Here is a 115,343-nt window from a genome sequence, read left to right on the forward strand (position 1 = left end):
CGAGGCTGGTGTACACTTCGGTCACCAAACTCGCCGTTGGAACCCGAAAATGGCTCGCTATATCTTCACCGAACGTAACGGAATCTACATTATCGACCTGCAAAAAACTGTGAAAAAAGTAGAGGAAGCGTACAACTTCGTACGTGAACTCGCTCAAGAAGGCGGAAAAGTGCTCTTCGTAGGTACGAAGAAACAAGCACAAGAATCCGTTAAAGAAGAAGCTGAACGCACAGGTCACTACTACATCAACCAACGCTGGTTGGGTGGTACCTTGACAAACTTCACAACGATCAAAAAGCGTACCGCTCGCCTCGCTGAGCTGAAACGCATGGAAAACGACGGTACTTTCGACGTACTGCCTAAGAAAGAAGTTATCGTTCTGCGCAAAGAAATGGAACGTCTGGAAAAATTCCTTGGCGGTATCGCTAACATGGATAAATTGCCAGATGCTCTGTTTGTCATCGATCCTCGCAAGGAGCGCATCGCTGTAGCAGAAGCTCGCAAATTGGGTATCCCAATCGTTGCAATCGTAGATACTAACTGCGATCCAGATGAGATCGACTACGTGATCCCAGGTAACGATGACGCAATTCGCGCTGTGAAACTGCTCACTGCAAAAATGGCGGACGCTCTCTTGGAAGGAAACCAAGGAACAGAGCAAGAAGCCACAACAACTGCGTAAGCAAGTGTGTAAAAGGGTGGACTGAGGGTGTCAGAGCCCCCGTCCATCCTTTTTTTCTTCAAAAGGCATTGGTAATTTGTAGATCGTAACTTTCCAAGGAGGTTTCACTTACATGGCAATTAGTGCACAAGCGGTTAAAGAACTGCGCGAGCGTACAGGCGCAGGTATGATGGATTGCAAACGCGCGCTGGAAGAAACAGCGGGCGACATGGAAAAAGCAATTGACCTGCTCCGTGAGCGCGGTATCGCAAAAGCAGCGAAAAAATCCAGCCGTATCGCAGCAGAAGGTTTGACAGCTACAGCGGTTGCCGGCAACGTGGCAGCAGTAGTGGAAGTTAACTGCGAAACAGACTTCGTTGCGAAAAACCCTGAGTTCCAAGCACTCGTAAAAGACATCGCTGAGCACGTTGTATCCCAACGTCCTGCAACTGTAGAGGAAGCGCTGGAGCAACCGTTCAAAGGTGCTGGCGACACGCTGGCACAAGTTATCAATGAAAAAATCGCGACAATCGGGGAAAACATCACCTTCCGTCGTTTTGTTGTATCCGAGAAATCCGATAACGGCGTATTCGGTACTTACCTGCACATGGGCGGTAAAATCGGCGTGCTGGTAACACTCGAAGGCACACAAAACGAAGCACTGGCAAGAGATCTCGGTATGCACGCTGCTGCTGCAAACCCTCGCTTCGCTAACCGTGAAGAGGTTTCCCAAGACGAGATCAATCGCGAGCGCGAAGTTCTGAAAAACCAAGCACTGGCTGAAGGCAAGCCTGCCAATATCGTGGAGAAAATGGTCGAAGGCCGCCTCTCCAAATTCTTTGAAGAATACGTAATGGTTGAGCAACCATTCGTAAAAGACCCTGACAAGAAAGTATCTGCCCTGTTGAAAGAAGCAGGTGCTACCTTGAAAGAATTCGCTCGCTTCCAAGTCGGCGAAGGCATCGAGAAGAAACAAGAAGACTTCGCAGCCGAAGTAATGGCTCAAGTGAATAAGCAGTAATAAAGGAATAGGGAACACCTTCGTGTTCCCTATTTTCAAAGCGAGAGTTTCACTACATGTGAAACTCTCCTGCACGTAAAAAGCAAGTGTGCCGAAGCTTTTCAGAAGGAATGCAGTCAAGGCACAGAGAATGATTCATGAATGGAGGCCGTTTCACATGCCACTTCCTGCCTATAAACGTGTTGTGTTAAAGTTGAGTGGGGAAGCACTGGCGGGGGACCTTGGGTACGGAATCGACCCGAAGGTGATTTTCTCCGTAGCAAACCAGATCAAGGAAATCGTAGAATTGGGAGTACAAGTCGCCGTAGTCGTCGGTGGAGGCAACATTTGGCGCGGACTTTCCGGAAGCTCAAAAGGAATGGATCGGGCTACTGCCGACTACATGGGGATGTTGGCCACGATTATGAACTCCCTCGCCCTGCAGGATGGGCTGGAAAAAGTGAACGTCCCGACTCGTGTCCAAACCTCGATTGAGATGCGACAAGTGGCCGAGCCATACATACGCCGACGCGCCATTCGCCATCTGGAGAAAATGCGCGTAGTCATTTTCGCTGCCGGAACGGGCAACCCTTATTTTTCTACAGATACGACGGCTGCCCTGCGTGCTGCTGAGATCGAAGCAGAAGTCATTTTGATGGCGAAAAACAAGGTCGACGGGGTCTATTCCGCTGACCCTAGCCTGGACCCGAATGCGCAGAAGTACGATCAACTGACATTCCTGGAAGTCCTCAACAAAGGACTGGGGGTTATGGATTCGACCGCATCGAGCTTGTGCATGGATAACAGCATCCCACTCATCGTGTTTAACATTTCCGAAGAAGGCAATATTCGCCGGGCAGTAATGGGCGAGAAAATCGGTACTCTAGTGAAGGGGGAATAATCATGCCACAAACAGTGCTCAAAGACATGGAAGATCGTATGAATAAAGCGATCCTCGCTTTGAAAAAAGACTTGTCCAGCCTCCGTGCAGGCCGGGCGAACCCAGCGATGCTCGACCGCGTGCTGGTGGACTACTACGGTTCGCCTACACCGATCAGCCAACTCGCGAACATCAGCGTTCCTGAGCCGCGCATGCTGACGATCCAGCCGTGGGACAAAAGCGCACTGAAGGAAATCGACCGTGCGCTGCAACAGTCTGACCTGGGAATCTCTCCATCCAATGACGGGGTTATCATCCGTCTGGTCATTCCGCCGCTTACAGAAGAGCGCCGCAAAGAGCTCGTGAAGCTTGCCGGAAAAAGTGGCGAGGAAGCAAAGATTGCCATCCGCAACATTCGCCGTGACGCAAACGACGAGATTAAAAAGCTGGAAAAAGCAGCTACCATCTCCGAGGATGAATCCCGTCGCCATCAGGATACGATCCAAAAATCGACCGACAAGTTCATTGCGGAAATCGACAAGATCGTAAAAGAAAAAGAAAAAGACATCATGGAAGTATAATGATTAGGGCGATCCCCCTCATTTGAGGGGGATGCACGTCTATATCTCTCATTACGGGGGAACACTTTATGTTAGAACATCTGGCGCGCAAATGGAGCCGCAAGGAAAAACAATCGGTACCAGCCGAGTTGGATCGTTCCGGAAAAATCCCGCAGCATGTCGCGGTGATTATGGACGGCAACGGTCGTTGGGCCAACATGCGCAATTTACCCCGGGTCGCCGGGCATCGAGCAGGCATGAAAACGGTAAAGGAAGTCGTAAAAGCTGCTGACGAGATCGGCGTGCGCTACATGACGATGTACGCTTTTTCTACAGAAAATTGGAAGCGACCACGGGACGAGGTCGATTTTCTCATGAAGCTTCCGCAGGAATTTTTGTCGACAGAATTGGATGAATTGGTCGAACGGAACGTGCGCATCCGCATGCTCGGCAGCAAGGAAAAGCTCCCGGCGCATACGCTGAAGGCTCTGCATGAAGCAGAAGAGCGCACGTATGAAAATCAAGGCCTTCAATTGTGTTTTGCCTTGAATTACGGAGGCCGCGACGAGATCGTCAAGGCGTTTTCCGTGTTGGCATCGAAAGTAAAAGCGGGAGAACTCGATCCGGAAGCTCTGGATGAAGAAGCGGTTTCCCGTTATCTGTATACAAGCGATATTCCGGACCCTGACCTCTTGATACGCACCAGTGGAGAGATTCGCTTGAGTAACTTTATGCTTTGGCAATTGGCTTACACAGAATTGTGGTTTACGGATGTGCTTTGGCCTGATTTTACCCGTGAACACTTTTATCAAGCGATTGTGGAATACCAAGGCCGAGCTCGTCGCTACGGGGCGGTATAGCCGAGAGGTGGAATCAGTTGAAGCAACGAATCTTAACAGGCCTGATTGGTGGAGCAGCTTTTCTGTTTCTTATCTACCTGGGTGGAGCCTGGTACTCACTATTGGTGTTTTTGCTGGCCGTCATAGGCCATTTTGAATTTATGCGGATGGCTGGCATTCGGCCATTTCACGTGGCAGGGATACTCGGCTACGCGCTCGTGGTCAGCTTGCTCTGGCCGTCGCTCGCGTTTGCCGAATGGCTGGGCATCAGTATGCCGGATCTGATGCTGCCTGTCCTCCTGCTTTTGTTGATTTACTCCGTTGTGCGGAAAAATCAGTTTCACATTGAACACGTCGCCCTTACACTGGTGGGGGCGTTATACATAGGCTTCGGTTTTACATACATGGCCGCTGCCCGCAATCTGCCCGATGGACTGATGCTCACCGTGCTGGTGATCGCGGCGATCTGGTCGACGGATTCGGGAGCCTATTTTGTCGGGAAAGCAATCGGCAAGCGCAAGCTGTGGCCGGAAATCAGTCCCAATAAAACGGTCGAAGGGGCGCTGGGCGGCTTGGCATCGGCCATCCTGGTCGTCGTCGTCATCAATGCAAGCTTCGGCAGCCTGTCCTTTGACAAGGTGCTCGAAATCGCGCTGGTAGCCGGTGTTGTCGGGCAGCTGGGCGACCTGGTAGAGTCGGCGTTCAAGCGCCATTTTCACGTGAAAGATTCAGGACAGCTCATCCCCGGACACGGCGGTGTGCTGGATCGATTTGACAGTTTTTTGCTTGTCTTTCCGGTTTTGCATCTGCTAGGTATCGTCTGAAGAGCGGTGCATATAGAAGAGATATAGAGGGTGAAATCAGTGAAAAAAATAGCGCTCTTGGGTTCAACCGGCTCGATTGGAACAAGCACGCTGGAAGTGGTGGAACAGCATCCCGAAGAGTTTTCTGTCGTCGCCATGGCAGCAGGGACGAATGTGGAGCTGCTCGCCCGGCAGGTGGAAAAGTTTCGGCCAGAACTTGTCTCCGTGGGGAACGAGCAGGCGGCTGTCCAGCTTCGCGAGCGACTGGGCAGCGGATACAAACCCGAGATTGTCTGCGGTTCAGAAGGGCTTGAACTGGTTGCCCGCCATGAATCGGCCAGCATGGTCATGACCGCAGTCGTTGGCAGTGTAGGGGTCGGCCCTACACTTGCGGCGATTGAGGAAGGAAAAACGATTGGGCTTGCGAACAAGGAAACGCTGGTGAGCGCAGGGCCCGTCGTCATGAAGCGGGCGAAGGAAAAGGGCGTGGCCATCATCCCGGTCGACAGCGAGCATTCCGCTGTTTTTCAATGTATGCAGGGAGAGCGGGCAGAAGATGTGGCGCGGATCATATTGACGGCATCAGGCGGTTCTTTTCGCCATCTGAGCCGCGAGGAACTGCAGCAGGTGACGGTAGAAGAGGCGCTGGCGCACCCGAACTGGAGCATGGGCGCGAAAATTACCATTGATTCGGCTACGATGATGAACAAAGGCTTCGAGGTAATCGAAGCCCACTGGCTGTTCGATTTGCCGTACGAACAAATTGACTGCGTGCTGCATTATGAAAGTATCATCCACTCTATGGTAGAATACAAAGACCGGGCTGTCATGGCGCAGTTGGGTACTCCGGACATGAAAGTGCCGATCCAGTACGCCATGAGCTATCCTTGCAGAAAAAATTTGACTACGGAACCTCTTGATCTGGCCAAAATTGGCTCGCTTCATTTTGCTGCCATGGATTTTGAACGCTATCCTCTGCTACAATTGGCTTATGAGTGCGGGAAAGCGGGGGGCACGCATACCGCTGTCCTGAATGCAGCCAATGAAGTCGCTGTCGATCTTTTCCTGAAGGGGGCCATTTCCTTCCTCGACATCGAAAAGGTCGTCAGACGAACATGTGAGGCGCATGAAGGCGTACATAATCCCGAACTGGAAGAGATTTTTGCGGCTGATCGGTGGGCGCGCACGCATGCGCTTGCGTCCGTTTAAGAAAACTGGATGTAGACACTCCAATGAAAGGTGGCTGTTCACTTGCCTTTTCCCAACATGGATTCCGTTGAATCAATTCTCGCGATCGTCGTCGTTTTTGGTGCGCTCGTTTTCGTGCATGAGCTGGGACACTTTTTATTGGCCAAAAGAGCAGGGATACTTTGCCGCGAATTTGCGCTGGGAATGGGGCCCAAGATTTTTCGCGTGAAGCGGGGAGAGACGGAATACACCCTTCGCCTCCTGCCTATCGGGGGGATGGTCCGCATGGCAGGCGAAGACCCTGAGATGGAAATGTTGAAACCGCACATGGAAGTAAGCCTGGAGCGGGACGCATTAGGTAAGGTAACGCATTTTTTGCTGGATGGACCAGGGAACGCTTCGGCTCGGGCGATTACCGGTACGGTTGTTCGCTTTGACCTGGAAAAAGATTTGTATATCGTGCTGGATGTAGGCGGGGAAGAGCGGCAGTTTTCCGTGCATCCCCAGGCGCAGCTGGTTAAAGATGGACAAGAGGTGCAAATCGCGCCTTTGAACCGACAGTTTAAAGGCAAGACGATTTCGCAGCGCTTCTGGGCCATTTTTGCCGGGCCTTTTGCCAACTTTCTGCTGGCGTTTGTGCTGTTTATCGCGATCGGGCTATTGTACGGGGTGCCAAAAGACATTCCGTATCTGGGCGAGGTCAGAGCAAACGGTCCGGCAGCTCAGGCGGGCTTGATGCAAGGAGACAAGATTATCTCCATTCAGGGGCAGCCTGTGTCCTCCTGGAAAGAAATCGTCCAGATCATCAGCCAGTCGCCAGGCAAGGAAATGCAGTTTGAATACGAGCGAAACGGACAACGCAACACCGTTTTGGTCAAAGTAGGAAAAGACGAGAACAATGTCGGCAAAATCATGGTGACGAATCCGCTGACGTACGCACCGGGAGAAGTGCTGAAGTACGGTGCGACATCCACCTATGAATTTACGGCGATGATATTGAAGAGCTTGGGAATGCTCTTTACCGGCTCGGTAGGGCTTAACGACCTGAGCGGTCCGGTAGGGATCTTCAAGATGACCGGGGAGTTCGCCCAGCAGGGCATGGCGATTTTGATGAAATGGGCAGCCGTTCTTTCCATCAACCTGGGGCTCATCAATCTGTTGCCGCTTCCGGCCCTCGACGGCGGGCGCCTGGCGTTTATTGCAGTCGAAGCGCTGCGCGGACGTCCGGTTGATCCGCACAAAGAAGGCATGGTGCACTTTCTCGGCTTCGCCTTTTTGATGCTGCTGATTTTGGTCGTAACCTGGAACGATCTGCAACGGTTGTTCTTCCAATAACGTACTACCATGTGGAGTAGAAAAGAGACAAAATTAAAGGATGGTGCAAAATGTACAAGCGCGAGGAGACGAAACCGGTTTTTGTGGGAGACGTGCAAATCGGTGGCCAAAAAAGCGTAGTAATCCAATCAATGACGACAGCAGACACGCGTGATGTAGAGAAGACACTGGCCCAGATTCAACAGCTTCATGACGCCGGTTGCCAAATTGTCCGCCTGGCCGTCATCAATGAGGATGCAGCCCGCGCCATCAAAAAGATCAAGGAGCGTTCCCCGCTGCCGCTTGTTGCGGACATCCATTTTGACCACAAGCTGGCACTGATTGCGCTGGAGAGCGGCATTGACAAAATTCGGATCAATCCCGGAAACATCGGTTCCAGGGAAAAAACAAAGCGCGTCGTCGAAGCTTGCCGCGAGCGCAATGTGCCGATCCGCATCGGGGTAAACTCCGGTTCCGTTGAAAGAAGGCTGCTGGAAAAGTACGGCTACCCTTCACCGGAAGCGATTGTCGAGAGCGCAATGGACCACGTGGAAATTTTGGAGGACTTGAATTACGATAATATCGTCATCTCTCTGAAATCTTCCGACGTGCCGACGATGATCCAGACCTATTCGCTGATGGCGCAAAAGCGCAACTATCCGCTGCACGTAGGCGTGACAGAGGCGGGGACCCAGTTTTCCGGGGCGATCAAGTCTTCCGTCGGAATCGGGACAGTGCTGTCGATGGGCATTGGTGACACGATCCGCGTATCGCTGACGGCAGATCCGGTGGAAGAAATCAAGGTGGCGAAGCAAATTCTCCGCAGCCTCGATATTGTCAACAACGATCCTGTCGTGATTGCGTGCCCGTCGTGCGGGCGTTGTGCGATTGACTTGATTGGACTGGCGACAAAAGTAGAGGATGCGATCTCCACTTTGAAAGTTCCGCTGAAAGTAGCCGTCATGGGCTGCGCGGTAAACGGGCCGGGTGAAGCGCGCGAAGCGGATGTCGGCGTTGCGGGCGGTAACGGCGAAGGACTGATTTTCCGCAATGGTGTCATTGTTCGGAAAGTGAAAGAAGATGAACTGTTCGAAGAATTGATGAAAGAAATTAACGAAATGGTCAACGAGAAAAACCCTACCAAGGTAGGCTGATCGTCGTTGATTGCTGACGAGGCATAAGGAGGACACGCACGTGTTGAAGCAAAGTCAAATGTTGATTCCTACCTTGCGGGAAGTGCCTGCGGATGCGGAGATTGCCAGCCATAAGCTGCTGCTCCGCGCCGGCATGGCCCGCCAACTGGCTTCCGGAATTTATACGTACCTGCCATTGGCGCTTCGTACCCTGCACAAAATCCAGGCCATTGTGCGTGAAGAGATGAACAAGGCAGGAGCTCAGGAGCTGTTGATGCCAGCCATGCAGCCTGCCGAGCTGTGGCATCAGACGGGCCGCTGGGATGTGTACGGTCCTGAGCTTGTGCGTCTGCGCGACCGTCACGACCGCTCCTTTGCGCTCGGCCCCACTCACGAGGAAGTCATTACCAGCCTGGTTCGGGACGAGATCAACTCGTACAAAAAGCTCCCGATCAACCTGTATCAAATCCAGACGAAGTTTCGCGATGAAGTGCGTCCGCGCTTCGGCCTGATCCGTTGCCGCGAGTTTATCATGAAGGACGCGTATTCGTTTGATACGACCCAGGAAGGACTGGATCGCAACTTCCAGGCGATGTACGACGCCTACACGAACATTTTCACCCGTGTCGGCCTGAATTTCCGCGCGGTTGAAGCCGACGCAGGCGCGATTGGCGGAAAAGGCACGTACGAGTTCATGGCGTTGTGTGAGATCGGCGAGGACACGATTGCGTACTCCGAGGAAGGCGACTATGCAGCCAACCTGGAAAAAGCGGAAGTCGTGTACAAGCCATCGGAGAAGCCCGCTGTAGAAGCGCCAGCCCGTGAAAAAGTACATACGCCGGGGATTAAAACAATCGATCAGCTCGTCGAGTTTTTGAACGTCGAAGCGAAGCAAATCATCAAGAGCCTCATTTACCGCGTCGACGACAAGCTGGTGATGGTGCTTGTGCGCGGAGACCACGAGCTGAATGAAGTGAAGCTGAAAAACTTGTACGATGCGACAACAGTTGGTCTGGCATCCGAAGCGGAGATCGTTTCCGTGACAGGAGCGCCTGCCGGATTTGTCGGGCCTGTCGGCATTGATGGCGAAAAAGTGGAAATCATCGCGGACAACTACGTGCAGGATGTATATGACGGCATCGTGGGCGCAAATGAGACCGACTACCATCTGGCTCACGTTGTGCCAGGGCGTGATTTTGCCGTTTCCCGTTTTGCTGACCTGCGCAACATTACCGAAGGCGACCAATGCCCGCGTACAGGCGGGGCAATCAAGTTTGCACGCGGGGTCGAAGTTGGCCATGTGTTCAAGCTTGGTACGAAATACTCGCAAGCGATGGGAGCAACCTATCTGGATGAGAACGGCCGCAGCCAGCCGATGATTATGGGGTGCTACGGAATCGGCGTATCCCGGACGATTGCCGCTGTCATTGAGCAAAACAACGACGAGAATGGGATCATTTGGCCTGTCGCTGTCGCTCCTTTCCATGTACATGTAATCCCGGTCAATGTTAAAGTAGAGGAGCAGCGCCAAATCAGCGAACAAATTTCCGAGGCTTTGCAAAAAGCAGGCGTGGAAGTTTTGTTCGATGATCGCCCTGAGCGGGCCGGCGTGAAGTTCAAGGATGCTGACCTGATCGGTTTGCCGCTGCGTATTACCGTATCGGACAAAGCAGCGCAAGAGGGCACCGTCGAAGTTCGCGTTCGCAAAACCGGGGAAACGGTGAACGTGAAGGTGGCCGACCTCGTATCCGAAGTGAAAACGATGCTTGCTCGTGTAGACCATACCGGGGCAGCCCTGTTCGGCAACGAGTAACGTGCAGGATTGAAGAAAGATTTTGTCGAATTTTACGGGGTACTCCCCTGGACACAACGGGAGTACCTCTTTTGCTTGTTTTTGGGAGGGTGGAATACCGTGGACCGTTTACAAGAGCAAAAACAGCGCTTCTCTCTGCTGCTCAAGCAAATGGAAGTTCCTGACGAATGGGTCAACCGCTATTTTCTGGACGGACAGATCGACAAGCTTGAGCTTTACAAGCAAAACAAGGAATGGGTCTTTCATTTTACCTTGCCAAGGCTGTTGCCCGCAGACGCATATGCTGCGTTTACGAGACGCCTGTCGCAAACCTTTTCCCACCTGGCAAAAGTCGACGCCAGATTCCGCTACAAAGAAAAGCCTGAGCTTGGCTTCGTGGTGGAAGAGTATTGGGACTTGCTGGTCGCAAGTCTGGAGCCGAAGCTCAATTCGCTTGCTGTCACGCTGCGTTCTGCCAGAAAGCAGGTCGAGCAGCAGGAAGTGAAGGTGTACTTGCCAACGGAAATGACGGTAGAAGTCGCCAAACGCAAGCGCGCTGACAATGAGTTGCTGGCCGCTTTTCAAAAGGCGACGGATTGCTCCATGCGCTTTTCCTTCCATGGCGAAGAGAGCGATGAAGCGTACCAAGCCTTTGTCGAGCAGCGCAACGAGGAGGAGCGGGCGCTCGTGGAAGTCGTGATGACAGCCGCTGCCCAGGAAAGCAAGAGTTCCGAAAAGACAGAAGCGATTACCACCTTGATGATGGGCTACGAAATCAAGGACGACCCGATCCCGATTCGCGAAATTCAGGAGGAAGAGCGTCGCGTCGTCATCCAGGGCACTGTCTTCAACGTCGAGGTAAAAGAGCTGCGCAGTGGACGTCATCTGTTGACTTTCAACGTGTCGGACTACACAGACTCCCTGACGGTAAAGATGTTTTCCCGGGACAAAGAGGACGTCAAGATGCTGGAGGCGCTCAAGGACGGCATGTGGGTCAAGGTGCGCGGAAGTGTACAGCATGACACCTTTATGCGTGAGCTGGTGATGAACGCCAACGACCTGAACCAGATCGAGCAGGTCATCCGCCGGGATCAGGCAGACGAAAAACGCGTCGAACTGCATTGCCATACCCCGATGAGCGCACTGGATGCGGTGGCTTCGGTCAAGTCGCTGATTTCCACGGCGGCCAAATGGGGGCACAAGGCGATTGCCGTCACCGATCACGGGGTGGTGCAGGCGTTTCCGGAAGCGTACTCGGTTGCGAAGAAACATAACATAAAGTGCATCCTTGGCATGGAGGCGTATGTGGTCGAGGATGGAATCGACATCGTCTACAACCTGAACGCCGATAACAACCAGCCGATTGACGAGACGACCGAATACGTTGTCTTCGATACGGAGACGACAGGTCTGAACGCCGCCGAGCATACCATTATCGAGATTGCGGCGGTAAAAATGAAAGGGACGGAAATCGTCGATCAATGGACCGAACTGATTGATCCGCAACTGGAGATCGGTCCGAAGACAACGGAAATTACCGGGATTACGAACGACATGCTCCGCGGCAAGGATACGATTGACATCGTGCTGCGCAAGTTCAAGGAGTTTACCGGAAATGCGGTGCTTGTGGCGCACAATGCGGAGTTTGACAAGGCGTTCATCAACGCCTGTGCGAAGCGGATTGGCATGGAGCCCTGGAACAACCCGTTTCTCGACACGCTTCCCCTGGCGCGGATGTTGTATAAAGGGATGCGCAACTACCGACTGGGTACGCTCGCCAAAAAGTTCAATGTCGAGCTGATTAACGCGCACCGGGCGCTGGACGATACAGTCGCTCTCGCGCATGTGTTCCAGCAAATGCTCAAAGACGTCAAGGAAGCGCAAATCAAAACGCTTGCCGAGCTGAACGAGAAGAGCAACGAAGAAGCCGATTACAAGAGCGGCCGTCCTTTCCATGCGACGATTCTCGTGCGCAACAAGGCGGGGCTGAAAAACTTGTACAAGCTCGTCAGCCGTTCGCATGTGGAGACGTTTTTCCGCTGGCCGCGCATTCAACGCAGCCAGTTGACCAAATTCCGCGAAGGCTTGCTGATTGGAACAGCGTGCAAGGAAGGCGAGCTGATGCAGTCGATTCTGCGCGGCAAGTCGCCGGAAGAGCTGAAGGAAGTCGCTTCTTTTTACGATTTTCTGGAAATTCAACCGCTCGACCATTACACACCGCTGCTGCGCAATGAAGAAATTCCTTCGCTGGAGACGATGAAGGGCTACCATCAGCTGATTGTGGAGATCGGAAAAGAATTGGGCAAGCCCGTCGTAGCGACAGGAGATGTGCATTTTCTCAATCCGCAGGATGAGATTTTTCGCGATGTCTTTTTGTTGTCAAAAGGCGACCCGACCGCCGGGAATCAGCCGCCCCTGTATTTCCGCACGACAGATGAAATGCTGGAGGCATTTTCCTATCTGGGCGAAGAAGTGGCAAAAGAAATCGTCGTGACCAACACAAATGCGATTGCAGACATGATCGAAGACGTCAGCCCGATTCCTGACAAGCTGTACACCCCGGTCATCCCTGGCGCAGACGACGAACTGCGTGAAATGTGCTACAACAAGGCACGGATGCTTTACGGCGATCCGTTGCCAGAGCTGGTGGAAAAGCGTCTGGAAAAAGAGTTGAACAGTATTATCACGCACGGTTTCGGCGTGATTTACCTGATCTCGCAGCGGCTGGTAACGAAGTCGCTGCAGGATGGATACCTGGTCGGCTCGCGTGGTTCGGTCGGTTCTTCTTTTGTTGCGACGATGTCGGATATTACCGAGGTGAATCCGTTGCCGCCGCACTATCGCTGCCCGAATTGCAAGCACAGCGAGTTTATTACCGACGGCTCGATTGCCTCCGGCTTCGACTTGCCCGACAAGGATTGTCCACAGTGCGGCACCAAATACGCCAAGGACGGGCAAGACATTCCGTTCGAGACGTTCCTTGGCTTTAAAGGGGACAAGGTTCCTGATATTGACCTGAACTTCTCTGGTGACTATCAGCCGCGAGCGCACAAGTATACGCAAGAGCTTTTTGGCGAGGACTACGTGTACCGCGCGGGAACGATCGGCACGGTTGCGGAAAAGACAGCGTACGGCTACGTCAGAAAGTACGCCGACGAGCGCGGACTGACGCTGCGCAATGCGGAAATCGCGCGCATCGTCAACGGCTGCACAGGGGTAAAAAGGACGACCGGACAGCACCCTGGCGGGATTATTGTTGTACCGGACTACATGGAAATTGAAGACTTTTGCCCGATCCAGTATCCGGCAGATGACAGTGAATCCGAGTGGCGTACAACGCATTTCGACTTCCACTCGATTCACGACAACCTGCTGAAACTCGATATTCTCGGACACGACGACCCGACCGTCATTCGCATGCTGCAGGACTTGACCGGGATGGACCCGAAAACGATTCCGCTCGATGACAAAAAGACGATGTCTATTTTCAGCTCGACGGAAGCGTTGGGCGTGACACCGGAGCAAATCCGGACGAACATGGGCACACTCGGCATTCCCGAGTTCGGGACCAAGTTCGTCCGGCAGATGCTCGAAGATACGAAGCCGACGACATTTGCCGAGCTGGTCCAGATTTCCGGTCTGTCCCACGGTACGGATGTATGGTTGAACAACGCGCAGGACTTGATTCGCAACGGAATTTGCAAACTGCCTGATGTTATCGGTTGTCGTGACGACATCATGGTTTATTTGATCTACAAAGGGCTGGAGCCGTCCCGTGCCTTCAAAATCATGGAGTCGGTGCGAAAAGGGAAAGGCGTGCCGGAAGAAGACCAGGAAGAAATGCGCAAGAACAACGTGCCGGAATGGTACATCCAGTCTTGCCAGCGCATCAAATACATGTTCCCGAAGGCGCACGCTACGGCGTACGTCATGATGGCCGTGCGGATCGCCTATTTCAAGGTGCATCGTCCGCTGGAATTTTACGCGACGTACTTTACCGTGCGCGCCGACGACTTCGACATTCCGCTGATGGTCAAAGGCTCGGCGGCCATCCGGCAAAAAATCGAAGAGATCGAGGGCAAGGGTCACGACGCCCAGCCGAAGGAAAAAGCACTGCTCACCGTGCTGGAAATGGCCCTGGAGATGGTGGAGCGCGGTTTCCGTTTTGCCAACGTCGATCTGTATGAATCAGACGCCACCCGCTTCCTGATTAAAGGCGACTCGCTGATTGCCCCGTTCAACGCTTTGCCGGGGCTCGGAACGAACGCCGCGATCAGCATCGTGCAAGCGCGGGAGGAAGGCGAATTTTTGTCCAAGGAAGATCTCTTGGCCCGCTCGCGTATCTCCAAGACGATTCTGGAGTATTTGGAGGAGCAGGGCGCACTGAAAGGTCTGCCGGAATCAAACCAGTTGTCGCTGTTCTAGGCAAGCGAGAGCGGGCAGCCCTATCCAAAGGTTGTCAGCGGAGGGCTGTTATGCTATAATTTTTTTGGAAATACTGGTTTTATACGCACGTCAGATCGAGAGTGGGGAAACCCACTCTTTCTTTCTGACTGCATTCCATGGTTCAAAGGTAAAGGAGGTACTTGCTTGAGCAAGGTAACGGGCATCGTCACCGAACTGGTCACGCCCATTGTTGACGAATTGGGTTTGGAACTGGTTGACATCGAGTACAAAAAGGAAGGCAGCAACTGGTTTCTGCGCGTGTTTATCGACAATGAAACTGGCAACATCGACATCGATGACTGCGGCCTTGTCAGCGAGAAGCTGAGTCAAAAACTTGACGAAGTAGATCCGATTCCGACTGCATACTTTTTGGAAGTATCATCGCCGGGTGCTGAGCGTCCGTTGCGCAAGGATAAGGATTTTACAAAAGCTGTCGGCAGACACGTGCACATTACAACCAAAGAGCCGATAGAAGGAGCAAGCCTGTTCGAGGGCGAACTGATATCGTACGAGGATGGCAAACTTACCATTAAGGAAGCGAAAAAAACGTACGTGATTTCCCAGGAGCAAATTGAAACGGCACGCATGGCAATCGTCTTTTAGACGTTTGCAGCCGGTGGGTAAGTAAAGGAGGAGGCAACAAAAGTCATGAACGGCGATTTTATCGAGGCTTTAGAAGCCATTGAGAGAGAGAAAGGCATCACCAAAGACGTGCTGATCGAGGCCATCGAAGCGGCGCTTATCTCTGGATACAAACGTAACTTCAATTCGGCCCAAAATGTGCGGGTGGATGTAAATCGTCATTCAGGTATGGTTCGCGTGTTTGCGCGCAAAAACGTGGTGGAAGAGGTTTTGGACCCGCGTCTTGAGATTTCTCAGGAAGCAGCCCAGGAAATCGATCCGAATTACCGACTGGACGATATTGTGGAGATTGAGGTGACGCCTCGCGACTTCGGGCGCATTGCCGCGCAAACCGCAAAGCAGGTAGTGACCCAGCGCATTCGCGAAGCAGAGCGCGGGCTGATCTACAGCGAGTTCATCGAGCGTGAAGACGACATCATTACAGGGGTCGTTCAGCGTATGGACGCCCGCAACTACTACATCGATCTGGGCAAAGCGGAAGCGGTTATGCCGATCACCGAGAAAATGCCAACCGAGGAGTTCAAGTCACAAGATCGGGTGAAGGCATACATCATTAAAGTGGAAAAAACCACCAAGGGACCGCAAATCGTCGTTTCCCGTACCCATCCGGGTCTTTTGAAGCGCCTCTTTGAGCTGGAAGTGCCAGAGATTTACGATGGTGTGGTTGAAATCAAATCCGTTGCTCGTGAAGCAGGCGATCGCTCCAAAATCGCTGTCCATTCGATCAATCCGGACGTAGATCCTGTAGGTGCATGTGTAGGACCAAAAGGCATGCGCGTACAGACAATCGTGACGGAGCTGAAAGGCGAAAAGATCGACATTGTTCGTTGGTCCGAAGATCCTGCCGAGTACGTGGCAAACGCGCTCAGCCCGGCAAAGGTGCTGCACGTGGATGTCAACCTCGCAGAAAAAGTAACCCGCGTCATCGTGCCGGATTACCAGTTGTCGCTTGCGATTGGCAAACGCGGACAAAACGCTCGTCTCGCAGCCAAGCTGACCGGCTGGAAGATCGACATCAAGAGCGAGTCCCAGGCAGAGCAGGAAGGCATCGACTACCCGAAAGAAGTAGAGGGCGATGAAGGAGTCGACAACGAATAGTCATGAAGCAAAAAAAGATCCCTTTGCGCAAATGCATTGTTTGTCAAGGAATGTTTCCGAAAAAGGAATTGATCCGCGTAGTCCGGACGCCCGCTGAGGAAATTGTCATCGACCTGACGGGAAAGGCGGCGGGCCGCGGTACCTATGTATGTCGGCAGGAAAGCTGTTTGAAGCCGGACGCGTTCGCATCGGGAAAATGGAAAAAAGTGCTGGAACGTGCCCTGAACATGTCCATCTCCGAAGAAAAGTATGATGCTTTCCGCGAGAAATGGCTGGAGATGATGGGACGATGATCCCTCAAGCAGCTCAGCTGCTCGGTATTGCGATGCGCGCGCGCAAAATCGTGACCGGGGAGGAAATGGTGATTACGGCTGTCCGCAACGGCCAGGCCCGGCTCGTTTTGCTCGCCTCAGACGCATCTGACAATACTGCGAAAAAAGTCAAGGATAAATGTTCCTATTACGGGGTCTCATGTGTAACCACAGGCGACCGATATTCATTGGGACACGCAATCGGAAAAGATGGGCGCGTTACCGTGGCGGTGACCGATGGGAAGTTGGCTGAGAGCATTCAGCGTCTGCTCACCTAACTTGGAAAGGGTGAAGTTTATTTGAAGACACGTGTGTATGAATATGCCAAACAGCACAACATGAGCAGTAAGGAAATCCTCAATTTGCTAAAACGTTTGAACATAGAAGTAGCCAATCATATGAGTATCATGGAAGAAGGGACGATCAAGCGGATCGAGGATCACTTGGCCAAGCTGCGTGCCGGCTCCAAGCCAGAAGCGCGTGATACGCCAAGCGATACAAGACAAAAGCAAATGGACGATCAACGACGCCCCAACGAATCCAGAGGACAACAGGGGCAGCAGTCACAAGCTGCAAAGCATGACAGACAAAACGAACGCGATCGCGGCGGTTCTTCAACCAGCAACAATCGTCCAGCCAGCACCAGCGGAAACCAGCCCGATCAGCAAAGTCCTCAACATGGAAAAAATCAGGGGAAGAATCAGGAGAGAAGACCAAACCATATGAGAAGTCAACCAGCAAAACCGACTGACCGTAAGCCGCAAAACCAACAACGTTCACAGAGCCAAAGACCGCAAAACCAGCAGCGCCCTTCGCAACAGGCAGCTGCAAACCAAGCCGATATTCGGTTGAGTGATGATTTTGAAGACAAAGTAAAACTTCCTTCCAATGTCACTCTGGAAAAACGCGAGAAAATCAAAAAAGGTCCACAGGCGCAAAAGACGTTTGAAGACAATAAAAAGAACACGCCTTTCCGCAATAACCGCAACAACGCAAACAACCGCCGCGGCGGCAACAACAACCAGCGCGGAGGGCAAAAGGCACAGCGTCCCGTGCTTGAGCCGCCTAGCAAAATCACCTTTACCGAATCGTTGACGGTGAACGAGCTGGCTGTGAAGCTGCGCAAGGAACCAGCGGAAATCATCAAAAAGCTGTTTAATTTGGGGATCATGGCTACGATCAACCAGTACCTGGAGCGTGAAGCCATCGAGTTGATCTGCGCCGACTACAACGTAGAAGTCGAAGAAAAAATCGTCATCGACGAAACCAACTTCGAAGCAATCGAAGAAGTGGATCCGCCTGAGTCTCTCGTAGAGCGTCCGCCGGTCGTTACCATCATGGGTCACGTTGACCACGGGAAAACAACGCTGCTCGACGCCATCCGCTCCACGAACGTAGTAGCGGGTGAAGCAGGCGGGATTACCCAGCACATCGGTGCTTACCAGGTCGAGATCAAAGGCAAGAAGATCACGTTCCTCGATACACCTGGCCACGCAGCGTTCACGACCATGCGTGCTCGCGGTGCCCAAATCACCGACATTACCGTTCTCGTCGTCGCTGCCGATGACGGCGTGATGCCGCAAACCGTAGAGGCGATCAGCCACGCGAAAGCGGCAAACGTGCCGATCATCGTCGCTGTCAACAAGGTGGATAAACCGGAAGCCAACGTCGACCGCATCAAGCAAGAACTGACCGAGTATGAGCTCGTTGCCGAAGAGTGGGGCGGGGACACCATTTTCTCTCCACTGTCTGCGAAGCAGCGCACCGGAATCGAAGAGCTGCTTGAGTACATCCTGCTCGTCGCAGAGGTGCAAGAGCTGAAAGCAAACCCTGACAAACGTGCGCGCGGTACGGTAGTGGAAGCCGAGCTTGACAAAGGCCGTGGCCCTGTCGCGACCGTTCTGGTACAGCAAGGAACGTTGCGCGTCGGAGATCCAATCGTCGTCGGCTCCGCCTATGGCCGCGTTCGTGCGATGGTGAACGACAAAGGCCGTCGCCTGAAAGAAGCGGGTCCATCTACCCCTGTGGAAATTACGGGTCTGAACGATGTGCCGCAAGCGGGCGACCAGTTCCGCGTGTTTGAAGACGAGAAAAAAGCCCGTGCAATCGGCGAAGCGCGCGCAGCCAAGCAGCGTGAATCCGAGCGTCGCGAAAGCTCCCGCGTATCGTTGGACGATCTGTTCCAGCACATTCAGGAAGGCGACATCAAAGAGCTGAACCTGATCGTAAAAGCGGACGTACAAGGTTCTGTAGAAGCTTTGCGCGGCTCTCTGGAAAAGATCGACGTCAATGGTACCCGCGTGAAAATTATTCACACGGGAGTCGGGGCGATTACCGAGTCCGACGTCACGCTGGCAAACGCATCGAATGCGATCATCATCGGTTTCAACGTGCGTCCTGAGCCAAACGCTCGCAGCATGGCTGAACAGGAGAAAATCGACATTCGCCTGCACCGCGTCATCTACACCGTGATCGAAGAGATCGAGCAAGCCCTGAAAGGCATGCTGGACCCTGTTTATAAAGAAAACATCATCGGTCAGGCAGAGATCCGCGAAGTCTTCAAAGTATCCAAAGTGGGCAACATCGCAGGTTGCTATGTCACCGAAGGAAAACTGAGCCGCGATGCGGGTGCCCGTCTGATCCGTGAAGGCATTGTCATCTACGAAGGCAAGCTGGAAACGTTGAAACGCTTCAAGGACGATGCCAAAGAGGTCAACGCAGGCTATGAGTGCGGTTTGACCCTGGAACGCTTCCAGGACATCAAGGTAGGCGACGTGATCGAAGCCTTCGTCATGGTTGAAGTGAAGCAATAATGGTAGCAGGGGTGCAGATTGAACTGTTTCTGCCCGCTTGCCAAAACCTGAAAGAAAAACGGGCCATCGTCAAAAGTCTCATCGGCAAGCTGCGGAGCCGCTTCAACGTCTCCGCAGCGGAGATGGCTTATCCCGAGCAGTGGCAGCGTACCGTGTTGGGTATCGCTGCCGTTGCTAATGAAATGTCTTTTTTACAACAAGAAATGCAGGCTGTGGTGCGATTCGTGGAAAACCATCCCGACGTGGAGTTGATTCGGGTCGATACGGAATACTACGAATAAGGCAGCCAGCGGAGGTGAGAGCAGATGAACAAAACAAGAATGAGCCGCGTCGGCGAAGAAATCAAAAAAGAACTGAGCCTCATTTTGCAGCGTGGACTGAAAGATCCTCGCGTCGGCTTTGTGACCGTAACGGATGTAGAAGTGAGCAGCGATCTCCAGCTTGCCAAAGTATTCGTCAGCATCTTTGGCAGCGAGGAGCAGCGCAAAGAATCTCTGGTAGGACTGGCCAAAGCAAAAGGCTACCTGCGAACGGAAATTGGCAAGCGTGTCAAGCTGCGCCATATTCCCGACTTCGTTTTCAAACTGGATGAGTCGATTGACTACGGTTCCAAAATTGAGTCGATCCTGCGGGAAATCTCCACAGAAGGAGAGAAACAGGAATGAATCCGAATCGAGCAGCAGTAGAGGAAGCGGCCCGCTTTTTCCGGGAGCATGACCGCTTCCTGGTTCTTTCCCATGTCAATCCAGACGGCGATGCTACCGGCTCTGCCTTGGGAGTCGTGCTCATGCTTGAGCAGCTGGGAAAAGAGTACGTGGTGGTCAACGAAGGGGAAACGCCGCTCAAGTTTAACTTTTTGCCGCGTTTTGACCGCATGCGCAACCTGCGCAAACAGCCGCTTGCCGAAAAGTTCAAGGCCGTAATCGCCGTTGACTGTGCCGATGCGTCACGGATGGGCGATGTGCGGCCTTTGTTTGCATCTGACGCCGCTATCCTCAATATCGATCACCACCCGACGAACGACATGTTCGGAACGGTCAACCTGGTGCGTCCCGAAGCGGCGGCGACAGCGGAAATTTTGTTTGAAGTGGCAGAAGCAGCGGGGATCGCGTTCAACGAAGAGATTGCCTTGTGCATTTATACCGGGCTTTTGACGGATACAGGCGGCTTTCGCTACTCCAATACGACGCCGCGGGTCATGGAAATCGCGGCCCGCTTGCTGACCTACGGGGTGAAGCCGGGCGAGGTGGCCGAGCGCTGCCTGGAGGAAATCACGTTTGCGCATGTCAAAGTATTGCGCCGTGCCTTGCAGACGCTGCAGTTGTCCCATCAAAAACTCGTCGCTTCCATTTGCGTGTCCGTCGATGATTTTGCCAAGGCAGAGGCCCAGCGCGAGGATGCGGGCGGACTGGTGAACTACTGCCGCAACATCGAAGGCGTCGAAGTCGGCGTTTCCTTTGTAGAGTCGGAGCCGGGTATCGTCAAGGTCAGTTTGCGGGCGAGAGATCGCGTTGACGTATCGGCTGTGGCCAAGCAGCTCGGCGGCGGTGGACACGCCAAAGCTTCCGGCTGCACCATCAAAGGGACGATCGCGGAAGCGAAGCAAAAAGTTTGGGAAGCGCTGGAGCCAGCATTAGGAGTGAAACACGATGAGTAACGCGCACGGTGTGCTGGTAATCGACAAGCCGGCGGGCATGACCTCGCACGATTGTGTGGCGCGCATCCGTCGGCTGTATGGAACGAAAAAGGTAGGACATACGGGAACGCTCGACCCCGACGTGACAGGTGTCCTGCCGATCTGTATCGGCCATGCAACGCGCCTGGTAGAGTATTTGCAGGATTTGCCGAAGCGCTACAAAGTAGTCATGCGGCTCGGCAGCTCCACGACGACGGAGGATGCTTCCGGGGAAGTGCTGGAGCAGGCTAAAGTAGACGCAGCCGCGATCACGACCGAACGTATCGAGCAATTGCTGCAATCGTTTTTGGGAGAAATCGAGCAGGTGCCGCCGATGTTTTCGGCGGTTAAAGTAAACGGGAAGCGGCTCTACGATCTGGCAAGAGAAGGCGCCGTCGTTGAGCGCAAGCCGCGCAAAGTCACACTGTACGAGCTGACGCTTCACGAGATCAAGGCAGACGGCGACAGCGTCGACATCTCGTTTACCTGTACATGTTCAAAAGGGACGTACATGCGCACCTTATGTGTTGACCTTGGTCGCGCTCTGGGTTATCCTGCCCATATGAAGCTGCTTCGGCGAATCAAGAGCGGACCGTTCGCAGAGGAGGAGGCGATTCCTCTTCATGTACTGGAGGAGCGGGCTGCGAACGGGGAGGATCTCTCCCGTCATCTTGTCTCCATCTCACAGGCGATTTCATTTTTGCCGTCTTATCAGGTCAAACCGGAGCGAATCCGTGCGGTGCGCAATGGACTGGCGACTGCGCTGCCCGGAGTCAATGCCGAGGTAGGCAGCCTGATCTGCCTGTTTGCAGGCGAAGAGTTGCTGGGGATTCATCGCGTGTGCCGTGGGGACAAAGGTCTTTTCGCCAAAGCAGAAAAAGTCTTTCCAGCCGAGGTGTAAACCGTGAAAACGATCTCCCTGACCTATCCACTACCAGATGAGTTGCAAGCGACACCATGCGCGATTGCGCTTGGCTATTTTGATGGCGTACATATCGGACATCGCCGGGTGATTCAAAAGGCGATTGATACCGCAAGAGCGAACGGATGGGAAAGTACGGTGCTGACATTTGACCCCCATCCGCGCGAAATTCTCGGGCAAAGCGGCTATACGAGCTACCTCACCCCGCTTTCCGACAAGCTGGAGCAATTCGAGAAAATGGGGGTAGACCGAACGTATGTCATGAAGTTCGACATCGGTTTTGCCGCTGTCTATCCGGAGGACTTCATTACGGAGTGCATGCTTCCTCTCGCTTGCCGGCATGTCGTGGTCGGCTTTGACTACACGTTCGGCTACAGAGGAATGGGAACCGCCCAGACGCTGCAGGAGATGAGCAAGGGCCGTTTTGGACTTGACATCATCAGTCCGGTCAATCGGTTGGGAGAAAAAGTGAGCAGCACGATCATTCGCGAGTATCTCCACCACGGAAATGTAGAGCAGGTGCGCCATCTGCTGGGTCGTCCGTACAAGGTGCGCGGCAAGGTCGTTCACGGCGACAAGCGCGGGCGCACAATCGGCTTTCCCACGGCCAACGTCCGGGTCGAACAGCCGTATCTCATCGGCAAAAACGGCGTGTACGGGGTGCGCTTCACGGTCGATTCCAAGACGTACAACGGCGTGATGAATGTAGGAATCAAGCCTACATTTGAGCTGGAGAAGAAAGAAAAGTCACTAGAAGTGCACATTTTCGAGTTCTCTGGTGACATTTACGACAAGGAAGTCGAAGTAGAATTCCTTTTCTACATTCGCGAAGAGCAAAAGTTTGGCGGTGTGGATGCGCTGATTGCGCAAATCGGCCGCGATGTGGACGTGGCGAAGCGCAAATTCGCCCAGGGAATCTCCTAAGGAATCTCTTTGCTTTTCCTGAAATGATATGCTATAATTCAAAACGTTGTACAGATAACCGTAGCTTGGCTGTCCGATGCTCACCGACGGCAGACTCGGCTAACGGGATATATAATAAGGAGGTGAGTCATGATGGCATTGTCTCAAGAACGTAAAACTCAACTGATTCAAGAGTTCCGTACTCATGAGAACGACACTGGTTCGCCAGAAGTGCAAATCGCTATCTTGACCGAAAACATTAACAACCTGAACGAACACTTGCGTACGCACAAAAAAGATCACCACAGCCGTCGTGGTCTGTTGAAAATGGTAGGTCAACGCCGCAACCTGTTGACATACCTGCGTGAAGCAGATGTTCAACGCTATCGTTCGGTAGTAGACCGCCTGGGTCTGCGCCGCTAGTCAGCGTCTTGTAAAAAGCGGGTTCTTCCCGCTTTTTCTATTATCCCAAAGAGCTGCCAAAGCTCGCCATTTAATTTTCAGGATGGCAGGAAATAATACATACAGGTAGAAAACAAAGTGTAAACCTGCACATTGTTGCAAAGGAGGACTGCTAGCATCATGGAGCAACAATACCGTACATATGATTTTGAACTGGCAGGCCGCAAGCTGACTCTTGAATTTGGCAAAATGGCCAAACAGGCGAACGGCTCGGTTCTGGTTCGGTACGGCGATACAGCAATCCTGTCTGCAGTTACAGTCTCGAAGGAGCCAAAAGCGCTCGATTTCTTCCCGCTGACTGTCAACTATGAGGAACGTCTCTATGCGGTCGGAAAAATTCCCGGCGGCTTTATTAAAAGAGAAGGACGTCCAAGCGAAAAAGCCATTTTGGCGAGCCGCTTGATTGACCGCCCGATCCGTCCTCTTTTTGCAGAAGGATTCCGCAACGACGTACAAATTGTCAATACTGTTCTGTCGGTTGACCAGGACTGCTCTCCGGAAATCGCTGCGATGATCGGGACGTCTGCTGCTCTTTGCGTTTCCGAGATTCCGTTTGAAGGGCCGATTGCCGGTGTCATCGTCGGGCGCATCGACGGCGAGTTCGTCATCAACCCGACTGTGGAGCAGGCAGAAAAAAGCGATATTCACCTCGTAGTCGCAGGTACTCACAAAGCGATCAACATGGTGGAAGCAGCTGCGAACCAAGTGCCAGAGTCTGTTATGCTGGAAGCGATCATGGCTGGCCATGAGGTTATCAAGCAACTGGTGGAGTTCCAAAACCAGATCGCAGCAGAAATCGGCAAAGAAAAAATGGAAGTCATCCTGCATGAAATCGATCCGGAAATCGATCAGGCTGTGCGCGAATACGCAGAGGCCCGCCTGAAGGAAGCCGTGCGGATTGAAGAAAAGCAGGCGCGTTACGACGCGATTGACAACATCAAGCAAGAGGCGCTGGAGCATTTCGCTGCCAAAGACCCGGAAGCTTATCCCGAGCAGGAAAAAATGATTAGCGAAGTGCTGGGCAACATCGTTAAAGATGAAGTTCGCCGTCTCATTACCGAAGAAAAAATTCGCCCGGATGGACGAGCTTTGAACGAGATTCGTCCGCTTTCCAGCGAGGTTGGCATTTTGGCCCGCACGCATGGTTCTGCCATGTTTACCCGTGGGCAGACACAGGCGCTGAGCGTCTGCACACTCGGGGCATTGGGCGATGTGCAAATTCTCGACGGGCTTGGACTGGAAGAATCGAAACGATTCATGCACCATTACAACTTTCCGCCGTACAGCGTAGGGGAAGCGCGTCCGCTGCGTCCTCCAGGTCGTCGGGAAATCGGACACGGTGCGTTGGGTGAGCGTGCCATTGAGCCGATCATTCCTTCCGAGAACGAGTTCCCTTATACGATCCGTCTCGTTTCCGAAGTGATTGAGTCCAACGGTTCGACATCGCAAGCTTCCATTTGCGCGAGCGTACTGGCGCTGATGGATGCCGGTGTGCCGATCAAGGCTCCGGTTGCTGGGATCGCGATGGGCTTGATTATGAGCAAGGATGAACAGTCTTTCTCCATCCTGACGGACATCCAGGGCATGGAAGACCACCTGGGCGATATGGACTTCAAGGTAGCAGGTACCGAGACTGGCGTAACAGCGATTCAGATGGACATTAAAATTTCCGGGATCAATCGGGAAATTTTGCAGCAAGCGCTGGAGCAAGCGCGCGAAGGTCGCCTGCACATCCTCAAGCACATGATGAGCACGATTTCCGAACCGCGCAAAGAGCTGTCTCCTTACGCGCCGAAGATTTTGACCATGACGATCAATCCGGAGAAGATTCGCGATGTAATCGGCCCACAAGGTCGTGTCATCAACAAAATCATCGAAGAAACCGGCGTCAAAATCGACATCGAGCAAGATGGACGAGTGTTCATCGCTTCGGTCAACCACGAAGCGAACCTGCGCGCGAAACAAATCATCGAGGACCTGGTTCGCGAGGTGGCAGTCGGCCAGATTTATCTGGGAACTGTCAAGCGCGTAGAGAAGTATGGAGCGTTCATCGAGCTGTTTGCCGGCAAGGAAGGCTTGTGCCACATCTCCCAACTGGCTGAGGAACGCGTAGCCAAGACGGAAGACGTCGTATCCATCGGCGACAAGGTGCAAGTAAAAGTAACCGAGATCGACGATCAAGGTCGCATCAACCTGTCCCGCAAAGCTGTGCTCAAGGAACAAGCTGCAGCCCAGGCTGAAAAGGCATCGACAAAAGCAGAATAACCGACAAACAAAAGGCTTCGTCACTCGAAGAAATTCGTGTACGGAAGCTTTTTTTCTTTTGGCCATAGATGTCTAAGTCCCCCGTCTCGTTCATACATTGGACAAAGAGAGACTTGTACGAACAAAGAGGAGGGCTGGCTCCACAATGGTGGAAAGAAAGCGGAGGCTGTGGGTTACGGTCTTTGTCACAGCAGCGATAGCGATGCTGCTTCAATACCAGCCGATTCACCAATACATCAGCCTCGTCAAAAACGATCAGGTCGTGACGGCAGAAAAAATTCTGGATGAAAAAGAACGGTTGCGAGCGCAGATTGAGAAGTGGAAGGAAGGTCATGAGGAAGCGCCTGTCGATGCGGTCGTAGACCAGACGTGGAAAGCGATTCCCGGCTACAACGGACGCATCGTGGACGTAGAAGCGTCGGTGGAAAAAATGCTCGCTTCCGGAGTGGCAGGCCCGGAAATGCTCGTGTACAAGGAAGTCCCGCCAGCGGTTTCGCTCGAACAGTTGGGCGCGCAGCCCATCTACCGGGGAAACCCGAAAAAGCCGGCCATCTCCTTCATGATTAACGTAGCCTGGGGAAATGAATATCTGGATTCCATGCTGGATACATTGGATAAGCACAAAGTGAAGACGACGTTTTTTCTGGATGGTTCATGGGTCAAGCGCTATCCGGAAGAGGCGAAAAAAATTGCCGCCCGCGGCCACGAAATCGGCAACCATGCCTACTCGCATCCTGACATGAGTACACTCGGAACGCAGCGCATTCACCAGGAGATCAGCCGCACACAGGAAGTCATTTCCAAGACGCTGGGCATCAAGCCTGTCTTGTTTGCTCCGCCTTCGGGATCGTACAACAAGCAGGTCGTGCAAATTGCACATTCCTCCTACCAGCTGAAAACGATCATGTGGACGGCAGATACCGTCGACTGGAAAAAGCCCTCACCAAGCGCTGTCATCAAAAAAATCAGCGGCTTGATGGGCAACGGCGTCCTCGTGCTGATGCACCCGACAGCGGCCTCGGAGGCGAGCCTTGACCAACTGCTCACGATTGCCAGGCAAAAGGGATTGCATCCGGTTACGGTATCCGAGCTCATCTCCAGCCGACGACTGCCATGACGCGAAAACACGTTCATTTATTGTGGAGTCAAAAGAAGTTTGTTATAGTTAGACGTGTTTACAATCACTTCCCGATAGTTTGCGCTAGAGAGATGATGAACCAAGGAGGATTTGTGTGATACAACGCCATACGTGTGATAACGGTCTTAGAATTGTGACGGAACGTATTCCGTCTGTTCGCTCTGTTGCGCTAGGCATCTGGGTGGGGACCGGTTCGAAATATGAAAACGAGAAAAACAACGGAATTTCGCATTTTCTCGAACATATGTTTTTTAAAGGGACGAGTACACGGTCTGCGAAAGAAATTGCGGAGACCTTTGACGAGATCGGGGGAAACGTAAACGCCTTTACTTCCAAGGAATATACCTGCTACTATGCGCGAGTGCTCGATCAGCACGCGCCGATCGCGCTGGACGTGCTTGCGGATATGTACTTTCACTCCGTTTTCGATGCAGATGAGCTGGAAAAGGAAAAAAACGTGGTCATCGAAGAAATCAACATGTACGAAGATACGCCTGATGATCTCGTCCATGATTTGATCGCCCGCGCGGCCTACAGCACACATCCGCTCGGTTATTCGATTTTGGGAACAGAGGACGTCCTGCGCAGTCTGAAGCGCGATGATCTGCTTGACTACATCGACACGCACTACCTCCCGACGAATACGGTCGTGACGGTAGCGGGCAATTTTGACGACAGCCTGATCGAAGAGATCAAAAAGCGTTTCAGCGGCTTCCAACGGTCAGGCAAGCTTGCGCCATTGGCCGAGCCTGTGTTCGCGGCCAATGCCATTGCGCACACCAAGTCGACCGAACAGGCGCATTTGTGCCTGTCGCTGCCAGGCTTCAAGGTTGGACATCCGGATGTTTACTCGCTTATTTTGTTGAACAACGTCCTGGGAGGCAGCATGAGTTCACGTCTTTTCCAGGAAATTCGCGAGGAACGGGGACTGGCCTACTCGGTCTACTCGTACCATTCTTCCTACAAGGAAGCGGGCACGTTCACTGTCTATACCGGAACGGCGCCTGAGCACGTCGGACAGGTTTTTGATATTGTGACGAACGTCTTGCGCGATGTCGCCGATCACGGCATCACCGACAAGGAGTTGAAAAAAGGGAAGGAACAGCTGAAAGGCAGCCTCATGCTGAGCTTGGAGAGCACCAACAGCCGGATGAGCCGCATCGGGAAAAATGAGCTGCTGTTGGAGCGCCATCTCACCCTGGATGAAATTATCGCGAAAATCGACCGCGTCTCGCATGAATCGGTTTTGGCCGTAGCGCAAGAGCTGTTCCGCTCGAAGCTGGCGATGGCGATGGTAAGCCCGCTGGACGGATACCCGTCCAATGTGAAAAACGATATCTTGCTCTAATAGCTCTCTTACGTGAAAAATCCGGCATAGCCCGGATTTTTTTGCGTATATCAACAGTAACGCAAACAAGGACAAAGGGGGCCAGTGGCATGCGGCTTAGCGAACTGGGCGGGAAGGAAATCATCGGCTTGGACAACGGTGAGAAAATGGGGGTCATCAGCGATTCCGACCTCATCATTCATCCGGAAAGCGGCGTCATTCAGTCGATCATCTTGCCCGGCGGCAGCTTCTTTGGCTTCGGGAAAAAACGGGAGGACCTGATTATCCCGTGGAGCTCGATTGTGACAATCGGCCCGGACATGGTCATCATTTCGCTTGCACAGGAAGAGACACAGGCTACGCAAAAGTAGGCGCGGGTGTCACCGAAGGAGCGGGAGTCGAATAGGATAGGGATAGACCGCATGGATTTCCGTCAACTTTTTCAAGAGGAAAACCTTTGCGTTCCGATCATTTATTGCAGTAAAATGTTTGGAAAGGGGAACGCAGCATGCTAACGGGCATACATGTTGCCTTCATTGGCGGAGACGCTCGCCAGTTGGAAGTCATCAAGCGATGCATTCAACTGGACGCCAGTGTCACGTTAGTTGGCTTCGACAACCTGGAAAGCAATTTTACAGGGGCAACGAAGAGACCATTAACATGCGATGTGCTGAAAGACGTGGACGCCCTCATCCTGCCCATCGTAGGGACCGATGACCAAGGCTTTGTGGAAAGCATCTTTTGCTCGAAACCATTGCAGCTTCTGGATCAACACGTGGAAAGCTTGCCGAAGCATTGTGTGGTATATACGGGAATGGCAAAAACTTACCTGAAAAACCTGTTGGCATCCAAGCAGATTCCTCTCGTAGAGCTGCTGGATCGCGATGACGTAGCCATCTACAACTCCATCCCGACGGTGGAGGGAGCGCTCATGATGGCGATTCAAAATACGGATATCACGATTCATGGATCGCAGTCAATCGTCTTGGGATTAGGTCGAACAGGTTTGTCTATGGCCCGGGCCCTGCATGCACTGGGAGCACGCGTCAGAGTGGGGGCTAGGCGTCAGGAACACTTGGCACGCATCTATGAGATGGGATTGACTCCCTTCCCGATCAGTGAGCTAAAGCAACAAGTCACGAATGCTGATTTCATTTTTAATACCGTCCCGCAGCTAATCCTCACAGCAGAGATCATTGCGCAAATGCCGCAATCGGCGTTTATTCTCGATCTTGCCTCCAAGCCGGGAGGGACAGATTTTCGATACGCCGAAAAACGAGGCATCAAAGCGCTTCTCGCTCCCGGATTGCCTGGAATCGTTGCACCGAAAACCGCAGGGCAGATTTTGGCCCAGACTTTATCGCGTCTCATTGCGGAGCAAAGGATAACCAGGGGGGAGTCAACATGAGCAAGCTGCAGGGAAAGACCATTGGTTTTGGATTGTCAGGATCGCACTGCACTTTTGAAGAAACCATGCCGCAAATCAAGCGGATGGTGGACGCCGGAGCGAGAGTGATTCCCATTGTTTCGCATACGGTCATGACGACCGACACCCGCTTTGGAACCTCGGCGAGCTGGCAGCAGCAGCTCAAGGATTTGACAGGGGAGGAACTGATTTCGACGATTCCCCAGGCAGAACCTTTGGGACCTTCAAAATTGTTGGACGTTATGGTGATTGCGCCATGCACAGGCAGCACGACCAGCCGGCTGGCAAATGCGATCACCGACAGCGCCGTACTCATGGCGGCCAAGGCGACCATGCGCAATTTGCGACCGCTTGTCATCGCAATCTCCACCAATGATGGTCTGGGATTAAACGCTGCCAATATTGCCAAGCTGTTGGCGGCGAAGAATATCTATTTCGTGCCGTTCGGGCAGGATGCTCCGGACAAAAAGCCAAACTCGCTCGTTGCCCGCATGGATCTGCTCTTGGAAACGTGCGAAGCAGCACTGGAAGGTAGGCAATTGCAACCCTTGCTCATCGAAAGATTCAACTACTAAACCAAACACAAAAAAAAACAATTTCACCTGCTTTTCGCGATTAGGAGGAGAGTAAGAGATGGCTAACCAACTGACTTACAATGTAGCAGTAGTCGGTGCGACTGGTGCAGTCGGACAACAAATGATTCGCTTGCTGGAAGAGCGCAACTTCCCGATTAAACAGCTCAAGCTGCTGGCTTCCGGACGCTCTGCGGGCAAGACAGTTACGTTCAAGGGACAGGAAGTTGTCCTGGAAGAAGCTACTCCTGAGAGCTTTGCCGGCGTCGATTTTGCCCTGTTCAGCGCGGGAGGAAGCGTGAGCAAGGAACTGGCCCCGCACGCTGTGCGTCACGGTGCCATCGTGATCGACAACACCAGCGCATATCGGATGGACCCGGATGTGCCTCTCGTTGTGCCAGAGGTGAACATGGACGCCGCTCTCGCTCATAAAGGAATCATTGCGAATCCGAACTGCTCTACCATTCAGATGGTAGCCGCTCTGAAACCCTTGTATGATCGTTTTGGAATAGACCGTATTATCGTTTCTACCTACCAGGCAGTGTCTGGTGCCGGACAGTCCGCAATCAACGAGCTTCTCGACCAGAGCCGTGACGTGCTGGACGGAAAAGAAGCAGAATGCCGTGTCCTGCCTGTAGGAAAGCTGCCTGTTCACCATCAAATTGCTTTCAACGCGATTCCGCAAATTGATGTGTTTACGGACAACGGCTTTACTTACGAAGAGATGAAAATGGTCAATGAAACCAAAAAAATCTTCGGTGATGACACTGTGCAGGTTTCTGCTACATGCGTACGCATTCCGGTCGTTTACGGACACAGTGAGTCCGTTTACGTGGAATTGAAACAGGATTACGACTTGAACGAGGTAAGAGCTCTCTTGGAGAACGCCCCGGGCGTTGTGGTGGTAGATGCGCCGCAAGAACAGCAGTATCCGCTGGCTACGGATGCTACCGGCAAGCTGGATGTGTTCGTCGGCCGCTTGCGTCGTGATCTCCATCATCCTAGAGGACTGCATATGTGGATCGTTTCTGACAACCTGCTCAAAGGTGCAGCATGGAATACAGTACAAATCGCTGAAGAACTCATCAAAGCAAGAGCATAGGGGAGAGGTTTGTGAAGATTCTCGTCCAGAAGTTCGGTGGTTCTTCCTTGACGACGGAAGATTGCCGGATGAGGGCAATCTACCATATAGAAAAAGCGCTCGACGAAGGCTATGCTCTCGTCGTTGTCGTATCGGCTATGGGGCGAAAAGGCGATCCGTACGCAACTGATACACTTTTGCAGTTGATTCGCAACAACGGGAATCAACTGCCTCGTCGCGAGATGGATATGCTGATGCATACCGGGGAGATCATCTCGGCTACTGTCATGTGCAGCATGCTGAATTCCCGCGGGATCAAGGCAACGATACTGACGGGCGGTCAGGCAAATATCGTGACGAGTGACGATTTTACCAATGCGCAAATCATGTCGATCGACCCGAGCCGTATTTTGCAAGACCTGCAAGCAGGCCAGGTAGTGATCGTTCCCGGCTTTCAGGGCCGGACGGCGGATTGGGAAATTACGACGCTGGGACGCGGTGGCAGCGATACGACAGCTACAGCTCTCGGCGTTGCCCTGCGCGCTGAAATGGTAGACATTTTTACCGATGTGGAAGGCATCATGACAGCGGACCCGCGCATTGTCGAAGAAGCGCAGCCGCTCGAAATGGTGACGTACACCGAAATTTGCAACATGGCTCACCTGGGAGCAAAAGTGATTCATCCGCGAGCGGTAGAGATCGCGATGCAGGCAAACGTGCCGATTCGCGTTCGCTCTACGTTTTCGGACGACCCTGGTACACTTGTGACGACCATGTTGGAGATCGGCAAAAAGGGGTATTCGGTGCAGGACAGGGTCGTCATGGGGATTGCCCATGTGCCGAATATTACCCAGATCAAGGTAGCCAACAAGGAAGGGCAATACGATACACAGCTGCAAGTATTCAAAACGATGGCAACGAATAACATCAGTGTCGATTTCATCAACGTGAATCCTTTGGGGGTTGCTTACACGGTATATGATGAGATGGGACCAAAAGCAGCGCAGTTGCTTACGGATATGGGCTACGAGCCGCAGCTGTTGCCGCACTGCGCGAAAGTTTCCGTCATCGGGGCAGGAATGACAGGAGTGCCGGGCGTCATGGCTCGAATTGTGGAGGCTTTGACGCAAGAAGACATTCAGATTTTGCAGTCGGCCGACTCCCATACGACCATTTGGGTTTTGGTGCATGAGAAAGATATGGTGCGGGCGGTACGTGCCCTTCATCAACAGTTCAATCTGCATGCCCACCATATGTGAGCGCTCTTATTTTCATTTTTTTGATGCCTATTGATTACAACAAGAGGAGTTGGAATGCTAGTGGCACGTTTTGGTCGACTGGTTACCGCCATGGTAACGCCTTTTAACGAACAATTGCAGATTGATTTCGAGAAAACGGAGCGCCTGATCGATCACCTGATCGCAAATGGGACGACAGGGATTGTGCTGAGCGGAACGACTGGTGAATCGCCGACGCTCTCCCGCGCGGAGAAGCTGGAGCTGTTTCGTCACGTAGTCGCGTATGCAAAAGGCAAGTGCCACATCATCGCCGGAACAGGCAGCAATGATACAGCGTCCAGCATCGAGTTCACACAGGCGGTTCAGTCCATTGGCGTAGACGCGGTCATGGTTGTGGCTCCTTACTACAACAAACCGTCCCAGGAAGGTCTGTACGCTCATTTCAAAGCACTGGCAGAGTCTACGGACCTCCCTGTCATGCTGTACAACGTACCAGGCCGTTCGGTCGTCAACATGACGGCAGAGACGACCTTGCGCCTGGCGCAGTTGCCGAACGTCGTTTGCATCAAGGAAGCATCCGGCAATCTGGGGCAGATGGCGCAAATTATCGAGCATGCTCCGGAAGGCTTCGAGCTGTACAGCGGTGACGACAGTCTGACCTTGCCGATCCTGTCGATTGGCGGAGTAGGCATTGTCAGCGTGGCGAGCCATGTAGTCGGCAAGCAAATGACCGAGATGATGGACGCCTTTTTCCAGGGCAAACATGCGGAAGCGGCGAGCATCCACCGCAAGCTGATGCCTGTGTTCGAAGGCCTGTTCGCGTACCCGAGTCCAGGACCGACCAAAGTCGCTTTGGAAAAGCTCGGCGTAGCGGTGGGGGGAGTACGCCTGCCATTGGTAGAGCTGAACGAGCAGGAAAAAGCATTTGTTCACTCGTTGCTTGCCTAGTGACAAAAAGAACAAGACGGGAGAGCCATTCCACAGTGGGATGGCTCTTTTTCCTTGTGTTCAGGTTTTCACTTCGGGTATAATGAAAATAAGTGATTTGGGGCGGTTTTTTTGAGTGGACATGACAACTAAATATAGGAGGTTACACGTTTGGCAAAGTCGAATCACTCTGTTCTCATTTTCGCCCTGGGCGGAGTCGGCGAAATTGGGAAAAACATGTACGTGGTACAAAGCGGGGACGACATCGTAGTGATTGATGCCGGATTGAAATTCCCGGAAGAGGAAATGCTGGGAATTGACATGGTGATTCCGGACATCACCTACCTGGAGGAGAACCGCGACAAAGTTCGGGGGATTATTATCACGCATGGACACGAAGATCACATCGGCGGCCTCAGCTATGTGCTGAAGCATTTGAAAGTCCCGGTCTATGCGACAAAACTTACCCTTGGCCTGATTGATGCAAAATTGAAAGAAGCGGGTATTCTAAACGAGACGAAGCGCGTATTGATTAACAGCGATTCAGAGGTCGTCCTGGGAAGCATGAAAGCGACCTTCTTCCGGGTGAACCACAGTATTCCGGATTGTGTGGGAGTATGCCTGGAAACGCCTGAAGGCTACGTCGTCCACACAGGAGACTTCAAGTTCGATCAAACACCGATCAACAACCAGACTGCCGATCTGGCAAAAATGGCCATGATTGGCGATCGGGGTGTTTTGTGCTTGCTGTCTGACAGTACGAATGCGGAACGTCCCGGATTTACCGGATCGGAACGCTCTGTAGGCGCTGCGATCAAAGACGTCTTTAGCAAGGCAACGGGGCGAATCGTCGTCTCTACCTTCGCGTCGAACGTACACCGCATCCAGCAAGTTGTGGATGCTGCCGTGCAGTTCAACCGCAAGCTGACGGTCGTCGGCCGGAGCATGCAAAACGTCATCAATATCAGCAGAGAACTGGGGTATTTGTTCGTTCCGGAAGGTTTGATTGTCGAGAGCGACGAAATCAACAAGTTGCCCGCTGAGCAAGTCGTTATTTTATCTACTGGCAGTCAAGGAGAGCCAATGTCTGCGCTCACACGCATGGCCCGATCCGCCCATCGGAAAATTGACATCCTTCCAGGAGATACGGTCATTATTGCGGCGACCCCGATTCCGGGAAATGAAAAGTACGTCGCACGCACGATTGACCAGCTTTCGAGAATTGGCGCTGAAGTGATTTACGGCGGCCATGGACCTAACGGAACCGTCCACGTCTCCGGTCATGGCAGCCAGGAAGAACTGCGGCTGATGCTGAATTTAATGAAGCCTAAGTACTTTATTCCCATTCACGGCGAATACCGGATGCTCAAAATGCACTCGCTGCTGGCTGAACAGGTGGGCATTCCCGAAGAGAACATCTTTTTGCTGGATAACGGCGACACGGTGGAAATCTCCGGAGGCCGGGCGCGTTATGGCCCGAAAGTCCACGCAGGCAATGTCCTGATTGACGGCCTGGGTGTCGGTGATGTTGGAAACATCGTACTTAGAGATCGCAAACTGCTTTCCCAAGATGGCATACTGGTAGTTGTCGTTACACTCAGCAAACAAAATGGCACGATTCTGTCTGGTCCAGACATCATCTCTCGCGGTTTCGTCTACGTGCGTGAATCCGAGGAACTGCTGGATGAAGCGAATCGCATAGTGACCCAAACACTTGTCAAGTGCATGGAAGAAAATGTAAATGAATGGTCATCCCTCAAAAACAACGTAAAAGAATCATTGGGACGTTATTTGTTCGAGCAAACTCGTCGCCGTCCGATGATCCTGCCGATTATCATGGAAGTGTAAGGCACGAATAAAGAGCCAGGAATCCTGAAAGAACAACGGGGTTCCTGGCTTTTTTGGTGCTTCGCTGCGCATGATTTCACCATCTGCTATCCATACTACAGAGGAAAGTGAGGGAGGATCATCCATGTCGAAGCAACCTTACAACCAATTTTTAAATAAGCTGCCTTTTACAAGCGCATTGACGAACAACGACAAAGGCGCTGCACCCGAAGGCTCGCCTCCTGGGGGGCAGGAGCCTGCTGCTTCGCCGCCGTCGGAAGCGCCAGCCCAGGAAGATCCGAAGAAAAAGCTGCTGGACTCGATCAGCCAATTGGGACAGACAAATGTTCCGCAATTGGAAAGCAATATTTATTGTATGACGATCATCGGACAAGTAGAAGGACATATTCAACTGCCCCCGCAAAACAAGACCACGAAGTACGAGCACCTCATCCCGCAACTGGTTGCAGCCGAGCAAAACAGCAAGATCGAAGGGGTTCTCGTCATCTTGAACACGGTGGGCGGAGACGTGGAAGCGGGGCTTGCGATTGCCGAAATGGTGGCTTCGATGTCCAAGCCTGTCGTCACCCTCGTCCTGGGCGGTGGCCACAGCATTGGCGTTCCGATCGCGGTTGCCGGTAATTATTCGTTTATTGCGGAAACCGCCACGATGACAATTCATCCGATCCGGCTTACTGGACTTGTGATCGGCGTTCCGCAAACGTTTGAATATCTGGACAAGATGCAGGATCGCGTCGTCAGCTTTATTGCCCGTCACTCCAACATTACCGAAGAAAAGTTCCGCGAGTTGATGACGCGCACAGGCGAGTTGACGCGTGACATCGGAACCAATGTCATCGGCGTGGATGCTGTCAAGTACGGCTTGATTGACGAGGTCGGCGGTCTGGGCAAGGCGCTGAAAAAGCTGAACGAGCTGATCGAGAAAGCGCGTAACGGGAAGGAGCAGGTTCTCCAATGATTTTTTACTCGATCATCCCGATGGAGACGGTATTTGCCAACATGGACCAGGTGGAAAAGCAGGAGCTGGAAGAAATTAAAAACGGCCATGCAACCATGCTGGTCGAGCGGACAGGACCGTACGAAGGGCGTATTGTCAGGCTGATAAGTCCAGACCCGCAGGACTATTTGAAAGCACACTATGCACCCGGACAAAAAGTTCAGTTTCACCCGCAATGGCTCGTCTAAGAAGTCCTGTATTTCTATGAATTTCCTGTGTTATACTAATAACGTACGAACAGCAGCCGAACAAAATACGGCTGCCTTTTTACCATTCGGGTACATAGAATTGGAGCACAAGAAGGAGGCGTGCCATTGAGTAGGAGAAAAAAAGAGCGGTCACAGGCGGCATTGGCCTCGGTTATCAAAATAGAGCTGCTCGGATTGCTCATGATTGTGCTGTCCTTGATCGGACTTTTGGAAAGCGGGTGGCTGGGCAAAAATATTCTGGCGTTTCTGTTCCGTTTTATTGCCGGCTCCTGGGATTTTCTCATCCCTGTGCTGATGATCGGAATGGCTGTGCATATGATGTTTACGAGACGGGCGCCGCGGCTCACCTACCGCGTGCTTGGGATTGCGCTGATCGGCGTGGCGATTCTGACGTGGGATCATCTGATTTTGTACAAACAGATCACCGCTGACGGCAAATTTGCCGAGCAGAGCATCATTCGGGTGACATGGGACAGAATCTGGCTCGACCACAGTCAAAAGGTGTCCACAACCGGAGTGGGCGGAGGCATGGTCGGAGCTCTTTTCTTTGCGGTCACAAACGGTCTTGTCGGAACAGTCGGGACTGGCTTAATCATCGTCTTTTTGTTTCTCGTCGGTCTTATGTTTCTGTTCAATCTTTCTTATGTGAACATTTTGATGGTTGTGCGGGACAAGATCGCGCTTTTCTACAACAAAGCGAAGGAGACGGTAAAAGACTCCGTGCAGCTTATGCAGGAGGAGGGCGAGCGCAGGAAAAAAGAGGCGCAGGAAGCAGACGAGCAGCGCAAGCAGAAGCTGGCGGAAGCAAAAGAGCCAGCCACGGATGCGATTCCGGTGCGAGAGCTCAAGGCCAGCTTTGACGAGCAGGCAGCGGAGCAGCCGGTCATTCCTGTCATTCACGATTTTGCGGACCGGATTGCGATGGAGGACGAGACAGTGCCGGCAGAGCCTGCGCCAACTTCGAAGCCGGTTGCCGCCCAACCGAAGCAGGAAATTACGTTTTCCCTGGAGGGGGAGGAAGAGATTTTCGGAACGCTGGAGACGGGCGAAGAGCAGCCAGCCGTGCCTTATGAGCTGCCGAGCTTGCAGATGCTGTCCAGGCCTCGTTCGACTGGAACGGCCAAAGATGTCGACCACACCTCCAATGCGCGTAAGCTGGTGCAAACCTTGAAAAGCTTCGGGGTAAGCGCGACGGTCTCCGAGGTGCATCGCGGCCCGGCTGTCACCCGCTACGAGGTGCAGCCAGCCACAGGGGTAAAAGTGAGCCGGATTGTCAGTTTGACCGACGACCTGGCGCTGGCGCTTGCAGCCAAAGACATCCGCATCGAGGCGCCGATTCCCGGCAAGTCAGCGATCGGGATCGAGGTTCCCAACTCCGAGGTCGCTGTCGTGTCGCTTCGCGAAGTGTTGGAATCACCGGAATATCAGGATGCGCCAGGCAAATTGACCGTTGCGTTGGGGCGTGACATTTCCGGCCAACCAATTGTGGCCGATTTGACGAAAATGCCGCACTTGCTCGTTGCCGGTGCAACGGGCAGCGGGAAGTCTGTCTGCATCAACTGCTTGATTATGAGCATCTTGTTCAAGGCGAAACCGGATGAAGTCAAGCTGATGATGGTAGACCCGAAAATGGTGGAACTGAACGTTTACAACGGCATTCCGCATTTGCTCGCCCCGGTCGTGACAGATCCGAAGCGGGCGTCGGTTGCGCTGAAAAAAGTCGTGGCGGAGATGGAGCGGCGCTACAACCTGTTTGCGAAAACGGGCAGCCGCAACATCGAGATGTACAATGCGCAGGTGCAAGGGCAGCCTTTGCCGTACATCGTCGTCATTGTCGACGAGCTGGCCGACCTGATGATGGTCGCTCCCGGCGAAGTCGAGGATGCGATTTGCCGCCTTGCGCAGATGGCGCGTGCGTCCGGCATTCATTTGATTATTGCCACCCAGCGTCCTTCTGTTGACGTCATCACAGGTGTCATCAAGGCGAACATTCCTTCCCGCATCGCCTTCGGAGTCTCCTCCATGGCGGACTCCCGCACGATTCTCGACATGGGGGGAGCGGAGAAACTGCTTGGCAGAGGAGACATGCTTTCTTTGCCGATGGGAGCTTCCAAGCCGATTCGCGTGCAAGGCGCTTTTGTCTCCGACAAGGAAGTCGAGGAAGTCGTTCGCTTTGTAAAAGAACAGCAAGAGGCCCGCTACAATGAGGAAATGATTCCGGGTGAAGTGCAGGAGGAACAGCAGGCTGTCGTCGATGACGAGCTGTACGATCAGGCTGTGCAGATCGTGTCAGAAGCGCAAACAGCTTCGGCATCCCTTTTGCAGCGCCGTTTGCGGGTAGGCTACACGCGCGCGGCGCGGCTGATCGACATGATGGAAGCGCAGGGAGTCGTCGGCCCGTACGAAGGGTCCAAGCCGCGAGAGGTGCGCGTACCTCGTCCTTCCATAGAATCCAACATTTCCTAAAACCCTTGACTTTGCTGGTGTCGTGCCACTGGCAAAGTCATTTTTTCTGGCCGCAGATAAAAATATTTGACTTGCATGATAGGCGACCCTCATGTAAAATTTTTAACAGATTGAGGGAAATTGTTGTTACCGCGTCTCATGAGATTCAGAGGTCTGACGTCCTACCTGTTGGGATGGCTAACGGACAACAGGAGTGAATTGACGATGAGCATCAAAGGGAATGTTCGATCACTTTTCCTCTTGGTGATGGACAAAATCAAGAGTGATATTGAAACCGGACAATTGCGACCCGGTGAACGCCTCCCATCCGAAGCCGAACTATCCAAGCAGTTAGGTGTAAGCAGGGCAACCCTTCGCGAGGCTCTCCGTCTTCTGGAAGAAGAGAAAATTGTCATCCGTCGACACGGCGTAGGGACATTTATCAATTCCAAACCTGTTTTTTCAGGCGGAATTGGGGAACTCTTTAGTGTGACGGATGCAATTGAACGCCAGGGATATACGGCAGGAACGATGATCCTGAAGACGTCCTTTGGCGAAGCGGGAGACGATGAGCGGAAAAGCCTGGCCTTGAATCCGGGCGAAGGCGTGCTGATGGTAGAGCGCATTCGGACGGCTGACGGCGAACCCGTGGTCTACTGTATCGACCGTATTCCTGCGCGCTTGGTGCCAGAAGGCTACACGGCTGGCGGGGAGTCCATTTTCAAATGGCTGGAGAGCGCTACAGGGGTGCGAATTTCGTATGCAGTGGCTCACATTGAACCCATGGGCTACAATGAAAAGGTTTCCAATCTGCTGCATTGCGACAAATCTACACCATTGCTCTTGCTCAAGCAGATTCATTACGACGAAAGTGAAAAGCCTGTCCTATACTCCCATAACTACTTCAGAGCTGACAAAATTCACTTTCATGTCGTGCGGAGACGGTTGTAATCGTGGGGGAAACCTCACTCAACAATTTTCATCAACCAAAAACAGGGGGTAATCTCAGATGAAGAAAGTTCTATCCGTGCTTTCTGTGGCAACACTCAGCTTGTCGCTCGTTCTTGCTGGCTGCGGAAGCAAACCAGAAGCACAACCACAAGGCCAGGCAAGCACTGGCGGCGCTGAAGGCAGTGCCCAAACAGCGATCCGAGTTGGTATGGTTACGGACGTTGGCGGTGTAAACGACAACTCCTTCAACCAAAGTGCCTGGGAAGGTCTGCAACGACTGCAAACCGAGCTGAATCTTCCAAAAGAAAATGTTAACTACCTGCAATCCACCAGTGATGCTGAGTACGTACCTAACCTGACCCAATTTGTAAAAGACAAATGGGATCTGACTTGGGGTATCGGCTTCCTGATGGGCGACCACCTGAAAAAAGTAGCAGATGAAAACAAAGATGCAAAACTGGCGATCATCGACGCAGAAGTAGATGCGCCAAACGTGGAATCCGTTCTCTTCAAAGAGCACGAAGGTTCCTTCCTCGCTGGGGTAGTGGCAGCGAAAATGTCCAAAACGAAAACAGTCGGTTTCGTGGGCGGCGTTGAAATCCCGGTTATCAAACGTTTCGAACTTGGTTTCGAAGCAGGGGTAAAAGCAGTCGATCCTAACGTAAAAGTTATCAAAGTATACACAGGTGCATTTGACAAGCCAGACCTTGGCAAATCCACTGCTTCCCAAATGTACGGCCAAGGCGCTGACATCATCTTCCACGCTTCCGGCGGTACAGGTGATGGCGTATTTAATGAAGCAAAAGACCGCAAAGCAAAAGGCGAAGATGTTTGGGTAATCGGTGTAGACAAAGACCAATCCCTGACATTCGGTGACGAGGTTACTCTCACTTCCATGGTAAAACGCGTTGACGAAGCTGTTTTCCGTGTATCCAAAGACCTGTCCGAAGGTAAATTTGAGGGCGGAAAAATCAAATGGCTCGGTCTTGCTGAAGACGGTGTAGGCTTGGCTTCCACTTCCTCGAAGAACGTTCCAGAAGACGTTCTGAAGCTGGTTGATGAGTTCAAGGAAAAAATCGTTAAAGGCGAAATCACAGTGCCAGACAAGTAAAACGATGAAGCGGCAAACGGACAAGGCTGGTTCTAGGAACTGGCCTTGTTCTTTACCTTCACATTAAACCCGAAAAATGGGGTGAGTATGGTTGAGTTCGGTAAAAAAAGTGGTTGAGATGCGAGGGATTACCAAGCGGTTCCCCGGGATTGTGGCAAACGACAACATCACGCTTTCTGTCAAGCAAGGGGAAATTCATGCGCTGCTCGGTGAGAATGGCGCAGGCAAGTCGACATTAATGAACATTTTGTTTGGCCTGTATCAACCCGATGAAGGTGAAATCTTCATCAATGAAAAGCCTGTGAAAATTACAAGCCCGAACGTTGCCAATGAGCTTGGCATCGGGATGGTGCACCAGCATTTTATGCTTGTGGAGACGTTTACGGTAACAGAAAACATTGTATTAGGAAACGAACCGAAAAACGGGTTGCAAATAGATATCCAAAGCGCTGAAAAAGCGGTGGAAAAGCTGTCAAACCAGTACGGACTCAAGGTTGATCCCAGAGCAAAGATTCAGGATATCTCGGTCGGGATGCAGCAGCGTGTAGAGATCTTGAAAACGCTTTACCGCGGGGCCGACATTTTGATTTTTGACGAGCCGACGGCTGTTCTTACCCCTCAGGAAATTCAGGAACTCATTGATATCATGCATAACTTGGTCAAAGAGGGCAAAACGATCATCCTGATTACGCACAAGCTCAAGGAGATCATGGCCGTCTGTGATGCCTGCACGATCATTCGTCGCGGGAAGGTAATTGACTCGGTACTTGTGAAAGATACGAACCCGGACGAACTGGCGGCAAAAATGGTGGGACGCGAAGTGAATTTTCGAGTGGACAAGACCGCTTCGAAACCGAAGGAAACCATCCTCGCCGTTGAAAACCTCACGGCAATGGGCAACCGTGGTGTCAATGCGCTGAACAATCTCAGCCTGGAAGTGCGTGCAGGCGAAATTTTGGGGATTGCCGGTGTAGACGGCAACGGGCAAAGTGAACTGATTGAAGTTTTGACGGGGTTGCGAAAAGCAACCAGTGGCCGTGTCCTTCTCAATGGTAAAGATATTACGAACCAGACTCCGCGGGCTATTTCGGAAGCGGGCTTGTCGCACATTCCGGAAGACCGTCACAAGCGCGGATTGGTTCTTGATTTCACCATGAGCGAGAATATGGTGTTGGAAACGTATTTCCACCCGACGTTCAACAAAAACGGTTTTCTCGATTATGGCGCGATTGACAAGCATGCGGCCAAGCTGATTGAGGAGTTTGACGTGCGCACGCCTTCGATCTACACGCCGGCGCGGGCACTCTCCGGGGGGAACCAGCAAAAGGCGATTATCGCCAGGGAAGTGGACAAGAACCCGGATTTGCTGATTGCAGCACAGCCTACACGCGGACTGGACGTAGGGGCGATCGAGTTTATTCATCGCCGTTTGATCGAGCAGCGCGACAAAGGCAAAGCGGTTTTGCTGCTCTCGCTGGAACTGGACGAGGTCATCAACGTATCTGACCGGATTGCCGTTATTTATGAAGGCAGCATTGTAGGAATCGTCGATGCCAAATCGACAAGCGAGCAAGAGCTGGGCTTGATGATGTCCGGCGGAAAACGAATGCCTGGAGGAGGAAACGATGAATAAAGTGATAGCCGTCTTTACAAAAGAATCGTTCCTCGTTCCTGTCGTCGCGATCATTCTTGGTCTGTTGACTGGGGCGATTGCCATGCTGGCAGGTGGCTTCAACCCGATTCAGGCTTACATGGCCCTGATTGAAAAGGTATTCGGAAGCGCGTACAACTTCGGGGAAACGATCCGGCAGATTACACCGCTGATCTTTACAGGTCTTGCAGTGGCGTTTGCCTTTCGGACAGGACTGTTTAACATTGGGGCAGAGGGGCAGTTTATTGTCGGGATGGTCGCTGCTACAACAGTAGGGATCACCCTCGATCTTCCTGCATACATCCACGCTCCTCTCGCTGTGATTGCTGGTGCGGTAGCTGGCGGCCTGTGGGGCTCGATTGCCGGTTATCTGAAAGCAGCGCGCGGTGTGAACGAGGTTATTACCAGCATCATGCTGAACTGGGTTGCGCTGTACCTGGCAAACTGGGTGATGAATGCGTTTTTCATTCCGGTCGGACAACAGCGTTCGGAAACAATCAAGGAATCATCCATGATTACGATCAGCTGGCTTTCGCAAATGTTTGACAGTGCCCGTCTGCACTGGGGAACTTTGCTTGCTGTGCTTGCCGCTATCTTTTTTTACGTCATTCTTTGGAAAACAAAGTCGGGCTATGAGCTGCGCGCCGTAGGTCTTAATCCGCACGCTTCCGAATATGCGGGGATGAACGTAAACCGCAACGTCGTCAAGGCGATGTTCATCGGCGGCATGTTTGCGGGTATTGGTGGCGCTTGCGAAATTTTGGGCGTGTTCCATTACCAGGCGATCATGACTGCCCAGCCAGGCTATGGCTTCGACGGAATTGCCGTAGCGCTGATTGGCGGAAATACGCCATTTGGCGTGGTGCTTGCCGCGATTTTGTTCGGGATTCTCACCTTCGGGGCAGCCGGCATGAAGTTTGGCGCTGGCGTACCTGTTGAGCTGATTCGTGTCGTGATCGCTTCTGTCATCTTCTTTGTTGCGGCACACGGCATCGTGAAAATTTTTGTCAAACCAATCTTGAAGAAGAAAAAGGAAGGTGGAAACTGATGGATTGGGGAGTCATTCTTAGCAATCTCGTTCACGATACCATCGTGTTTTCCACTGCCTTGATTTTTGCCTCTCTGGGCGGGCTCTACTCCGAGCGCTCGGGTGTCGTGAATATTGCGCTGGAAGGCATGATGATTATCGGGGCCTTTACGGGTGCCGTCATTACGTACGCGTTTCAGGATTCGATGGGAGCCGTCGCTCCTTGGATCGGCTTTATTCTCGCAGGGATTGCCGGTTCGATTTTTGCCCTTCCGCATGCGGTCGCTTCCGTGACCTTCAAAGCGGACCAGACTGTGAGCGGTGTGGCCCTAAACTTTTTGGCGGCAGGTCTGTCTGTCTACCTGACCAAAATCATTTTTAACGGCGCAGGTCAGACAACAACCTTGTCCAGCGTTTTTTCCAAGTGGGAAATCCCGCTTTTGCACGACATTCCGTATTTGGGACATGCCATCTTTGAAGCGTATCCGACGAGCTATTTGGCGTTTATCGCCGTCTTTTTGACCTGGTACCTGATCTTCAAAACCCCGTTCGGCTTGCGTCTGCGCGCGGTCGGTGAGCATCCACGCGCTGCTGACACGGTGGGGATCAACGTCAAGAAAATGCGCTATACCGCTGTCATGATTAGCGGAGCGCTGGCTGCGTTGGGTGGGGCGACCATCTCGCTGACGACCACGAGCAACTTTTCCCATAACACCGTATCCGGCCAAGGGTTTATCGCGATTGCCGCGTTGATTTTCGGAAAATGGCATCCGGCCGGAGCGATGGGAGCTGCCTTGTTCTTCGGGGTTGCCCAAGCGATCAAGTCTTTGGTTCAGATTTTCGGACTGACCAAGTACATTCCGACCGAGTTTATTTTCATGCTTCCGTACGTACTGACTATTTTGGTCATGGCTGGTCTGGTTGGACGCTCCAGCGCTCCTGCCGCACTGGGCAAGCCGTACGATACCGGATCTCGTTAAGGAAAAGTTGACATAATTTGCGTCTGGAACCCGTTCCTTTCCCTGTGCGATAATTTTTCTCGTGAGATTGCGCGGGGAGGGGAGTACATGAACTGCTGGCTGGATAAGCACAGCCGTTTACGTTCAACCGGGATTCTGGGCGCTTTTTTTGCTTGTATATGTCTCTGGCTGTCTTTTGGACTGGCCAGTGCTACAGCCGCGGCAAAAGAGCCGGGTCCGGTCATATCGCTGGTAGTGGATGGCAGAGGCGTGGAGTCTGACGTTTTGCCGCTGGTCCGAAACGGACGGATGCTCGTGCCGATCCGGGTGATTGCCGAGGCGACAGGAGCGCAGATCGAGTATGATGCGAAGAAACAGCGCGTGACTTTTGACCAAAAAGGCAAACATGTCTCGCTGGACATCAACAGTCGGCTTGCATATGTAAATGGAGAGCGGGTGACGCTGGAGACGCCGCCGATTATCGTCAATCAACGCACGCTCGTACCGCTGCGGTTCGTCAGCGAGTCGCTCGGCTATCAGGTGGAGTGGGACGCGACGTCGTCCGTGGCGTTCGTGCAGACAAAGCCTGTGGAGGATCGCGCCGTCACGGTGAAGGAATCCGCCAATCCATACGTGGTGCAGCCAAATGACACTCTTGGGGAGATTGCGGAGCGCCATGGCACGACGCGAAGTGCGATCAGGGAAAACAACTACTTGTCCAGCGAGAAGCTGATGATCGGACAAATTCTTTTTTTGCCGCATGAGGCGAAAAAAGCGGAGCATCCGTTGGCGAGCAAGGTGCAAGATAAACGGCTGCTTAGCAAAGATTACTGGTTTCCTTTCAACAATGCGAGCTGGTACGAGCCGTATGGCGACAGCTTCGGCTCTGATCGCGAATGGACAGAAAGCCAAAGCGGCAGTGTACGCAGCCACGAAGGCATCGACATCATGGCTCCAAAGGGAACGCCGATTTACTCGGTTTCAGACGGGACGATCAATCGGGTAGGCTGGAATACGTACGGCGGTTGGCGGATCAACATCACCGATAAAAACGGGCAGTTTCGCATGTATTACGCTCATCTTAGCGCATACGCTCCCGGTCTTCGTGTCGGAGGAACAGTCAAGGCGGGGCAGCTGATCGGATTTGTCGGAGATACCGGTTATGGCGGTCCCGGCACGGTGGGAATGTTTGCGCCTCACCTGCATTTCGGAATGTATCGCAACGACAACGGACGAGTTGTCGATCCGTTTGACTACCTTCGCTACTGGGAGCAAAACAAAGTGGTAAGCTTGTTTGCGTAATGGGACAGACTACTATACGAAAAGGAATCCTGAGAAAAAGGAGGGTTTCGTATGTGGGTCTGTCCGTACTGTGGAGGAAATCACGGCTTGCCTTTTCACGACGAGCAACTGGACGGGATGCTTTGCCTGTCTGCTGATTGCGGACGGTTCGTGGAAGAGGGCAGCACATCGGATGATATTGTAGATTGGGATTATATGGATTTTTAGTGCGAGGGAGCGAGCATGCGCCTGACAGGGCGGCTTGCTCTTTTTTTCATGTTCAGGGAAACGCACAGGAAAAGCCGGGAGAAAAGGGGATTAGCGGAGTCTAATGGAGGACCGCATGCGCATACGATGGAAAACAAGGCAATGATAATGGAAGATTCTGATGAAAGATGACCTGCCAATTGGTTACAATAGAGAAGTATACGCAGTTGGAGAAGGGAGAAGTTGCCATGAAAGCACAGACGTCTGATATTGCGTTTCAAAGCTCCCAAATAAACGGGATGAACGTACATATTCTTCCGACCGCCAAATTCAAAACCACGACAATCGTGACGATGATCGAACAGGCTCTGTCGGAGGAGCACGTGACCAAGACCGCGCTCCTGGCGAGTGTCATGAAGCGGGCCAGCGCCCGTTTTCCGGAAACCAAGCAGTTGCGTGAGCACCTCGATTTTTTGTACGGCGCCATTTTTGATGTCGATGTCATGAAAAAAGGCGAGCGGCAAATTTTGCAAATTTATATGGAAGTGCCAAATGAGAAGTACCTGTCCAAAGAGGACGGTCTTCTGGAACAGGCGATTCAGTTTGTCGGTGACATGCTGGTGCGGCCGCACGTAGAGAACAATGCGTTTGCCGAGAAGTATGTGACACAGGAGAAGGAAGCGCTGCGAAAGCGGATTGAGAGCCTGATTGACGACAAGATGAAGTACGCCAATCAGCGTGTGACGGAAGAAATGTGCAAAGGAGAGCCGTTCTCCCTGCTCGTTCAGGGCCGGGTACAAGACTTGCCGGCGATCACTGGCCAGGAGCTGTATCGCTATTTTCAGGAAATCACCCAGTCCAATCCGATCAACATGTTTGTCGTCGGTGATGTCGAGCCGCAAACCGTTGCCGATGCGATTCGCACGCATATCCCGCTTGTGCGCAAGGGAGCGGGCGAACTGAAGTTCGATGTTGCGGAGAAGCACGCTGTGGAAGAAAAGGAAGTCGTCGATCGTCTCGATGTGAACCAGGCCAAGCTGAATATCGGCTGCCGGACGCAGGTGACGTACAAGGATGACGATTATCCGGCCTTGCTGTTGTACAATGGCATTTTGGGCGGATTCCCGCATTCCAAGCTGTTTGTCAATGTCCGGGAAAAAGAAAGTCTCGCCTACTACGCCGTATCGCGTCTGGAAAGCCATAAAGGGATCATGATGATTATGTCCGGCATCGACGTGAACAAATACAGTCGTGCTGTCGAGATCATCAAGGAGCAACTGGAGCAGATGCGGGCAGGCAATATTTCGGAGGCAGAGCTGACGCAGACGCGAGCTACGCTTTCCAACCAGTTCCGCGAGCTTCTGGACAGTGCCCGCGGCATGATTGACTTTACGTTCAACGGCGTAATCAGCGGCCGCAAGCGCAAGCTGGATGAACTCCTCGCTGCGATTGAGCAGGTCAGCATCGACGACATCAAACGGGTAGCGAACAAGGTAACGATTGATACGATCTACTTGCTGCGCGACAAGAAGGGAGAGGCGTAATCATGCAGACGACTGTTTTTGAGCAAGTAAACGAGACCGTCTACCACGAGACATTGGACAATGGGCTGCAAGTTTTCCTGGTTCCCAAGCAAGGCTTCAGCAAGACGTACGCCGTATTTACCACACGCTACGGCTCGATTGACAGCCACTTCAAGACGCGCAGCGGCGAGGAAATCAACGTGCCGGACGGGATCGCGCATTTTCTTGAGCACAAAATGTTTGAGAAAAAAGACCGGGATGTGATGCACGAATTCAGCAAAAACGGAGCCTCCTGCAACGCATTCACCAGCTTCAACCGCACCGCATACTTGTTTTCGTGCACAGACAAGCTGGATGACAATCTGAATTTGCTGCTCGATTACGTGCAGGAGCCGTATTTCACGGATGCCAGCGTGGAAAAGGAAAAAGGAATCATCGGCCAGGAAATCACCATGTACGACGACAATCCGGACTGGAAGGTCTACATGAATTTGCTCAAGGCGATGTATCAAAAATATCCGATCAACATCGAAATTGCGGGCACGATTGAATCGATCTCGCACATTACGAAAGAGTACCTCTATCAATGCTACGAAACGTTTTACCATCCGGCGAACATGCTGCTTCTGGTCGTAGGCTCGTTTGAACCGGAGGCGATTATGCAGCTTATCCGCGAGAACCAGGGGAAAAAAGAATTTCCGCCTGCTCCGCAAATTACCCGGATTTTTCCCGAGGAGCCTGCTGCCCCGGCTCAGGGAAAGATCGAAGCGTTTCTCGCGGTTGGCCTGCCCAAGTGCATGATCGGCATCAAGGAAAAGGAAACGGGTTTGACCAAGGAAGCTTTGCTGCGCCGGGATTTGACGACGAAGCTCGTGCTGGATATTGCGTTTGGCACCAGCTCTGCCATTTACGAGCGGCTGTATGAGAGCGAGCTGATTACGGACAGCTTTGATTTTGACTACAGCAGCGAACAGGATTACGCCTATACGATCATCGGCGGAGACACGCCTGACCCGGATCGGCTGGTGGCGACGATCAAGAAAGAAATCGAGCAGCTCAAGCAAAAAGGGATCAGCCAGGAAGAATTCGAGCGGGCCAAGCGGAAAAAGATCGGCAATTTCCTGCGCTCGCTCAACTCCGTGGAGTTTATCGCCAATCAGTTTACGAGCTTCAAGTTCAACGGAAACGATCTGTTTTCCGTGGTGCCAACATTGGAATCGATTACACGCGAAGAAGTGGAGGCGCGTCTGAAGGAGCATTTTCTGGAAGAGCAGATGGCGGTATCTGTCGTGCGTTCCGCTTCGCCGCAGGAGTAGGAAGTGGCTATGAAGGAAACACCTTGGGCATTGGTGACGGGGGCCTCCGGCGAAATCGGGCAGGCGATTGGTACCTATCTGGCTGAAGCAGGAGTCCCCCTCTACCTGCATTACAACCGTTCAGAGAACAAGCTGGACAGTCTGGTGCAACTGTGCCAGGAGCACGATGTCCCTTGCGTCAAGCTGCAGGCAGACTTGCGCGATCCTGGGCAAATTGCCGCGATGTTCGAGCAGATGTCATCCCCGCCGCTTTTGGTTGTCAATAACGCCTCGGCCGATCACGTCGGACTGTTTACCGACGTGTCGGTCGAAACGTTTGACGAACTGGTGGCGACGAACGTCCGCTCTGCCTTTTTGGTCTGCCAGGCCGCCTTGCCCGCGATGCTGCGCGAGCGATACGGACGAATCGTCAACGTCTCGTCGATCTGGGGACTGACCGGCGGCTCCTGCGAGGTGCTTTACTCCTTGACCAAGGGCGCGATCAACACGTTTACCAAAGCGCTGGCCAAGGAGATGGCACCGAATGGCATCACAGTCAATGCTGTTGCTCCCGGAGCGATCCGGGGCGGGATGATGGAGCGCTTTTCCCCGGATGAGGTGGAGTTGATCGCAGACGAAATTCCGGCGAACCGTCTGGGTGATCCGCGCGAGGTGGCAGCCGTCGTGCGTTTTTTGCTGTCTGCGGACGCCAGCTATGTCACAGGTCAGATCATCAGTCCAAACGGTGGCTGGTACACATAAGCGCTGTTTGCGCGGGCGTGAATAATTTCCGAGAAATGGTGGAAGTCTACCTCTTGTGCGGGTGGTAGATACCGCTGCCCCAATGAAAAAAGGAGGGAATTTCCTAATGTCGATTTTGGACAACTTTCGCGACTGGAAAGAGTTTCTCGGAGAGCGAGTAGAACAAGCGAAACAGGCGGGTATGGACAACGGGACACTGGAAAACGTGGCGTACCAGATCGGAAGCTATCTGGCAGAGCAGGTCGACCCGAAAAACGACCAGGAGCGTCTGTTGAAGCAGCTTTGGGATGCAGGCGATCAGCAGCAGCAACAAGCACTTGCTTCTCTCATGGTGAAGCTCGTACAAAATTCCGATAATATCAATCGTGGCAACTAAACGTTTAAATCCCCTATTCATGGGGATTTTTCTTTTCGCGTTTGTCGAATGATGCGAACGTGATATACTACAGTAGAAGGTTATTTTGGGTGCCGGAGAGGATTGCATATGGAAGCGAAAAAAGAATGGTACATGGAGTACGAAATTTCCCGAAACCGTCCGGGTTTACTGGGGGACGTGTCTTCCATTCTGGGGATGTTGAACATTAATATCATCACGATCAACGGCGTGGATACGATGCGGCGCGGCATGCTGCTCTTGACGGACGACGATGAAAAAATGGAGGTTTTGCGCAACGTTGTGCAAAAAATGGACAACATAACCATAACGAGGTTGCGTCCTCCGACCATGCTTGACCGTCTTGCCGTCCGTCATGGCCGATACATCGAGCGCGACAGCGAGGACAAAAAAACGTTCCGCTTTGTGCGCGACGAGCTGGGGCTTTTGGTAGACTTCATGGCCGAGATTTTGAAAAAAGAAGGTCATCAGCTGATCGGCATCCGGGGAATGCCGCGCGTGGGGAAGACGGAGTCGATGATTGCAGCCAGTGTCTCGGCGAACAAGCGCTGGACGTTCATTTCCTCTACGTTGCTGCGGCAAACGGTGCGAAGCTCCTTGGCCATTGATGAAATGTCCCCCGATCATGTATATTTGATAGATGGGATTGTTTCAACGCTGCGATCGACAGAGAAGCACTACACCCTGCTTCGGGAGATTATGAACTTTCCTGCCGCGAAAATCATCGAGCATCCGGATATTTTTGTGCGGGAGTCAGAGTACGAAATGTCTGATTTCCACTACATTATTGAATTACGCCACCATCCAGATGAAGAAATTACATACGAGCTGATTAACAATCGCGGCTTTGATAATTTTGACATGAATTAAGGAGGGGCAGCTGTGTCTGAGCTAGGTCAAGTCCTGCAAAGGGCCCGCGAAGAAAAAGGAATCACGCTCGACGACATCCAACGAATTACCAAGATACAGCGGCGGTATTTGGAGGCCATTGAAAGAGGTCATTTTCATGTACTTCCCGGCCACTTTTACGCGCGTGCGTTCATAAAAAGTTATGCGGAAGCCGTCGGTCTGGACCCGAATCACATCCTGACGCACTTTCAGGCCGATTTGCCAGCCCAGCCACCTACGGAGCAAGTGGAAAGGCTGCGCCGCAGGAGAGTTGCTTCCGCGAACAATCCGTTGCAGGCGGGACGTTGGGTCACCAAGACATTACTGGTGTTGTTTATTGCCTTGATTATCGGCGTGATTTACGTCGCAGCGGTAAACAACAACGACGATACGTTCACCCAGCCTATACCGAGCGGAACGGTCACTCCAGGAGCGGAAATCGTCACTCCGGGCAACGGTGGTGGAGTTTCCACCTCTCCGATCGCACAGCAGCCGCAACCGCCATCTGCTGTCACGCCTGTTACTGAGCCGGGAACGACGACACCCGAGCCTGAAGTCTCTCAGGCGACGGTCACGTTTGAATCGCAGCAAGGTTCCATCTACAACTACTCCCTGCAGGGTGGAGAAAAAATCACCGTCCACCTGAAAGTGAAGGAAGACAGAAGCTGGTTCGGGGTATCGGAAGGAAAAGGCAAGAAATACGTCGAGGAAGGCGAACTGAAAAAGGGAGCCAAGGAAGAAATCACGATTGAATTGAAGAAATCGGCGTATGTGCGTCTTGGAAAACCGACCGTCGTCGAATTGACGGTGAACGGAGCGGTGATCGATACGTCCAAAATGAAGTTCATGCCGTCGAACATCACCATCAAATTGAAAGAAGCAGCAGCACAGTAGGCAAGCGTAAAGCTTGCCTTTTATACTTTCGTCTCTTTTGACACTTCCTTTAGGCTTATATTATACTGGATAGGTGTAATATGGGCTGGTGTGACCAATTGGAGGAAAAAAGATGACAGAGAAGGCAGGCACGCGAGAAAAAGTAGCGATTGTTACGCTGGGCTGTGAAAAAAATCTTGTCGATTCGGACATGATGGCCCATCTGATAGATGAAAAAGGCTATGAACTGGTTGACAATCCGGAAGAAGCAACCGTGGTCATTGTCAATACCTGCGGTTTCATCGATGCAGCCAAAGAGGAATCGGTAAACAAGATTCTGGAAATGGGTGAATTGAAGGAAACCGGCAAGCTGAAATCGCTTGTGGTGGCAGGCTGTCTCACACAACGCTACAAAGAGGATATCTTGAACGAGATTCCCGAGGTGGACGGCATTGTCGGAACAGGCGATTTTATGTCGATTACAGAGATCATTGAAGAATCGCTGGCTGGCAAGCGCCCGATTTTCGTGGGCAACCCCATCTTCACGTACGAAGATGTCGTGAAGCGCAAGGTGAAGGAAGGCACGTACTCCGCATACATTAAAATTGCCGAGGGCTGCGACAATGCCTGTACCTTCTGCAGTATCCCGCTGATGCGCGGTGGCTTCCGCAGCAGAACGATTGAGTCAATCGTCGAAGAGGCCCGCCACCTGGCTTCGCAGGGAATTGTGGAAGTGAGCCTGATCGCTCAGGATTCCACCAACTACGGTGCAGACATTTACGATGGTAAGCAGATGCTGCCAGAGCTCTTGAACCGTTTGGCAGAGGTGGAAGGAATCGAATGGATTCGCCTTCACTACGCCTATCCGGGCTTTTTTACAGACGAGCTGATCCAAACGTTTGCTACCAATCCAAAAGTGTGCAAATACGTCGACATGCCGCTGCAGCACTCGGAAGACCACATTCTGAAAAAAATGCGTCGGCCGGGTCGACAAACGGACATTCGCGAGCTGGTGGCGAAAATCCGTGCGCAAGTGCCGGATGTAGCGTTGCGCACCTCGCTGATCGTCGGCTTCCCCGGCGAGACAGACGAGGACTTCGAGCGTCTGTGCGAGTTTGTGAAGGACATCGGCTTTGATCGTTTGGGTGTTTTTACGTATTCCAATGAAGAAGACACTCCGGCTTCCCGTTTGCCGAATCATGTGGACGAAGAAGTCAAGGAAAAGCGTGCAAACATGCTGATGGAAATTCAGCGTGAGATTGCAAGCGAGCGCAACGGCCGCTTCGTCGGCCAGGTGCTGGACGTTCTTATTGAACGCTACGAGGGACGCAACGACATTTATGTAGGCCGGACGCAATACGACGCCCCGGAAATTGACGGGGAAGTATTCGTAACAGGGTTCAAAGGCAAATTGGGCTCTATCGTAAAAGTCAAGATCACACACTCCTATGAATACGATTTGGCCGGGGAGGTAGTCTAGGTGAATCTCGCCAACCGCATCACCCTCGCCAGGATTTTCCTGGTTCCGGTAGTCATGTTTTTTCTGCTGGTGCGTTACAACATCGGGACATTTTCCATTGGCAGCCTGACGATGACGTATAACGAGCTGATTGCGGCTTTGGTGTTTATCCTAGCAGCCAGTACGGACGGACTCGACGGTTACATCGCTCGCAAACGCAAGATCGTGACGAATCTGGGGAAATTTTTGGACCCGCTGGCAGACAAACTGCTCATCTCGGCAGCGCTGATCTCCCTCGTGGAGATGCAGCGGCTGGAAGCGTGGATTGCGATTGTCATCATCAGCAGGGAGTTTGCTGTAACAGGTTTGCGTCTGGTTGCTGCGGCAGAAGGACAGGTAATTGCCGCAAGCGCATTGGGTAAACTGAAGACATGGGTCCAGATTGTGGCGATTACCGCTGTCATGATCCGCAACTTTCCCTTCGAATTTTTCGGGATTCCGTTTGACGAAGTCGCCACGTGGGCGATGGTCGTTATCACGCTTTATTCCGGGTACGACTACTTTGCGAAAAATCGCAACGTCATCCAATACTCGTAGCTACGGGTATTGGTCTCTTTTTTCACAAGACTCTTCTCTATAGCCACTAACGGTGATAAACTGTTGGGTTAGAGGCTTTTCTACTCTCAAAGAGAATGGATGAGGAAAATGAGAGCGGAGATTATCGCAGTAGGTACCGAGCTTTTGCTAGGCCAAATTGCCAACACAAATGCCCAGTTTCTTTCGCAGAAGCTGGCGGAAATTGGCGTGGGAGTCTATTTCCATACGGTTGTAGGAGATAATGCAGAGCGATTGCGGCAGGTCATTGCGCTCGCTTCCGGCCGATCCGATCTCGTCATTTTTACAGGAGGGCTTGGGCCGACACAGGATGATCTGACCAAGGAAACGGTGGCAGCACACGTAGGTGTCGGGCTGGAGACAAACCCGGAAGCCATGGAAAGAATCGAGCAGTTCTTTTTGCAACGTGGGATTGTCATGACGGAGAACAATCGGAAGCAGGCGCTGGTGCTTTCAGGCAGCCATGTCTTTTCCAATGACTTCGGGATGGCGCCTGGGATGGCGATCCGTCATGACAGTTGTACGTTCGTGCTGCTCCCTGGACCGCCGAGCGAGCTGTACCCGATGGTGGAGCGCTACGTGATGCCGTATTTGACGGGCTTGTTGCCAGAGAAGCAAGTTTTTCATTCACATGTGCTGCGCTTCTATGGAATCGGGGAATCCGCGCTGGAGGAGCGATTGCTGGATTTGATTGAAAAGCAGGACAACCCGACGATCGCGCCGTATGCCAAGGAATTTGAAGTGACGCTCAGGCTCACGGCAAGAGCGTCTGCGGCAGAAGAAGCAGAAGCGCTGATTTTGCCGGTGGAAGAAGAGATTCGCAAGCGTGTTGGCGAGTATGTGTACGGGATGGGGGAAGATTCGTCCCTGCACGCGGTACTGGTGAGCGAGCTGAAAAAGCGAAACGAGACGATCGCAAGTGCGGAGAGCTGTACAGGCGGTACGGTCGCTTCGTTGATTACGTCCGTACCCGGCAGCTCTTCTGTTTTTCGGGGAGGCGTAGTCTGCTATACAAACGATGTGAAAACCCAGTTGCTTGACGTACCGGAAGAGGTTTTGCAAACGGACGGGGCCGTCAGTCGGCAAACAGCGCAGTTGCTTGCAGAAAATGTGCGAGCCAGGCTGGGGGCGACATACGGTGTGTCCGTGACGGGTGTGGCTGGACCCGACCCTTCGGAGGGCAAGCCTGTTGGCCTTGTCTACGTTGGAATTGCGGCTGAAGGGATGCCCACAGCAGTAAAAGAACTGCGTCTGGCTGGCAGAAGACAGGCGATTGTTGGGCGTGCCGCCAAATATGCGCTGTTTTACGCGCTGCAAATGCAAAAAGAAAGGTGACGTTTTCATGACGATGTTTTCTGATTTTCCTTTACATAAATCAATTTTGCAGGCGATCCACGATATGGGCTTCGAAGAGCCATCGCCGATTCAGGCTGCCTGCATTCCGAAAGTGCTGGAAGGGGGCGACCTGATCGGTCAGGCACAGACGGGGACCGGCAAGACCGCAGCTTTCGGGATTCCGCTCGTGGAAAAAATTACGCCAGCGAACCGGGTACAAGCAATCGTACTGACTCCGACCCGCGAGCTCGCCATCCAGGTTGCGGGAGAGCTGCTGCGTATCTCCAAATACAAAAAAGTACGCACGCTGCCGATCTACGGCGGACAATCGATCGGCCATCAGATTCGCGCCCTGCGCCAAGGTGTACAAATCGTCGTAGGGACACCTGGCCGCGTGATGGATCACCTGCGCCGCAAAACATTGAAGCTCGATCATGTACATACGCTCGTTTTGGATGAAGCGGACGAAATGCTGGACATGGGCTTCATCGAAGACATCGAGACAATCATTACACATATGCCGGAAGAGCGTCAGACCCTGCTTTTCTCCGCAACAATGCCGCCTGAAATCAAGCGCCTCGCTACCCGCTACATGAAGCAGCCGCAAACGATCGCTGTCAGCCGCGAGGAAGTGACAGCACCATTGATCGAACAGGTGTATTACAAAGTGTTTGACCGAAACAAAGTAGAGAGCCTCTGCCGCATTCTCGACAGTGAGGATGTAGAGCTTGGCATCATCTTCTGCCGCACCAAGCGCGGGGTGGATGAGCTGTCCGAAGTGCTGCAAGCCCGCGGGTATTTGGCGGACGGCTTGCACGGCGATCTTTCCCAGGCGCAGCGCGACAAAGTCATGAATGCCTTCCGCGAAGGCTCCATCGAGTTTTTGATCGCAACGGACGTAGCAGCGCGCGGAATCGACGTCGGAAACGTTTCCCACGTCATCAACTACGACATTCCGCAAGACTCCGAGAGCTACGTGCACCGGATCGGACGTACAGGCCGTGCCGGACGCAAAGGTATTGCCATGACTCTGGTGACTCCGCGTGAAGTCAGACAGATGATGTTCATCCAGAAGCAGACAAAAGCGCAAGTGCTGTCCCGCAACGTTCCGTCGCTGGAAGAAGTGGCCGAGCGCAAGCAGGAACAGCTTCGCGAGCAGTTGACCAGCCTGTTGGAAAGCGATGCGATTGCGGACATGTACCAAAAAGTAGCGGAATCGCTCGTTGGCCAGTACCCTGCTGAAAAGGTTGCCGCTGCGGCACTGCACCTGGCTTTCCATACGGAAGCGGGGCAAATGCAGGAGACAGAAGCGTACAACTTCGGAGAGACAGGTGCGGCAAAAGGCATGGTGCGTTTCTTCCTGAACGTAGGCCGAAATGTGAACATGAAGCCGCAGGATTTGGTTCGCGAGATTTCCGAGTCGGTCGGCATCCCGGGCAAAGCAGTGGGACGCATCGACATTTTCGAGAACTTTACGTTTGTGGAAGTGCCGGAGGACGTGGCGCCGTTTGTCTATGAATCGCTCCGTCAAACCCGGATCAACGGCAAGCGCATCAACCTGGAGCCGGCGAAGCCGCGCGGTGCGAAGCGCTCCTAGTTCGCTTCAGGCGTAAAGACAGACAGCCATTTTGCTGGGAATATCCAGAAAATGGCTGTTTTTTCGTGATGCGAATATTTGTTCGCAAAAAATACTTGGCAAACGGTTCTATCTCGATGTATGATGAAGACAAGCAAAAGAGATGCGAATAGTGAAAGGGTGTGTACCATTTGTCAGATCGTCGCGCAGCTTTGGAGAGTGCATTGCGTCAAATAGAAAAGCAATTTGGAAAAGGTTCCATCATGAAGTTGGGAGAGGTGGCCAACGTTCAGATTTCCACCGTTTCCAGTGGGGCGTTAGCTTTGGACATCGCGTTGGGTGTAGGTGGATTCCCGCGCGGACGTATCATCGAGATTTTTGGACCAGAGTCTTCCGGTAAAACCACCGTAGCACTGCATGCCATCGCAGAAGTGCAAAGACAAGGTGGACAAGCGGCTTTCATCGATGCCGAGCACGCGCTGGACCCTGTCTATGCGGCCAAGCTGGGCGTGAATATTGATGAGCTGCTGCTCTCCCAGCCGGATACAGGGGAGCAAGCATTGGAAATTGCCGAGGCGCTGGTACGCTCCGGTGCGGTCGACATCATTGTCGTGGACTCGGTAGCAGCGCTCGTTCCGAAGGCAGAAATCGAGGGCGAGATGGGAGATTCCCACGTAGGTTTGCAGGCCCGTCTCATGTCGCAGGCTTTGCGCAAGCTGTCCGGTGCGATCAACAAATCGAAGACGATTGCGATCTTCATCAACCAGCTGCGTGAAAAAGTAGGCGTGATGTTCGGGAACCCGGAAACCACTCCTGGTGGACGCGCACTGAAGTTCTACGCGAGCGTGCGTCTCGATGTTCGCAAAGCCGAAGCGATCAAGGTCGGCAACGATGTCATGGGCAGCAAGACCAAGATCAAAGTCGTGAAAAACAAAGTAGCGCCGCCGTTCAAGGTTGCTGAAGTGGACATCATGTACGGGGAAGGGATCTCCAAAGAGGGCAGCATCCTCGATATTGGTTCCGAGATCGACGTCGTGCAAAAGAGTGGTGCGTGGTACTCCTTCAACGATGAGCGCCTTGGCCAAGGGCGGGAAAACGCGAAAATTTTCCTCAAAGAAAATCCTCATATTGCAGCGCAAATCGAGGCGAAAGTTCGCGAGTATTTCAGCCTGAACCCTGGTTCTGTTCCGGAGGCAGAGCCAGTGATTGATCCGGAGCAAGAGGAAGAGCCGATGTTTGACCTCGATTAATGAGCTACTGCGTGCAAAATCAACAGCCTGTCGATGAGACAGGCTGTTTTGTGTGAAAAACGTTTCGAAAGGAGCAAAAGCGCATGAAGGGAGGCCAAATCACTGCCGTTCACCGCGATTATAAGCAGAAGCAGCGCTACCATATCGATTTGGATGGGGAGTATGCATTTACGGTACATGAAGACATACTGATAAAGTACAACCTGTTCAAAGGGACACAGGTGGACGAGGCATTTTATGGCGAAGTGCTGGTCGCAGAAGAGAAGCACAAGGCGTATCTGGGCGCGTTGAAATATTTGGGGCTGCGTCCGCGCACGCGCAGTCAGCTGCATGCGTACTTGCTGGAAAAAGGCTTTGATACCCGCGTCGCTGATGAAATCTGCCAGCGCTGCGAGGAGCAAGGGTACATCGACGATGAAGCGTTTGCCAAGCAATGGGTGGAGGAGAGGCTGCGCCTGAAGCCGCGCAGTTCCTATATGCTGCGGATGGAACTGGCGCAGCGCGGCGTGGACAAGTCGATTGCAGAGGATGCCGTGCAGGGCATTTCCAGAGAGGCTGAACTGGAAGCAGCTCGCGCTTTGGTAGAGAAGAAAGCGCGACGCATCGCAGGAGCGCCGAATCGTGACGAGGAGAGAAAGCTCTTGTCCATGCTGATGCGCAAAGGATTCGCGCATTCCATCATTCAGCAGATTCGGGAAGAATTGCGCCAGAGAAGGGATGGGCAGGACTGACTCGATTTGCATGTTCTTGACAATTCTTGTTCACAAATAATAAAATAGGTTTGTATTTACTTGGTGTATCATAACTTTTTGCGCTTTGCTCACTCGTTGCCTGTGAAACAACTGAACAACCGTGCGATAGCTGTACGGATTCAGCGGACCGAGTAAAATCGGTCCTGTTTTTTAGCGAATGTTCAAATGTGAGAGCAAAACGAAAGCGGCACTCCATGAAAAACGAATGCGTGGAAAGCGGGGAGATGTCTTACAATAAGGAGGTGAAACGAAAAAGCCTATGGACGCTATACTAACAGTTGTCATCGTGCTCGTCGCCCTGCTCATCGGCTTGGCTGCTGGCTACTTCATTCGTAAATCGATTGCGGAAGCAAAAATCTCCAGTGCGGAGGAAGCTGCACGCCAGATCGTCGAGGAAGCGAAACGGGATGCCGAAGCCGTTAAAAAGGAAAAGGTGCTGGAAGCGAAGGATGAGGTGTTCAAGCTTCGTTCCGAAGCAGAAACCGAGTTGCGTGAACGACGCAACGAGATCCAGCGTCAGGAACGGCGTATTTTGCAAAAAGAGGAAACGCTGGACCGCAAGATGGAACAGTTGGAGCGCAAGGAAGAAGAGCTGTCTGAGCGCGACCGGACCATCGCAGAATTGCAAAGCAAGGTAGAGCACTTATATAAAGAACAAGTTTCCGAGCTGGAACGCATTTCCGGGCTGACGCAGGATGAGGCGAAAACGATCATTCTGACCGATGTGGAAAATACCGTTCGCCACGAAATGGCTGTGATGATTAAAGAAATCGAGACACAGGCCAAAGAAGAGGCAGACAAGCGCGCTCGTGAAATTATTACCACCTCCATTCAGCGCTGTGCAGCCGATCACGTGGCAGAGACTACCGTTTCTGTTGTGACGCTGCCAAACGATGAGATGAAGGGCCGGATTATCGGACGGGAAGGACGCAACATTCGTGCGCTGGAGACGTTGACCGGTATCGATCTGATTATCGACGACACACCGGAAGCCGTCATCCTGTCTGGCTTTGATCCGATCCGCCGGGAAATCGCCAAAACAGCGCTCGACAAGCTCGTAGCGGACGGCCGCATCCACCCTGCCCGCATTGAGGAAATGGTGGAAAAAGCACGCCGTGAAGTAGACGAGCGCATTCGTGAATACGGCGAACAGGCAACATTTGAAACCGGAGTACACGGCCTGCATCCGGACCTGATTAAGATTCTGGGACGACTGCGTTACCGTACCAGCTATGGTCAAAACGTGCTGAAGCACTCGATGGAAGTGGCTCATCTCGCTGGCCTGATGGCAGCTGAACTGAAAGAAGATGTGAAGCTGGCCAAACGTGCAGGTCTGTTGCACGACATCGGTAAAGCGATTGACCATGAAGTCGAAGGTTCACACGTGGAGATCGGTGTGGAACTGGCCAAGAAGTACAACGAGCATCCAGTGGTTGTCAACAGTATTGCTTCTCATCACGGTGATACCGAACCAACTTCCGTCATTGCTATGCTCGTGGGAGCCGCAGATGCTCTGTCTGCTGCACGCCCAGGCGCACGCCGTGAGACATTGGAGACATATATCAGACGTTTGGAGAAACTCGAAGAAATCTCTGAGTCGTTCGATGGCGTAGAAAAGTCTTATGCGATTCAAGCGGGACGCGAAATTCGTGTTATGGTTCAGCCGGACAAGATTGATGATGCGGAAGCTACCCGTCTGGCGCGGGATATTACCAAACGAATTGAAAATGAACTGGACTACCCTGGTCACATTAAAGTGACAGTCATTCGTGAGACACGGGCGGTCGAGTATGCAAAGTAAAGTGGCTGACGGCCACTTTACTTTTTTTCTGAGAAGGCCCCGTCAATTCAAGGGATTGACGGGCCTGATGCGGCTACATTTCCTAATTCCGCAGTGGTTGTGTATACTAGCAGTATGAGGTGAATGTTCAATGAAGCTTTTGTTTATCGGAGACATCATGGGATCGCCCGGCAGAGAAATCGTCAAAACGTACTTGCCGCTTCTGAAAAGAAAGTACCAGCCTGCGTTCATCGTCGCCAACGGTGAAAATGCGGCGCATGGCCGGGGCATTACCGAAAAGATAACGAAGGAACTGTTCGAGATCGGTGTTCAGGCGATTACGCTTGGAAACCATACATGGGATCAGCGGGAAATTTTTGATTTTATTGATGAAGAGCCAAGGATGATCCGTCCGGCGAACTTTCCTGCGGGAGCGCCCGGAAAAGGCATCACGTATATCAAGCAGCCGGAAGGGGAGCTTGCGGTCATCAACCTGATGGGCAGAACCTTTCTCCCGCCGCTCGACTGTCCATTCCAGATGGCGGACAAACTGGTGGAGCAGGCCCGCAAGCGCACAAAGCTGATTTTTGTCGACTTCCACGCCGAAGCCACTTCGGAAAAACAGGCGATGGCCTGGTATCTCGACGGCCGTGTCACGGCAGTAGTCGGTACGCACACGCACGTACAGACAGCAGATGAACGCGTTTTGCCGCAAGGGACAGGCTTTTTGTGCGACGTAGGGATGTGCGGCCCAAGCAATGGCATCCTTGGAATGGAACGCGAGGCGGTCATCCGGAAATTTTTGACCCAACTGCCTGTTCGTTTCGAAGTTGCTCCAGATCCTGCGCAGTTGAACGCTGTTCTGATTACGATCGACAAGGCAACAGGACAAGCGAAAAAATTGGAGCGAATCCGAATTGACGTCGACCACCCGTTTATGGAATAATGGACATAAGATTAGAATTTTTTGAATCTTTCACGTGAGTTAGCAGGAATTTTTAGGGGTTATGCGAATATCATACTAATGATGACAGGATTCCTATCAGACGGGAGGTTCAAAAAGGATGGAAGTATTAAAAGTTTCAGCAAAGTCTAACCCCAATTCCGTTGCTGGTGCCCTTGCCGGCGTTCTGCGGGAACGCGGTGCAGCTGAAATCCAAGCCATTGGCGCTGGGGCGCTTAATCAAGCTGTGAAGGCCGTAGCAATCGCACGAGGGTTCGTAGCGCCGAGTGGAGTTGACCTCATTTGCATTCCAGCCTTTACCGACATCGTAATTGATGGAGAAGAGCGTACTGCAATCAAATTAATCGTAGAACCCAGATAATAAAACTGCAAACGAATCGCCTGCCTGTTTGTTCGAAGAATGAACAGGTTTTTTCGTGTCCAAAAAGTCGGATACGTGCGTATTAACAGGTTTTCCTATCGGCGCAAGCGGGTATGTGCATATACAGGTGCTTACTGATTTGGACGAGTGCGTATTAAAGGAGGCGAATGGGGCTATTCTGTTTGTAGAAGGAGCGGAAGTATTGAAATTTGTGTGAGGAAATTAGTTGCGTGTTTTCGGAAACGTGCTACAATAATACATGAGGATATTAATGAACCTAGTTCAACATTAAAATTCAGGTCAAAAGTAAGTTGAGTAAAAGCACTTGCAATTTGACAGGGACAGGACTACAATTGTTACTGTCTATGCACAGAATTGTCACATCTTATCAATCTTTTTCAGGTAAGATGGGCAGCTTGCTCACAGTCACTGAAAGGGTGGAATCTGAATGATTAGTCAACTTTCCTGGAAAGTTGGAGGACAGCAAGGGGAGGGCATCGAGAGTACTGGTGAGATTTTCTCGATGGCGATGAATCGGATGGGTTACCATCTGTACAGCTACCGTCACTTCTCTTCCCGTATTAAGGGTGGACACACGAACAACAAAATTCGCGTGAGTACAACGCCAATGCGTGCGATCTCCGACGATCTGGACATTCTCGTAGCATTTGACCAGGAGACAATCGATTTTAACGCGCATGAACTTCGCGAAGGTGGCATCATCATTGCAGATGCCAAATTCAATCCAAAGTTACCGGACGGGTTGAAGCCAGTTCGCTTCTTCACTGTACCACTGACTGAGATCGCTGATGAACTGGGAACTTCCCTGATGAAAAACATGGTGTCGATTGGTGCGTCCAGTGCAATCCTCGGCATTCCAGTGGAAAGTTACCGGGCTATCGTTGAAGATATGTTCCTCCGCAAAGGCGAAAAAGTGGTTGAAAAGAACATGGAAGCGATTCGCCGCGGATTTGATTTTGTAAATGAACTGACTGGTGGACAGTTGCCTGAGTTCCAAATGGAAAAAGCGGAGCCACAAAAACAACTGTTCATGATCGGTAACGACGCGATCGCTCTGGGTGCTATCGCAGCAGGCTGCCGCTTCATGCCAGCATATCCGATCACACCGGCTTCCGAAGTAATGGAATACCTGATTAAAAAACTGCCAAAACTGGGCGGAACCGTTATCCAAACAGAAGACGAGATCGCTGCGATTACGATGGCAATCGGTGCTAACTACGCAGGTGCCCGTTCCTTGACTGCTTCTGCAGGTCCTGGTCTGTCCCTGATGATGGAAGCAATCGGTCTGGCTGGTATCACCGAAACACCAGTTGTGATCGTAAACACTCAACGTGGTGGCCCATCCACAGGTATGCCGACCAAAATCGAGCAATCCGACGTAAACGCAATGATCTATGGTACACACGGCGACATTCCAAAAGTCGTTATCACGCCAAGCACAGTAGAAGAGTGCTTCTACGATGCAGTTGAAGCGTTTAACATTGCGGAAGAGTACCAGCTGCCAGTCATTCTCATGACAGACCTGACTCTTTCCCTGGGTAAACAAACCGTTGCCCCATTTGACTACAACAAAGTGGAAATTCGCCGCGGAAAACTGCTCGCTGGACAAGAACTGCCTGAAAAAGAGCAAAACGACCTGTTCAAGCGTTATGAAGTAACCGAAGATGGCGTTTCCCCACGCGTTATCCCTGGACAAAAATACGGTCTGCACCACGTAACAGGGGTAGAGCACGATGAAACTGGCCGTCCTTCCGAGAATGCTGCGAACCGTATCCAGCAAATGGATAAACGTATGCGCAAGCTGGAAGGCGTTCTGAAAACGTTCAAAAACCCTGTAACCGTCGATGCTCCTCATGCTGATGCGGATGTTCTGGTAGTGGGAATCAACTCCACCATCGGTACCATTCAAGAAGCAAAAGGCCGTCTGGAAAAAGAGGGAATCAAGGTTAACCATGCACAAATCCGTTTGCTGCATCCATTCCCGACTGAACAAATCAAAGCACTGATGGATAAAGCGAAAAAAGTGGTTGTTGTTGAGCATAACATCCAGGCACAAGTGGCCAACCTCATCAAACAACACGTTGGAAGCGCTGAAAAAATCGAATCTGTGCTGAAATATGACGGTAATCCATTCCTGCCGAAGGAAATCTATGCTGAAGTGAAGGAGCTGGTAAAACATGGCGACTATGAAAGAGTTTCGAAATAACGTTAAGCCTAACTGGTGCCCAGGCTGTGGAGACTTCTCCATCCAGGCGGCGATTCAACGCGCCGCAGCGAACGTAGGTCTGGAACCTGAAAATCTGGCGGTTATTTCTGGTATCGGATGTTCCGGACGTATTTCCGGCTACATCAACTGCTATGGTTTCCACGGTATTCACGGACGCTCCCTGCCAATCGCACAAGGTGTGAAAATGGCAAACCGCGAGCTGACTGTTATCGCAGCAGGCGGTGACGGGGATGGATTTGCGATCGGTATGGGTCACACGGTTCACGCCATCCGTCGCAACATGAACATCACCTACATCGTGATGGACAACCAAATTTACGGTCTGACAAAAGGTCAAACCTCTCCGCGTTCCGCGACTGGTTTCGTGACCAAGTCTACACCGCAAGGCTCCATTGAGTCCTCCATCACTCCAGTGGAACTGGCGCTGTCTGTTGGTGCGACTTTCGTTGCCCAATCTTTCTCCAGCGACCTGAAGGGCTTGACTGAGCTGATTGAAAGAGGGATCAAACACGAAGGCTTCTCCCTGATTAACGTATTCAGCCCTTGTGTAACCTACAACAAAGTAAACACCTACGACTGGTTCAAAGAGAACATCGTGCCTGTAGAAACAATCGAAGGCTACGATCCGCATGACCGCATCAAGGCGATGTCTACATCCATGAAATACAACGGTCTGATTACCGGTCTGATCTATCAAAATACCGAGCAAAAACCTTACGAAGCGCTCGTAAAAGGCTTCAAAGAAGAAGGCTTGGCGAAACAGGACATTCGTCTGTCCCAAGAAGACTTCGACAAACTGGTTGCAGAATTTGCATAAGGTTTCATGAAAAAAACCTCTCCCGATTGCGGAGAGGTTTTTTTATGGCTACCAGGCCCGGTCACGCCACTGTCTATAGACGAGCATCACCAGAAACAGCAGAACGAGCTGGCCAAACAGCGGGTACAAAAAGCGCAGCAACGAGCTGAAGCCGACAAAGCTGACCAGGTAGCAGATGACGAGGATGCAGAGAATGATCGTGGCTCCGCGCAGCCGCGTCACCTGACGGATTTGCTCCGTCAACCCGAACACATTGGCTACGAGTGTCGAGAAAATTTCCGCGTAGACCAGCAAGGAAAACAATAACGGGATTCCCCGCCCCAACCCTTGCAGCAGGGCAATCATCGGCATTTCCGTCTCCTGGATACCCGGCATTTTTACCGTCAGCGAGGAATAGGCCAATAGCAAGAGCAGCCCGATTCCCAAGCCCCCCATGATTCCCCCCACGATCAACGGCTTTTCACTCGTGCTGTGTCGGCCGATCGGCACAAGAACCGCTTGTGTAAGCACGACATTTAAGGCAACATAGTAGAGAGGGGAGCTAAGCCAGGCCCAGGGGCGCAAAGCTTCAACAGTGACGCTTGTATCCAGCCATGGTTTCGAGTACAAAAAGACGAGCAGCGTAAACGCGACAAGCATAGGCACAAAAATGCTGTTCACTTGATGAATGGCAAACAACCCTTTTCGCGTGACGAAAAAAATGAGAACCATGCTAAGCCAAATGCCGATTTGCGGAGACATGTGAAATGACTCCCCAAAAATAGCCCCGGTGGCCGCCAGCATCACGGATGTCGTTCCGAGCAAAACGGTTAGCAGCAGCGTATTAAAAACGGTGCCAAAAGGGTGCCCGAACAAATACGTGCTGACCTCTTGATAGGAATCGGCCTGGATACGGTAGGAGATGAGCATCACCCGTATCCCCGCCCACACGAATAAACTTGTCGCAATCCCAATGCCAATCAAGCCTTGTGTCCCATATTGCACAAAGAACTCGACAATTTCCCTGCCTGAGGCAAAGCCGGCTCCTACGACTGTTCCGATATACGTAAAAGCGATTTGCCATGAGGCTTTCCATGTTCCTTGCATCTCAGACCTCCTGTCCCACCTTAATCCATCCTATGAACGGGAGTGAACCGAATATGCGCGTAACCGTGCTTGGCTATCAATCTCCATATCCTGGCCCCGGGGGAGCGACACCGGGCTATTTGATCGAGACGAATGAAGCAAAGCTACTCGTCGATTGCGGCAGCGGAGTGCTATCCCAACTCGGTGTCCATATGCCTATTTACGAGCTGGATGCCCTGCTTCTGTCTCATTATCATCACGATCATGTAGCAGATGTAGGAGTGCTCCAGTATGGACTGATGGTGCATCAGCTGTTCGGGCAACGACCTGCTGACAAGCCGCTTCCCATCTACGCGCCGGCCTTGCCGGAGCAGCAGACGAAAACGTTGACCTACCGGGATGCAACCCGCTTTTTCCCGCTCGAGGAGCAAAGCCAGCTCGTCATCGGTGACGTGCACGTCTCGTTCCGGCGTACGGATCACGGTGACGGGGACCCATGCTACGCCATGCGCTTTGTGGCAAACGGGAAAACGATTGTGTACGGGGCCGACAGTGGGCCAGGAACAAACTGGCGCGGCTTTGTCGATGGGGCCGACTTGTTTATATGTGAAGGCACTTATTTGGATCATAACCGCCCCAAAACGCCGAACGGGCATTTGTCAGTCCGCCAGGCCGCAGAGCTGGCGCAAGCGCACGATTGCCGTTCGCTTTTGGTCACACATCTGTTTCACGGTTACGAAGAAAGCGACGTGCTCGGCCAGGCGGAGGCGTTTGTCGCAGGTCCCGTCCATGCGGCCCGCATCGGCTTGCAAATCGTGCTGTAGCAGCACGGATAGAAAGAGAGAGGAGAAAAGAAAAGGCGATGTTTCCTAATGTATTGGAGGTAGCGCGAAAACTGATTCGCGAGCGAGTACAACCAGGAGAGACAGTGATTGACGCCACGATGGGCAACGGCAATGACACGTTGTTTCTCGCCCAGCTCGTTTCGGAGACGGGCCACGTCATTGCGTTTGATATTCAGCCGCAGGCGATTGCCAAGACGAAAGAACGTCTGGAGCGGGAAGGCTTGTTAGATCGGGTCGAGCTGAAGCTGGCGAGTCACGAGGAAATCGAGAGTCTGGATGTGCAAGCTGCCGCGATCATGTTCAATCTGGGCTATTTGCCTGGAGGCAACAAAGAGATTACGACCCAGGCCGCAAGCACGATCCGCGCCATCGAGTCCGGCTTGCATGTCCTGCGGCCAGGAGGGATCATGACGGTGATGATTTACTGGGGTCATGCCGCAGGCGAGGTGGAAAAGGAAGCAGTGGAGGCATTTTGCCAGGAGCTTAGCCAGATGGAGTTTCTCGTGCTGAAATACCAGTATATCAATCAGCAAAATCAGGCGCCGTTTCTGTTGGCGATTGAACGCCGGGCGCAATAATACCGCTTTCGCTTTCCCGGGCAAGCGCACCATTCGACAGCGCCAGGCTGCAAAGATTTTGCCAGCGGCAGGAATAGGCTTGGCGGGCGCAAAATAGGCACGCCCTTGCCGTTTTTGGCACATACCCTATGTTGAGGAATGGAGCAAGGGGGATCTTTGTGGACAGAATCGGCATTATGTTAGATTGGGGCATTATGCAGAAAGGGATCAGGGGAGACAAGTCGTACGAGCGTCTGCCGTATTATGTGGAAATTGGCAAAGAGCTGGGGCTGGAGCCTGTCTTTTTTCATCCAAGGCATGTCCTGCCAGGTGACGAACGGGTGCAAGGCTATTTTTGGAACGGCAGCAGGCTCGTTTCCCGGCGGGTGGCTGTACCGCGGGTCATCCACAACCGCGTCTTGACCGGGGACCAAAAAGCCCGCGCTGTCATTTCCCGGCTCAGCAAAAAGAAGACAGTCTTCAACGGCCTGGTCGTGCGAGACAAGCGCAAGGTGCACCAGATGCTGTGGAAGAACGAGCACCTACGCAAATACTTGCCCCACACCGTTCCCTATTCCGGTGAGCAGTTTCGCCAGTTTCTCGATAAATACCAGGTCGTCTATGTCAAACCGTCGATTGGCTCTGTGGGCATTGGGGTGGCCAGAATCGAGCGGCACGGGAGCGACTACCACTTTATCGCCTCGAAAAAGCGCAAAGTGATGTCGCGTCCCGAGCTGTTGGCTGCCGTGCGCCGCTGGGTCGGCGGCAAGCGTTTTCTCATCCAGCGGGGGATTCCACTGGCCCGCTACAACGGCAAAACGTTTGATATTCGCGTGTCCGTACAAAAAAACCGGGAGCGGGACTGGACGGTCAGCGGGATGGTCGCCAAAGTTGCCAACAGCAAAAACAAGCTGAGCAACCTTTCGCGCGGCGGCAGGGCGGTGCCTCTCACGGAAGCGCTGGCAACGCTGTTTTCGCCTGAGCAGCAGGAAGAGACGATCCAGCGTATCAGTGAAGCAGCGGTGGCGATCGCGAAGCAGTACGGTCGGCACTTTTCCTCGCTGGCCGATCTCGGGATGGATATGGGCATCGACGAGAAGGGTAATCCATACCTGATTGAGATCAACGTGCGGGATCAGCGGTACTCCTTTTTCAAGGCAGGAGAAAAAGCGATGTTCAAGCAAACGTACCGCCGTCCATTGGAGTACGCCCTGACCTTGCTGGAGGAGCAAAAGCTCCGCAAAAAGCACGCCACCCAATTTTTGCGGCTGCACAGCTAACGACGAAAAGCAGACGTCTGCCAGCGCAGCGTCTGCCTGTTGAAAAGAAAAGGACGGTGGCGCGGGCCTCCGTCTTTTTGCATGCAGTCTTACGCTTTTTCTTGTTGGGGCTGGTTTTCGGCCAATGGGTAGGGCAGGTTGCGAAAGTGCCGATACGTCAGAGCCAAAATCGATTTGCGCGTCAAAATTCCCTTGAAGTAATGGTCGGCATCTTCAATACAGACAAAAGGGTGATTGATGGAGACTTCCAAAGCCTTCAAAAATTCATCCGTATCGTGCAGACGCGGCACCTTGGTGTCCATGACATCGTCGACGACGTACTCGGAAAGTTTTTCCAGCTCGAAGCGCTCAAGTCCCAGCGATTTGTTGATAATCATGTTCGTGCTAATCAATCCGTGCAAACGGTACTGATGATCGAGTACCGGAATGGCCGAGTAGCCAGATTTGATGAGAACGAGCAGGGCGTGTTCAAGCGAGTTCCCCAATTGCACGTGAGCAACTTTTGTGGATGCGATGATGAGCTCTTTGATCGGGGTATGTAACAATGGAATATCCTGATTCATCCAGATCGACCACCTTTTCTGTCGTTGCGGCAGCAGCTTGCTACCAGTGATCCTCTTTTATGATACCGTAAGTGAGGGGCCAGTGGTAGATCTGCAGAAAAAAAGCCCGGCAGATTGCCAGGCAATTAATCGAGGTGTGGAACAATTGTCCCTGCTCTTAGTATGCAGGTTCGGCTTCTTTTTTACATTAGGAGTTTGGAGGAAAGAGCAGCAAACGCTACGCCTTGTAAACCTCCGTCTTGTAGACCGGCTTGGACTTCTGCTTGCCTCTGCCACCTGTCCAGTACGACAGCAGTGTGTGTTCGTACAGGAAAATACAGAGCGGCGGCGTAATCACGAGCATGGCGAGCATGATAAGCGGTGTAGACCAATTCAGTCGGTAAATGACGTAGCTCTCCAGCAAAAACAGAATCAACGGGTGGACGAGGTAGATCGCCATGTTTTGCCGGGCCATGCGCGATAGCCAGCCACCGAACTTGGGCAGCTTCCCGAGATAGCGGGAAAGCGAGTAGAAGCTCACCAGGAAGCTCGTCGTGTAGAGCAGGTAGATCGGTTTGAAAATGTTCAGGCTGTCGTAATACGAGACGGAGCCGTTCAAGTACCCGTAGGCCATCCAGGCTGCGGTCCCGAGCGCAATCATCAAGGCTGGCAATTGCAGGCGACGAGTCCACGCGCGCCATTTTTCCAGGTTCAAGCCGGCATACGCGCCGAGAGCAAACGTAAAGATGTACATGTGCACGTAGTTTTGCCCGGAAATATAGGTGTGCTCAATGAAGGCAAGAACAGGAGACGCCGACCAGTCTATTTCCCAGAGCGGGCTGACAAACAGGTATTGGTACACGACGTACAGGCTGATCTGTCCGACGAACAGCACCATAAGCAGGCGAAAGCTTACCCATCGCTCAAACCACGGTTTGACCAGGCAAAACAGCAGGTTCAACTGCAAATAGAGCGGAATGTAGTACAGATGGTAAAATGCGCTGCCGGTAAACAGACTCTCGAAAAACGGTGCCGCCAGAACGGCAGGATCCATGCTTTGCAGCTTGAATCCGGTAAAGATCGCGGTCCAGATCACGTAGGGCAAAACGATGGTGCGCCAACGCTTTTTCCAAAAGGCAGCCCAGTCCAGCTCCCGCTTTTGGTACCAGTAAAACAGCAGCATCCCTGTGGCAAAAATAAACAGGGAGCGCCCGAAGCGCAGCAAAATCAGCAGAACGGCTTCCAACTCGCCGTTCCACGGGAAGTCGTGCTGGTTTGCAATGAAAAAACCGAGAATGTGAATCGAAATGACCGTGATGGCTCCAAAAACAAAAAGGGCATTCAGATCCTGAAACGTCCCCTTTCGATCGCTATTCATAAATCCTCCCAAAGTCTCACCGACTGCACCAGCTGCAAAACGAAAACGAACCATTTTACTTGGGCAAACGCCATTGTGGTGTAGCCAGTTCTTTTGCGGTAAAGGAGAACAGCTGCAAACGATTCGCCAAATGGTGCTGAGATTCCGCCAGCAGTTCATCCTGTACAGAGAAGGGAACGGAGTGTACGGGCCACTGGGAGCCAATCGCCGCGAACAGTCGCTCCTTTACATCGTCGACAGTGGTTGACCGTCCTGTCAGCCCGGCAATACTGCCGACTGTCGAGCCTATAATTGCCGGAATCGGCTTGTGGGCTTCCATCTCATCCAGCCCGGCGATGGCGTAAAAACGTTCCATCCATTCTCCGCGCGGTCTTTCTTCAATATTAATGCAAATCTGCAAAATGGATCCGAAGCGGGTACGACGCTGTGCCATGCCGCCGATTTTTTTGCCGTGCAGGGAAAAATCGTACTCTCCGGCACAGTAGGAACCGAGCACTTCGCCAAATTCCAGTACGCCGTAGTCACGCAGTCCAACCTGCAGCATTTCGGCGACGAAGGAAAAGAACGAATCAATCGAAATCGTCGTATCTGGCAAGAGCCAGGCTACATTCAGTACGCCGGCATCCAGCGGAACACAGGCGCCGCCAGAAGAGCGCAGCACACATCCGAAGCCATCCTGACCATACTGGCGCAAAGCTTCCTCCAGATGAGGCAGTCTCGCGTCTCTGCGGCCCAAATACAGGGCTTGATCGTATACCCAGAGGTGGATGATCGGCACAGCAGATTCGGACTGCATACCGGCCGCCAATGCTTCATCGCGAACCAAAGGCTCAAGCGGCTGCCCGCGATATACGCCCGAATCCATCCAGTGAAAAGGTTGATTGACAGAAAAAGACATAAAAAAGGCTCCTTCACAGGATAAGAATCGCTATCATTATACAATTGAACGATGTACATTTCTAGGTTTTCGCCAACCTTTTTTCTGGATGGGAAAAACACCCGACATGCAAGCTGGTGCGCGCCGGGTGTTGGGACTTTCCATTATTTTACTTCTTTCAGACTGAAATTGTCCAGATAGGTCATTTTGCGAGGCGCGTCTTTTGTTGCGTCCTCCTGCATGTACAGGCCGAGCCCGGTTCCTACCTGCTTGACCTGTTGTTGTCCAAACAAATACTGGTCGTTGACGTAGATGGAAACGGTGTTGCCTTTGACAGCAACTTTCAGCTTGTTGCTTGCTTTCAGCTTGTAGGAGCCGGATGCAATCACTTCGATGTCGTCCTTTTCGGCATCGGTGACTTTGCCGAGAACGACGCGGTCTTTTTGCACGAATACGACATGAGCTTGCCCGTCCTTGCCGTTGAAGTACAGACCCGCGAGTCCGTTAGTACCGGAGACGTTGACATCGACGCTCAACTCGTAATTTTCCGGTTTGGCCTTCTCATTCCAGATGAGCGGCAGGAAGTAATGATCGACATCATCGTCGTTGGAAACGGCCGTTACTTGCTTGTTGATGACGCCCCAGCTGCCGGTTGCCTTTTTCGTATCCCAGTTTTTCAGGTCAGCGGAGGAAAAGGCGTCGCTGATACTGATTGGCTCTGGCTTTGGCGGTTCCGGATTCGGGAAAACGACTTTCGTTTCGTCATCTTTGCGTTCCAGAATGGCGCGGTACAGCAAGGAAGCTGCTTCCGCACGAGTGATAGGGTCTTGCGGACGGAAATAGCTGTTGTAGCCTTTCATCAGGTCCGTTTGCAGCGCGATGGCGATGTACGGACGCAGAGCTGGCGAGGTTTCGCTCTGGTCGCGGAACTTTTTCAGCTGATCCAGATCGGCTTTGTATTTTTTGTCGTAGCCAAGCAGGCGAACGAGCGCTACCGCAATATCTTCCCGAACTGCCGGCTGATCCGGTTTGTACGTGTAGGTCGAGCCGGACTTGTAGCCAGTCAGGTACGGCTTGGCGTATTCGACGTAATAAAATGCCCAGTGGGAACGCGGGACGTCTTTAAACGTCTGGGTGACGGAGCTTTTCTTGATGTCCACATCAGCTGCCGCAATCATGATTTTGGCAAACTCTGCCCGGGTCACTTGGTTGTTCGGACGGAACGTGCGGTTGTCGTATCCTTTGATGATCCCTTTTTCGGCCATCTCCATGATTTCCTTGTACGCCCAGTGACTACGCGGAACGTCTGAGAACGACGGAGTCGAAGCGGCACTGACGAAAGGGATTGCCGTCAAAAACATCAACACCGACAAAAGTAAGGCGAATGCTCGTTTCATGCTGACCTCCTCAATATGGCTCGTGGTTTTCGGTAGCTGCCTTTTACGACGACGTCTGGGTCTGGAAAGTTGCACAGGATGAAGGGAAAACGGTCAAAATGGGTAAAAAGACGGAGGTTGTCTGAAAAAACAGCGGGAGCATTTGCGTGGAACTGGGGCAAAGAACAGGGAGAGCGCAGGCAAAAGAAGTGAGGGGGCATCATGCGCAAGGCCATTTCGTACATATTTTGCCTCATTATGCATTAGCTTTTGTATCCTTCCAAATGCTATAATTCTTTATTGGTGACTCATTTTTAAAGAAATTATTAGCTGAGGTGATAGATTGATGAAGGAATCGAAAGTGGCGACTCCGGACTTAAAATCCGCCAAGTCTCCGAAAACAACGGCGGACTATGCGAAATACTTTCAGCCGCCGTCCTTGAAGGATGCGAAAAAGCGGGGAAAAGAAGAAGTCAAGGTGCACTACGATTTTGCCATTCCCGAGGACATGCGCGAGATCGGTAAAGGAAAGCGTTATTACGTCCGCACGTACGGCTGCCAGATGAACGAACACGACTCCGAGACGATCTCCGGCATTTTGCAGCAAATGGGTTACGCTGCGGCAGATGAGATCGAGGATGCCGATGTCATTTTGTTCAACACCTGTGCCATCCGTGAAAATGCGGAGGACAAAGTTTTTGGCGAACTCGGCAACATGAAGCGGTTGAAAAACAACAACCCCAACCTGATTCTCGGCGTCTGCGGCTGTATGTCGCAGGAAGAGAAGGTTGTCAACAAAATCCTGAAAAGCTATCAGCATGTCGACCTGATTTTTGGTACGCACAACATTCACCGCCTGCCTCAGCTGATGCGCGATGCGATGTTCAGCAAGGAGATGGTGATCGAGGTCTGGTCCAAGGAAGGCGACATCGTCGAGAACATGCCGAAGCTGCGGGAAGGCAACACGAAGGCATGGGTCAATATCATGTACGGCTGTGACAAGTTCTGCACGTATTGCATCGTGCCGTATACACGGGGAAAAGAGCGCAGCCGCCGTCCGGAAGACGTCATCGCCGAGGTGCGCGATCTCGCACGCCAAGGCTTCAAGGAAATCATGCTGCTCGGGCAAAACGTCAACGCGTACGGAAAAGACTTTGCGGATATCAAGTACGGATTTGGCGATCTTCTGGACGAGATTCGCAAAATCGACATTCCGCGCATCCGCTTTACGACGAGCCACCCACGCGACTTCGACGATCATCTGATTGAAGTGCTGGCAAAAGGCGGCAATCTGGTGGAGCAAATCCATCTGCCTGTTCAGTCCGGTTCGTCGGAAATCTTGAAGCGCATGGCCCGCAAATACACACGGGAGCACTACCTGGAGCTGGTGCGCAAAATCAAGGCAGCGATTCCACATGTATCCCTTTCTACAGATATTATTGTAGGCTTCCCAGGCGAAACCGACGAGCAGTTTGAAGAGACGATTTCCCTTGTCGAAGAAGTGCGCTACGACTTCGCCTATACGTTCATTTATTCACCGCGGGAAGGCACACCGGCTGCCGGCATGGAAGACAACGTGCCGATGGAAGTGAAAAAAGCACGCCTCTACCGCCTGAATGAAGTGCTCGCCCGCATCGGTCTGGAGCAAAACAAAAAGCTGGAGGGTCAGGTGCTGGAAGTGCTCGTTGAGGGCGAATCGAAAAACAACCCGGATGTCCTCGCAGGACGTACACGGACGAACAAGCTCGTTCACTTTACCGCAGACAAGTCGCTGATTGGCGAGTATGCGCACGTCAAAATTACAGAAGCCAAAACGTGGACGCTTCACGGCGAACTCGTTACCAAAGTCGAGGTGTAAGAGATGGAACAGACAAACCTGTACACACAAAAAGAGATTCTGGACAAAGCGCGCGAGCTGGCTGCGATGATTTCGCGCACGAAAGAGGTCGACTTTTTCAAACGCGCTGAACATCAAATCAAGCATAATGAACGCGTCCAAGACTTGATTGACAAATTGAAGCAAAAGCAAAAGCAGATGGTCATGTTTGAATCCATCAATAAGCCGGAACTGGTGAAAAAAGTGGAAGAGGAGTACAACCAGCTGCACGAGGAACTGGATTCGATTCCAATCGTAACCGAGTTCAAGCAGTCCCAGGTGGACGTGAACGATCTTTTGCAATTGGTGACAAATGTTATCACGAACACCGTCTCCGAGCGTATTATTTTGGATACGGGCGGAAATCCGCTGACAGGCGAAACCGGCGGCGGTCCGGAAAAGAAACATGGCGGCGGCTGCTGCTCGTAAGGAAGTCGGCTGAAGCGATCGAAACGGACACGCTGTAGCTTTTCAAACAAGATACCCAATTTCAGGTGGGTGTTTGCACCCTAGCCGAATGCCCTGCATACAAATGTACAGAAACGTTGTATGGAGGAGGTAACGAAATGTCGGGTACAGACAAAGAACTACAGTGCCGGGAACTCATCGCGAAAGCTGTCTGCGGCAAAGGTCATAAATTTTCTACCAGCACCCACACCATCATACCGTCGCAAACTCCTTCGACGATCCTGGGATGCTGGATTATAAACACGAACTTCCAGGCAGAGAAAGTCGGAGACGCGGTTGAAGTATCTGGTACGTATGATGTCAACCTGTGGTTCTCGTTTGCAAATAACACGCAAACCGAAGTCAAGCGGGAAACTGTCAAGTTCTCCGTACTCGTTCCGCTTACGTTCTTCGACAAAAACTGCAGAGGCGATCTGGAAATTGTCGCTCGCGCCGTGGAGCAGCCGAAGTGCGTAAAAGCCGAGTTGAGTGCTGGAGGCACCATCACAGTCAAGGTTGAAAGCGAATTTGCTGTCGAAATCATCGGAGAAACCAAAGTCTGCGTAGTCGTCTGCAACAATTGCGATGACAAAGACTTCCACATGATCGGGGACTATGAAGAAAACAGTGACGAGTTCGACGACTTTGATTCAGCCAGCATGCTCGACGAGCTTGACTAAGAGGAGAGATTGATCTCCTCTTTTTTTCTTTTTTTAGCGGAGAAAAAGGCAGACGCCTTCGCTCTCACTCTTCCCTGGGCGCTAACATAAGATAAGGAAGAATACAGCATGGGAGTGTGGAGAGCATGATACGAGAAGGTTTGCAGGAGAGCGCCGTATCGCAGGCCATGACAGCCAACGCCAAAGAAGCGGTCGCGTTTTTGCACCGCCCCCAGGTCGGACGCTGGTTGCTGAAGCTGAGCGGGCTGCCTGTGGCTGCGGGACGTACTGCGCCTCCCGGATGGCGAACCTACAAGCTTTGTCTCTATCAGGACCTGGTGCTGGACGTGGTGCGGAGCACGGAGCAGCCGCAATGGCTATTGCATCGTCTGGGGGAGCCTGACTACGAGCCGATTCCGTTTCCGTCCCCCGATCCAGAGGTCCAGATGGTCAAAGCGCTTGCTGTCCGCAGCTTGTATGCTGTAGGAGTGGAAGCAGGGCAAGTCACGATTATCGCGGCGTCTGTTCACCGGGCAAAGGTCGTTTCCGTAGAGCCGGATTGGCCGGCAGAGAAGGCAGATCACTACATGCAGCGGGCGCGCGACTGGTGGCAGGAGCGCATGTGCAAGCTGCCGCAGGAGCTGAACAAGCTGGGCGCCGACCCGGAGTTTTCGCTGCGCCGGGCAACGGGGGAAATGGCGCTCGCCTCTGATTTTTTGAAAATGAACGGAACGGTCGGCTGCGATACGACACGCTACCGGGAAGACCTGGCGCTGCATCAGCATCCGGTAGCCGAGCTTCGCCCTGCTCCGTCGGAAGACCCCGATGAGCTGTTTCTTCATATTTATGAAGCATTGAATTTCGCCATGAAAAAAATCGCCAACAAAGAGATCGAGTGGCTGGCGGGCGGGATGCCGTTTCCCGGCTATCCGATTGGCGGGCACATTCATTTTGGCGGCGTATCGCCTACTTTTGCCTTGCGGCGGAAGCTGGATGCCTATCTCGCGCTGCCGCTTGTGCTGGTCGAAGACGTCGGCTGCGTGCTGCGCCGACAGCGCTACGGCTTTTTGGGAGACGTGCGGGAAAAGGCGTACGGCTTCGAGTATCGGACATTGCCCAGTTGGCTTGTGCATCCGGTCGTGGCGCGGGGCGTATTGCACCTGGCCAGACTGGTCATCACGAGCCATTCCCAACTGAAAGCAACTCCGCATTTGCAGCCGGCGCTGGTCAAGGCGTACTACCGCGGGGACAAGGAGACGCTGGAGCCGTACGTCAGACAGGTGCGTGACGAGCTGCGGGAGCTGCCGGGCTATTCGCTTTCGCGGGTTCATCTGGAGGCGTATTTTTCTTTTCTGTTGCGCGGGGAAGTGTGGCTCTGCGATCTCGATCTGAAGCGTGCGTGGAACCTGCGTTGATTTTTTCATCTGTATCGAACATCAACATCGTGGCGCGATCATGGTATAATAGCGTCGAGATTGGAAGGCTAGGAGAAGAAAAAATGGCGCAATATACCCCGATGATTCAGCAGTATCTGGCTATCAAAAAAGAGTATCCGGATACTTTCTTATTTTTTCGCTTAGGCGACTTTTACGAACTGTTTTTTGAAGATGCCATCCTCGCGTCCCGCGAGCTGGAGATTACGCTCACAGGGCGCGACGGTGGCGGGGATGAACGCATCCCGATGTGCGGTGTCCCGCACCATTCGGCAGATGGCTACATTGCCGAGCTGTTGAAAAAAGGACACAAAGTGGCCGTATGCGAGCAGGTGGAAGACCCGAAAGCGGCAAAAGGGGTCGTTCGCCGCGAAGTGACCCGCGTCATTACGCCCGGCACGATGATGGAGGGCAAATGGCTCACGGACAAGGAAAACAACTACATGGCTGCGCTGGCCGTGCTGGATGGTCGCACAGGGATCGCAGCCTGCGATATGAGTACAGGGGAAATGTACGTCACCTCCTTGCCCGGTCAGACGGAGACCGCGCTGGATGAGGCTCTGCAATACCGACCGAAAGAACTGGTGTTCTTCGGATTTGATGAGCTGCCGAAGACGTCTTTGCCGTCTACCGTTGTGGAAAGTCGGCAACTGGATGCGCATGCAGTGGACAGCCAGTACCCGGAAGCGGGAAAAGAGCTGGACGTCGCCATGCGCGCAGCGGTCAATGCGCTGCTCTACTACATCGGTACGACGCAAAAGCGCAGTCTGGCACACATGCGGCTTTTGAAACGTTACGACAGCAAACAGTATTTGCAAATGGACGGCTTTTCCAGACGCAATCTGGAGCTGACGGAAACGATTCGCGACAAAACAAAAAAAGGCTCCTTGCTGTGGCTGTTGGATCGGACACAAACGGCCATGGGCGGGCGACTTTTGCGCAGGTGGATTGAGCGGCCGCTGCTTGGACGCGCGGAGCTGGACGCCCGTCTGGACGCAGTCGAAGCGCTCAAAGGCGACTTGCTGCTGCGCTCCGACCTGCGGACATGCCTGGACAATGTGTACGATCTGGAGCGGCTGGCAGGACGCATCTCCTACGGAAACGCCAATGCCCGCGACTTGATTCAACTGCGCCTGTCGCTGGAAGCGGTGCCGGAATTGAAAAGGCAGCTTGGCCAAACCAATGCCCCGGTGCTTAAGGAGCTGGCAGAAGGCATGGATGAATGTGCGGATCTGGTGAGCTTTTTACAGGCGGCGCTCGTCGATGACCCGCCGATTTCCGTGCGCGAAGGCGGCATGATTCGCACCGGGTATGATGAGTACCTGGACAAGCTGCATTCGGCGAGCCGTGACGGGAAAACCTGGATTGCCCAACTGGAGCAAAGCGAGCGGGAAGCGACGGGCATTCGCTCGCTGAAAGTCGGCTTCAACAAGGTGTTTGGCTATTACATCGAGGTGTCCAAGGCCAACATTGCCAACGTGCCTGCGGGACGCTACGAGCGCAAGCAAACACTCGCCAATGCCGAGCGCTACATTACGCCTGAGTTGAAGGAACGCGAGGCGCTCATCCTCGAAGCCGAAGAAAAAATGATCGAGCTGGAGTACCAGTTGTTTACGGCTGTGCGCAGCGAGATCGCCGGACACATTCCGAGACTGCAAAGCCTTGCCGAGCGAATCGCTTCCGTAGACGTGCTCCAGGCGTTTGCTACGGTCAGTGACGAGCGCGGCTTTGTGCGTCCACAGTTTACGGACAACGGGGAATACATCATCGTCGACGGCCGTCACCCTGTCGTGGAAGCCGTGCTCGAGCGGGAGAAGTATGTCGCCAATGACGTGCGGATGAACCAGGAAGATCGTCAGGTTCTGCTCATTACCGGACCGAACATGGCGGGGAAAAGTACCTACATGCGGCAGATCGCGCTGATTACCGTCATGGCGCAAATCGGCTGCTTCGTGCCTGCAAAAGAAGCGAAGCTGTCGATTGTCGACCAGATTTTCACGCGAATTGGCGCTGCCGACGACCTCGTTGGCGGACACAGTACGTTCATGGTGGAAATGCTGGAAACGCGACACGCGCTGCAAAAGGCGACCGCCAAAAGCCTGATTTTGCTCGACGAGATCGGGCGCGGGACGTCCACGTACGATGGAATGGCACTGGCGCAGGCCGTGATTGAGTACATTTGCCAGCGAATCGGAGCCAAGACACTGTTTTCCACGCACTATCACGAGCTGACAGGGCTTGCGGACACGATGAAGGGCGTCGTCAATGTGAACGCCCGCTGCGAGGAACGGGACGGCAAGCTGTTGTTCCTGCACAAGATCGAGGAAGGCCGGGCGGATAAAAGCTACGGTATCCACGTGGCTGAATTGGCGGAAATGCCCGGCTGGGTCATCGAGCGCGCCCGCAGCATTTTGGAAGGTCTGGAAGCAGGCAGTTCCGCCACAGCCGAAATGCAAATGTCACTGGAAACGCTATGGTCGGCACCAGTTGCCGCCGTGCGCGAAGAACCTGTGCCGCAGTTGTCGGCGGAGGAAGAAGAGATTTTGCGCGACCTGCGTGAGCTGGATTTGAACGCGACGACGCCGATGGAAGCCATGATGAAGCTGTTTGCGTGGAAGCAGCAGCTGAAAAAACGATAAGGCAGAGGGGAGGAGCTCATGGGAAACATTCGCGTGCTGGATGAGCAGCTCGCCAATATGATTGCGGCAGGCGAGGTGGTGGAGCGCCCGGCTTCGGTCGTGAAGGAGCTGGTGGAAAACGCGATTGACGCAGCCGCCACCTCGATTGAGATTCACGTGGAAGAAGGCGGCCTGGAGCTGATCCGCATTGTCGACAACGGTCACGGGATGGATCGGGACGATTGCCTGCTCGCTCTGGAGCGGCATGCGACGAGCAAAATCAGCACCCCGCGGGACCTGTTTCGGATTCGCACGCTTGGCTTCCGCGGCGAGGCGCTGCCGAGTATCGCCGCTGTCTCGCGGATGGAGCTGACCAGCAACCGTTCGAGCAGCGAGATCGGCACCCGACTTCTGGTGGAAGGCGGCGAGGTCAAAGAGGTGGCAGATGCGGCGGCAGTGCAAGGGACGGAGATATGCGTCCGCAGCCTGTTTTTCAATACCCCTGCCCGGTTGAAGTACATGAAGTCGATTGCGACTGAGGTCGGCCACATTTCCGACTACGTCAACCGCCTGGCGCTGACGCACCCAAGCATTTCTTTTACGTTGACCCACAACGGCAAGACGCTGTTGCAGACGACGGGCGACGGCAAGCTGCTGCACGTCATGGCGGCGATTTACGGTGTGCAGGTTGCCAAGCTGCTGTTGCCGATTTCGGGAGAGACGCTCGATTTTCGCTGGAACGGTTTTTTGTCCAAAACAGAGGTGACGCGGGCGAACCGCTCCTATTTGTCGACGCTCGTAAACGGTCGCTACGTGCGCAGTTATTCGCTCAACAATGCGATCATGCGCGGCTACCACACACTGCTCCCGATTGGCCGCTTTCCGATCGTCGCCTTGCAGATCGAGATGGACCCGACGCTGGTGGACGTCAACGTGCATCCCGCCAAGCTGGAGGCGCGTTTCAGCAAGGAAGACGAGTTGTGCGCCGCGATTGAGCAGTCCGTGAAAACGACGCTGCGTCAAGGGTTGGGGATTGTGCGGCCGATGGCGGCACAGCCAAAGGCGAAAATTTCTGCGCAAGTCGTGCAGCCCCAATTTGACCTGACGTATGCCAAGCCAGCCATTGAAAAAGGCTCTCTTTTGGAAGCGAGTCCGCGCTTGCAGGAATGGATGGCGAAGCAGGAGAGCAACAAGACGCAGACGGGGCAACCAGTGAGCCAGTCAACTCCTGCCAACCTTGCTGCCTCTGCAAATGTCGCATCTTCTGCCAGCATGCCTACGCAGGAGTCGCAAAAGAAAACGGTACACGAAGCCGCTTCGCCCTACCTCCATCCAGAGCAAGCTGTACAAAATGGTACAGGCGGCGGGGAGAGAGCAGCGCAGACAGGAACACAGGCTGCAGGAGCGGCGGAAAGCGTTTCTGCGGGTATCGGCCAAGGGGAAGAACATGGTCAATATCGCAAGCAAGACGATGAGCAAAATCATGAGCAAGCGCAGGTCAAGGAAACGGAGACAGTCTTGCAGCCGCCAAACACAGCGGCAGTACAGCCAGGGACAGCGGGAGCGCCGACGGACGCAGAATTGGTCCCAGTTGAAAATACCCGGCCTGACGAACCATACGAACAGCAAGACCAGGCGACAGTCCCGGATGCGTCAGCCAACGAGGAAAGCTCACCATCCGCTGTCCCCGTTATGTATCCGGTCGGGCAAGTGCATGGAACGTACATCGTGGCGCAGAACGATACCGGGATGTATTTGATCGATCAGCACGCGGCACAGGAACGCATTTTTTACGAATACTTCATGGACAAGCTGGCCAAAGAAGGTGTCGCAAGTCAGATGATGCTGTTCCCGCATACGGTCGAGGTGACGGCGGCAGAGGCAGCGCGGCTGGAAAAACGGCTGCCGCTGCTGCAATCGTTTGGCCTGGAGGTCGAAGCTTTCGGCGGACGGACGTTTATCGTGCGGGCGCACCCGCACTGGTTTCCGGAAGGGGCGGAGCTTGAGATCATCGAGGAGCTGATCCAGTTTGTGCTGGAGACAGGCGAGCAAGGTCAGGCCAATGTCGTGCAAATGCGGGAAAAGGCTGCGATCATGATGTCCTGCAAGGCGTCGATCAAAGCCAATCGCTATTTGACGCACGCGGAGATGGAAAGCTTGCTGAACCAGCTGCGCGAGACGAGCAGTCCCTTTACGTGCCCGCACGGCAGGCCGATCGTTATTCACTTTACCAGCTATGATCTGGAGAAAATGTTCAAGCGCGTCATGTAGCCAGCCACACGTGCGCGAAGCAGACGACCCCTTAGGTGCTCTAGGGGGTTTTTCAGAATATATTTGACCGCCAAATTAATCCTGCTTACAATAAAAGAGTTTCCGTCCAATGGGCGAAGACAAATGGAAAGGAATACGGATACGTGATAGTAACGACGGGACTTGAGCCTAGCGAGGACACCTTGCGCCATGCTGCGGAATTGGCCGAAAAGTTTGGCGTACCAGTAGTCAGACGCGGCGATCTTTCCCTCCATCAATTGCGAAAACGGCATGGCGACGACGAAGTAGTGGTCGTCTCGGCGCAAGGAGCACGACTGGAGGTGCCGGGAAAACAGCCATTCTTTTTTCACCCGAACACTTCTGCTTTTCGTATAAAGCGGCTGTTGCGCGGCGATACTGATACTATGCTTGCTGCTTGCCAAATTCATCCAGGGGATGAAGTGTTGGATGCCACGCTCGGATTGGGTGCGGATGCCATCGTGTTTTCCCATGCGACAGGAGCAGAAGGGAAAGTGGTCGGCATCGAATCTGAACGGGTGCTTGCCATCATGGTCGAAGATGGACTCAAGCACTGGGCAACTGACTTGAAACCGCTGGAAGCCGCCATGCGTCGGATCGAAGTGCGGTGGGGGAACCATCTGGAAGTCATGCAGGGACTGCCGAGCCGCTCTTTTGACGTCGTTTATTTCGATCCCATGTTTGAAGCGACCGTTCACAGCTCGTCTGGCATTGCAGGCGTGCGCGCGTTTGCCAACCCGGAGCCGCTTGCGGAGCAGGCCATTTCAGAAGCACTCCGCGTAGCAAGAAGGCGCGTGGTCATGAAGGAAGGAAAAGCAGGCAAAATCCACGAGCGTTTTGGCTTCATTCCATTTCGCTCCCGCGGCCAACAGGTCGTGTACAGCTACAAAGAGACAGATGGAGGGGAGTGACCTTGCATAGAGAAAAGCTAGTCGTCATCATCGGCCCGACAGCAGTCGGCAAGACCCAATTAAGTCTGGATTTGGCCCAGCAGTTCAACGGAGAGATTATTTCCGGGGATTCCATGCAAGTATACCGGGGCATGGACATCGGGACGGCCAAGGCAGAACCTGCCGAGCTGGCGTTGGTGCCGCATCATCTCATTGACATCAAAAATCCGGACGAAGATTATTCTGTCGCCTTGTTTCAGGAGAGCGCTACCCGGCTGATTACAGAAATCAACCAACGGGGTCGCCTTCCTTTTATCGTAGGCGGTACGGGTCTGTACATAGAATCGGTTACGCATCGGTTTCAATTTGCACAAGCCAGCCAGAACCCAGAGTTGCGCGAACAGCTGCAGCGGCTGGCTGAGGCGGAAGGCGTGGAAGCATTGCACGCAAGGCTCGCTGACGTTGACCCGATTACAGCACAGCGGCTGCACCCAAACGATGTAAAACGGGTGATTCGCGCACTTGAGATTTACGAAAGCACGGGCTACAAAATGTCGGACTTTCAATTGCGGGCGCAGCATTCGCCCTACGATCTGGTGATGATCGGGCTGACGATGGAGAGGGCCGTGCTGTACGAACGGATCAACCGCCGCGTCGATCTGATGATCGAAGCGGGGCTTGTCGACGAAGTGCGAGGACTTCTGGACAAAGGCTACGACGCGTCCATGGTGTCGATGCAGGGGCTGGGCTACAAGGAGCTGATCCCCTACCTGTACGGTGAGATTACGCTGGAAAAGGCGATCAACGACATCAAACAGCGGACGCGGCATTTTGCCAAGCGACAGCTGTCCTGGTTCCGCCGCATGCCGGAAGTGCAGTGGTTTGACATGACCGACCCGGCTAGTCAAGCGAAGTCCGTGGAAACTATCAAGCAGATATTGGCAGGAAAGTTTCAACAATTGCCGAATATATAACATACAAGTCCTTTTAGGGGGTAGTGTACATGAAACAGACGATCAACATTCAAGATACGTTCCTGAATCATTTGCGGAAGGAAAACATCGCGGTTACCATTTACCTGGTGAACGGATTTCAATTGCGCGGGTATATTAAAGCGTTCGATAATTTCACGATTGTGATTGATAGCGAAGGCAAGCAACAGTTGGTATACAAGCATGCGATCTCCACTTTCACACCACAACGCCCGGTATCGCTCATGTCTCAGGAAAACAGCCAGCAATAAAACGCAACACGCTCTGCCTACCAGCCAGGACGATTGAGGTCCTGGTTTTTTCTTTTGGAAGCAAAAAGAAAAGGCGCCACAAAAGGCTTTCCGTGCAGACGCTGAAAGACTTTTGCGGCATACCTGTTGACGAAAAGCGACAAATAGCGGGCGAGCATCCGTGCAAGCTTGGCCGGAAACTTGTGAAGGTTGGTCATCTCCAAAAAACGTTTCTCGCCGTAAATGTCGCTAATCACTTCCACTCATTCCCCACTTCCCTGTGCTTCTTCTCCACGACGAGGGGAAGCAGCAGAACTGCACCGACGAGAATAAACCCTCCGCTTACAGCATAGACCGCGCCAAGAGAGAACATCTCCTTGAGATAGCCGGATACGGACATGCCGATGACCATCATTCCCATGAAAACAGGCGTGATCGTGCCCGATACCCGCCCGATCAAGTTGCCTTCCGTGTTGCGGACGATGAATGTCTGGATTCCACTCTGAATACATGGGAAAAAGAAACCGCTGATTCCCAACAGAACAAACGTCAGCCCAATCGTGGTCGAACTCCCTAAGCCAACTGTACACACAGCCGTGACAAGCAGTCCGACCAAGAGCATAAGCTGAGGCTGCATCTTTTTGGCGACACCGATGAGGACAGCTCCGCCAATGAGCATGGCTGCTCCGTTGGCCATGACGAGCCATTGCAGAAAGGATTGATCTTGCCGCAAGTTTTCCATTACGAGGAAAATCTGGAGCGGCTGTGTCAGTCCGGACGCCAACCCGACTGCTGCGAAGGTCAGGCAAAGTGTCTTCAACGATTGATTAGCGCCGATATAGCGCAGCCCGGCCAGCAACTCGGCGATAAAGCCGCCAGCCTCATCCGGCTTCGCTTCCGTCGAGTCGCGGGGCAGTGTCATCAAAATGAGCGAAGAACCAAGAAACAGGATAGCAGTCAGCAAAAGAGAGACTGTCATACCGAATTGCAAGTAAATAAACGTGCCAATGACCGGACCTACCACCATAAAAATCGCGACCAACGTTTGCGACAGTGCCATTACGCCTTGCAGCTGCGCTGCCGGCACGTGCCGTTTGTACAACTTCATGGCGGAAGGCTGCGAAAATTGGGACAAGCTGGCCGACACAAACATGCCAATGAACAGGGCAATCCACCCTCCGTTCATCAGCAAGAGCTGCACCGCACCCACGGACAGCGAAGACAGTAGATCGCTCCATACCATCGTCCGTTTTGGCCGCCAGCGATCGGCAAACGTTCCGCCAATCAGTCCAAACAGGAAGATCGGAGCAAACTCTGCAACCGAGATCAGCGATACGTAAACAGGATTGTTGTTCGTCCATTTGCTGACAAACAGCAGGACGGCAAAATTCCGGACCCAGATGCCCAATTGCAACAGCACGCGGGAAAGAATAATCGTTTGTACATATTGATTTCTGAACATTGTCAATACCCCATATCTTTTACTAGTTTCGTTCATGTCCGCAGGCGTTCGCCGACTTGTGTTGTGAAGTAGTGGGCAACTTCATTTTCTTCCCCTCTTTCTTTTTTGAAATTACTGCAAAGTGTAGCGGAGATTTCATCGTGAAGCAAGAGTTTTTCGTTAAGATTTACAAACATTTTTATAAATTGTTTACCTAAATACAAACGAAAATCAAAAATGTTTATCATTTCGATGTCGGTAGTGGCGCTGATGCTTCTGTATCCACCCCAGATTATCCATCAAAGAAACAAAGGCCAGCCGAAACACGTTTTCGTACGTTTCGACTGGCCTTCTGGACTGACCCTATACCATCTGCAAACCAAGGAGTAGTTATTGTTTACCTTCAGTGAATACCTAGAAATGCATTTCGCCAAATGTCTGCTTGTACAGCACTTCTGCACCCAATGCTTGTTCGTAAAAGGCGATGGCTTCACTTGCTGTTCCGTTCAGGACGAGATAAGGGATCAAACGCAAAGACATGGAGGAATCATCTCCTTGGCATTTTGGTTTGCTGACTGTCGTGTCCGCTTCATGACCAGATTGTACCACAAAGAACGTTTGTTCGCAAATGGATATATGAAAAAACGAGGACATGGCAAAGTGTCCTCGTCTGGTGGAGAAGCTTATTTTGCCGCCGTCTTCCTGCGAATCATCAGGAGGTAGCAGAGGATGGCGCCGAGTGTTGCGAGCGCGATAACGATCCCCATCGGAACGGCAGTGTCTTCCCCGCCAATTCCGACCAGCGGCGCGACAATCCCGCCGCTGATGAACGAGAGCAGTCCTTGCAGGGCAGAAGCGCTGCCTGCCGCCTTGCTCTGGTTTTGCATCGCCAGCGAGAAGCCCGTCGCGCCGACGATCCCGACACTCGATACGACGAAAAACAGCGGAACGAGCACAGCGACCAGCCCCGCCTGGAGCGAAATCATGGCCAAAAGGCTAACGCCGCCGATTCCGGCCAGTGTGATGCCGGTGACAAACAGCTTCGTTTCCTTGACTTTTCCTGCGAGCCTCCCGGTAATTTGACTGGCAATAATAATGCCAAGCCCGTTCATGGCAAAAATCATGCTGAAACCTTGCGGAGAGACGCCAAAAATTTTCTGGAATACAAATGGCGAGCCTGCGATGTAGGCAAACATCGCGGCCGTTACCAGGCCTTGCGACAAGGCGTAGCCCATGAATACCCGGTCTTTCAGCAGTCCGCCAAACGTCGTGAGCGTATTGCCGATTCCCGCTTTGGAGCGGCGATGAACGGGCAGTGTCTCAGGCAGGCCGAGCACGACGACAAGCAGCATGACGGCACCGATCAGTCCGAGCGCGACGAACACGCCGTGCCAGGTGGTGAATTCCAGCAGCTGACCGCCGACAATGGGGGCGGCAATCGGTGCAATACCGTTTATGAGCATCAGCAGGGCAAAAAATTTGGTCAGCTCGGTCCCGGAATACAAGTCGCGAACGGTTGCTCGGGCGATGACAATCCCGGCCGAGCCAGCCAGCCCCTGAACGAAGCGGAGCAAGACAAAGGTGTAAATGGAAGGTGCTGCCGCACATAAAAAAGAAGACAAGGCATACAGGATCAGTCCGATCAAAAGCGGTGTTCGCCGTCCGCGCACGTCGCTGATCGGCCCGGCAAACAACTGACCGACCGAAAGTCCGATCAGGCAAGCAGTGAGGCTGAGCTGGGCAAGCGAAGTGCTTGTTTGCATGTCATCTGCAAGAAGCGGCAAAGCTGGCAAGTACATGTCCAGCGACAGCGGGCCGAATGCCGACAGGGAGCCCAAAATGGCCGCCATCCACAAACGGCGCGACTTGCTTTCGGCAAGCGACGCGGAATTCAGTTCTTTGGCTGCATCGTTCACAGGTATGTTCAAACCTTTCTCATTGGGCATGGGAAAGAGACAACGCCTGGCTACTCGTTAGGTTCAGCAGATGGCTCCGTATTTTCCAGATAAAAAGTTTCCAGGTTGTTGTGCATTCTTTCCAGCATGCCTTGCAGGATGATTTTTTCTTCGTCTGTAAAGCCCTCGAAGCATTTCAGTTCGAGAATGCGCAGCGCTTCCTTGACGGCTTTTGTCGCGAGCCGCCCTTTGTCGGTGAGAAACACCCGGGAGATGCGCTGGTCACGCTCGTCGGGGCGCCGCTCAACCAGCCCGCATTTTTCCATGCGGGTAATCATGACCGTAAGCGTTGCCGGTTTTACCTGGATCCGTCGTGCCAACTCCTTTTGCATCAAGCCGTCCGTGTTCGCAAGACGCATCAAAAGAATCGGCTGTCCAGGATAGACGTCGTAATCTTGAATGAGATATTCAACATTTTTCTTATGGAGCTTCATCACATGGCCCATCGCATGTGTCAAAGCAGTAGAATAATCAAATTCCACCAAAGTACCCCCGTTTGTTAGCTGGCTAACTAAAATGTAATCTAAAGGATTCACAATCTACTGTCAATACTGATCTATTATACAAAAACAAACCACGTTCGTCATGAGGCAGCGAAAGAATGTTGCAGCCGGAAGAAGGAGAGAAGGCGGAACTTGTAGAAACTAAGCAATCCGAAACAGGAAAGGACAAGGTGACAACGCGATGATTTTGAATGAAAAAATAAAAGCGGCAGAAGTCAGCCTGACTGGCGTGAACGGTGAGGACCTTGGGATCGTCGACACAAAAGTCGCACTGAAAATGGCAAAGGAGCAGGGTGTCGACCTCGTTTGCCTGTCGCTCGCACAAAGCCCGCCGCCGTGCCAACTGGTAAGCCGCACCAACTACAAAGAGCAGCTCAACCGCGAAAAGGCCAGGCAGCGCAAAGAGGAAAAAGGCAGAAAAGTAAAGGAGCTTCGCTTGAGCGCCTATATCGAACAGCACGACTACGATACGAAAAAGCGACAGGCCGAAAAAATTCTTACGGCAGGGGACGCGGTGCAATTGACGGTGCGCCTCGAGAAAAAAGAAAGCCAGGAAGCGAAAAATTTGCTCCAGCAACTCGTAAAAGAGCTTGCGCATTGCGGCGTGCAGGAAAAAGGGATTCAAGTGAGCGGCAAGCAAGTGGTCGCTGTTCTGCTCCCTAAAGAGCAATAGCGGTACGGGAAGGTCCGGCTCGGTGCGGCAGTTGATGTTGCCGCTTCCGCCGGGCTTTTTTTCGCGGATGTAGCCGTTCGCTTGCTTGCTGCGTCTTTTCTTATTGGATTGAAAAAGACAAGCCATTATCAAACAGAAAAGCGAGTGATTTCATGCCGTTTACCTTTTCCCACCCGGCAATCGTCCTGCCGCTGCGCAGATGGGGCTGGGTTTCCTTTCCGGCTCTCGTCTTTGGCAGCATGGCGCCGGATTTTGAATATTTTTTGCGCATGCAGCCGTACAGCGTCTACAGCCACACGTTTCTTGGCCTGTTTTGCGTTGATCTTCCGCTCGTGATCGTTCTGTATGTTGTGTACCGTTTCCTCGTAGAAAAAGGACTGCTCGCGGTCTTGCCGCTGTGGGCGGCAAAAGGCTTGGCGTGCAGGCGAACAGGAAAAGAAAGTCGGAAGCGGAAGTGGGTATCGCTGGTCGTATTCGTTTACTCTGCGCTGCTCGGAAGCTATAGCCATATCGCCTGGGATGCTTTTACACACGACAGGGGCAGCATGGTCGAGCGGTTCGTTTTTTTGCAACAACGCATCCCGCTCGTTTTTCTCGAAGTACCTGTCTACAAGCTGCTGCAACACGGCAGCACGCTGCTGGGCGGGCTTGCCATCGTGTATGTCATCTGGCGCTCCGGACGCCACAAGCATCACGTCGAGATCAAACAGGCCACGCTGTACGGGAAAGTGCTGTTCTGGCTAGGCGTGGCGGTAATCGGACTGGGCGTCGTCGTTTGGCATGCCTTTTTCGTAAAAGGGGTGTCTCCCCTGATTCATCCGTTGCAGCATGTCGTTCCGTTTCTGTCTGGCAGCCTGCTCGGGATCTGTCTGCTTGCTCCGCTCGTGAATCGGCCAGGATTGAAAAAATAGGGCAGGTTTATCCAGCTTCTGAGTATATTATTGTATGGCTGAAAAAACATGTGTCCGCACTGGCCCAAACCGGATGACCCTTTTGAACATAAAGCATTGTTGCGTATCTGTAAGGACTGACAGGCAGGAGCGAACGTTTGAGTGATGCACAAAGGCAGGTGATCGAACATGAGACATTCGGAAAGCAGTCTCTCCGTTGATTCCAGCTCTACTACTACCGCTTCAAACTCCAACAGGATTCAGGTCGTCTTCAAGCGCAAGGATTTATCCATCAAAAAGCCCGAAACACTGCCCGAATACGTGAATGCATCCGCCCCTAGCGAATTGGCCGCCTTGTTTGATGAACTTGAAAATTTGATCGGTCTGCAGGAAGCGAAGAAGACGATGTATGAGATTTATGCGCTGATAAAAATCAACAAGGAACGGGAAAAGCATCAATTGAAAATTGAGAAGCAAGTGTTTCATATGGTGTTCAAAGGCAACCCGGGCACGGGCAAGACGACAGTTGCCCGCTTGTTCGGCAAAATGTTTCGTGAAATGGGCATTTTGAGCAAAGGCCATCTGATCGAGGTGGAGCGAGCTGATCTGGTCGGCGAGTTCATCGGACATACGGCGCAAAAAACGCGTGAATTGGTCAAAAAGGCACTCGGCGGGATTTTGTTTATTGACGAGGCGTACTCGCTGGCAAGAGGGGGCGAAAAAGACTTTGGCAAGGAGGCGGTGGATTGCCTGACAAAAGCACTCGAAGATTCGAACAAAGATTTTATTTGTATTATTGCCGGTTACAATGATGAAATGGAGCAGTTTCTGGAGCTGAACCCCGGCCTTCCTTCCCGGTTTCCTGTTCACATCAACTTTGCCGATTATAGTGTGGAAGAACTTTTGGAGATTGCCAATCTGATGACGCGTGAAAAGGACTTTGAGCTGACGAGGGAGGCGAAAGAGAAAATTCGCCGTCAGTTGACCGGAATCGTGAATGATCCGTTCCAGCGAAATTTTAGCAACGCCAGGTTTGTGCGAAATTGCATCGAGAAGGCGATCAGGGTGCAGGCGGTCCGACTGATGAAATCAAATGAGCTGACACGTGAAGAATTGCGGCGGCTGAAAGCCGAAGACTTTCAGGTGTGAATTTGCCCCTTTCTCTATCTGATCCCTCCGCTGTGAGGGATTGTTTTTTCATGTAAAATGCCTGGTATTGAATCGACGCCATGGCTGAATCGTCATCGCAACGAAATGGGCAAAATGTGGTATGATAGGGAATAGAAAGGGCGTGAATCGGTGAACGAATTTATCAAAACAAAAGAAACCGCGATTCTGGTCGGTTGCTATCTGGATAACCGCGATGCAGAACGAACACGTCTCTCCATGGAAGAATTGCACGAGCTGGCTGAAACGGCTGGTGTCGAAGTGCTCGATGTCGTGACGCAAAACAGAGACAGAATCGACGCTGCCTGGTATTTGGGGACGGGCAAAATTGAGGAAATTGCCGAAAAGGCCCGTGAGCTGGACGTAGACGTCATCATTTTCAACGACGAACTGTCCCCGAGTCAGACGCGCAATCTGGACAAAGTGTTTGATTGCAAGGTCATTGACCGGACCCAGCTCATTCTCGATATTTTTGCGGGGCGAGCGCAGTCGCGCGAAGGGAAAATTCAGGTCGAGCTTGCGCAGTACAACTACTTGCTGCCGCGACTGGCTGGTCAGGGCAAGCAGCTTTCCCGGCTGGGTGGCGGAATCGGGACGCGCGGTCCCGGTGAGTCCAAGCTGGAAAGTGACCGCCGCCACATTCGCAGACGGATCAGCGAATTGAAGCAGCAGTTGGACGATACGGTTCGGACGAGACAGCTTCATAGGGAACGCCGCAAAAAAAACAACGTGTTCCAGATTGCGCTGGTTGGCTATACGAACGCGGGCAAGTCGACGATCCTCAATCAGTTGACACAGGCAAACACCTTGCAGGAAGATAAATTGTTTGCCACGCTGGACCCGACGACTCGTCAGCTCGTGCTGCCGAGCGGACTGGAAGTGCTTCTGACGGATACGGTCGGCTTCATCCAGGATTTGCCGACAAGCCTGGTCGCTGCTTTTCGCTCCACTTTGGAGGGCGTGAAGGAAGCCGACCTGATTTTGCATGTCGTTGACAGCCACCATCCGGATTTTCGCGTGCACATGGAAGTCGTCGATAAAATTTTGCGGGAACTGAAAGCAGAAGACATTCCACAGCTTGTCGTGTTCAACAAGGCTGACTTGCTGACGGAAGGCGCTTACCTGCCGCATGCAGGCGAATCCATTCTCATCTCTGCCATTCGCAAGGAAGATCAGCAACGGCTGCTGGCGAGGATCGAACAATTTGTGCTTTCCTCTTATAATGAAATGAAGTTGCGTGTCCCGGTCGAGCGCGGGGACATTCTGTCGCTGTTACACCGCGAAGGTGTGGAGATGGAACAGCAATTTAACGAAGAGGAAGCGTCGTACCTGGTCACCGTGCGCGTGAACCGGGACAATCCGATCTACGGAAAGATCGCTCCTTTTCTCCTGGACAAACCAGAGACTGTTGAAGAGAGTTGGTAAGATAGCAGATGTTTCAATACTTTTCCCACGGAGAAAAGCTTCGTCCGCTCGTCATGGAAGTAGAAGCGATGATCTCCGAAAGACATCGTCAAATTTCCGCGCTGGTGGACACCAATCAGCTGAAAGTGCTGCGTTCTTTTCAAAAGCATGAAGTGAACGAGTTTCACTTTTCACCGTCAACCGGTTACGGCTACGACGATTCCGGGCGGGCTACGCTGGAATCGATCTACGCGGACGTTTTTGGCGGAGAGGCGGCACTGGTACGGCCGCACATTATTTCCGGCACGCACGCGATTGCCATTTCCTTGTTTGGCATTTTGCGTCCTGGCGACGACTTGCTCTACATCACGGGCAAACCGTACGACACATTGGAAGAGGTCGTGGGGGTGCGCGGCGAAGGCCAAGGCTCGCTGAAAGACTATGGCATCGGATACAGCTACGTGCCGCTGACGCCGGAGGGCGAAATTGATTTTCTCGCCGTAGCGCAAGCGATCACGCCGAAGACAAAAGTGATCGGCATTCAGCGTTCACGCGGCTACGCGGATCGACCTTCCTTCACGATCGCCAAAATCCGGGAAATGATTCGCGTTGTCAAAGAAATGAAGCCGGATGTGATCGTATTCGTGGACAACTGCTACGGAGAGTTCACGGAAGAGCAGGAGCCGCTGCACGTAGGGGCAGACATCATGGCCGGCTCCCTGATTAAAAACCCTGGCGGCGGGCTGGTCAAAACGGGCGGCTACATTGTCGGCCGGGAAGACCTCGTCAAGCTGGCTTCGTACCGGATGGCAGCGCCGGGCATCGGTGCAGAGGGCGGAGCTTCGCTGTACTCGCTTTTGGAAATGTACCAAGGCTTTTTCCTGGCGCCGCACGTCGTCGGCGAAGCGTTGAAGGGCGCGGTGTTTTCATCGGCTCTCCTGGAGCGCCTTGGCTTCCAGACAAACCCGCTCTGGCACGAGCCGCGGACTGACCTGATTCAGTCTGTCGCCTTTGGCAGTGCAGAGCGACTGATCGCCTTTTGCCAGGGGATTCAAAAGGCGGCGCCTGTCGATTCGCACGTGACACCGTATCCGAGCGAGATGCCAGGTTATGCGGACCCGGTCATCATGGCTGCGGGAACGTTTATTCAAGGGGCGAGCATCGAGTTTTCCGCAGATGGGCCAATCCGTCCGCCGTACCTGGGCTTCGTGCAGGGCGGCTTGACGTATTCGCACGTCAAAGTGGGGATTTTAACTGCATTAAACGGCATGCTGGAAAAAGGTTTGCTCGATCTGCCTGAAAAGTAAACCGCGCACAAAAAGCGGCGCAGAAGTAGACGAGACGGCATTCTCTGCACAAGAGGATGCTGTTTTTTTGCGGTTGAAGCACCGGAGATAGTCTGCAAGAAGCGGCGACTGGCGGAAAAAGCAAGCAGCTCGATGTTCTCAAAAGGCGGTTTCAAGCAAAAGTAGCGGAGAGTGAGGTATGCATCGTGGGACAACGTGGATTTTTATCGATAAGCGTCACTTTTTGCGTAATATTTTCTAACATCCGTTGACAGTGTTTTTGCTTTTGCATAAAATAAGGCATATGGAAAACGATAGAGGAGGGACAAGTCATGAGTGATGACCTTCGCCGGAATATGGCCCTCTTTCCCATCGGGATCGTCATGAAACTGACCGATCTCACTGCGAGACAGATTCGCTACTATGAACAAAATGGCCTGATTCAACCGGCTCGCACAGAAGGGAAGCAGCGGCTTTTCTCCTTCAATGATGTAGACCGACTTTTGGAAATCAAGGAATTGATTGAAAAAGGGCTGAATATTGCCGGGATCAAGCAAGTGCTGAAGCTGCAGGGGCCTGCTGCGGAGCCGACGGAGATTTCGACTGCTTCCGAGGTGAAGCGCAAGGACATGTCAGACAAGGAATTGCACCAATTACTCAGACAACAGATCATGTATCGCAATGCTACCCGCCCAGGCGAGGACGCATTGATACGTGGAGAGCTATCTCGCTTCTTCCACTAATATAAAGTTGTGAGAGTGACAGGAGGAGAGAAATGTGAGCAAGTACACACGAGAAGACATTATGCGATTGGCCCAGGAAGAGGACGTGAGATACATCCGTCTGCAGTTTACCGATCTGCTGGGTATCATCAAAAATGTGGAGATTCCTCTGTCTCAACTGCCAAAAGCGTTGGACAACAAAATGATGTTTGACGGTTCTTCCATCGAGGGATTTGTTCGCATTGAGGAATCGGATATGTACCTGGTACCGGATCTGGATACCTGGGTTGTATTCCCGTGGGGCAACGAGCATGGGAAAGTTGCACGTCTGATCTGTGATATTTATATGCCGGATGGCACTCCATTTGAGGGGGACCCACGCTACATTTTGAAACGCGCACTGAAAGAAGCAGAAGAATTGGGCTTCACAGCTTTTAACGTGGGTCCGGAACCTGAATTCTTCCTGTTCAAACTCAACGAAAAAGGCGAACCTACGCTTGATCTGAACGACCAAGGCGGCTATTTTGACTTTGCTCCACTTGATCTTGGCGAAAACTGCCGTCGCGACATCGTATTGACGCTGGAAAAAATGGGCTTTGAAATCGAAGCTTCCCATCACGAGGTAGCACCAGGTCAACACGAAATCGACTTCAAATACGCGAATGCGCTGCAAGCCGCAGACCAGATTTTGACTTTCAAGCTGGTTGTAAAAACAATCGCGCAAAAACACGGTCTGCATGCGACCTTCATGCCAAAACCGCTCTACGGTGTGGCAGGCTCCGGTATGCACGCGAACCAATCCTTGTTCCGCGGCAACCAAAATGCGTTCTACGACGAGACAGACGAAATGGGTCTGAGCCAAACAGCGAAGCATTACCTTGCAGGTATTTTGCAGCACGCTCGCGGCTTCACCGCGATCACGAACCCGCTCGTGAACTCGTACAAACGTCTGGTACCTGGCTATGAAGCCCCTTGCTACGTGGCATGGTCGGCGAAAAACCGCTCTCCATTGATCCGTATCCCTGCCTCCCGCGGTATGGGAACCCGTATCGAAGTGCGCAGCCCAGACCCAGCGACAAACCCGTACCTTGCTTTGGCTGTCATGCTGAAAGCAGGTCTGGACGGCATCAAAAACAAACTGGCTGTGCCGCCAGCGGTCGACCGCAACATCTACGTCATGACCGAAGAAGAGCGCGAAGCAAACGGCATCAGCAACCTGCCGGCTACGCTCAAAGAAGCAATCGAGTGCCTGAAAGCCGATCCGGTGATTTGCGAAGCACTGGGTGAGCACGCGCTGATGCACTTCATCGAAGCAAAAGAAATCGAATGGGATATGTTCCGCACTCGCGTCCACGACTGGGAGCGCGAGCAGTACATGAGCACTTACTAATAAGTGAAACCCCTTGTGCCTGTTGGTGCGAGGGGTTTTTGCTTTTGTGCTTACCGCAGTCATTTACCTCCCCTGCTTTGATAGGAGACAGCTTATGAAAACGACTCCTTGTTCAAGCACAGAAAACAAGGAGCCGCGATCATTTTGTACGCTTGACTGCGTTCGTGCTGCTCATGCTCATTTGACCATGAGCGCAAGAAAATCGTGCAGTTTTTCCAGTGAGCGGATATGTTGATTACAGGTGATGCTGTCCTGACACAAATAGTTGCCTTTTTTCAAATACGTGCCGTCATTGGAACTCCGCGCTTCCAGGACGAACATGCCGATTTCCGTAATTTTGTTGCAGATGGCACAAATCCCTTTTTGCGGCAGCGGGGTAAAAACGCCGTGAATGCCGATCAGCTTGTCGCCGTAGTTGGCGATGATATATTTTTTGTCTGACCCGCTGTCGAACCAGCTGACATACGTTGTTTCCGCATACGGAATCTCCGCCGTCGCAGGTGGCTTGAGCTTCTTGACTTTCGGGAACATTTTTTTGATGGCTTGCTCTGTCAACGCCGGGAACGGGATGATATACGGAGACAGCCGCAGCAGAAACTGTTTGGCTTCATTTTTTTCCTTGATGACAGAAAGCGACGCAAGCAGTTGCTTTTGTTCCTCTGTCAGCTCAGGGTAGAGCTGAAATACGGATTCCTGGGCGATTTCCTTGCGGGCACGGATCACGTTTGGATCTGTGCTGCCCGCATAAGCATTCAACAGGCTTTGAACCTGTGCCTTGATAAAGTGGTAGTGATGGGGGAAAATAAATGGTTCCATCTCGTCTGGTTCCTCCTTGCTGTGTACTCCGCTAATTGTAAGGAGTCGTAGTTTGTATCTACTACTCTAAAAGGAGCGGAGTGCGCAGGAAAGGGAAAGAACGATTGTAAAAAGAACTCGGCATATAAAAAGCACTGACCGTCTCGTGGACGCGCCAGTGCTTGTGTCTATTTCGCGTATACAATCTTTTTGATCGTTTCCGGCGAGAGAAAATACTGCGTGGCCAGCTGTTGAATGGAAACGCCCTCGCGAAAAGCGCTGCGGATGGCGTTGTTCCGTTCGTCCAGCTGTTTGCGAAAGCCAGTCCGGGTTCCCCATTTGTGATGGGACGTTTTTGGCTTTGGAATGTATAAAAGTTCTCCCTGCACGTACTTCTGGATTTCTGCGATCAAAGTTTCTGGCAGCATGCTCGCTGCGTTTACATATTTCATTTCCGCTCGCTCCTTATTTTTTTGAAGTGAAAAATAAGGGGCAAAGCCAGGAAATAAGATATGAGATACGTAAGAGAAGGCGATGAATTGTCTAAACGACTGTCCACCTCATGCAAAGTATCGCCTTATTTCCGGGCTTTGCATGAGACGCTGCAGTATCTGGCAAACTGATTCCATTCACCATCCATACACCCCCTCGCTCGCGTTTGCTCTTATGCGGGCAACCGAGTGCCCGCGCAGTCGTTTCCATTATAAATCATCCGTCTGTGATTTGCATCGCGTCTTTGGGTGATTGGTTCGTCAGTTCTTACAGGCGCTCCGTGCTGTCCGATGCGACAGGTGGCCTTTATCTTCTGACAAGAGCGCGAAGCTGTTCGTCCGTCCACTTTTCCAGGTCCAAAAGAGCCTGGTATGGATCGTCTCCTGGAATGTGAAAATAAGAGGCAAAAGCTGGTTCCGTTTTCAAGCCGTTTTGCTTGAGCTGGCGTATGTCACGGAGGACGTCAGGGCCCCCGAGCAAAAGCAAACGGTGTTCGACGACCATATGTCGATACGCATTTTGCATTGTGACCGGACGAGGTTGGGCAAACAGCTCAAACCAGAAGCCGCAGGCAAAAAACGAAATCAGGCAGGTAGGCACGTCCTGCACGAGCAGACGAGCTTCCTTGTAGCCTTCATACGCCGCATATGAAGCGCGAACGGTAGCAGCAAATCGGTCGAGATCGTAGCTTTCGCAAATGATGTCCAGGTCGCTGTCGGCGATGTCAATGCCAAGAGGAATCGTGCCCGCAAGCACAGGATCAAATTCTTTCAGCCGCTGCATGATGGCGGATTGCTCGATCGCCTGTTTCGCGGTTTTTTGCTTGCTTGTCCCATTTTGCAGGTATGATAGGTCGCGCCAGTTCCGCGTCATGGAAAACCTCCGTTTTGCTATCTTTTGTGCTGGTGCTCCTCCCAAACGACTTCACAGCTTCCTGAGAGAAGAGTGCAACTTGAATCGGCTGTTTCTCGTATACCTATGTGAGAGGAGTGCTTCGTAGATGATGGATATTGTACTTTGGATAGTGGTGCTGCTGCTTTTTGCGCTGAGTATCGCCGGCATCTTTTTGCCGGTATTGCCCGATACGATTTTACTGTGGGCAGGCTTTTTGCTCTATCACTTTTTCATCGCTGATCCGGGAGCGGGGTTGCCAGCGTCCTTCTGGTGGGGGATGGTCGTGCTCAGTATTTTGCTGTACGGGGCGGATCTGTTGACCAACATGTTCTTCGTGAAAAAATACGGCGGCTCCAAATGGTCTTCGGTGGCTGCGGCCGTAGGGATTTTTCTCGGAATCTTCGTGTTCCCGCCGCTCGGGATGCTGATATTGCCGTTTGTGCTTGTGGTGCTGGTGGAGCTGCTCGTGCAAAAGCAACCGATGGAAAAAGCGCTCAAAGCGGGCTTCGGCTCGCTGGTCGGCTTTCTGGGCAGCGCGGTAGTAAAAGTGGTGCTGCAGGTGGGGATGATCGTCTGGTTTTTTCTCGCCAGGTAGAATAGAGACGAAAAAGGACAGCGAAGGCTGCCCTTTTTTCATGCGCATATGCGGAAACCATTAGTGGATGAGGCGATAGACGCCAATGACTTTTCCGAGAATGGTGACGTTGTCCAAAATGATCGGCTCCATCGTTGCATTTTCCGGCTGGAGACGGAAGTGGTCTTTCTCCTTGAAAAAGCGTTTGACTGTCGCTTCGTCTTCGTCTGTCATGGCGACGACGATATCCCCGTTGTTGGCGACGTTCTGCTGGCGCACGATCACGTAGTCGCCGTCCAGGATGCCGGCCTCGATCATGCTGTTCCCGGAAATACGCAGCATGTACACCTTGTCAGAAGTCACGATATTTTCTGGAAGCGGGAAATACTCTTCCACATCCTCAATCGCAGTGATCGGTTGTCCAGCGGTTACTTTACCGATGACAGGAACGCGGACGACAGCGTCTTCGAAGTTGTCCTGGAAGCGGTCTTCCTCAGAAAGAAGTTCAATGGCGCGGGGTTTGGTAGGGTCGCGGCGGATCAGCCCTTTCTTTTCCAGACGCGCCAGATGGCCGTGCACGGTAGAGCTGGAGGCAAGTCCGACAGCTTCGCCGATCTCGCGGACGGATGGCGGGTAGCCTTTTTCCCGAACTTCCTTGCGAATGAATTCAATAATGGCTTGTTGCCTGCTGGATAATTTTGACATAGAGAGACACCCCTGATTTCTCGAACAAGTTTTCCAATATTATACCATGGGATCTTGCGTTCGACAAACATAAGTTCGATCCGGAGGCGAACAGGATTTTTTGACCGGGTAAATGGATTCGATTTGCGCCCTTCCCGGAATCAGCCTTTAAGTCGATAGGGGATGGGTTGACAGGGGATGAGGGCTAATGCATGCAGGTCAAAGCCGCAGAGCCGGGCAATAGGCAGCGGCGCAGCCGGCTTTCTCCCGAACTGAAACGGATGCGTAAAGCAGCAGCACACATTTTTGCAGGAGTGTCTGTTTTTTTCTTGACATGAACATATGTTCTCATTTAAGATGGGGTTACGAAAAATAGAACGTATGTTTGCAGGGGGTTATTACGATGAAAGCCATGTCTAGCCATAACCGTTTTGAGAAAAATCAGCCTCGCCGCGTCCGTCTTGGCATCACGAGAGGACAAGCTATTTTGTTTTTGATTGCGTTCTCTCTCTTTTTTTACTTATTGACCGAACTGGTGTTTGCTTCCTCTTCTCAAGCCGAGCCGCCAGCACCAAAAGGGAAAGAAGTGACCGTTCGCTCCGGCGACAGTCTCTGGACGATCGCTGTGCGTCATCAACCTTCGGAACAGGTGGATGTGCGCGATCTGGTTCAGGACATCAAAATCGCGAACGACCTCGACAGCAATCTGATCTATCCGGGGCAGACCTTGTTCATCCCGGAAGCGGACTGATTCGGCACTTGTCTGCCGGCAGCTATCTTGCCAGTTCCGACTGATATGATATAATAAAGCGGCATTACTACTGAGTGGGAGGAACCGGAAAGTGGTATCTGACGCGGAAATTAAAAGAATCAATGAACTGGCCAAAAAATCGCGCGAAGTGGGCTTGACCGACGAGGAAAAGCAAGAGCAAAAAGCGCTGCGCCAAAAGTACATCGATGCGGTTAAAATGTCGCTTCGAGCGAATCTGGATTCCATCCGCTATGTGGAAGATCTTGAGGATCATCGTCCAAAACACTAAACTTGTTTGTGCTGATACGGCAGACATCCTTGCTTGACGCTCGGGTGTCTTTTTGTTCCTTACGGCAGTCTGCCTGTTTGGCGAGCGAGGAGGGGGAAGCAAATGGCATGGGTGGCTGTAGCGGTTGGAGGAGCAGTCGGTTCGTTGCTTCGTTATGGGCTGGCGCAGCTGGCAAATCTGCCAGGCTGGCCTGTCGGCACGTGGCTGGCGAATGTCATTGGTTCGTTTGCGATCGGCGTTTTGTTTGTGATTGGCAAGGAGCGGGGAGGATTCTCGCCTGAACTGTATCTGTTGTTTACCACGGGCATGCTGGGGGGATTCACGACGTTTTCCACGTTCTCGCTGGAAGTGGTTTCCTTCTGGGGAGAGGGGCAATGGCTGCGCGGTTTCGCTTACGCCCTGCTCAGTATTGGGGTAGGTCTTTTCTCTTGCGCGGCGGGAATCTGGCTTGCCAGGCAAATGCAATAACGACAGGATAAATGACGAGAGGGGGGATGGGTGTGAGTACCCAGCACCGCGATTACGAGGCAGAACAGAACAAGCTGAACGAGACGATTGCATTGATCGATGAGGAGATCGTGCGACTGCGCGAAGAGATTCGGGATGCGACCGATGATTACGTGAAACAGGTCGTAAACGCAAGCAAGGCAAAAGATTTGCGCTACCTGGAAGATCACGGACGGGCCAAGCCGTACTTTGGCAGGGTCGATTTTCTCAAGGACGAGGTGTACGAGCTGGATCAGGTGTACATCGGAAAAAGAGGGATTGTACGCAGCGATACGTTCGATTCGGTCGTCGTGGATTGGCGGGCGCCCATTGCCAGTCTCTATTATTCCGGAGAGAGCAAGGATGCGTTTTACCGGATGGGACGCGAGATCGTGCGCGGCGAGGTGAGATTGAAGCGCAACTTTGCGATTGAGGACGGGAAAATCGTCGGGATCTACGATGGCGCTGTAAAAGAGACGATCAACCGCGAGATGGGACACCCGGATGAGTTTTTGCAGGAAGGCTTTATCGACGAGTTTTTGAACGCCAATCTGAATATGACGAATGACAGCCGCTTAAAGGATATTGTCGCGACGATTCAGTCTGAGCAAAATGACATTATCCGCGCGGAAAAAGATCGGCCGACCGTCGTACAAGGGGTTGCGGGCAGCGGAAAGACGACAATCGCGCTGCATCGGCTGTCGTACCTGATCTACAACTACCAGGATACGATGATGTCGAAAAAATTTATGGTGTTTGCTCCCAACCGGATGTTTCTGACGTACATATCAGAGGTGCTTCCCGAGCTTGGCGTTGACGATGTGCAGCAATCGACGTTTGTAGACTGGGCGGCGCGTCTTGTAAAGCCGTTAATGCCCAAAGGCTGGCGGATCGTGAGTCCGGACAAACCGCTGCAACTGTTTTTTGAGGAAGGACAGGACGAGCGGGAGCAGGAAATCACCCGGCATCGGCTGCGCTTCAAAGGCTCGCTTGCGTGTCGGGAAGCGATGGAACAGTATATACGTTACGTGATCGAGACGCGAATTCCGTTCAAAAAACTGCGCTTTCTATACAGCAAGACGAAACAGGTCTTCTCCATTCCGGCTGAGACGATTCGCCAGTTATTTCTGGAACAGTTCGGCGCCCTGCCGTATCATCGTCGTGTCGATGCGCTGCGCAAGCATTTGAAGCAGGAGATGAACAAGCAGCTGTACTCCCATTTGCGCGAACGAAAAGTCGACCTCGACAAGCAAGGGTTGGCGAAGTTTGAGAAAATGCTGGAGCAAATTTTGGATACGTATCTCGGTACCTTTCCGCGGCTGGACATTTTCGAGTCGTACCGCGAACTGATTGCGGATGAAAAACTGTTGCGCAAGCTCGCCCCAGCGGACATTCCAGACGAGGTAATCCGTGACGTGAGCGAGTCATCGGCGGCATTGTTTGCGCAGGAGCGGCTGGAAGCGGAGGATATTGCGCCGCTCTTGTATTTGCAGCATATGATCGAAGGAATGAACAAGGCCGAGCACTTTGACCATACTGTCGTGGATGAAGCGCAAGATTTGAGCGCGCTGGAGATTGCCGTGATTGCGCTCGCGACGAAACGCCAATCATTGACGATTGTCGGCGATATTGCCCAAGGCATTCACAGCTACCGCGGCATTCACGCCTGGGAGGAACTGACAGAAGGCATTTTCCAGCAGATTCGTCCCGCCTATTATACGCTGGCGCAAAGCTATCGTTCGACGGTTGAAATCATGCTGTGCGCCAACGAAGTGCTGCGTCAGATTGAACTGCCGGAAACGGTCTTGGCAAAACCGGTCCTGCGCCATGGCGAAAAGCCGATCATGGTCGAGGCCGATTCGCCTGCGAAGCTATGGGAGGATGTCAGCCTGCGGGTTGCCGCCTTGCAAAAAGAAGGCATGCAAACGATTGCAATCGTCACCAAGACGATTCAGGCGAGCAAAAAGGCGCATAAAGCACTTGTGAAGAGGATGTCCGAGTTGACGCTGCTTGGCAGCAAAGACAACCAGTTCCCGGGTGGCGTAATCGTCATGCCTGCCTATTTGACGAAGGGCTTGCAGTTTGATGCGGTCATTTTGGTCGATGTGGATGCGTACGAACAAAACGAATGGGACGCGAAGCTGCTCTATGTGGCTATGACCCGGCCTGTGCACCGCCTCGTGATGGCGCGGGTGTCCGGCAAGCAGGCACCGCTGTTGGCTGCACTTTCACCGGAACTATACACCCAGCTTGAAGCTGGCAAATAGCAAAATCCCCTCTGGCTGATCGGGCAGCAGAGGGGATTTTTGTACGAATCACTAGACGATTAATGGTCACCTGTGTTTCCTTTGGACGGGTTGGTAATCACAAAGCCTTCTTGCGGCATGTACAGGTAATCGATGATGACGCCATCCAGCAATGGCTCGTCTTTTTTCATGATGACATCAATTCCCTTGTCAGTGGAGACGACTTCATCCTCTTCAGTCGGTTTGTCCAGTGCCAGGCCGTAGTGCGCATGATCGCCGTGCGCGTGGGTGATATAGACACGCAGTTTCAGCTCTTTGTCTTCTTCCTGCTCCATGATCGGGGTCAGTTGCTTGGCTGCATTGCGGGTAATCTTTACCTTCATCGGTCAAGTCTCCTAACTGTATGTAAGTGAGTTGCCCCTCCATCTTAGCAAAGAGAGAATGGCTGACGCAATGTGGAAAGTGTTCCTAAAAGCAGGGGTGCCAGCCGAACAGGAAATACAACAACCTCTGTCTGTCCGTGAGGGAAAAGTGGCGCTTGCGGCCGGACGGGGGTTTTCTCCTTTTATCGCGAGTATTTCCCATCTTCCAAAGAAATACTATAGCCATTGACTCCTGAGGAAAAAGAGGGATAAACATGATAACGGCAAAAGAGCGTGAGCGGCTGCAAAACCAGATGAAGCGCGACGAGAGCAAGATCGTCAACATCGTCCTGCAAAATGCGCAGCAGGTTGCAGGTGAAATTGAAAAGGCCACCCATCAAGGCATTTACATGACGGATGGCCGCTACTACGGATACGAGGATATTAAGGAAATCAACGGAGCCCTCTAGCGAAAAAGCAGAAGGGCTGCCGAGCCAGCAGACTACAGGCGTGACGGCGGGAAAAAGTAACGCAAGGCATCCGGAAGCTCTTTTTGCCACAAGCCCCAGACGTGGTTGCCCGGCTTCTCGGAATAGGACAAGGTTGCCTGTTTGGCTGTGAGTAGCTTTTTCGCTTCCCGGTTCCATTCCACGAAATCAAATGTCCCGATATGTGTCTCCACTGCTGTTTCATCCAGCCCCACGACCATCCAGATGCGCAGCCAGGAGAGGCTTTCGCGGCTTTGTATGGCGTCGAGCGTCGGCTGGAAAAAGGCTCCCGACAGCGCAAGCACCTGCGAGAACAGCTCAGGGTGGTCCAGGGCAAGATGCAGGGACACGGTTCCCCCGAGTGAGTCGCCTGCGAGCACTCGGGAAGCTTTGTCGCGCCTTACGGGGTAGCGATCCTCGATGTACGGCAGCAATTCTTCGCAAAAAAAGCGTTTATACGCTGCGTTTCTTGTTCCAACGGGCGAATATTCACTCGTCCGCTTGCCCCGGTCCACCGAAACACCGACGACAAGAAACGGCTCGATTCCTTCTTCGAGAATCAGTTGATTGGCAATTGTGGCGATGCGGCCCATCGTAAAAAAGTCATTTCCGTCCTGACAGTAGACGACAGGATAGGACAGAAGCTCGTTATAGCCCGGCGGGAGGTACACTTTGACCGAGCGTGGAGTGTCCACATGGATGCTCGGTACTTCTTCTTTTACAATCGTTCGTTTTACATATTCAGACATCGAATTACACTCCTGTTTACTCAAATGTAAAACTAAGCCTTGAAAAAAACTGATACAGATTTTATAGTAAATGATAACAGAGAGGAAATAAACCCTGTAATATCAATACTATAACACGTTGAACAGACAATTTGTCTGCAGTATAACAGGGTAGTGCAGGCGGCGCTGTAAGCCCTTTCTTGCACGAGGCAACTTTTTCTTCTTTTTTCATTTAGTTGGGGACACTTTCGACAACGTTCGCACATGCTGCCATCATGAAGCATCTGCTCGATGGATGCGGCAAGACGGACGGCTGGCAGGAAGCCCCTTATTCTAGTGACGAGGTGAATGAGATGAGCGTAACCACTGCTGTTGAACAAACAGAGAACAACGCCCCGCTGCAAATTCTTGCACCGGACGGTACGGTTGTTCGTCCTGACTTGATGCCTGAGCTCTCCGATGATGAGTTGCGTGAACTGATGCGTAGAATGGTCTTTACCCGCGTGTGGGACCAACGTGCAATCAGCCTGAACCGTCAAGGCCGTCTCGGCTTTTACGCGCCTGTAGCAGGTCAAGAAGCAAGCATGATCGGCTCCGAGGCAGCGCTTTCCAAAGAAGACTTCATCCTGCCAAGCTACCGCGACATTCCGCAAATGGTATGGCACGGATTCCCGATGTACAAAGCTTTCCTCTACTCCCGTGGACACATTGAAGGCGGACGTATTCCGGAAGGCGTAAACGTACTGATGCCACAAATCATCATCGCAGCGCAATGTACACAAGCGACAGGTGTTGCAATGGGCTACAAACTGCGCGGTGAAAAACGCGTGGCAATCAACTACTTTGGTGACGGAGCTACCTCCCAAGGTGACTTCTACGAGGGCATGAACTACGCAGGCGTTTACAAGCTGCCTGTGATCTTCTTCTCGCAAAACAACGGTTACGCGATCTCCCTGCCGTTCGAGAAGCAAACAGCTTCCGAGAACATTGCCGTAAAAGCAGTCGCTGCCGGTATCGCCAGCGAACGTGTTGACGGTATGGACGTTCTCGCTGTTTACTACGCGGTGAAAAAAGCGAGAGAGCGCGGTTTGAACGGAGAAGGTGCGACTCTGATCGAGGCACTGACCTACCGCTATGGTCCGCACACCATGGCTGGTGACGACCCAACCCGCTACCGTACCGGTGAAGAGCAAAGCGAGTGGGAACTGCGCGATCCACTGATCCGCTTCCGCAAATTCCTCGAAGGCAAAGGCCTCTGGAGCGAAAAAGACGAGGAAGCTGTCATTGAAGAAGCAAAAGCAGCTGTTGCGGACGCGATCAAAAAAGCGGACGAAACTCCGAAAATGAAAGTGACAGAACTGATCGATGTAATGTTTGAGACACTGCCGCCTGCACTCGAAGAGCAAAAGGCAGAATTCCTGGCGAAGGAGTCGAAATAAGCCATGGCACAAATGACAATGGTTCAAGCCATTACGGATGCATTGCGCGTGGAATTGAAACGCGATGAAACCGTACTTGTCTTTGGGGAAGACGTAGGGAAAAACGGCGGGGTATTCCGTGCGACAGAAGGTTTGCAAGCTGAATTCGGCGAACAGCGCGTATTCGATACGCCGCTTGCCGAGTCCGGTATCGGTGGACTTGCTGTAGGCTTGTCCATCAACGGCTTCCGCCCGGTTGCGGAAATCCAGTTCTTCGGCTTCGTATTTGAAACATTCGATGCGATCGCTTCGCAAGCGACTCGTATGCGCTACCGTTCCGGCGGTCGCTTCACCAGCCCGGTAACATTCCGCTCCCCGTTTGGTGGCGGCGTGAAAACACCTGAGCTGCACGCTGACTCCCTGGAAGGCCTGATGCTGCAAACTCCGGGTCTGAAAGTGGTCATCCCTTCCAACCCGTACGATGCAAAAGGTCTGTTGATCTCCGCGATCCGCGACAACGATCCGGTCGTGTTCCTGGAGCACATGAAGCTGTACCGTTCCTTCCGTCAAGAAGTGCCAGAGGGCGAGTACACCATTCCGCTGGGTAAGGCAAACGTAGTAAAAGAAGGCAGCGATGTTACCATCATCACCTATGGTGCCATGGTGCATACCAGCCTGAAAGCTGCAGAAGAGATTGAAAAAGCGCGCGGCGCGAAGGTAGAAGTCATCGACCTGCGCACCATCAGCCCGCTCGATATTGACACCATCGTTGAATCCGTGAAGAAGACAAACCGTGCGATTGTCGTGCAGGAAGCGCAAAAAACTTCCGGTGTTGCTGCGGAAATCATCGCGCAAATCAACGAGCGCGCCATTCTCCACCTCGAAGCGCCTGTGCTGCGTATCGCTGCGCCGGATACAGTCTATCCGTTTGCACAAGCAGAGGACATCTGGCTGCCTGACGTGAAACGCGTGGTAGACGGACTCACGCAAGTGCTCGATTTCTAATCGGAAACAGACATAATGGCGGAAAAGTTGAAAGCTTTCCGCCTTCTTTCCGAAAATTGCAGGCTGTTCATTGAAGCGTAGTGTTTAAAAGGAGGAGATACTGTGAGTCGTTTTACATTCAGACTCCCGGAGCTCGGCGAAGGTATCCATGAAGGCGAAATCGTCAAATGGCACGTTCAGCCCGGAGATTCCGTAGAAGAAGACCAAGTCATTATGGAAGTGCAAAATGACAAGGCGGTAGTTGAAGTTCCATCGCCTGTTACAGGAAAAGTTGTCGAACTGAAAGTGACAGAGGGAACCGTTTCGGTTGTCGGCGATCCTTTGATCGAGTTCGAAGTAGAAGGCGATATTCCAAACCTGCCAGACCACGGTCACGGCGATGCGGCTGCAGCTGCACCAGCACCTGCTGCTGACAAAATGGAGCCAGGCTGCGACATCGGCTCCCAGGTGAGCGCAAATGCAAACCAGGCACTGGAAACGCCAATGGCGCAAGCGACAGCGACAGCAGTTGCCGCTCCAATCGACCGCAAGCACGTGCTGGCTACTCCTTCCGTGCGCAAATACGCGCGTGAAAAAGGCGTGCAGTTGACACTGGTACCTGGCACAGGCAAGCTCGGCCGCATCACTCGCGAAGACGTTGACCGCTTCCTGGCGGGCGGCGCTGTAGCATCCGCTCCAGCCGCACAGGCAGCAGAAACGGCAGCTCCAGCAGCAGAAGCTCCGGTAGCAGCTCCAACCGGTGTTGCCCAGGCAGCAGCTGCGCCAACCGTTCATTACAGTGCACAAGCTGGCGAACTGGAAGAGCGCGTACCGTTGAAAGGCATTCGCAAAGCAATTGCCAAAGCAATGGTAAAATCCGCGTACACAGCACCACACGTGACGATCTTCGACGAAGTGGACGTTACGGAACTGGTTGCCATGCGCAAAAACGCGAAGCCACTTGCGGAAGAGCGCGGCGTGAAGCTGACCTACCTGCCAATGATCGTAAAAGCGGTTGTAGCGGGTCTGAAAAAGTTCCCAGAGCTGAATGCTTCCATTGATGATGAAAAACAAGAAATCATCTACAAAAAATATTACAACATCGGAATCGCGACTTCGACAGAGGACGGTCTGCTCGTTCCAGTCATCAAAGCGGCTGACAGCAAGTCGATCTTCCAAATCGCTGGCGAGATCAGCGAGCTGGCGAAAAAATCCCGCGAGCGCAAAGCGACTGCCGATGAGCTGAAAGGCTCTACCTTCAGCATCACCAACATCGGTTCCGCTGGCGGCATGTTCTTCACGCCAATCATCAACTATCCAGAGGTTGCGATCTTGGGCGTAGGCCGCATCAGCGAAAAACCAGTGGTGAAAAACGGCGAAATCGTGGTTGGCCAAATGCTGCACCTGTCTTTGAGCTTTGACCACCGTTTGGTTGATGGCGAACCTGCACAGCGTTTCGTCAACTACGTGAAGCAGCTTCTGGAAAATCCGACGCTGCTCGTCATGGAGGGATAAGAGGCTATGGTAGTAGGTGAATTTACAACAGAAGTAGACGTGCTCGTCATCGGTGCGGGCCCAGGCGGATATGTGGCGGCGATTCGCGCCGCCCAACTGGGAAAAACCGTAGCCGTTGTGGAAAAAGCTGATCTGGGCGGCGTGTGCCTGAACGTAGGCTGCATCCCTTCCAAGGCGCTGATCCATGCGGCACACACGTATGAGCATGCACAACATACCGAGTCCATGGGGATCACCATGGAAAACGTCAGAGTGGATTTTGCCAAAGTTCAGGAATGGAAAAGCGGTATCGTGAAGCAGTTGACAGGTGGCGTAGCCTCCCTGTTCAAAGGCAACAAAATCCAGGTGATTCCGGGTGAAGCGCTGTTCGTCAGCGAAAACGAAGTGCGCGTGTTCCACGGCTATGACGTGAACCGCTATCGCTTCCAGCATTGCATTATCGCAACAGGTTCCCGCCCAATCGAATTGCCTGCCTTCCCGTTTGGCAAACGTGTTCTGTCCTCGACAGAAGCGCTGTCTTTGACCGAGCTGCCAAAGAGCCTGGTTGTCATCGGCGGCGGATATATCGGAATCGAGCTGGGAACTGTGTTCGCGAAGTTCGGTACCAAAGTGACGATTCTCGAAGGCTCCGATCAAATTTTGCCTGGCTTTGAGCCGGATATGCCGCGCCTTGTTGAGCGCAAGCTGAAAAAGCTTGGCGTGACCATCCATACCAAAGCGCTGGCCCAAGGCATGGAAGAGACCGAAAACGGTGTGATCGTGAAAGCAGAAGTCAAAGGCGAAGCGCAACAAATCGAGGCAGAATACGTGCTCGTTACGGTTGGCCGTCGTCCGAACACCGATGAGCTGGGCGTTCGCGACATCGGTATGAATCTGACGGATCGCGGCCTGATCGTCGTGGACAAGCAAGGCCGCACAAACATTCCGAACGTGTACGCGATCGGGGATGTCGTGCCAGGTCCTGCGCTGGCCCACAAAGCTTCCTACGAAGGGAAAGTGGCGGCTGAAGCGATTGCCGGCCACCCGGCAGAAGTTGACTACAAAGCGATTCCGGCGGTCGTATTCTGCGATCCGGAAATCGCAAGCGTAGGGATCAACGAACGAGAAGCAAAAGAAAAAGGCATCGATTATGTAGTGGGACGCTTCCCGTTTGCAGCAAACGGCCGCGCTCTGTCTGTCAACGCTGGCGAGGGCTACGTGAAGCTGATTGCGGAAAAAGGCACCAACCTCGTTCTCGGCGCGCAAATCGTCGGTCCGGAAGCTTCCAACATCATCGCGGAAATCGGCCTGGCGATCGAAATGGGCGCTACGCTTGAGGACATCGAGCTGACCATCCACGCTCACCCGACATTGGGTGAAGTGACGATGGAAGCGGCTGAACTGGCACTGGGTCGTCCGATCCATGTGATGAAGTAACCGTTGCCTTATGGAAAAAGCCTTGTACCTTTACGGTAGCAGGGCTTTTTTCTTCCACATCTTACCCTTTCCACCTGTTCTTAGATGATGTAAAATAGTGGGAGACTGACGTGGGTGGAGGCTTGGCAGCATGGAAACGACGAATAAGATGATTGATGCCTTGCGCCAAAAGCTGGAACATGCAGCCAAAGCAGCAGGCTACAATTTTCTTGACCCAGAAATTGTGAAAATAAGTCAACAACTCGATAAACTGATTGTTGCGCATATGATGCATGAAAAACGCCCTTCGTAAAAGGGCGTTCGTTTTTGCGCGAAATGCTCAGGAGAAAGAGTAAAGCAAGTGGGCATTGGTTCCCTGTTTGCGAAGACAAGGCTCCTGGGCATAATAATAGCTGGGATACAGGATTAACTGCTGCGCTTGCTCGTCCAGGTCACAACCTGAATAGGTCAAGCGGCAAGTCTCTTCATCCAGGGAGAAGGCGGGGGAGATCGACTGCAGGTAGGAGAGCAGGGCAGGGATGTCTTGCACCGCATAGTAAATGCGTTCTGCCTCCTTCACAAACTGCGGGGCGATACTCTCCCAGTTTTCTTCAAAAAACAGTTGCCAGTATGATGACACAAACAGGCTGAAGCGCCCTTTTACATAATCCGAGTCTTCCTTTATATCCAGATACACTTGCGGAATCTCGTGCTGCTGCATCCACTGGTCGAGCATTGGCGTCACACTGCGGACAAATTGCTCCGTTGGCAGCGTCACGAAGTATTCGTATTGATCGTCAACGCCCATCACCCCTTTGGTTTGGACGGGATCGAAAGAGTCGGGCAGGCCGTAGCGGAAGAGCGGGCGCATGTAATCCCATTCCTGCTTGAGCTGAGCCGATTCAAATTGTTCCAGTTTGTCTTCCGACCATGACAAGAAGCGTTCGGGGGGTGTTTGCTGAGCGAGCGTGTGCAGGCTGGCAGCCAGCTCGTACAAGGGAGAGACGCTGTAGCTGATCGCGTTCGTAAGCGGGCCGTTGCCCGGTAGTGGAATGGTAATCATATGGGCTAAACCTCCATCATGGATACTGCATCCATCATAGATCATCCCTGTGGGACAATTCAATCATTTTTGATGTAAGAAAAAGGAAAGCCCGAACAGATCGATTCGTTCGGACTTTTTCGTCAGAGTTACCCTTCCCGCGTTTTAATCGCGCGGGAATGATTTTTTTGCTTCACCTTTTTGGAGCCTGCCAGCGGTTCTCCGGTTTGCTCTTGCGGCTTTGCTGCATTATTGTAAGTCTGATGCGGATTTTCATCGAGAATATGATCTTTTTCCATCAAATCATCTCCTTCTTTTCGTAGTTTGCCGCAATCTGATGGTGACGAATCGTAGGAAATGCTGGTATTCTATAAGGAAGCGTGTCTGCGATTAATAGAAATGGATCGGTTGTCAAAAGAGCAGGCAGGCTGTTTATGTCGTGTTCGATTGATAATGAAAACGAGAACCGCGCTTTTTACGGATCTGAAAGGAGCAGCCAATGCCACTGTTGATTGCGCCCGTGTTTAATTCGACGACAACACAGCCCATTCGGATCGAACTGCCAAATGGTTATTATCTGATCTCGGGGGCAAATCGGCCGTACGAGATCGCTTCCCGTTATTTGCGCAACGAAATGGATGAGAACAAACGCATTTTCGACTCCCGGGTAAGCCGCAACAGCCTGTTTCTGGTTGCGGAGCACGCGGAAATGAAAGTAACGGATGACCGCCCGTGGATCGAAGAAATCGAGAACAAGCTGAATTTATCCGCTTTGCATGGGACATGCTCGATCCCTTATGTTCTGACAATAACCGGAAACATGTGCGGCATCACGTATTTGAAGCGCTCCCTCGACGGAAGCAGGTTGGAGTTTGACGAATCGATCCAGAGCGTTTTCATGCGACTGATGGATCATCAGCTGCCTTCGCTCGCTTTTCGCCGCTATGCGCTGTCCCTGGAGAAAAAAAGCAACGAAGACCAGTTGCTCGATTTGTGGATTGCGCTGGAATCGCTGTTTGCTCCCGACGGAAAAAAGGGCGAAATCACCTATAAATTGCGGCTACGCATGGCGTATTATTTTGGAGAGTCGTATGCACAGCGGCAAAAAATTGCCGAGTTTGTCAAAAAATCGTACAATCATCGTTCCGAGATCGTGCATAGCGGAAAAGTGTTTGGCAGCAAGCTGACAGATGAAGTCAATACACTCCGCTTGCTGGCGAGAGCGACGATCTTGAATACCGCGATGCACGGCATCACCCTGCAGGAAATGCGCGTGAGGCTGGACGAGTTGATATTGACAGGCGAAACCTATACGCAACGGTATGCGCCGTCTTATTTTGAGCGGATTATTTTGTAGACTGCACAGAGGAAACAGGAGGAAAAGCTTGCATGAGTGTTTTGATTGTCGAAGATTTGTCCCATGGCTTTGGGGATCGCATTTTGTTTCGGGACGTGTCTTTTCGCCTGCAACCGAATGACCGCGTAGGTCTTGTCGGGGCGAACGGAACAGGCAAATCCACGATGATGAGCATTTTGACCGGGCAAAACATCCCGGACAAAGGCCGCATCGAATGGATGCCGAAAATCCAGTACGGGTACCTCGACCAGCACACGAAGCTGCAAGCGGGGAAAACGATTCGCGACGTACTCAAGGATGCGTTTTTGCCGCTCTTGGAGCAGGAGCAGGAACTGATGGCGATTGGCGAAAAAATGGCAGAAGCATCGCCGGAGGAACTGGAAGAACTGCTGGAGCGCATGGGCGAGATTCAGGACAAGCTGGAAACTAGCGGATTTTACCTGATCGATGCCAAGGTGGAGGAAATCGCGAACGCGCTTGGTCTGAGCGCGATTGGGCTGGATCGCGACGTCGCGTCCTTGTCCGGTGGTCAGCGCACGAAGGTTCTTTTGGCGAAGCTGCTGCTGGAGCAGCCGACCGTGTTGCTGTTGGATGAGCCGACGAACTACCTGGACGAGGAGCATATCGCCTGGCTGAAAAACTACTTGCGGGAATATCCGTACGCTTTCATCCTGATTTCCCACGACACGGCGTTCATGAACGAAGTCGTCAATGTCATTTACCATCTGGAGTTCACGAAGCTGAACCGTTACACGGGCAACTACGAATCGTTCCTGGCGCAGTCCGAGATGAAGCGCAACCAGCATATTGACGCATTTGAAAAGCAGCAGGAAGAAATCGCCCGCATGGAAGACTTTATCGCCCGCAACAAAGCCCGTGCCTCCACGACAGGCCGCGCGAAAAGCCGTCAAAAGCAGCTGGACAAAATGGAACGGATCGAAAAGCCGGAGACAGCGGCGAAGCCTTCGTTTATTTTCAAGGAAGCGCGCGCAAGCAGCCGCTTTGTCATTGAAGCGGAAGAGCTCGAAATCGGCTATACCCATCCGTTGCTGCCAAAGCTGAGCGTCAAGCTGGAGCGCGGCGAAAAGGTCGCTATCGTCGGAATGAACGGTGTCGGGAAATCCACTTTGCTGAAAACGCTGCTGGGGATTATTCCGCCGCTTGGGGGCAAGCTTGAGCGAGGAGACTTCCTGCACCCGGCCTACTTCGAGCAGGAAGTCAAGCCAAAGCCGATCACGGCACTGGAGGACGTCTGGAACGAGTTCCCGTCGATGAACAACCACGAGGTGCGCGGAGCGTTGGCGCGCTGCGGCCTGAAAAACGAGCACATTAACCGCAACCTGAACGCCCTGTCTGGAGGCGAGCAGGCAAAGGTACGGCTCTGCAAACTGTTGCAGCGCGAGAGCAACTGGCTTGTATTCGACGAGCCGACGAACCACCTGGACGTCGTGGCCAAGGAAGAATTGAAGCGTGCTTTAAAAGAGTTTAAGGGTACGGTTCTGCTCGTCTGCCACGAACCTGACTTTTACGAGGATTGGGTAACACAGACGTGGGATGTGGAGAAATGGAGTCTGGAACAAGCGAAAACCCCGATTAAACTGTAAAAAAACAGGCAGCCACAATCGTGTGAGCTGCCTGCTTTTTTTCAGAAACTCGTAAAAAACAATCAAGTGCCGGCTCATTTCCCGGCTCGCCCTGACGAGAGCTAAATCACCGCCCAGGCGTTCGGGAGGTAGCGGCCACGGTAATACGGGCAAGACGTTTTTGTAATCGCTTCGCCTTTGTACAGCATCATCGAGCTGGAGCCGCCGTCCATCGCCATCGCTGTGACGATCCCGCGCTCTTCCAGCAATTCTGCCAGATCGTTCATGCTCGCGCCAATGGAATGTCCGGGCTGGCGGCCGTCGATGACGACGAAGACGATGGTGCCGTCCGCTTTTTGCCCAATCGCTGTACGCGGCTGGATGCCCCAGCTTTTCGCAGGCTTGTCCTTGAACAGGTTTTTGCCGTTCACGATCAGTTGCGGGCGGAAGCTCATCGCATCGCGCACGCCCATTTTTACCAGCTGTTCGGCTGTATAGCTGCCGGTAATCAGCTTGCCGTCATAGGTGATGCCCAAGGCCGTTTCTCCGTTTTTCGGATTGTATCCCTGGAGAATTTTCCCGTCGTGGATCACCACGCCGTATGCTTTGGCGCCTTTTCCATAGCCATCCGGGTCATGGAAGCCGCTCGCGTTGACGATGCCGATCGCGTTTGTCTTTTTGACGAACTCATCGAGCAAATCGCCGCGGTCTTTGCGGTTGGTAACGACTAAACGTACCCGCTTTGGGTCGTTGATGTACATGATTTTTCCTTTAAAGTAATAATTGCCTTTGGAAACGTCGATCTCTTCCACCTCGATCAATTCTTTCGGCTTTTCTGGCGGTGTGTCGGCTACGGACTGTTCCTGTGGCGATTCTTCCGGGGCGATCGGCCCATCCGGCTCGGAGTTGATGACTACCGGGTTGCGGATTTGCTCCTTTAGGGCGTTGAGCTTTTCTTCCGGCAAAAACGTGTACGGTGCCCAGTAGTCATGCTGCGTCGTCAGGAGCGTGCCTGCCGCCCACTCGCGCAGTTCTTCGCCGCTTCTGGTAGCAAACAGGAAAATGATCCCGAGCAGGGCAAGCGTCGTACATGTCAAGGCTGACATCAGTATCAGGCGATTTACCCAGCGCAAACGTCTTTTGCGTGTGGAAAGTTTGTGTGATCGCGTGCGTGACAAGGTTTGCATGAATCCTCCCCAACCATCAAGAAAAATACTTTGTTCCTACTAAAAGGACGAATGATCGGGTAAAAAGTTTCAGCAAAATAATAAAGGATCACCAGGGTAAAAATAGGGGCAGGAGGTGAGGGCTGTGCGCGGCTATGATGAAGCCTTTCAACAGGAAGTAGAGGAGTACCGGAACAATCCCAACAAAGGCACACGCAACCAGACGACAAGCCGGGATCGTCACGACCAGGCGGAAAAGCAGGAAACCCGCATGGACACAAACAACGGGTAAAGCACACCAGGCGACGTCCGAAT

At 52.6% G+C, this 115,343-nt stretch carries 110 protein-coding genes and 1 pseudogene (1 of these 111 only partly in view); 92 read left to right on the forward strand and 19 right to left on the reverse strand.

Annotation, left to right across the window (positions count from 1 at the left end; genetic code table 11):
• The 59 genes from rpsB to EDM57_RS03860 form a co-directional block, all read left to right on the forward strand.
• Positions 1-682, forward strand: the 3' portion of a protein-coding gene (gene rpsB / locus EDM57_RS03575; RefSeq protein WP_122903402.1) for a 30S ribosomal protein S2. 29 nt of this gene lie to the left of the window's left edge; the window shows 682 of its 711 coding nt (coding positions 30-711); its start codon lies off the left edge, out of view; the stop codon is at positions 680-682.
• Positions 683-794: 112 nt separating this feature from the next.
• Positions 795-1,682, forward strand: a complete 888-nt coding sequence (tsf, locus tag EDM57_RS03580) for a translation elongation factor Ts (protein ID WP_122903403.1) — start codon at positions 795-797, stop codon at positions 1,680-1,682.
• Positions 1,683-1,839: 157 nt separating this feature from the next.
• The gene (pyrH, locus tag EDM57_RS03585; protein ID WP_122903404.1) at positions 1,840-2,562 is read left to right on the forward strand and encodes a UMP kinase; all 723 of its coding nucleotides are present in this window, start codon (positions 1,840-1,842) and stop codon (positions 2,560-2,562) included.
• Positions 2,563-2,564: 2 nt separating this feature from the next.
• Positions 2,565-3,122, forward strand: coding sequence for a ribosome recycling factor (gene frr / locus EDM57_RS03590; protein WP_122903405.1), 558 nt, complete (start codon positions 2,565-2,567; stop codon positions 3,120-3,122).
• 68 nt (positions 3,123-3,190) lie between these two features.
• Positions 3,191-3,961 carry an undecaprenyl pyrophosphate synthase gene (locus EDM57_RS03595; protein ID WP_122903406.1) on the forward strand — a complete coding sequence of 257 codons (771 nt, stop codon included), beginning with the start codon at positions 3,191-3,193 and terminating at the stop codon, positions 3,959-3,961.
• Positions 3,962-3,978: 17 nt separating this feature from the next.
• Positions 3,979-4,764, forward strand: coding sequence for a phosphatidate cytidylyltransferase (locus tag EDM57_RS03600; RefSeq protein WP_122903407.1), 786 nt, complete (start codon positions 3,979-3,981; stop codon positions 4,762-4,764).
• A gap of 39 nt (positions 4,765-4,803) precedes the next feature.
• A complete protein-coding gene (locus tag EDM57_RS03605) occupies positions 4,804-5,952 on the forward strand; it encodes a 1-deoxy-D-xylulose-5-phosphate reductoisomerase (protein ID WP_122903408.1) in 1,149 nt (382 codons plus the stop codon).
• A 42-nt stretch (positions 5,953-5,994) separates the two neighbouring features.
• Complete coding sequence (gene rseP, locus EDM57_RS03610; RefSeq protein ID WP_122903409.1) at positions 5,995-7,266, forward strand: RIP metalloprotease RseP; 1,272 nt, start codon at positions 5,995-5,997, stop codon at positions 7,264-7,266.
• Positions 7,267-7,316: 50 nt separating this feature from the next.
• Positions 7,317-8,399 carry a flavodoxin-dependent (E)-4-hydroxy-3-methylbut-2-enyl-diphosphate synthase gene (ispG, locus tag EDM57_RS03615; protein WP_122903410.1) on the forward strand — a complete coding sequence of 361 codons (1,083 nt, stop codon included), beginning with the start codon at positions 7,317-7,319 and terminating at the stop codon, positions 8,397-8,399.
• 43 nt (positions 8,400-8,442) lie between these two features.
• A complete protein-coding gene (locus EDM57_RS03620; RefSeq protein ID WP_148039089.1) occupies positions 8,443-10,191 on the forward strand; it encodes a proline--tRNA ligase in 1,749 nt (582 codons plus the stop codon).
• 99 nt (positions 10,192-10,290) lie between these two features.
• Complete coding sequence (locus EDM57_RS03625; protein ID WP_122903412.1) at positions 10,291-14,595, forward strand: PolC-type DNA polymerase III; 4,305 nt, start codon at positions 10,291-10,293, stop codon at positions 14,593-14,595.
• A 165-nt stretch (positions 14,596-14,760) separates the two neighbouring features.
• Positions 14,761-15,219, forward strand: coding sequence for a ribosome maturation factor RimP (rimP, locus tag EDM57_RS03630; RefSeq protein ID WP_122903413.1), 459 nt, complete (start codon positions 14,761-14,763; stop codon positions 15,217-15,219).
• A 45-nt stretch (positions 15,220-15,264) separates the two neighbouring features.
• Positions 15,265-16,356 (forward strand): transcription termination factor NusA, encoded by a 1,092-nt coding sequence (gene nusA, locus EDM57_RS03635; protein ID WP_122903414.1) that lies wholly within the window; start codon positions 15,265-15,267, stop codon positions 16,354-16,356.
• 2 nt (positions 16,357-16,358) lie between these two features.
• The gene (rnpM, locus tag EDM57_RS03640) at positions 16,359-16,649 is read left to right on the forward strand and encodes an RNase P modulator RnpM (protein ID WP_005834172.1); all 291 of its coding nucleotides are present in this window, start codon (positions 16,359-16,361) and stop codon (positions 16,647-16,649) included.
• Positions 16,646-16,945: a YlxQ family RNA-binding protein gene (locus EDM57_RS03645; protein ID WP_122903415.1), complete on the forward strand. Its 300-nt coding sequence runs from the start codon at positions 16,646-16,648 to the stop codon at positions 16,943-16,945. Before rnpM ends, EDM57_RS03645 begins: the two co-directional genes overlap by 4 nt.
• 21 nt (positions 16,946-16,966) lie before the next feature.
• Positions 16,967-19,480, forward strand: coding sequence for a translation initiation factor IF-2 (gene infB, locus EDM57_RS03650; RefSeq protein ID WP_122903416.1), 2,514 nt, complete (start codon positions 16,967-16,969; stop codon positions 19,478-19,480).
• Positions 19,480-19,761, forward strand: a complete 282-nt coding sequence (locus EDM57_RS03655; protein WP_005834164.1) for a DUF503 domain-containing protein — start codon at positions 19,480-19,482, stop codon at positions 19,759-19,761. Before infB ends, EDM57_RS03655 begins: the two co-directional genes overlap by 1 nt.
• A 24-nt stretch (positions 19,762-19,785) precedes the next feature.
• The gene (gene rbfA / locus EDM57_RS03660; protein WP_122903417.1) at positions 19,786-20,145 is read left to right on the forward strand and encodes a 30S ribosome-binding factor RbfA; all 360 of its coding nucleotides are present in this window, start codon (positions 19,786-19,788) and stop codon (positions 20,143-20,145) included.
• Complete coding sequence (locus tag EDM57_RS03665; protein ID WP_122903418.1) at positions 20,142-21,137, forward strand: DHH family phosphoesterase; 996 nt, start codon at positions 20,142-20,144, stop codon at positions 21,135-21,137. Before rbfA ends, EDM57_RS03665 begins: the two co-directional genes overlap by 4 nt.
• Entirely contained in the window at positions 21,130-22,056 is a 927-nt protein-coding gene (gene truB, locus EDM57_RS03670) for a tRNA pseudouridine(55) synthase TruB (protein WP_122903419.1), read from the forward strand. Before EDM57_RS03665 ends, truB begins: the two co-directional genes overlap by 8 nt.
• A gap of 3 nt (positions 22,057-22,059) precedes the next feature.
• Complete coding sequence (locus tag EDM57_RS03675; protein ID WP_122903420.1) at positions 22,060-23,001, forward strand: bifunctional riboflavin kinase/FAD synthetase; 942 nt, start codon at positions 22,060-22,062, stop codon at positions 22,999-23,001.
• A gap of 132 nt (positions 23,002-23,133) precedes the next feature.
• Positions 23,134-23,403: a 30S ribosomal protein S15 gene (gene rpsO / locus EDM57_RS03680; protein WP_122903510.1), complete on the forward strand. Its 270-nt coding sequence runs from the start codon at positions 23,134-23,136 to the stop codon at positions 23,401-23,403.
• A gap of 159 nt (positions 23,404-23,562) precedes the next feature.
• Positions 23,563-25,707: a polyribonucleotide nucleotidyltransferase gene (gene pnp / locus EDM57_RS03685; RefSeq protein WP_122903421.1), complete on the forward strand. Its 2,145-nt coding sequence runs from the start codon at positions 23,563-23,565 to the stop codon at positions 25,705-25,707.
• A 145-nt stretch (positions 25,708-25,852) separates the two neighbouring features.
• Complete coding sequence (locus EDM57_RS03690; RefSeq protein WP_122903422.1) at positions 25,853-26,824, forward strand: polysaccharide deacetylase family protein; 972 nt, start codon at positions 25,853-25,855, stop codon at positions 26,822-26,824.
• 115 nt (positions 26,825-26,939) lie between these two features.
• On the forward strand, positions 26,940-28,193 hold the full coding sequence (locus EDM57_RS03695) for a M16 family metallopeptidase (RefSeq protein WP_122903423.1): 1,254 nt from the start codon (positions 26,940-26,942) through the stop codon (positions 28,191-28,193).
• An 89-nt stretch (positions 28,194-28,282) separates the two neighbouring features.
• On the forward strand, positions 28,283-28,543 hold the full coding sequence (locus EDM57_RS03700; RefSeq protein WP_122903424.1) for a YlmC/YmxH family sporulation protein: 261 nt from the start codon (positions 28,283-28,285) through the stop codon (positions 28,541-28,543).
• Between the two features lie 137 nt (positions 28,544-28,680).
• Positions 28,681-29,580: a dipicolinate synthase subunit DpsA gene (gene dpsA, locus EDM57_RS03705; RefSeq protein ID WP_122903425.1), complete on the forward strand. Its 900-nt coding sequence runs from the start codon at positions 28,681-28,683 to the stop codon at positions 29,578-29,580.
• Complete coding sequence (locus tag EDM57_RS03710; RefSeq protein WP_122903426.1) at positions 29,577-30,173, forward strand: dipicolinate synthase subunit B; 597 nt, start codon at positions 29,577-29,579, stop codon at positions 30,171-30,173. The genes dpsA and EDM57_RS03710 overlap by 4 nt, the downstream gene beginning before the upstream one ends.
• A 58-nt stretch (positions 30,174-30,231) precedes the next feature.
• Entirely contained in the window at positions 30,232-31,272 is a 1,041-nt protein-coding gene (locus tag EDM57_RS03715; protein WP_122903427.1) for an aspartate-semialdehyde dehydrogenase, read from the forward strand.
• Positions 31,273-31,283: 11 nt separating this feature from the next.
• A complete protein-coding gene (dapG, locus tag EDM57_RS03720; RefSeq protein WP_122903428.1) occupies positions 31,284-32,510 on the forward strand; it encodes an aspartate kinase in 1,227 nt (408 codons plus the stop codon).
• A 60-nt stretch (positions 32,511-32,570) separates the two neighbouring features.
• Positions 32,571-33,437: a 4-hydroxy-tetrahydrodipicolinate synthase gene (gene dapA, locus EDM57_RS03725; RefSeq protein ID WP_122903429.1), complete on the forward strand. Its 867-nt coding sequence runs from the start codon at positions 32,571-32,573 to the stop codon at positions 33,435-33,437.
• A 150-nt stretch (positions 33,438-33,587) separates the two neighbouring features.
• Complete coding sequence (locus tag EDM57_RS03730; RefSeq protein ID WP_122903430.1) at positions 33,588-35,264, forward strand: ribonuclease J; 1,677 nt, start codon at positions 33,588-33,590, stop codon at positions 35,262-35,264.
• A 124-nt stretch (positions 35,265-35,388) separates the two neighbouring features.
• A complete protein-coding gene (locus EDM57_RS03735) occupies positions 35,389-36,222 on the forward strand; it encodes a ClpP family protease (protein WP_122903431.1) in 834 nt (277 codons plus the stop codon).
• Positions 36,219-36,449, forward strand: a complete 231-nt coding sequence (locus EDM57_RS03740) for a YlzJ-like family protein (protein WP_122903432.1) — start codon at positions 36,219-36,221, stop codon at positions 36,447-36,449. The genes EDM57_RS03735 and EDM57_RS03740 overlap by 4 nt, the downstream gene beginning before the upstream one ends.
• Positions 36,450-36,569: 120 nt before the next feature.
• The gene (locus EDM57_RS03745; protein ID WP_122903433.1) at positions 36,570-38,936 is read left to right on the forward strand and encodes an FtsK/SpoIIIE family DNA translocase; all 2,367 of its coding nucleotides are present in this window, start codon (positions 36,570-36,572) and stop codon (positions 38,934-38,936) included.
• A gap of 204 nt (positions 38,937-39,140) precedes the next feature.
• Entirely contained in the window at positions 39,141-39,866 is a 726-nt protein-coding gene (locus tag EDM57_RS03750; RefSeq protein WP_122903434.1) for a GntR family transcriptional regulator, read from the forward strand.
• A 58-nt stretch (positions 39,867-39,924) separates the two neighbouring features.
• Positions 39,925-40,977 carry a BMP family lipoprotein gene (locus tag EDM57_RS03755; RefSeq protein WP_122903435.1) on the forward strand — a complete coding sequence of 351 codons (1,053 nt, stop codon included), beginning with the start codon at positions 39,925-39,927 and terminating at the stop codon, positions 40,975-40,977.
• A gap of 118 nt (positions 40,978-41,095) precedes the next feature.
• Positions 41,096-42,610, forward strand: coding sequence for an ABC transporter ATP-binding protein (locus EDM57_RS03760; RefSeq protein ID WP_211338214.1), 1,515 nt, complete (start codon positions 41,096-41,098; stop codon positions 42,608-42,610).
• Positions 42,603-43,676, forward strand: coding sequence for an ABC transporter permease (locus EDM57_RS03765; RefSeq protein WP_122903437.1), 1,074 nt, complete (start codon positions 42,603-42,605; stop codon positions 43,674-43,676). The genes EDM57_RS03760 and EDM57_RS03765 overlap by 8 nt, the downstream gene beginning before the upstream one ends.
• The gene (locus EDM57_RS03770) at positions 43,676-44,635 is read left to right on the forward strand and encodes an ABC transporter permease (RefSeq protein ID WP_122903438.1); all 960 of its coding nucleotides are present in this window, start codon (positions 43,676-43,678) and stop codon (positions 44,633-44,635) included. Before EDM57_RS03765 ends, EDM57_RS03770 begins: the two co-directional genes overlap by 1 nt.
• An 87-nt stretch (positions 44,636-44,722) precedes the next feature.
• Positions 44,723-45,916, forward strand: coding sequence for a stalk domain-containing protein (locus EDM57_RS03775; RefSeq protein ID WP_122903439.1), 1,194 nt, complete (start codon positions 44,723-44,725; stop codon positions 45,914-45,916).
• 51 nt (positions 45,917-45,967) lie between these two features.
• Complete coding sequence (locus EDM57_RS23090; protein WP_170163362.1) at positions 45,968-46,123, forward strand: hypothetical protein; 156 nt, start codon at positions 45,968-45,970, stop codon at positions 46,121-46,123.
• 227 nt (positions 46,124-46,350) lie between these two features.
• The gene (yfmF, locus tag EDM57_RS03780; RefSeq protein ID WP_122903440.1) at positions 46,351-47,646 is read left to right on the forward strand and encodes an EF-P 5-aminopentanol modification-associated protein YfmF; all 1,296 of its coding nucleotides are present in this window, start codon (positions 46,351-46,353) and stop codon (positions 47,644-47,646) included.
• A gap of 2 nt (positions 47,647-47,648) precedes the next feature.
• Positions 47,649-48,941, forward strand: a complete 1,293-nt coding sequence (gene yfmH / locus EDM57_RS03785; protein ID WP_122903441.1) for an EF-P 5-aminopentanol modification-associated protein YfmH — start codon at positions 47,649-47,651, stop codon at positions 48,939-48,941.
• Between the two features lie 3 nt (positions 48,942-48,944).
• The gene (gene ymfI, locus EDM57_RS03790; RefSeq protein WP_122903442.1) at positions 48,945-49,682 is read left to right on the forward strand and encodes an elongation factor P 5-aminopentanone reductase; all 738 of its coding nucleotides are present in this window, start codon (positions 48,945-48,947) and stop codon (positions 49,680-49,682) included.
• A gap of 106 nt (positions 49,683-49,788) precedes the next feature.
• Positions 49,789-50,058 carry a DUF3243 domain-containing protein gene (locus tag EDM57_RS03795; protein WP_122903443.1) on the forward strand — a complete coding sequence of 90 codons (270 nt, stop codon included), beginning with the start codon at positions 49,789-49,791 and terminating at the stop codon, positions 50,056-50,058.
• Between the two features lie 108 nt (positions 50,059-50,166).
• Entirely contained in the window at positions 50,167-50,946 is a 780-nt protein-coding gene (locus tag EDM57_RS03800; RefSeq protein WP_122903444.1) for a YmfK family protein, read from the forward strand.
• Between the two features lie 12 nt (positions 50,947-50,958).
• Complete coding sequence (locus EDM57_RS03805; RefSeq protein WP_122903445.1) at positions 50,959-51,858, forward strand: helix-turn-helix domain-containing protein; 900 nt, start codon at positions 50,959-50,961, stop codon at positions 51,856-51,858.
• 112 nt (positions 51,859-51,970) lie between these two features.
• Positions 51,971-53,317: a 30S ribosomal protein S12 methylthiotransferase RimO gene (gene rimO, locus EDM57_RS03810; RefSeq protein ID WP_122903446.1), complete on the forward strand. Its 1,347-nt coding sequence runs from the start codon at positions 51,971-51,973 to the stop codon at positions 53,315-53,317.
• Positions 53,318-53,893: a CDP-diacylglycerol--glycerol-3-phosphate 3-phosphatidyltransferase gene (gene pgsA, locus EDM57_RS03815; protein ID WP_005834099.1), complete on the forward strand. Its 576-nt coding sequence runs from the start codon at positions 53,318-53,320 to the stop codon at positions 53,891-53,893.
• Positions 53,894-54,001: 108 nt separating this feature from the next.
• Positions 54,002-55,246, forward strand: a complete 1,245-nt coding sequence (locus EDM57_RS03820; RefSeq protein ID WP_122903447.1) for a competence/damage-inducible protein A — start codon at positions 54,002-54,004, stop codon at positions 55,244-55,246.
• A 7-nt stretch (positions 55,247-55,253) separates the two neighbouring features.
• Positions 55,254-56,843, forward strand: coding sequence for a DEAD/DEAH box helicase (locus EDM57_RS03825; protein WP_122903448.1), 1,590 nt, complete (start codon positions 55,254-55,256; stop codon positions 56,841-56,843).
• Positions 56,844-57,013: 170 nt separating this feature from the next.
• Positions 57,014-58,072, forward strand: a complete 1,059-nt coding sequence (gene recA, locus EDM57_RS03830) for a recombinase RecA (RefSeq protein WP_122903449.1) — start codon at positions 57,014-57,016, stop codon at positions 58,070-58,072.
• A gap of 83 nt (positions 58,073-58,155) precedes the next feature.
• Entirely contained in the window at positions 58,156-58,803 is a 648-nt protein-coding gene (locus tag EDM57_RS03835) for a RecX family transcriptional regulator (protein WP_122903450.1), read from the forward strand.
• Between the two features lie 280 nt (positions 58,804-59,083).
• Positions 59,084-60,625 carry a ribonuclease Y gene (rny, locus tag EDM57_RS03840; RefSeq protein ID WP_122903451.1) on the forward strand — a complete coding sequence of 514 codons (1,542 nt, stop codon included), beginning with the start codon at positions 59,084-59,086 and terminating at the stop codon, positions 60,623-60,625.
• A 130-nt stretch (positions 60,626-60,755) separates the two neighbouring features.
• Complete coding sequence (locus EDM57_RS03845; protein WP_122903452.1) at positions 60,756-61,550, forward strand: TIGR00282 family metallophosphoesterase; 795 nt, start codon at positions 60,756-60,758, stop codon at positions 61,548-61,550.
• Positions 61,551-61,668: 118 nt separating this feature from the next.
• A complete protein-coding gene (gene spoVS / locus EDM57_RS03850; protein WP_003385776.1) occupies positions 61,669-61,929 on the forward strand; it encodes a stage V sporulation protein SpoVS in 261 nt (86 codons plus the stop codon).
• A 448-nt stretch (positions 61,930-62,377) separates the two neighbouring features.
• Positions 62,378-64,156, forward strand: a complete 1,779-nt coding sequence (locus EDM57_RS03855) for a 2-oxoacid:acceptor oxidoreductase subunit alpha (protein ID WP_122903453.1) — start codon at positions 62,378-62,380, stop codon at positions 64,154-64,156.
• Positions 64,128-64,994: a 2-oxoacid:ferredoxin oxidoreductase subunit beta gene (locus EDM57_RS03860; protein WP_122903454.1), complete on the forward strand. Its 867-nt coding sequence runs from the start codon at positions 64,128-64,130 to the stop codon at positions 64,992-64,994. Before EDM57_RS03855 ends, EDM57_RS03860 begins: the two co-directional genes overlap by 29 nt.
• A gap of 48 nt (positions 64,995-65,042) precedes the next feature.
• Here EDM57_RS03860 and EDM57_RS03865 read toward each other — a convergent pair whose 3' ends face one another.
• Positions 65,043-66,080, reverse strand: a complete 1,038-nt coding sequence (locus tag EDM57_RS03865) for a YkvI family membrane protein (RefSeq protein ID WP_122903455.1) — start codon at positions 66,078-66,080, stop codon at positions 65,043-65,045.
• A gap of 53 nt (positions 66,081-66,133) precedes the next feature.
• On the opposite strand from EDM57_RS03865, the gene EDM57_RS03870 reads away from it, so the two are divergent.
• From EDM57_RS03870 to EDM57_RS03880, 3 genes are all read left to right on the forward strand, one after another.
• A complete protein-coding gene (locus EDM57_RS03870) occupies positions 66,134-66,883 on the forward strand; it encodes an MBL fold metallo-hydrolase (protein ID WP_122903456.1) in 750 nt (249 codons plus the stop codon).
• Between the two features lie 38 nt (positions 66,884-66,921).
• The gene (gene mnmM / locus EDM57_RS03875; protein WP_122903457.1) at positions 66,922-67,482 is read left to right on the forward strand and encodes a tRNA 5-(aminomethyl)-2-thiouridylate-methyltransferase MnmM; all 561 of its coding nucleotides are present in this window, start codon (positions 66,922-66,924) and stop codon (positions 67,480-67,482) included.
• A gap of 158 nt (positions 67,483-67,640) precedes the next feature.
• Positions 67,641-68,741, forward strand: coding sequence for a YheC/YheD family endospore coat-associated protein (locus tag EDM57_RS03880; RefSeq protein WP_122903458.1), 1,101 nt, complete (start codon positions 67,641-67,643; stop codon positions 68,739-68,741).
• 89 nt (positions 68,742-68,830) lie between these two features.
• Here the strand turns inward: EDM57_RS03880 and cbpB are convergent, their stop codons facing one another.
• From cbpB to EDM57_RS03900, 4 genes are all read right to left on the reverse strand, one after another.
• The gene (gene cbpB / locus EDM57_RS03885) at positions 68,831-69,304 is read right to left on the reverse strand and encodes a cyclic-di-AMP-binding protein CbpB (protein ID WP_122903459.1); all 474 of its coding nucleotides are present in this window, start codon (positions 69,302-69,304) and stop codon (positions 68,831-68,833) included.
• A gap of 217 nt (positions 69,305-69,521) precedes the next feature.
• A complete protein-coding gene (locus EDM57_RS03890; protein WP_122903460.1) occupies positions 69,522-70,661 on the reverse strand; it encodes an acyltransferase in 1,140 nt (379 codons plus the stop codon).
• Positions 70,662-70,716: 55 nt separating this feature from the next.
• Positions 70,717-71,559: a lipoate--protein ligase family protein gene (locus EDM57_RS03895; RefSeq protein ID WP_122903461.1), complete on the reverse strand. Its 843-nt coding sequence runs from the start codon at positions 71,557-71,559 to the stop codon at positions 70,717-70,719.
• Between the two features lie 143 nt (positions 71,560-71,702).
• Positions 71,703-72,935 carry an S-layer homology domain-containing protein gene (locus tag EDM57_RS03900; RefSeq protein ID WP_122903462.1) on the reverse strand — a complete coding sequence of 411 codons (1,233 nt, stop codon included), beginning with the start codon at positions 72,933-72,935 and terminating at the stop codon, positions 71,703-71,705.
• A gap of 325 nt (positions 72,936-73,260) precedes the next feature.
• Here EDM57_RS03900 and miaB point away from each other — a divergent pair, with 325 nt between their 5' ends.
• From miaB to hfq, 9 genes are all read left to right on the forward strand, one after another.
• Positions 73,261-74,772 (forward strand): tRNA (N6-isopentenyl adenosine(37)-C2)-methylthiotransferase MiaB, encoded by a 1,512-nt coding sequence (gene miaB, locus EDM57_RS03905; protein WP_122903463.1) that lies wholly within the window; start codon positions 73,261-73,263, stop codon positions 74,770-74,772.
• A 3-nt stretch (positions 74,773-74,775) separates the two neighbouring features.
• Positions 74,776-75,219 carry a YlbF/YmcA family competence regulator gene (locus EDM57_RS03910; protein WP_122903464.1) on the forward strand — a complete coding sequence of 148 codons (444 nt, stop codon included), beginning with the start codon at positions 74,776-74,778 and terminating at the stop codon, positions 75,217-75,219.
• Positions 75,220-75,356: 137 nt separating this feature from the next.
• Positions 75,357-75,917 carry an outer spore coat protein CotE gene (cotE, locus tag EDM57_RS03915; RefSeq protein ID WP_122903465.1) on the forward strand — a complete coding sequence of 187 codons (561 nt, stop codon included), beginning with the start codon at positions 75,357-75,359 and terminating at the stop codon, positions 75,915-75,917.
• A gap of 125 nt (positions 75,918-76,042) precedes the next feature.
• Entirely contained in the window at positions 76,043-77,311 is a 1,269-nt protein-coding gene (locus EDM57_RS03920) for a putative amidoligase domain-containing protein (RefSeq protein WP_122903466.1), read from the forward strand.
• Between the two features lie 83 nt (positions 77,312-77,394).
• Complete coding sequence (gene mutS, locus EDM57_RS03925) at positions 77,395-79,968, forward strand: DNA mismatch repair protein MutS (protein WP_122903467.1); 2,574 nt, start codon at positions 77,395-77,397, stop codon at positions 79,966-79,968.
• Between the two features lie 18 nt (positions 79,969-79,986).
• Positions 79,987-82,218, forward strand: coding sequence for a DNA mismatch repair endonuclease MutL (mutL, locus tag EDM57_RS03930; protein WP_122903468.1), 2,232 nt, complete (start codon positions 79,987-79,989; stop codon positions 82,216-82,218).
• A gap of 143 nt (positions 82,219-82,361) precedes the next feature.
• Positions 82,362-83,147, forward strand: a complete 786-nt coding sequence (locus EDM57_RS03935; RefSeq protein WP_122903469.1) for a class I SAM-dependent methyltransferase — start codon at positions 82,362-82,364, stop codon at positions 83,145-83,147.
• Positions 83,144-84,100: a tRNA (adenosine(37)-N6)-dimethylallyltransferase MiaA gene (miaA, locus tag EDM57_RS03940; protein WP_122903470.1), complete on the forward strand. Its 957-nt coding sequence runs from the start codon at positions 83,144-83,146 to the stop codon at positions 84,098-84,100. The genes EDM57_RS03935 and miaA overlap by 4 nt, the downstream gene beginning before the upstream one ends.
• Positions 84,101-84,129: 29 nt before the next feature.
• Positions 84,130-84,369, forward strand: coding sequence for an RNA chaperone Hfq (gene hfq, locus EDM57_RS03945; RefSeq protein ID WP_122903471.1), 240 nt, complete (start codon positions 84,130-84,132; stop codon positions 84,367-84,369).
• 17 nt (positions 84,370-84,386) lie between these two features.
• Here the strand turns inward: hfq and EDM57_RS23550 are convergent, their stop codons facing one another.
• From EDM57_RS23550 to EDM57_RS03970, 5 genes and pseudogenes are all read right to left on the reverse strand, one after another.
• On the reverse strand, positions 84,387-84,611 hold the full coding sequence (locus tag EDM57_RS23550; RefSeq protein WP_211338210.1) for a hypothetical protein: 225 nt from the start codon (positions 84,609-84,611) through the stop codon (positions 84,387-84,389).
• The gene (locus tag EDM57_RS03955) at positions 84,602-85,810 is read right to left on the reverse strand and encodes an MFS transporter (RefSeq protein ID WP_246005732.1); all 1,209 of its coding nucleotides are present in this window, start codon (positions 85,808-85,810) and stop codon (positions 84,602-84,604) included. Before EDM57_RS03955 ends, EDM57_RS23550 begins: the two co-directional genes overlap by 10 nt.
• Before the next feature lie 402 nt (positions 85,811-86,212).
• Positions 86,213-86,329, reverse strand: a pseudogene (locus EDM57_RS03960) (VOC family protein); the annotation flags it as partial.
• 143 nt (positions 86,330-86,472) lie between these two features.
• Entirely contained in the window at positions 86,473-87,705 is a 1,233-nt protein-coding gene (locus EDM57_RS03965) for a multidrug effflux MFS transporter (protein ID WP_122903511.1), read from the reverse strand.
• A 50-nt stretch (positions 87,706-87,755) separates the two neighbouring features.
• Positions 87,756-88,226 (reverse strand): MarR family winged helix-turn-helix transcriptional regulator, encoded by a 471-nt coding sequence (locus tag EDM57_RS03970; RefSeq protein ID WP_122903472.1) that lies wholly within the window; start codon positions 88,224-88,226, stop codon positions 87,756-87,758.
• Between the two features lie 202 nt (positions 88,227-88,428).
• Here EDM57_RS03970 and infC point away from each other — a divergent pair, with 202 nt between their 5' ends.
• From infC to glnA, 7 genes are all read left to right on the forward strand, one after another.
• Complete coding sequence (infC, locus tag EDM57_RS03975) at positions 88,429-88,920, forward strand: translation initiation factor IF-3 (RefSeq protein WP_122903473.1); 492 nt, start codon at positions 88,429-88,431, stop codon at positions 88,918-88,920.
• Positions 88,921-89,072: 152 nt separating this feature from the next.
• Positions 89,073-89,831 carry a DUF4184 family protein gene (locus EDM57_RS03980; RefSeq protein WP_122903474.1) on the forward strand — a complete coding sequence of 253 codons (759 nt, stop codon included), beginning with the start codon at positions 89,073-89,075 and terminating at the stop codon, positions 89,829-89,831.
• 168 nt (positions 89,832-89,999) lie between these two features.
• Positions 90,000-90,959 (forward strand): AAA family ATPase, encoded by a 960-nt coding sequence (locus EDM57_RS03985; protein WP_122903475.1) that lies wholly within the window; start codon positions 90,000-90,002, stop codon positions 90,957-90,959.
• 150 nt (positions 90,960-91,109) lie between these two features.
• A complete protein-coding gene (gene hflX, locus EDM57_RS03990; protein ID WP_122903476.1) occupies positions 91,110-92,402 on the forward strand; it encodes a GTPase HflX in 1,293 nt (430 codons plus the stop codon).
• An 8-nt stretch (positions 92,403-92,410) separates the two neighbouring features.
• Entirely contained in the window at positions 92,411-93,688 is a 1,278-nt protein-coding gene (locus EDM57_RS03995) for a methionine gamma-lyase family protein (RefSeq protein ID WP_122903477.1), read from the forward strand.
• 311 nt (positions 93,689-93,999) lie between these two features.
• Entirely contained in the window at positions 94,000-94,410 is a 411-nt protein-coding gene (locus EDM57_RS04000; protein WP_122903478.1) for a MerR family transcriptional regulator, read from the forward strand.
• Positions 94,411-94,444: 34 nt separating this feature from the next.
• Positions 94,445-95,779: a type I glutamate--ammonia ligase gene (gene glnA / locus EDM57_RS04005; protein ID WP_122903479.1), complete on the forward strand. Its 1,335-nt coding sequence runs from the start codon at positions 94,445-94,447 to the stop codon at positions 95,777-95,779.
• A gap of 177 nt (positions 95,780-95,956) precedes the next feature.
• Here the strand turns inward: glnA and EDM57_RS04010 are convergent, their stop codons facing one another.
• The 3 genes from EDM57_RS04010 to EDM57_RS04020 all read right to left on the reverse strand — a co-directional run bounded on the left by EDM57_RS04010 (position 95,957) and on the right by EDM57_RS04020 (position 97,939).
• A complete protein-coding gene (locus EDM57_RS04010; protein ID WP_122903480.1) occupies positions 95,957-96,595 on the reverse strand; it encodes a FusB/FusC family EF-G-binding protein in 639 nt (212 codons plus the stop codon).
• Positions 96,596-96,762: 167 nt separating this feature from the next.
• Positions 96,763-97,026, reverse strand: a complete 264-nt coding sequence (locus EDM57_RS04015; RefSeq protein WP_122903481.1) for a CD3324 family protein — start codon at positions 97,024-97,026, stop codon at positions 96,763-96,765.
• 346 nt (positions 97,027-97,372) lie between these two features.
• Complete coding sequence (locus tag EDM57_RS04020; protein WP_122903482.1) at positions 97,373-97,939, reverse strand: DUF4269 domain-containing protein; 567 nt, start codon at positions 97,937-97,939, stop codon at positions 97,373-97,375.
• Between the two features lie 130 nt (positions 97,940-98,069).
• Here EDM57_RS04020 and EDM57_RS04025 point away from each other — a divergent pair, with 130 nt between their 5' ends.
• Complete coding sequence (locus tag EDM57_RS04025; RefSeq protein WP_122903512.1) at positions 98,070-98,555, forward strand: DUF456 domain-containing protein; 486 nt, start codon at positions 98,070-98,072, stop codon at positions 98,553-98,555.
• Positions 98,556-98,615: 60 nt separating this feature from the next.
• Here EDM57_RS04025 and lexA read toward each other — a convergent pair whose 3' ends face one another.
• Complete coding sequence (gene lexA / locus EDM57_RS04030; protein WP_122903483.1) at positions 98,616-99,239, reverse strand: transcriptional repressor LexA; 624 nt, start codon at positions 99,237-99,239, stop codon at positions 98,616-98,618.
• A 382-nt stretch (positions 99,240-99,621) separates the two neighbouring features.
• Here lexA and EDM57_RS04035 point away from each other — a divergent pair, with 382 nt between their 5' ends.
• The 4 genes from EDM57_RS04035 (at position 99,622) to EDM57_RS04050 (ending at position 103,011) form a co-directional block, all read left to right on the forward strand.
• Entirely contained in the window at positions 99,622-99,969 is a 348-nt protein-coding gene (locus EDM57_RS04035) for a LysM peptidoglycan-binding domain-containing protein (RefSeq protein ID WP_122903484.1), read from the forward strand.
• 91 nt (positions 99,970-100,060) lie between these two features.
• Positions 100,061-100,258, forward strand: a complete 198-nt coding sequence (locus EDM57_RS04040; RefSeq protein WP_122903485.1) for a DUF896 domain-containing protein — start codon at positions 100,061-100,063, stop codon at positions 100,256-100,258.
• A 102-nt stretch (positions 100,259-100,360) separates the two neighbouring features.
• On the forward strand, positions 100,361-100,726 hold the full coding sequence (gene crcB, locus EDM57_RS04045) for a fluoride efflux transporter CrcB (RefSeq protein ID WP_122903486.1): 366 nt from the start codon (positions 100,361-100,363) through the stop codon (positions 100,724-100,726).
• Between the two features lie 32 nt (positions 100,727-100,758).
• Positions 100,759-103,011, forward strand: coding sequence for a HelD family protein (locus EDM57_RS04050; protein ID WP_122903487.1), 2,253 nt, complete (start codon positions 100,759-100,761; stop codon positions 103,009-103,011).
• Between the two features lie 59 nt (positions 103,012-103,070).
• On the opposite strand, the gene EDM57_RS04055 is transcribed toward EDM57_RS04050, so the two are convergent.
• Positions 103,071-103,373, reverse strand: a complete 303-nt coding sequence (locus EDM57_RS04055) for a HesB/IscA family protein (protein WP_122903488.1) — start codon at positions 103,371-103,373, stop codon at positions 103,071-103,073.
• A gap of 254 nt (positions 103,374-103,627) precedes the next feature.
• Between EDM57_RS04055 and EDM57_RS04060 the strand changes: the two genes are divergently transcribed.
• Positions 103,628-103,822: a hypothetical protein gene (locus EDM57_RS04060; protein ID WP_211338211.1), complete on the forward strand. Its 195-nt coding sequence runs from the start codon at positions 103,628-103,630 to the stop codon at positions 103,820-103,822.
• Positions 103,823-103,854: 32 nt separating this feature from the next.
• Here the strand turns inward: EDM57_RS04060 and EDM57_RS04065 are convergent, their stop codons facing one another.
• A complete protein-coding gene (locus EDM57_RS04065; RefSeq protein WP_122903490.1) occupies positions 103,855-104,589 on the reverse strand; it encodes an alpha/beta hydrolase in 735 nt (244 codons plus the stop codon).
• A gap of 332 nt (positions 104,590-104,921) precedes the next feature.
• On the opposite strand from EDM57_RS04065, the gene pdhA reads away from it, so the two are divergent.
• The 5 genes from pdhA (at position 104,922) to EDM57_RS04090 (ending at position 110,193) form a co-directional block, all read left to right on the forward strand.
• Complete coding sequence (gene pdhA / locus EDM57_RS04070; RefSeq protein ID WP_122903513.1) at positions 104,922-106,007, forward strand: pyruvate dehydrogenase (acetyl-transferring) E1 component subunit alpha; 1,086 nt, start codon at positions 104,922-104,924, stop codon at positions 106,005-106,007.
• Positions 106,008-106,010: 3 nt separating this feature from the next.
• Positions 106,011-106,991, forward strand: a complete 981-nt coding sequence (locus EDM57_RS04075) for an alpha-ketoacid dehydrogenase subunit beta (RefSeq protein ID WP_122903491.1) — start codon at positions 106,011-106,013, stop codon at positions 106,989-106,991.
• 102 nt (positions 106,992-107,093) lie between these two features.
• Complete coding sequence (locus tag EDM57_RS04080; RefSeq protein ID WP_122903492.1) at positions 107,094-108,485, forward strand: dihydrolipoamide acetyltransferase family protein; 1,392 nt, start codon at positions 107,094-107,096, stop codon at positions 108,483-108,485.
• Between the two features lie 6 nt (positions 108,486-108,491).
• On the forward strand, positions 108,492-109,901 hold the full coding sequence (gene lpdA, locus EDM57_RS04085; RefSeq protein WP_122903493.1) for a dihydrolipoyl dehydrogenase: 1,410 nt from the start codon (positions 108,492-108,494) through the stop codon (positions 109,899-109,901).
• Positions 109,902-110,031: 130 nt separating this feature from the next.
• Positions 110,032-110,193 carry an aspartyl-phosphate phosphatase Spo0E family protein gene (locus EDM57_RS04090; RefSeq protein WP_122903494.1) on the forward strand — a complete coding sequence of 54 codons (162 nt, stop codon included), beginning with the start codon at positions 110,032-110,034 and terminating at the stop codon, positions 110,191-110,193.
• Between the two features lie 27 nt (positions 110,194-110,220).
• On the opposite strand, the gene EDM57_RS04095 is transcribed toward EDM57_RS04090, so the two are convergent.
• Positions 110,221-110,943 (reverse strand): hypothetical protein, encoded by a 723-nt coding sequence (locus tag EDM57_RS04095; RefSeq protein ID WP_122903495.1) that lies wholly within the window; start codon positions 110,941-110,943, stop codon positions 110,221-110,223.
• 128 nt (positions 110,944-111,071) lie between these two features.
• Positions 111,072-111,221, reverse strand: a complete 150-nt coding sequence (locus EDM57_RS04100) for a small acid-soluble spore protein P (RefSeq protein WP_122903496.1) — start codon at positions 111,219-111,221, stop codon at positions 111,072-111,074.
• Positions 111,222-111,421: 200 nt separating this feature from the next.
• Here EDM57_RS04100 and EDM57_RS04105 point away from each other — a divergent pair, with 200 nt between their 5' ends.
• Positions 111,422-112,279, forward strand: a complete 858-nt coding sequence (locus tag EDM57_RS04105; RefSeq protein WP_122903497.1) for a HEPN domain-containing protein — start codon at positions 111,422-111,424, stop codon at positions 112,277-112,279.
• Positions 112,280-112,311: 32 nt separating this feature from the next.
• Positions 112,312-113,883: an ABC-F family ATP-binding cassette domain-containing protein gene (locus EDM57_RS04110; RefSeq protein ID WP_122903498.1), complete on the forward strand. Its 1,572-nt coding sequence runs from the start codon at positions 112,312-112,314 to the stop codon at positions 113,881-113,883.
• A 101-nt stretch (positions 113,884-113,984) separates the two neighbouring features.
• On the opposite strand, the gene EDM57_RS04115 is transcribed toward EDM57_RS04110, so the two are convergent.
• Positions 113,985-115,049 (reverse strand): phosphodiester glycosidase family protein, encoded by a 1,065-nt coding sequence (locus tag EDM57_RS04115; protein ID WP_122903499.1) that lies wholly within the window; start codon positions 115,047-115,049, stop codon positions 113,985-113,987.
• Between the two features lie 124 nt (positions 115,050-115,173).
• On the opposite strand from EDM57_RS04115, the gene EDM57_RS23095 reads away from it, so the two are divergent.
• Positions 115,174-115,320, forward strand: coding sequence for a hypothetical protein (locus tag EDM57_RS23095; RefSeq protein WP_170163363.1), 147 nt, complete (start codon positions 115,174-115,176; stop codon positions 115,318-115,320).
• Positions 115,321-115,343 lie beyond the last annotated feature (23 nt).

Origin of the sequence: Brevibacillus gelatini (assembly GCF_003710935.1) — a bacterium.
Lineage (GTDB): Bacteria > Bacillota > Bacilli > Brevibacillales > Brevibacillaceae > Brevibacillus > Brevibacillus gelatini.

Bases quoted from the DNA above. Each gene is read 5' to 3' on its own strand.
- pdhA (WP_122903513.1), top strand. From the start codon at position 104,922: ATGAGCGTAACCACTGCTGTTGAACAAACAGAGAACAACGCCCCGCTG.
- pnp (WP_122903421.1), top strand. From the start codon at position 23,563: ATGGAGCAACAATACCGTACATATGATTTTGAACTGGCAGGCCGCAAG.
- EDM57_RS23090 (WP_170163362.1), top strand. From the start codon at position 45,968: ATGTGGGTCTGTCCGTACTGTGGAGGAAATCACGGCTTGCCTTTTCAC.
- frr (WP_122903405.1), top strand. From the start codon at position 2,565: ATGCCACAAACAGTGCTCAAAGACATGGAAGATCGTATGAATAAAGCG.
- EDM57_RS03770 (WP_122903438.1), top strand. From the start codon at position 43,676: ATGGATTGGGGAGTCATTCTTAGCAATCTCGTTCACGATACCATCGTG.
- EDM57_RS04115 (WP_122903499.1), bottom strand. From the start codon at position 115,049: ATGCAAACCTTGTCACGCACGCGATCACACAAACTTTCCACACGCAAA.
- EDM57_RS03700 (WP_122903424.1), top strand. From the start codon at position 28,283: ATGCGGCTTAGCGAACTGGGCGGGAAGGAAATCATCGGCTTGGACAAC.
- EDM57_RS04055 (WP_122903488.1), bottom strand. From the start codon at position 103,373: ATGAAGGTAAAGATTACCCGCAATGCAGCCAAGCAACTGACCCCGATC.
- EDM57_RS03800 (WP_122903444.1), top strand. From the start codon at position 50,167: ATGGAAGCGAAAAAAGAATGGTACATGGAGTACGAAATTTCCCGAAAC.
- EDM57_RS03980 (WP_122903474.1), top strand. From the start codon at position 89,073: ATGCCGTTTACCTTTTCCCACCCGGCAATCGTCCTGCCGCTGCGCAGA.
- yfmF (WP_122903440.1), top strand. From the start codon at position 46,351: ATGAAAGCACAGACGTCTGATATTGCGTTTCAAAGCTCCCAAATAAAC.
- EDM57_RS04105 (WP_122903497.1), top strand. From the start codon at position 111,422: ATGCCACTGTTGATTGCGCCCGTGTTTAATTCGACGACAACACAGCCC.
- EDM57_RS04075 (WP_122903491.1), top strand. From the start codon at position 106,011: ATGGCACAAATGACAATGGTTCAAGCCATTACGGATGCATTGCGCGTG.
- EDM57_RS04110 (WP_122903498.1), top strand. From the start codon at position 112,312: ATGAGTGTTTTGATTGTCGAAGATTTGTCCCATGGCTTTGGGGATCGC.
- EDM57_RS03820 (WP_122903447.1), top strand. From the start codon at position 54,002: ATGAGAGCGGAGATTATCGCAGTAGGTACCGAGCTTTTGCTAGGCCAA.
- EDM57_RS03665 (WP_122903418.1), top strand. From the start codon at position 20,142: ATGAATCCGAATCGAGCAGCAGTAGAGGAAGCGGCCCGCTTTTTCCGG.
- EDM57_RS03865 (WP_122903455.1), bottom strand. From the start codon at position 66,080: ATGCAAGGAACATGGAAAGCCTCATGGCAAATCGCTTTTACGTATATC.
- rpsO (WP_122903510.1), top strand. From the start codon at position 23,134: ATGGCATTGTCTCAAGAACGTAAAACTCAACTGATTCAAGAGTTCCGT.
- EDM57_RS03985 (WP_122903475.1), top strand. From the start codon at position 90,000: ATGAGACATTCGGAAAGCAGTCTCTCCGTTGATTCCAGCTCTACTACT.
- infC (WP_122903473.1), top strand. From the start codon at position 88,429: ATGATTTTGAATGAAAAAATAAAAGCGGCAGAAGTCAGCCTGACTGGC.
- EDM57_RS04010 (WP_122903480.1), bottom strand. From the start codon at position 96,595: ATGGAACCATTTATTTTCCCCCATCACTACCACTTTATCAAGGCACAG.
- EDM57_RS03775 (WP_122903439.1), top strand. From the start codon at position 44,723: ATGAACTGCTGGCTGGATAAGCACAGCCGTTTACGTTCAACCGGGATT.
- nusA (WP_122903414.1), top strand. From the start codon at position 15,265: ATGAACGGCGATTTTATCGAGGCTTTAGAAGCCATTGAGAGAGAGAAA.
- EDM57_RS04000 (WP_122903478.1), top strand. From the start codon at position 94,000: ATGAGTGATGACCTTCGCCGGAATATGGCCCTCTTTCCCATCGGGATC.
- dpsA (WP_122903425.1), top strand. From the start codon at position 28,681: ATGCTAACGGGCATACATGTTGCCTTCATTGGCGGAGACGCTCGCCAG.
- EDM57_RS04015 (WP_122903481.1), bottom strand. From the start codon at position 97,026: ATGAAATATGTAAACGCAGCGAGCATGCTGCCAGAAACTTTGATCGCA.
- EDM57_RS03870 (WP_122903456.1), top strand. From the start codon at position 66,134: ATGCGCGTAACCGTGCTTGGCTATCAATCTCCATATCCTGGCCCCGGG.
- spoVS (WP_003385776.1), top strand. From the start codon at position 61,669: ATGGAAGTATTAAAAGTTTCAGCAAAGTCTAACCCCAATTCCGTTGCT.
- EDM57_RS04090 (WP_122903494.1), top strand. From the start codon at position 110,032: ATGGAAACGACGAATAAGATGATTGATGCCTTGCGCCAAAAGCTGGAA.
- hfq (WP_122903471.1), top strand. From the start codon at position 84,130: ATGAAACAGACGATCAACATTCAAGATACGTTCCTGAATCATTTGCGG.
- EDM57_RS03920 (WP_122903466.1), top strand. From the start codon at position 76,043: ATGATACGAGAAGGTTTGCAGGAGAGCGCCGTATCGCAGGCCATGACA.
- mutL (WP_122903468.1), top strand. From the start codon at position 79,987: ATGGGAAACATTCGCGTGCTGGATGAGCAGCTCGCCAATATGATTGCG.
- tsf (WP_122903403.1), top strand. From the start codon at position 795: ATGGCAATTAGTGCACAAGCGGTTAAAGAACTGCGCGAGCGTACAGGC.
- lexA (WP_122903483.1), bottom strand. From the start codon at position 99,239: ATGTCAAAATTATCCAGCAGGCAACAAGCCATTATTGAATTCATTCGC.
- EDM57_RS03710 (WP_122903426.1), top strand. From the start codon at position 29,577: ATGAGCAAGCTGCAGGGAAAGACCATTGGTTTTGGATTGTCAGGATCG.
- EDM57_RS03845 (WP_122903452.1), top strand. From the start codon at position 60,756: ATGAAGCTTTTGTTTATCGGAGACATCATGGGATCGCCCGGCAGAGAA.
- EDM57_RS03765 (WP_122903437.1), top strand. From the start codon at position 42,603: ATGAATAAAGTGATAGCCGTCTTTACAAAAGAATCGTTCCTCGTTCCT.
- EDM57_RS03910 (WP_122903464.1), top strand. From the start codon at position 74,776: ATGGAACAGACAAACCTGTACACACAAAAAGAGATTCTGGACAAAGCG.
- truB (WP_122903419.1), top strand. From the start codon at position 21,130: ATGAGTAACGCGCACGGTGTGCTGGTAATCGACAAGCCGGCGGGCATG.
- EDM57_RS03890 (WP_122903460.1), bottom strand. From the start codon at position 70,661: ATGAATAGCGATCGAAAGGGGACGTTTCAGGATCTGAATGCCCTTTTT.
- cotE (WP_122903465.1), top strand. From the start codon at position 75,357: ATGTCGGGTACAGACAAAGAACTACAGTGCCGGGAACTCATCGCGAAA.
- EDM57_RS03955 (WP_246005732.1), bottom strand. From the start codon at position 85,810: ATGTTCAGAAATCAATATGTACAAACGATTATTCTTTCCCGCGTGCTG.
- EDM57_RS03860 (WP_122903454.1), top strand. From the start codon at position 64,128: ATGGCGACTATGAAAGAGTTTCGAAATAACGTTAAGCCTAACTGGTGC.
- EDM57_RS03795 (WP_122903443.1), top strand. From the start codon at position 49,789: ATGTCGATTTTGGACAACTTTCGCGACTGGAAAGAGTTTCTCGGAGAG.
- EDM57_RS03995 (WP_122903477.1), top strand. From the start codon at position 92,411: ATGTTTCAATACTTTTCCCACGGAGAAAAGCTTCGTCCGCTCGTCATG.
- EDM57_RS04060 (WP_211338211.1), top strand. From the start codon at position 103,628: ATGATAACGGCAAAAGAGCGTGAGCGGCTGCAAAACCAGATGAAGCGC.
- EDM57_RS03835 (WP_122903450.1), top strand. From the start codon at position 58,156: ATGAAGGGAGGCCAAATCACTGCCGTTCACCGCGATTATAAGCAGAAG.
- EDM57_RS03740 (WP_122903432.1), top strand. From the start codon at position 36,219: ATGATTTTTTACTCGATCATCCCGATGGAGACGGTATTTGCCAACATG.
- rny (WP_122903451.1), top strand. From the start codon at position 59,084: ATGGACGCTATACTAACAGTTGTCATCGTGCTCGTCGCCCTGCTCATC.
- EDM57_RS03895 (WP_122903461.1), bottom strand. From the start codon at position 71,559: ATGTCTTTTTCTGTCAATCAACCTTTTCACTGGATGGATTCGGGCGTA.
- rnpM (WP_005834172.1), top strand. From the start codon at position 16,359: ATGAAGCAAAAAAAGATCCCTTTGCGCAAATGCATTGTTTGTCAAGGA.
- crcB (WP_122903486.1), top strand. From the start codon at position 100,361: ATGGCATGGGTGGCTGTAGCGGTTGGAGGAGCAGTCGGTTCGTTGCTT.
- EDM57_RS04020 (WP_122903482.1), bottom strand. From the start codon at position 97,939: ATGACGCGGAACTGGCGCGACCTATCATACCTGCAAAATGGGACAAGC.
- EDM57_RS04065 (WP_122903490.1), bottom strand. From the start codon at position 104,589: ATGTCTGAATATGTAAAACGAACGATTGTAAAAGAAGAAGTACCGAGC.
- EDM57_RS03825 (WP_122903448.1), top strand. From the start codon at position 55,254: ATGACGATGTTTTCTGATTTTCCTTTACATAAATCAATTTTGCAGGCG.
- EDM57_RS04035 (WP_122903484.1), top strand. From the start codon at position 99,622: ATGAAAGCCATGTCTAGCCATAACCGTTTTGAGAAAAATCAGCCTCGC.
- EDM57_RS03760 (WP_211338214.1), top strand. From the start codon at position 41,096: ATGCGAGGGATTACCAAGCGGTTCCCCGGGATTGTGGCAAACGACAAC.
- EDM57_RS03595 (WP_122903406.1), top strand. From the start codon at position 3,191: ATGTTAGAACATCTGGCGCGCAAATGGAGCCGCAAGGAAAAACAATCG.
- EDM57_RS03855 (WP_122903453.1), top strand. From the start codon at position 62,378: ATGATTAGTCAACTTTCCTGGAAAGTTGGAGGACAGCAAGGGGAGGGC.
- rimO (WP_122903446.1), top strand. From the start codon at position 51,971: ATGACAGAGAAGGCAGGCACGCGAGAAAAAGTAGCGATTGTTACGCTG.
- yfmH (WP_122903441.1), top strand. From the start codon at position 47,649: ATGCAGACGACTGTTTTTGAGCAAGTAAACGAGACCGTCTACCACGAG.
- cbpB (WP_122903459.1), bottom strand. From the start codon at position 69,304: ATGAATCAGGATATTCCATTGTTACATACCCCGATCAAAGAGCTCATC.
- EDM57_RS04100 (WP_122903496.1), bottom strand. From the start codon at position 111,221: ATGGAAAAAGATCATATTCTCGATGAAAATCCGCATCAGACTTACAAT.
- rbfA (WP_122903417.1), top strand. From the start codon at position 19,786: ATGAACAAAACAAGAATGAGCCGCGTCGGCGAAGAAATCAAAAAAGAA.
- EDM57_RS03750 (WP_122903434.1), top strand. From the start codon at position 39,141: ATGAGCATCAAAGGGAATGTTCGATCACTTTTCCTCTTGGTGATGGAC.
- EDM57_RS03755 (WP_122903435.1), top strand. From the start codon at position 39,925: ATGAAGAAAGTTCTATCCGTGCTTTCTGTGGCAACACTCAGCTTGTCG.
- ispG (WP_122903410.1), top strand. From the start codon at position 7,317: ATGTACAAGCGCGAGGAGACGAAACCGGTTTTTGTGGGAGACGTGCAA.
- miaB (WP_122903463.1), top strand. From the start codon at position 73,261: ATGAAGGAATCGAAAGTGGCGACTCCGGACTTAAAATCCGCCAAGTCT.
- EDM57_RS03735 (WP_122903431.1), top strand. From the start codon at position 35,389: ATGTCGAAGCAACCTTACAACCAATTTTTAAATAAGCTGCCTTTTACA.
- EDM57_RS04025 (WP_122903512.1), top strand. From the start codon at position 98,070: ATGGATATTGTACTTTGGATAGTGGTGCTGCTGCTTTTTGCGCTGAGT.
- mnmM (WP_122903457.1), top strand. From the start codon at position 66,922: ATGTTTCCTAATGTATTGGAGGTAGCGCGAAAACTGATTCGCGAGCGA.
- pyrH (WP_122903404.1), top strand. From the start codon at position 1,840: ATGCCACTTCCTGCCTATAAACGTGTTGTGTTAAAGTTGAGTGGGGAA.
- EDM57_RS03645 (WP_122903415.1), top strand. From the start codon at position 16,646: ATGATCCCTCAAGCAGCTCAGCTGCTCGGTATTGCGATGCGCGCGCGC.
- mutS (WP_122903467.1), top strand. From the start codon at position 77,395: ATGGCGCAATATACCCCGATGATTCAGCAGTATCTGGCTATCAAAAAA.
- lpdA (WP_122903493.1), top strand. From the start codon at position 108,492: ATGGTAGTAGGTGAATTTACAACAGAAGTAGACGTGCTCGTCATCGGT.
- EDM57_RS03655 (WP_005834164.1), top strand. From the start codon at position 19,480: ATGGTAGCAGGGGTGCAGATTGAACTGTTTCTGCCCGCTTGCCAAAAC.
- EDM57_RS03715 (WP_122903427.1), top strand. From the start codon at position 30,232: ATGGCTAACCAACTGACTTACAATGTAGCAGTAGTCGGTGCGACTGGT.
- EDM57_RS04095 (WP_122903495.1), bottom strand. From the start codon at position 110,943: ATGATTACCATTCCACTACCGGGCAACGGCCCGCTTACGAACGCGATC.
- EDM57_RS03900 (WP_122903462.1), bottom strand. From the start codon at position 72,935: ATGAAACGAGCATTCGCCTTACTTTTGTCGGTGTTGATGTTTTTGACG.
- EDM57_RS03690 (WP_122903422.1), top strand. From the start codon at position 25,853: ATGGTGGAAAGAAAGCGGAGGCTGTGGGTTACGGTCTTTGTCACAGCA.